Below are 113220 nucleotides of genomic sequence, written 5' to 3'. Positions count from 1 at the left end.
GCCCGGCCCTGCGGTTGTACGACACCGCCCGCGGAGAGGTCGTCGAGGTCACCCCCGGCCGCACCGCGCGGATGTACGTCTGCGGGATCACCCCCTACGACGCCACCCACCTCGGGCACGCCGCCACCTACCTGGCCTTCGACCTGGTGAACCGGATCTGGCGCGACGCCCGGCACGCGGTGCACTACGTGCAGAACGTCACCGACGTCGACGACCCGCTGTTCGAGCGGGCCGACCGGGACGGCGAGGACTGGATCGTCCTCGGCATGCGCGAGACCGCGCTGTTCCGCGAGGACATGACCGCCCTGCGCGTGCTCCCGCCCGACGACTACGTCGGCGCGGTCGAGGCCGTCCCGCAGATCGTGGTCAAGGTCGAGGAGCTCATGGACGCCGGCCTGGCCTACTCCCTCGACGACGGCACCGGCGACGTCTACCACGACGTCTCCCAGGCGCCCGGCTTCGGCGCCGAGTCCGGCTACGACGAGCCCACGATGCTGCGGCTGTCCGCCGAGCGGGGCGGCGACCCCGACCGGCCCGGCAAGCGCAACCGGCTCGACCCGCTGCTGTGGCGCGGTGCCCGCGAGGGCGAGCCGTCCTGGCCCGGCCCGCGCGGGGTCGCCGGGCGCCCCGGCTGGCACATCGAGTGCGCCGCGATCGCGCTGGACACCATCGGCATGGGCTTCGACGTCCAGGGCGGCGGCAGCGACCTGGTCTTCCCGCACCACGAGTACTCCGCCGTCCACGCCGAGGCGCTCACGGCCACCAAGCCGTTCGCCCGCACCTACGTGCACGCGGCGATGATCGGCCTCGACGGGGAGAAGATGAGCAAGAGCCGGGGCAACCTGGTGTTCGTCTCCCGGCTGCGCGGGGAGGGCGTCGACCCGATGGCCGTGCGGCTGGCGCTGCTGTCCGGGCACTACCGCACCGACCGCGCCTGGACCCCCGACCTGCTCGTGCAGGCGCAGGAGCGGCTGGCCACCTGGCAGCGCGCCGTGGCCCTGCCACTGGGCGCCCCGGCCGGTCCGGTGCTCATCGCCGTCCGCGAGCGGCTGGCCGATGACCTGGACACCCCGGGTGCGATCGCCGCCGTCGACGCCTGGGCCGCCGCCAGCCTGGCCGGCGCCGACAGCCCCGACGTCGCCGACGACTGGGACGAGCAGTCGCCCACCGTGGTCGGTGACCTGGTCGACGCCCTGCTCGGGGTCGTGCTCTCGGCATGAGCGGGCAGGGGTCGGAGTTCCGGCTGGCCGACCGGGCTGCCCGGGAGGCCGGTGAGGAGCGGCTGGCCCCCGGCGCGGCCCGGTCGCGGTACACCCGTGGCCGCGCCCGGCTCGAACCGGAGGACGCGCTGCGCACCGCCTACGAGCGGGACCGCGACCGGATCCTGCACGCCAAGGCCTTCCGCCGGCTCAAGCACAAGACGCAGGTCTTCCTCAACCCCGACGGCGACCACTTCGTCACCCGGCTGACCCACACCCTGCAGGTCACCCAGGTGGCCCGGTCGCTGGCCGCGGCGCTGTCGCTCAACGAGACCCTCGCCGAGGCGATCGCGCTGGGCCACGACCTCGGCCACTCGCCGTTCGGGCACATCGGTGAGACGGCGCTGGAGCCCTACGTCCCCGGCGGCTGGCACCATGCCGCCCAGGGGGTGCGCATCGTCGAGGTGCTCGAGGACCTCAACCTCACCTGGGAGGTCCGCGACGGCATCCGGGCGCACAGCTGGAAGATCAGCCCGCCGCCGGCCACCCGCGAGGCCCAGTGCGTGCGGTTCGCCGACCGGATCGGCTACCTGTCCCACGACGCGCTGGACGCCGTCCGCGCCGGGGTGCTGTCCGTCGGTGACCTGCCCGCCAGCACCCGCCGGGTGTTCGGCGCACCGGGCAGCGCCATGGTCGGGGCGATGATCGCCGCCGTCGTCGAGGGCAGCCTGTCGCCCGACAACACGACCGGTGCGGTGGTGATGGCCCCGGAGGCGCTGGCGGCGATGGCCGAGCTGCGGGCGTTCATGTTCGACCGCGTGTACGAGACCGAGGTCGCGGCCGGGCAGAAGCAGCTCGCCGTCGACGTCATCCGCCGCCTCGTCGACCACCACCTCGCCCACCCCGAGCTCATCCCGGCCACCTACCGCGACACCGAGGCCGACCTGCTCACCCAGGTCGTCGACCACGTCACCGGCATGACCGACCGGTTCGCCCTGGCCACCCACGACCGGCTCTTCGACGACACTGCCGGCGTCCGGATGCGCCCGCTGCTCGTCACCCCATAGGGCCCGCGGAGCCGACGTCCTGCGCACCGGGACGTCCGGCCGGGCGAGGCTCGGCGGCTACGGCGCCCGGCGGGGCGGGGGCGGCCAGCGAGGCGAGCAGCTGCAGCTTCTCCGCGCTGTCGCTGCCGGTGTCGGCGTAGTAGAGGACGAGGGTCAGCCCGTCGACGGGGAGCTTGTCCCGGTGCAGCCGCAGGTCGCCGACCACGGGGTGGTACACGGTCGTCGTCCCGCCCGCCAGCCGGTGGACGTCGTGGCGCGCCCACAGCGTGCGGAACCGGGCGCTGGCCAGCGAGAGCTCGCCGACCAGCTCCACGACCCGCGGGTCGTCGGCGGCCTCGTCGATCGACCGGCGGAAGGACCCCACGAACTCGGCGGTGGCGGCCTCCCAGTCGGTGTGGAAGCCGCGCTCGTCGGGGTCCAGCAGCAGGGAGCGCAGCCGGTTCTCACCCGGCCGCAGCCGCGGGTTGAGCGCGGTGGCCAGCGGGTTGGCGGCCAGCACGTCGAACGCACGGCCCTCGACGAACGCCGGGACCCCGACGGCGGCGAGCAGCGAGCCCAGCCGGGCGGGCACCGTCTCGGGCCGCCGGCGGGGACGGGTGCGGCGGCGGGGCTCGGCGAGCTCGACCAGGTAGCGGTGCTCCACCTCGTCGAGCTGCAGGACGCGGGCCAGCGCGGTGAGCACCTGCTCGGAGGGGTTGCGGTCGCGCCCGCGCTCGAGCCGCAGGTAGTAGTCGGGGCTGATCCCGGCCAGCAGCGCCACCTCCTCCCGCCGCAGTCCGGCGACGCGGCGGTGCAGCCCGGCCGGGATGCCGGCCTGCTCGGGGGTGATCAGGGCACGCCGGGCCTGCAGGTAGCTGCCCAGCCGGTTGCCGTCCTCGTCGCCGTCCACCGGTTCGACGGTAGCCGGGGGTGGACGGCGGAGAGGGGGTCCTGTCACTACCCGGACCAGCGCGGTCTCTCCTCCGCGCAGCACCCCGGCACAAGCTGACCGCAGTCGCCCGGAGGAGACCGGGGGACCAGGAGGAGGTCACCATGCAGATCACCCAGCGCACCGTCCTCGTCGTCGGCGGCACGTCCGGCATCGGGCGCGGCCTCGCCCAGCGCTTCGCCGACGCCGGCAGCACCGTCGTCGTCGGCGGCCGGGACCCGCAGCCGCAGGACGGCCTGGACACCGTGCGGATCGACGTCACCGACCCCGCGTCGGTGCTGCGCGCCCGCGACGAGGTGCTCGCCGCCCACCCCGACCTCGACGTCGTCGTCACGATGTCCGGCGTCATGCTGGTCGAGGACCTGCGCGACCCCGCGCACGGCGCCGCGGCCGAGACCACGATCGACACCAACCTGCTCGGCACCATCCGGGTCGTGGACGCCTTCACCCCGCACCTGCTCGCCCGCGGTGCGGGGACGGTCCTGACCGTGAGCTCCGGGATCGCGTTCCTGCCCTTCCCGCTCATGGCCAGCTACGCGGCGTCCAAGGCGGGCGTGCACGCCTACACCGAGGCGCTGCGGGCCCAGCTCGCCGGGACGGGCGTCGAGGTCGCCGAGCTGGTGCCCCCGGCGGTCGCCACCGCGGGGCAGGAGCGGGTCAACCCGGCGGCGCTGCCGCTGGCGGGCTACCTCGACGAGGTGATGGCGCTGCTGGCCGAGGAGCCCACGCCGCACGAGGTCTTGGTCGAGGGCGTGCGGGTGCACCGCTTCGCCGAGCGCGACGGCACCTACGCCGAGCTCGTGGCCCGCCGCTCGCAGTCGCTGAGCACCCTGCCCGGCCGCTGAGCACCCTGCCCGGCCGCTGAGCACCCGGCCCGGCGGCTGGGCACCCGGCCCGGCGGCTGGGCACCCGGCCCGGCGGCTGGGCACCCTGCCCGGCCGCTGAGCACCCTGCCCTGCCGCTAGCACCCGGCCCGGCGGCTGGGCCGCCGTCCGCGGCTGGGCCTCCGGACGTGAGATCTGCGGTCTCGTGGCCTCAGGAGTCGGGAAGCCCCGAGTACGCAGATCCTGCGGCTGCGCCAGGACGGTAGACGTCGGCCGGGGACTCGGCCGGGGACTCGGCCGGGCCACGGGACGAGAACGGGCTGGTGGTGGTCATCCGCAGCGGATGACCACCACCAGCCCGGGGTGGTCGAGAGTGGAGCGGCGCGGACTAGCTGGCGCCGCCGGTGGTGCCGCGGCGCTTGAGGTAGCGCTCGAACTCCCGCGCGATCTGGTCGCCGTTGGCCTGGGACAGGTCGGTGGCGGTGGCGCGCTCCTCCAGGGACCGCACGTACTCCACGACCTCCTCGTCCTCCTGGGCCATCTCGTCGACCGTGGTCACCCACTCGTCGGCCTGCTGCGGCAGGGCACCGAGCGGCACGGTGAGCTCCAGGACCTCCTCGACCCGCTGGAGCAGGGCGATGGTGGCCCGCGGCGAGGGCGGCTGGGACACGTAGTGCGGCACCGCGGCCCAGAAGCTCACCGCCGGCAGCCCGGTCTGCACGCACGCGTCGGCGAAGACCCCGAGGATGCCGGTGGGCCCCTCGTAGCGGGAGGTCTCCACGCCCCACTGGCGGGCGGACTCGGCGTCGTAGGCCGAGCCGCTCACCGGCGTGGGGCGGGTGTGCGGGGTGTCGGCGAGCAGTGCGCCGAGGGCGACCACGGTGGTCACGCCCAGCTCCTGGCAGATGCCGATCAGCTCGTCGCAGAAGCTGCGCCAGCGCATGTTCGGCTCGATGCCGCGGATGAGGACGACGTGCCGGTCGCTGCCCGGGGGCTTGGCCACCGAGATGCGGGTGGTCGGCCACTCCAGGCGGCGGCTGACGCCGTCGACCAGGGACACGGTGGGGCGGTTGACCTGGAAGTCGTAGTAGTCCTCGGGGTCCAGCGCGGCGAGCGGGGTCGCGTCCCAGATGAGCTCCAGGTGCTCGACGGCACCCGTGGCGGCGTCCCCGGCGTCGTTCCACCCCTCGAAAGCCACCACGACCACCGGGTCGTCCAGCTCGGGCAGGTCGTCTGCGTCGGACTTCGGATCGATCACCGGTCGAGCCTACGTCGATCCCGCCACCAGGTCCCCGTGCCCGACGGCACCCGCCGGACGCCGGCGTCCGGCGTCCGGCGAGCGGGTGGACGGGAGTGGGACCATGGGGGGAGTTGTTCGAGGACGACGAGGCGCTGCTGCCCGTCGGCGTTGCCAGGGCCCTGGCGCCGGACGCCCGTGATCCCGTGCCCGATCGACGACCCGAGGACGCACCCGTGCCCCAGTACACCGCGCCCACCCCCGCCGAGCTGCGCCCCGACGCCACCGCGGAGCTCACCGCCGCGCTGCGCGAGCGGGTCATGGTGCTCGACGGCGCGATGGGCACCGCGATCCAGCGCGACCGCCCCGACGAGGCCGGTTACCGCGGGGAGCGGTTCGCCGACTGGCCCAGCGACGTCCAGGGCAACAACGACCTGCTGTCCCTCACCGCGCCGGAGGTCATCTCCGGCATCCACCGTGAGTACCTCGAGGCCGGCGCGGACCTGCTGGAGACCAACACCTTCAACGCCACCCGCATCTCGCTGAGCGACTACGGGATGGAGGAGCTGGCCTACGAGCTCAACCTGGCCTCCGCCCGGCTCGCCCGCGCCGCCTGCGACGCGGTCAGCACCCCGGACAGGCCGCGCTACGTCGTCGGCGCCATCGGCCCCACCAGCCGGACGGCGTCCATCTCACCCGACGTCAACGACCCCGGTGCCCGCAACGTCACCTACGACGAGCTGGTCACCGCCTACCTGGAGCAGGCCAACGGCCTGGTCGACGGCGGCAGCGACGTCCTGCTGATCGAGACGATCTTCGACACCCTCAACGCCAAGGCCGCGGTCTTCGCGCTGGAGACGCTGTTCGAGGAGCGCGGCCGGCGCTGGCCGGTGATGATCTCCGGCACCATCACCGACGCCTCCGGGCGCACGCTGTCCGGGCAGGTCACCGAGGCGTTCTGGCACTCCGTGCGGCACGCGCGCCCGCTGCTGGTGGGCCTGAACTGCGCGCTCGGGGCCAAGGAGATGCGGCCCTACATCGCCGAGATCTCCCGGATCGCCGACACGTTCGTCTCCTGCTACCCCAACGCCGGGCTGCCCAACGCCTTCGGTGAGTACGACGAGTCGCCGGAGGAAACCGCCGCGGTCGTCGGGGAGTTCGCCGAGGCCGGCTTCGTCAACCTCGTCGGCGGCTGCTGCGGCACCACCCCCGCCCACATCGCGGCCATCGCGGCGCGGGTGGCCGGCACGACCCCCCGGACGCCGGCCGAGGTCGCCCCCGCGCTGCGGCTGTCGGGCCTGGAGCCGCTGACCGTCACCGGGGACTCGCTGTTCGTCAACGTCGGTGAGCGCACGAACATCACCGGCTCGGCCCGCTTCCGCAACCTGGTCAAGGCCGGGGACTACCCGGCGGCCCTCGCCGTGGCCCGCCAGCAGGTGGAGGCCGGCGCGCAGGTCATCGACGTCAACATGGACGAGGGGATGATCGACGGCGTCGCGGCGATGGACCGCTTCACCAAGCTCATCGCCACCGAGCCCGACATCTGCCGGGTGCCCACGATGATCGACTCCTCCAAGTGGGAGGTCATCGAGGCCGGCCTCAAGTGCGTGCAGGGCAAGGCGATCGTCAACTCGATCTCGCTGAAGAACGGCGAGGAGGAGTTCGTCGCCCAGGCCCGGCTGTGCCGCAAGTACGGCGCCGCGGTCGTGGTCATGGCCTTCGACGAGGACGGCCAGGCCGACTCCCTCGAGCGCCGCAGGGCGATCTGCCGGCGGGCCTACGACATCCTCACCGGGCAGGTCGGCTTCCCGGCCGAGGACGTCATCTTCGACCCCAACGTCTTCGCCGTGGCCACCGGCATCGAGGAGCACGCGAACTACGGGCTGGACTTCATCGAGGCCACCCGCTGGATCAAGACGAACCTGCCCGGCGCGCTGGTCTCCGGCGGGGTCTCCAACGTCTCCTTCTCCTTCCGCGGCAACAACAAGGTGCGCGAGGCGATCCACGCCGTCTTCCTGTTCCACGCCATCCGAGCCGGGATGGACATGGGCATCGTCAACGCCGGGGCGCTCGAGGTCTACGACGAGGTCCCGGAGCTGCTGCGCGAGCGGATCGAGGACGTCGTCCTCAACCGGCGCCCGGACTCCACCGAGCGGCTGCTGGAGATCGCCGGGGACTTCGCCGGCGACGGCGCCGCCCGCGAGGTCGCCACCGAGGAGTGGCGGTCGCTGCCGGTGGGGGAGCGGATCACCCACGCCCTGGTGAAGGGCATCGACGCCCACGTCGAGACCGACACCGAGGAGCTGCGCCAGGACATCAGCGCCCGCGGTGGCCGGCCCATCGAGGTCATCGAGGGCCCGCTGATGGCCGGCATGAACGTCGTCGGTGACCTCTTCGGGCAGGGGAAGATGTTCCTGCCGCAGGTGGTCAAGAGCGCCCGGGTGATGAAGAAGGCCGTCGCGCACCTGATCCCCTACATCGAGGCGGAGAAGCAGCCCGGCGACGTCGAGCGCAGCAACGGCAAGGTCGTGATGGCCACCGTGAAGGGCGACGTGCACGACATCGGCAAGAACATCGTCGGCGTCGTCCTGCAGTGCAACAACTACGACGTCGTCGACCTGGGCGTCATGGTCCCGGCGCAGAAGATCCTGGACACCGCCAAGGCCGAGGGCGCCGACGTCATCGGGCTCTCGGGCCTGATCACCCCGTCGCTGGACGAGATGGTCAACCTGGCCTCGGAGATGGAGCGGCAGGGCTTCACCATCCCGCTGCTGATCGGTGGCGCCACCACGTCCCGGGCGCACACCGCGGTCAAGGTCGCGCAGAGGTACTCCGGCCCGGTGATCTGGGTCAAGGACGCGTCCCGCTCGGTGCCGGTCGTGGCCGCGCTGCTGTCGGACCAGCAGCGCCCGGCGCTGCTGGCCCAGACCGACGCGGAGTACGCCGCGCTGCGCGAGCGGCACGCGGCCCGCACCGACACCCGCACGCTCCTGCCGCTGGCCGACGCCCGCGCCGCGGCGACGCCGGTCGACTGGACCGACTACCGCCCGCCGCGCCCGCGGATGCTCCTGCAGCAGACCCGCGACGTCTGCGCCGGACCGGTCTGCGACCACCCGGCCGGGCACGCCACCCAGTTCGTGAAGACCTTCAGCGACTACCCGCTGGCCGAGCTGCGCGACTACATCGACTGGCAGCCGTTCTTCAACGCCTGGGAGATGCGCGGCCGGTTCCCCGACATCCTGCACAACCCCACGACCGGGGAGGCCGCGCGCCGGCTGTACGCCGACGCCCAGCAGATGCTCGACCAGCTGATCGGCGAGCGGTGGCTGCGCGCGGCCGGGGTGTTCGGGCTGTTCCCGGCCGCCCAGGTCGGCAGCGACGACATCGAGGTCTACACCGACGAGACGCGGACGCAGGTGCGCACCACGCTGCACCAGCTGCGTCAGCAGACCGAGGGCCGCGACGGCTCACCCCGCAAGTCCTTGGCCGACTTCGTCGCGCCGAAGGAGACCGGGCTGCCCGACCACGTCGGCGCCTTCGCCGTCACCGCGGGGCTGGGCTCGGCCGAGCGGGTCGCCCGGTTCAAGGAGGACAACGACGACTACTCGGCGATCATGCTCGAGTCGCTGGCCGACCGGCTGGCCGAGGCCTTCGCCGAGCGGATGCACGAGCGGGTGCGCACCGAGTTCTGGGGCTACGCCCCCGACGAGGCACTGGACGCCGACGGGCTGATCGCGGAGCGGTACGCCGGCATCCGCCCCGCCCCGGGCTACCCGGCCTGCCCCGAGCACACCGAGAAGCAGACCATCTGGGACCTGCTCGACGTCGAGGCCAACGCCGGCATCGAGCTGACCGAGAGCATGGCCATGTGGCCCGGCGCCGCGGTCAGCGGCCTGTACTTCTCCCACCCGCAGTCGCGGTACTTCGTCCTGGGCCGGGTCGGCCGCGACCAGGTCGAGGACTACGCCGCGCGCAAGGGCTGGAGCGTCGCGGAGGCGGAGCGGTGGCTGTCGCCGAACCTGGGATACCGCACCGAGGACGAGTGACGGACCCCGGTGCCCCCCGCCACGAGCGAGCTCGCGGCGGGGCCCTGCACCGGGGCCGGGCGGATCACGCGCCGGCGGTGTGGTCCGAGCGGAGGAGACCCATCAGGACGACGTCCTCGTACGCGCCCCGCACCCAGGCGTGCTGGCGCAGCCGGCCCTCGACCACGAACCCCGCCTTCTCGTAGGCACGGATCGCGCCGGTGTTCGACGCGATCGCCTGGAGGTGGACGCGGCGGAGGTTGCAGCGGGTGAAGCCGAACTCGACGAGCTGGGTGACGGCCGTGGTCCCGATGCCGCGGCCCCGCGCCTCGGGCAGCAGGCTGACCCCCGCCTCGGCGTGGCGGGCCAGCCGGTCGAACCCGAACAGGACGGCGCTGCCGACGGCGGCGCCGTCCTCGTCGACCACGAAGGTGAGGCCCTTCTCGACGGGATCACCCTCGGCGCTGCGGGACAGCCGAGCGTCGAACTCCTCCCGGGTGAGCGGGGCCGGTGTGCCGGCCGTCCGCTCCTCCCAGGTCTCCAGCTCAGCGGCGATGCGGAACAGGACCTCCCCGTCGTTCGCCGTCCGGGGTCGCAGCCTCACGCTCATGGGCCCGCACGCTAGCGGGCGCCCTCACGCGGGGCGGGGCCGCTACTCGACGACGAGGACGTCGGCGTAGGACGCGGAGTGGCGACTGGTGAAGGGGTGCTCGCCGGGCTGGTCGGGGGCCCGGAAGGTCATCAGGGAGCCGGCGGGGACGGTGACGTCGAAGGAGCCGTCGGCCGCGGTGAGGGTGACCTGCTGGCCGCTGCCGTTGAACACGGAGACCCGCGACCCGGCCGCGACGGGGTGGGCGACGTGGAAGCGGGTGCCGTCGACCAGCACCCCCACGGTGAGCGGGCCGTGGTCGTGACCGGCCATGGGACCACCGGCCTTCGGCGGCGGGGTGGTGCCCGCCGGGGCAGGTGCCGCGGGGTCCGAGGTCGCCGGGCCGGTCGACGCGGGGCCGGCCACGGCGGCCGTGGTCGGTGCGGCGGCGGCCGGGGGAGGGGAGGAGCCCAGCGCGACGGCCAGCGCCACCGTGGCCAGCATGACGAAGACCTCGACGACCGCGAGCCGGCGGAACGCACCGGGTCGCCCGGCCGCCAGCTGCGGCACCGTGCGGCGGCGGTGCTGCCAGCCCAGGACGCCGAGCACGACCAGCCCCAGCGTCTTGCCCAGCAGCAGCCAGCCGTAGCCGGTGCCGACGGCGTCGACGACGGCCGCGGGGCCGCCCAGGACCACCGACGCGGCGACGACCCCGGTGATCCCGGTGGCCAGCAGGCACAGCAGGGCAAGGCGGCTGAACCGTCCCACTGCGGTGGTCAGCCGCTCGTCCCGGCGGCCGAACACCAGGAGGGCACCGAGCCCGCCGATCCACAGGCTCGCCGCGGCGACGTGCACGGCCAGGGTGGTGACCGCGAGCAGGTGGTCGTCGGCGGTCGAGGAGTGCCCGGTGAGCACGGCCGGGACCACCAGTGCGGCCACCGCGGCCAGCAGCAGCACCCAGGCGCCGAGGACACCGGCGCAGCGGCGCGCCGCTGCGGCGACGGCGAGGGTCAGCGCCAGGACGATGAGCACGGCCTGCCCCGCCCCGGTGTCGAGGAGGAAGACGCGCACCGCCGACAGCGGGACCGACGTCGGCGTCCGGCCCACCAGCCGGCACACGGTGAGGAACGCGCCGAGTGCGGTCGCCACCGCCCAGGCCAGGGCCCAGACCGACGCGGCGCGCGCCGCCCGCCGGGCCGAGGGCGCCAGCGTGCCCGCTCCGCCCGGCAGCAGGACGGCGGCGAACAGCAGCGCGCCGATCGTGCCCACGGACGCGATCCGGCCGATCAGCGTCACCACGGAGGCGCCCTGGTCGACCAGCGGGCCCGGGTCGCTCAGCCCGTCGGGCACGGCCTCGGAGGCCCCGCCGACCGCCATCCCGCCGAGCAGCACCAGCACCAGGGCGACCGCGGCCGCGGTCCAGACGACCGCTCGGCGGCCCGTCCGCGGGCCCGGGACGGCCGGCGGCTGCTCCGTGCGGAGCGGCGCGACCGGCGCGGTGGTGCTCATGCCCGCCTGCGCAGGCGCAGCGCCAACAGCGCGCCGAGGGCGGCCAGCACGACCACCCCGGCCACCAGCCAACCGGTGGGCGGACCGGAGTCCGCGGGACCACTGGCCGCCGCCGGCTGCGGGGCCGTCGTCGTCCCGGCTGCCGCTGTCGTCCCGGCTGCCGCCGCTGCCTGGGTCGTCCCGGGCGCCGGGGTGGCCGAGGAGGAGGCACTGGCCGGGGTGCCGGCCGCGACGGTGAAGGTGAGGGTGCCGGTGAGCCCGTGGCCGTCGGAGGAGGTGCTGCGCCACTCGACGGCGTAGGCGCCCGCCGGCAGCGAGGGTGCCAGGGCCTGGACGACCGTGGTGCCGCGGATCTCGGCCGCACCGGAGGAGGCCTCCGCGCCGTCCGGACCGACCACCCGCACTTCGGTGCCCAGCGGCAGCGGCTCCTCGGTGAAGGTGAGCTCCACGGTCGCCGGGGAGGTGGTCAGGGTCTCGGTGTTGAGCGGGACGGTGCCGACGAGCGCGTCGTGCGCCTGGGCCGGCAGGGTCCCGGCGCCGAGGAGGACCGCGGCCAGCGTGCCGACCAGGAGCGTCTGCCACCGGCGTCGGTGGACGACGGTCCGGGAGGAGGGCAGCGCTCGCGGTGCGGTCATGACAGGTGTTCGTCAGCGACCGGTCTTCCGGTTCGGCGCCGCCTGTGCGCCGGCGGAGCAGGAGCAGTGGGGGCGGGCGCACAGCGGGCGCCCAGCCCGTTCTTGCCGGGCACTGAACCGATCCACCACCTCGCTGCGAACACGGTGCAGTCGGCGCGGCAGCGGGGGAGATCCCGCTGGGGGGACCTGCCGGCGGTCCGGTGCTGCCGGACTGTTCCACGGCGGGGGCGCACCGGTGCGCCCACCGACGACGAGGGCGAGCGGCGACCACCCGCCGTCCGCTGTCACCTCCTCCCGAGGGCGTGGCAGCACTCCGAGAACGAGGAGCACACCATGCGCAAGGCATACGCACTCCCGGCCCTGGCGATCGCCGCGGCGTTCCCGCTGCTGACCATGACCGCCGCCTCGGCCCACGAGGGCCCGCACAGCTACCAGGCCACCCTGGGCTCGGTGAACGCCTCCGGCGTGACCGGCACCGGCATGGTCACCCTGGACGGCAACACCGCGACCGTCATGATCGAGGCCAAGGGCCTGCTCGCCGGCTCCCCGCACGCCCAGCACTTCCACATCGGCGCGATGGGCACCTGCCCCAGCAACGACCTCGCCGACGACGCGGACAAGGACGGCTTCGTCAGCGTCACCGAGGCCGCCAAGTACTACGGCGCCATCGGCACCTCGCTGACCACCTCCGGTGACACCAGCCCGACCAGCGGCCTGGCGATCGACCGGTTCCCGACCGCCGACAACGGCACGATCAGCTACGAGCGCACCTTCGAGGTCACCGACGACGTCCACGCGGCGTTCGAGGCCGGCACCGCCGTGCTCGTGCTGCACGGTGTCGACAAGGACGGGTCCGGTGCCTACGACGGTGACGTCAAGAGCGACCTCGACCCCTCGCTGCCCATGGAGGCCACCGCCCCCGCCGCCTGTGGTGGGCTGAAGGTCGCGCAGATGGGTGCCGCTCCGATCGGTGGCGCTGAGACCGGTGCGGGCAGCACCGCCGGCACGGAGAACACCGCGGTCATGGGCGTCGGTGCCCTCGCCGCCGCCGGTGCCGTCGCCGCCGGCGCCGTCGCCTACCGCCGTCGTCAGGCCGACCAGGCCTGATCCGGCTCGGGCCGCGCGGGGAGCACCTCCCCGCGCGGCCCGTCCCCGCGCCACCAGCACCGCCGCACATCCCCTCCCCGCCCGCCCCTGGAAGGACCGCCGTGAGCGAGCACACCGGCCGCCGGCCGAGTTCCCGCACCTGGACGCTGCTGGCCGTGGTGCTGGCCGTCGTGGCCCTCGTCGCCGTCGTCATCTCGGTCACCGGGCAGGAGCGGGCACCCCAGCCGGCCGCCGCCGACCCGGGCGTGACGTCGTCCGCCGCCGCGCCGACCACCGCGATGCCGTCGTCCGCGGCGCCGTCCTCCCTCGCGCCGGCGGCTCCGCCGGCCACCGCGAGCCAGGCCCCGGCGGAACCGGTCGCTGCACCGGTGTCGCTCAGCGTGCCGGCCATCGGGGTGACCAGCGACCTGCTGAAGCTCGGCCTCAACGACGACGGGACCGTCCAGGTGCCGCCGCTGGGCCCCAACGACCAGGCCGGCTGGTACGAGCGCGGCCCGGCCCCCGGCGCCGTCGGGCCGGCCCTGCTGCTCGGACACGTGGACTCGGCCGCTGCCGGGCCCGGTGTCTTCTTCGAGCTCGGGGCCATGAAGCCCGGCGACGAGGTCGAGGTGACCCGCGCCGACGGCACCGTCGCGGTGTTCGCCGTCGACCGGGTGGAGCGCCACCCCAAGGACGACTTCCCGACCATCGAGGTCTACGGCGACACCCCGGACGCCCAGCTGCGGCTGATCACCTGTGGCGGCGCGTTCGACAAGAGCGCCCGCAGCTACGAGGACAACATCATCGTGTTCGCCACGATGACCGGCACCCACCCCGCCTGAGCCGACGGCCGGGGCAGCCGGGACGGCGTCCCTAGACTGTCGCGCGTGTCCGAGACCCCCGTCGACCACCCGTCCGGCTCATTACAGCGACTGCAGGCAGTGCTGTTCGACATGGACGGCACGCTGGTCGAGACCGAGGACCTGTGGGGCGAGGCCATGTACGCCCTGGCCGCGCAGCTGGGCGGCGCCCTGTCGGCCGAGGCACGGGAGCGCACCGCCGGCACCTCGATGCTCGCCGCCATGGAGATCATCTACGCCGACCTGGGGCTCGACCCCGCCATCCAGGACGCCGAGGCCGACGCCCGCTGGGTCGAGGACGAGACCGCCGCCCTGATGACCAGCCGCGGCATGCCGTGGCGCCCTGGCGCCCGGGAGCTGCTGGCCACCGTGCGCGCAGCCGGGCTCCGCACCGCGCTGGTGACCACCACCCCGCGGCGCGTCGCCGAGCTCGTGCTCGACCGGATCACCGCCGAGCTGGGCACCGACCCCTTCGACGTCACCGTCTGCGGTGACGAGGCCGGGGCGCGCAAGCCCGACCCGGCGCCCTACCGCAAGGCGATGACGGACCTGGACGTCGACCCCGCGTCCAGCCTGGTCATCGAGGACTCGCTGGTCGGGACGACGTCCGGGCTGGCCGCCGGGGCGTCCGTGCTGGGTGTGCCGCTGGTACAGCGACTGCAACCACAGCCCGGTCTGACCCTGCGGCTGTCGCTGGAAGGCCTGACCATCGAGGACCTGGACGGCTTCCTGGCCGTGGGGAGCCCTGCGGCCTGACCTGAGGGTCGGGCGGTCGCGGACACGGCTGGGCAGGAGAGGTCGGCAGGTTCCCGGGCCGGACCGGGAAACCCGGTCGACCGTCGGTGCGGCGGGTGGCACGGTGCGCCGATGGACCGCAGCGAGCTCAGCGACATCGCCCATGCCCACCACCCGGTGGCCGCGCCGGTGTCACCGGCGAAGGTTGCGACGTTGGTCGAGCGGCTGGTCCTTCCCGAGGGAGGCCGCGCGGTCGACCTCGGCTGCGGGCACGGCGTCTGGCTGACCGAGCTGCTGGCCGCGCACCCCACGGCGACCGGGGTCGGGCTCGACCTCGACCTGCCCGCGGACGTGGTGACCGCCGCCTGGGAGCGCGGGGTGGGCGACCGGGTGCACTGGGAGCAGGGGGACGCCGCCGGCTGGGCCGGCGGCGTGTTCGACGTGGTGCTGTGCGTCGGCGCCAGCCACGCCTTCGGCGGGCTGGACGGGACGCTGGCCGCGGTGCGCCGCCATCTGCGACCCGGTGGCCAGGTGCTGCTGGGTGACGGCATCTGGGAGGGCCCGCCGTCGGCGGCGGCGCTGGAGGCGGTGGGGGACTGGCCCGGCGGCCTGACCGACCTGATCGGCCTGCTCGACCGCGCCCGGGTGCACGGCTTCGAGCCCGGCTACGGGCACGTCAGCTCACTGGCCGAGTGGGACGACTACGAGTTCTCCTGGACCGGCTCGCTGGTCGCCTGGGCGCTGCAGGACGCCCGGACCGTCGAGGACCGGGAGCAGGCCCTGGCCACCGCCCGTGAGCACCGCGACATGTGGGTCCGGGGGTGGCGGCGCGAACTGGGCTTCGCGACGGTGCTGCTGCACGACCTGGGCACAGCGGAGACCGGGCGTCCCTGAGGACCGCCGTCCCGGTCACGGTGCCGCCGGTGCTCCGGTCAGGGCGAGGTCCGGCCAGACGGGTGTCCGGGTCAGGCCGGTGTCCGGGTCGGACAGGTGGCCCGGTCAGGCCGGTGCTCCGGTCAGACGGGTGTGACCGCCAGGGTGGTGCGCCAGCCGGCGGCCGCGGCGGCCTCGGCCGGGAACGGCGGCGGGGTGCCACCGAAGGCGGGGCACAGCGCCTGGTGGTCGCACCAGCTGCACAGCTTGCTCTTGTTGGCCCGGAAGTCACCGGTGGCCACGGCCCGCTCGATCGCCGACCAGATCGCCTGCAGCGTGCGCTCGAAGCGCAGCAGCTCGGCCTCGTCGGGGGAGTAGGTGAGCGCGTCGCCGTCCTTGAGGTACAGCAGCTTGAGCTGGGCGGCGACCACGCCGCGGGTGCGCCACAGCACCAGTGCGTAGAACTTCATCTGGAACAGTGCCTTGCCCTCGAAGGCCTCGCGCGGCATCCCGCCGGTCTTGTAGTCGACCACCCGCAGCGCGCCGGTGGGCGCCACGTCGAGCCGGTCGACGTAGCCGCGCAGCAGCAGCCCGTCGGGGAGGGTGACCTCGACCAGCTCCTCGCGGCCCGCGGGCTGGATGCGGGTCGGGTCCTCGAGCCGGAAGTAGGTCTCCACGAGCTCGCCGGCCGAGGCCAGCCACGCCTCGAGGCTGTCCTTCTCCTTCGGCGGCTCGGCGCCCTCGGGGAGCTCGAACATCTCGGCCACGCCGGGCTCCTCGCGCAGCTCGGCCCAGGCCGGGTCGACCAGGGTCTGCGCGGCGGCGACGGTGCGCTCGGCCGGCGGGAGGTCGTAGAGCTTCTCCAGCACCGAGTGCACCAGGGTGCCGCGCACGGCGGCCCGGGACTTCTTCTCCGGCAGCCGGTCGATGGTGCGGAACCGGTAGAGCAGCGGGCAGGACTTGAAGTCCGCGGCCCGTGAGGGGGACAGCGAGGGGCGGCGGGGGGCGGTGTCGGCCGCCGTCGTCCGCGCCACCAGGCTCGCCGCGGTGGCCCCCGCCGGGAGGACCTCCGTGGACTGGTCGCTCGCCAGGGTCGCCGTCATGGGTCCGAGGTTAGGACGCGGGTCCGACAGTTCCGCGTGTCCGCCCCGGTGGCCCGGCGTTTCGCCGTCCGTACCCTGCCGGTACGTGAGCGACGGAACCGAGAGCGTGCCCGACCAGCAGACCGAGATCCCGGTGGAGACCCTGACGGAGGCGCTGACGGGAGTCCCGGCGGAGATGCCGGGTGAGGTCCCGACGGAGGTCCCGACGGAGGTCCCGACGGAGGCGCCCGTCCTGCAGGAGGTCGAGGCTGCCGAGCCGGGCGAGCCGGTCGAGGGCGCGTTCGTCGTCGGTGACCGGGTGCAGCTGACCGACCCCAAGGGCCGGCACCACACCGTCGTCCTGGAGGCCGGCAAGGAGTTCCACACCCACCGCGGTGCGATCGCCCACGACGACCTGATCGGTGCGCCCGAGGGCTCGGTCGTGCACTCCACGGCCAACACCGGCTACCTGGCGCTGCGGCCGCTGCTGGCCGACTTCGTGCTGTCGATGCCGCGCGGCGCGCAGGTCATCTACCCCAAGGACGCCGCCCAGATCGTGGGCTTCGGCGACATCGGCCCCAGCATGCGGGTGCTGGAGGCCGGCGCCGGCTCCGGTGCGCTGTCCTGCTCGCTGCTGCGCGCGGTCGGTGAGCACGGCACGCTCACCAGCTACGAGCGCCGCGAGGACTTCGCCGACGTCGCCCGCGGCAACGTGGGCGCCTTCTTCGGCGAGGTGCCGGCCAACTGGTCGCTGCGGCTGGGCGACCTGGACCAGCACCCGGCCACCGAGGTCGTCGACCGCGTGGTGCTGGACATGCTCGAGCCCTGGGCGGTGCTGCCCACGGTGGCCGGGGCGCTGCGGCCCGGCGGCGTCCTGGTCGGCTACGTCGCCACCACCACCCAGCTGTCGGTGTACGTCGAGGCGCTGCGCACGCAGGGGCTGTGGACCGAGCCCTACGCCTGGGAGACCCTGCTGCGCCCCTGGCACGCCGAGGGACTGTCGGTGCGCCCCGAGCACCGGATGGTCGCCCACACCGCGTTCCTCGTCACCGCCCGCCGGCTCGCCGAGGGGGCCGTGGCACCCATGCGGCAGCGCCGCAAGAAGCTCGTCTGACCCGCTCGTGACCGCCCGCACGTGTCGGGTGGATGACGCCGGGGCCCACCCGCGCGCAGCTGTTCCACAACGGCGGCGCGGTCGGTCCCGGCGTGTATAGATTGGCGCCTGAGCTTGCTCCGATGCTCCCCCCGATGTGTGTGGAGGTGCGCGATGGCCCTGGGTCCCGACGAGTTCCGTGCGCGGCGTGAGCGTGACGTCGCCTCTCTGATCAGCCAGATCTCCTACCTCGAGGAGGAGATCGGCCTGCTGCGACGCAAGGTGTCCGACAGCCCGCGCCAGGTGCGCGCGCTGGAGGAGCGCCTGTCCGAGGCCGAGGCCCGCGCGGCCTTCCTCTCCGAGCGCAACGACAAGCTGGCCGGCACGCTGCGCGAGGCGCGCGACCAGCTGGTGACGCTGAAGGAGGAGGTCGAGCGGCTGGCCCAGCCGCCCAACGGCTACGGCGTCTTCCTCGACCGCTGCGAGGACGGCACGGTCGACGTCTTCACCGGCGGCCGCAAGCTGCGGGTCGCGGTCTCCCCGGAGGTCGAGCTCGACGGGCTGCAGCACGGCCAGGAGGTCATGCTCAACGAGGCGATGAACGTGGTCGCCGCCCAGGGCTTCGAGCGGGCCGGTGACGTCGTCACGCTCAAGGAGCTGCTCGAGCCGCTGCCGGGCATGCCGCGCCGCGCCCTGGTCGTCGGGCACACCGACGAGGAGCGCGTGGTCTGGCTGGCCGACTCCCTCGACGGGCAGCCGCTGCGCAGCGGTGACTCGCTGCTGCTGGAGCCCCGGTCGGGCTACGTGTTCGAGCGGATCCCCAAGAGCGAGGTCGAGGAGCTCGTGCTGGAGGAGGTCCCCGACATCGACTACTCCGACATCGGTGGGCTCTCCCGGCAGATCGAGCAGATCCGCGACGCCGTCGAGCTGCCGTTCCTGCACGCCGACCTGTTCCGCGAGTACGAGCTGCGCCCGCCGAAGGGGATCCTGCTCTACGGCCCGCCCGGCTGCGGGAAGACGCTCATCGCCAAGGCGGTGGCCAACTCCCTCGCCAAGAAGGTCGCCGAGCTCAACGGCGACGCCGACCGGAGTCAGGGGAAGTCCTTCTTCCTCAACATCAAGGGCCCCGAGCTGCTCAACAAGTACGTCGGTGAGACCGAGCGGCACATCCGCCTGGTGTTCCAGCGCGCCCGGGAGAAGGCCAGCGAGGGCACGCCGGTCATCGTCTTCTTCGACGAGATGGACTCGATCTTCCGCACCCGCGGGTCCGGCGTCTCGTCCGACGTCGAGTCCACGATCGTGCCGCAGCTGCTGAGCGAGATCGACGGCGTGGAGGGGCTGGAGAACGTCATCGTCATCGGCGCCTCCAACCGCGAGGACATGATCGACCCCGCGATCCTGCGCCCCGGCCGGCTCGACGTGAAGATCAAGATCGAGCGTCCGGACGCCGAGGCCGCGCGCGACATCTTCACCAAGTACCTCACGACCACGCTGCCGATCCACGCCGACGACCTGGCCGAGCACGGCGGCAGCCGCGAGGCGACCATCGCCGGGATGATCCAGAGCACCGTCGAGCGGATGTACACCGAGACCGAGGAGAACCGGTTCCTCGAGGTCACGTACGCCAACGGTGACAAGGAGGTCCTGTACTTCAAGGACTTCAACTCCGGCGCCATGCTGCAGAACATCGTCGACCGCGCGAAGAAGATGGCGATCAAGGACCGTCTGGAGACCGGGGTCGGCGGTCTGCGGGTCGGGCACCTGATGACCGCGTGCGTGGACGAGTTCAAGGAGAACGAGGACCTGCCCAACACGACCAACCCCGACGACTGGGCGCGGATCTCGGGCAAGAAGGGCGAGCGGATCGTCTACATCCGCACGCTCATCAGCGGCAAGGGCGCCGAGAGCGGCCGCGCCATCGACACCGCGACCAACACCGGCCAGTACCTGTAACGCCCACCTCGCCCGACGACCGGCCCCTGCTGCACCTGCGGCAGGGGCCGGTCGTCGTCCGTCCACCGGCCCGTCACCGGGCCCGCCTAACCTGGCGCCCATGAGCGTGCGACGGGTGATGGGCACCGAGCTCGAGTACGGGATCTCCGTGCCGGGCCAGCCGGGGGCGAACCCGACGACGCTGTCGAGCCAGGTGGTGAACGCCTGGGCGGTGGCCGGGGCGCCCACCCGGCGGCGGCCGCGGTGGGACTTCGAGGAGGAGTCGCCGCTGCGCGACGCCCGCGGTTTCGACCTGTCGCCGGCCACCGCGCTGGACCACAACGACCTCGAGGACGACGCCGGGATGGCCAACGTCATCCTCACCAACGGCGCGCGGCTCTACGTCGACCACGCCCACCCGGAGTACGCGACCCCGGAGTGCACCAACCCGCGCGACATCGTGCTGTGGGACAAGGCCGGCGAGCTGGTGATGGCCGAGGCGGCCCGCCGGGCGGCGCAGGTGCCCGGCACCCAGCCCATCCAGCTGTACAAGAACAACACCGACGGCAAGGGCGCCAGCTACGGGTCGCACGAGAACTACCTGATGAGCCGCCGGACGCCGTTCATCGACATCATCCGCGGCCTGATCCCGTTCTTCGTGACCCGTCAGGTGTTCGCCGGGGCCGGCCGGGTGGGGATCGGTGTCGAGGGCCGGGTCGACGGTTTCCAGCTCTCCCAGCGCGCGGACTTCTTCGAGGTCGAGGTGGGCCTGGAGACGACGCTCAAGCGGCCGATCATCAACACCCGCGACGAGCCGCACGCCAACCCCGACGAGCACCGCCGGCTGCACGTGATCATCGGCGACGCCAACCTGTCCGAGCTGTCGACCTACCTCAAGGTCGGGACGACGGCGCTCGTGCTGGCGATGATCGAGGCGCGGGCGCTGACCCAGGACCTCACCATCGAGGAGCCGGTCGCGGCACTGCAGGCGGTCAGCCACGACCCCTCGCTCACCCACCGGGTGCGGCTGCGCGACGGCCGCCGGCTCACCGCGATCGAGGTGCAGCAGGAGTACCTGGCGCAGGCCCGGGCCTTCGTCGCCTCGCGCGGGGACGACGACCCGATGACCGCCGACGTCCTGGCCCGGTGGGGCGAGGTGCTCGAGGAGCTGGCGGTCGACCCCATGCGGCTGGCCGACCGGCTGGACTGGCCGGCCAAGCTGCGGCTGCTGGAGGGCTACCGGCAGCGTGACGGGCTGAGCTGGGGCGATGCGCGGCTGAAGCTGGTGGACCTGCAGTACTCCGACGTCCGGCCGGAGAAGGGGCTCTACCACCGGCTGGTGGCGCGCGGGTCGATGCAGCGGCTGCTCACCGACGAGGAGGTCACCGCGGCGATGACCAGCCCCCCGGAGGACACCCGTGCCTACTTCCGCGGCGAGTGCCTGCGGCGCTACCCGGCGCAGGTGGCCGCGGCGTCGTGGGACTCGGTGGTCTTCGACGTGGGCCGAGAGAACCTGGTGCGCATCCCGACCATGGAGCCGCTGCGGGGCACGCGGGAGCACGTGGGCGCGCTGTTCGACTCGACGTCGACCGCCGCCGAGCTCGTGGACACGATCACCGGGCGCTGACCCGGGGAGTGCCCGGCCGTCGAGGAGCGTGCGCCCGGCCAGCAGCGCGACGAGCTCGGCGCTGTCCGCGCGCACGACGTCGCCGTGGCCGGTGCTCCAGTCGGTGTCGCTCGCCTCCAGCCGGACGCCGGTCAGGTCGAGCCCGAAGACGCGGCCGTCGCCGAGCAGGTCGAGGACGGCGGCCCGGGCCGCGGCCGGCGCGGTCGGCCTTACGCCGAGGGCGACGGTGACGTCGAGGGAGTGGACGACGGCGTGGCTGAGCGCCCCGGCCGCGCCACCGCCCGGCGGCTGCCAGCCGTGCAGCGCGGGGGAGCGGAGGGTGGCGAGGAGCTCGGTCGGCGGCAGCACGGCGTCCCGGGCGGCCACGGTGTCGGAGAGGACGCCGAAGTCCCCGCCGGCCGCCGCCATCTCGGCGCCGAACTGCTCAGGGGTGAGCCGGGCGGGCATCGTCACGTGCGCCAGCACGTGCCGGACCTGCCACCCGGTGCAGAGCGAGGGGGCGTCCCAGTCGCTGCCGGTCACCAGGTCGGCGAGGCCGTCGTAGGTGTCCGCCACCCAGGGGCGGGCGTCGTGCTCGGTCATCTGCTGCCTCCGTCGTCGTGTCGCGCGCCGGGCGTCGAGAGCGAGGACCGTCGCGCCGCCAGCATCTCATCGGATCGCGTTCCGCCGTTATCCCCAACACAACCGCCGATCGGCGGGATCCAGGAAGGCTCAGCGAGGGCGGAGGGGGAACCGGTGCCGCCGCGTCCACCGGCCGCCCGGTCCGTCCTGGGTCAGCAGGTGCACCTCGGTCGCCGTTCCCGAGACCGGCAGGCCGGCGCGGACGGCGAGCTCCGCCTCGGCCAGGGTGGCGCGTGGGTGCCCGTGGCCGACCGTCAGGTGCGGGACCACCTCGGCGAAGGCCCCGCCGAAGGGCGGGTGGTCCGGGAACTCGGCGTGCAGCCGTCCGGTCAGCTCGACGAAGGGCGCCGGGTCCTCGGGCGCCAGCCACACGACGTCGTTGCCGAACCAGTCGGTGCGACCGAAGTAGTGGTCGAACACCGGGACGGCGCCCACCACCCGGGCGACGCGGGACAGGACGTCGTTGGTCAGGTCGGCGGGGGAGACGAACGGGAAGAGGGCCGTCACGTGCGCAGGAACGCCCAGGGCGGCGTTGGCGTCCAACCGGCGGCGGTGGGCGGCCACCACTCGTTCCGCCTCCGGAACAGGGACGACCAGACCGCTGAGTGCTCGCCGCTCGGCCATGCCGGGACGGTAGCGGCAGCAGCCGTCCCCGGAACGACGGCGGACTGTCGCATGCCGCGAGTAGGTTCGCTGCAACAGGACCCACACCACACACCGGAGGGTGAGATGGCCACGAGGGACACCGGCGGGCAGCAGCGGTCGACGCGTTCGCGCGAGGAGACCGAGGAGGTCGAGGCCTCGGTCGACACCGAGACCTCCGAGCGCACCAAGGAGGTCACCGACGACGTCGACTCGCTCCTCGACGAGATCGACGGGGTGCTGGAGGAGAACGCCGAGGAGTTCGTGAAATCGTACGTTCAGAAGGGCGGTCAGTGATCAACTGACTGCTCTGAGTAGTCAGGTGAAGCGCTGTCCGGACTGTGGTGAGCGCCAGTCCGCCCAGGCCTTCGGCAAGAACAGGGTGTTGCCGGACGGGCTGTCGTTCTACTGCCTGGAGTGCAATCGTCAGCGCAACGGCGAGTGGTACCGCCGCTCCCGAGAGTCGATGGGTCGGTCCGTCCGTGACCACTCGTGGATCCCGGACGGTTTCCGCTGGTGTCCCGGCTGCCAGCAGGCCGTGGCGCACGAGGACTACTCGCGGAACAGCAGGCAGTCCGCCGGCTTCGGCAGTCTCTGTCTCCGTTGCAATCGCGCGTCCAGCAGCGAGGCCTACTGGAAGCGGCGCTACGGCCTGACCCGAGCTGAGGTCGATGCCCTGCGCGAAGAGCAAGGCGATGCGTGTGCCATCTGTGGCGCGGCGGGTCCAGGACACCTGGACCACGACCACACGACCGGTCGGATCAGGGCGTTGCTCTGCCAGCGGTGCAACCAGCGTTGCTCTGCCAGCGGTGCAACCAGGGTCTCGGGCTGCCCCGGGATGACCCGACGGTGCTCCGTGCGGCGGCGGACTACGTGGAGGAGCACCGCGCGCTCGCGCTCGACGCTGTGACCGGCGGAGACGCGGCGGTGAAGGGGCGCGGGAGCACCGGGTCCTCCGGTGAACCGGCCCGCAGTCCAGGGATGGCCCGATGGCTGGCGATGTACCCGGACGGGGCGCACTGAGGCCGTGCGCCCACGGGCCTGTCGGCCATCGGACCCGACCGCCGTCCGCGGACATGCGGCTGCCCGGACCGCCGGTAGGGTCGCAGCGAGGTCCGGCGGTGTCCCGCCGGCCGAGTCCGTGCAGTCGAGGCCGTGCTCTCCTGGCGGCGAGAGAGGTGGATGGGTGACCGACGCGTCAACGGGCCGGAGCGGCTTCTCGCCCGCCTATCTGGACCGGGTGGGCTCCTCGTTCACCGACTTCCTGGGCACCAGTGCCCCCGACCTGCTGCCCGGCCGCCGCGCGCTGCCGACGCTGCCGGTGGGGGAGGTCGCCCCGCACGGCACGACCATCGTCGCCGCCACCTACGCCGGCGGCGTCCTGATGGGCGGTGACCGGCGGGCGACCATGGGCAACCTGATCTCCAGCCGCGACATCGAGAAGGTCTACGCCGCCGACTCCTGGTCGGTCATCGGCATCGCCGGTGCCGCGGGCATCGCGATCGAGATGGTCCGGCTGTACCAGGTCGAGCTCGAGCACTACGAGAAGATCGAGGGGATGACCATGTCCCTCGACGGCAAGGCCAACCGCCTCGCCGCGATGATCCGGGGCAACCTGGGGGCGGCCATGCAGGGCCTGGCCGTCGTCCCGCTGTTCGCCGGCTACGACCTCGACGCCGCCGAGGGCACCAGCCCGGGCCGCATCTTCAGCTACGACATCACCGGCGGGAACTACGAGGAGCGCGGCTACGCCTCGGTCGGCTCCGGCTCGCTGTTCGCCAAGAACTCGCTGAAGAAGACGTGGCGTCCGGGCCTGTCCGCCGACGACGCCACCCGCACGGTCGTCGAGTCCCTCTACGACGCCGCCGACGACGACTCCGCCACCGGCGGGCCCGACCCGGTGCGGCGGCTCTACCCGATCGTCTACCGCGTCGACGCCGAGGGCGCCGTCCGGTTGAGCGACGACGAGGTGGCCGCGGTCGCCGGCACGGTCATCGCCGAGCGGTCCGCCGCCCAGAGCCAGGAGGGCTGACCCATGACCATGCCGTACTACGCCTCCGCCGAGCAGGTCATGCGTGACCGCTCCGAGTACGCCCGCAAGGGCATCTCCCGGGGCCGTAGCGTCGCCGTCCTCACCTACGCCGACGGCGTCCTGTTCATCGCCGAGAACCCCAGCTCGACCCTGCACAAGGTCAGCGAGCTCTACGACCGCATCGGCTTCGCCGCCGTCGGCCGGTACTCGGAGTTCGAGAGCCTGCGGGTGGCCGGCATCCGGCTCGCCGACGTGCGCGGCTACTCCTACAACCGGCGCGACGTCACCGGCCGGGTCATCGCCAACGCCTACGCCCAGACCCTCGGCGCGGTCTTCACCGAGCAGATGAAGCCCTACGAGGTCGAGCTCTGCGTGGCCGAGGTCGGCGACACCGCGGCGGCCGACCAGCTGTACCGGCTCACCTTCGACGGCTCCATCGTCGACGAACCCGAGTTCGTGGTCATGGGTGGGCAGGCCGAGGCGGTCACCGGCCACCTGCGCCAGCACTTCACCCCGGGCCTGGGCCTGGCGGAGGCGCTGCGGGTCGGCGTGCAGGCGCTCTCGGCGGTCAGCCCGGCCACCTCGGCCAACGGCGGCACCAACGACCAGCTGCCCGCCGAGCAGCTCGAGGTCGCTGTCCTCGACAGGCGCCGTCCCAAGCGCACCTTCCGCCGGGTCAGCGGCGCGGCCCTCGCGGCCCTGCTGACCGACCAGCCGGCGCCCGACGACGGGACCGGACCCGCGGCCACCCACACGCCGAGCGCACCGGCGCCGGGCACCCCGCCCGGCCTCGGTGACCCCACGGCGGTCGACACTGCCGGCGGCAACCCCGACCAGCAGGGCGCCGACCCCCGCTGAGCGGGAGCGGCGCTCGTCGCCCCGAGCCCAGCGCGCCGTCGACGCCTGGGCTCGGGCAGGTGGCCCCGCCGACACCCCGGCGTCACCTGTCGGGGCCCGGCACGACCGCCTCGCCCAGCGACCGGTCCGGCCGGTACCCCCTGAGCAGCGCGGGGTCAGCGGGGAACGGCGCGGCCGCTGTCCCGGCGCCAGGCGCTGAACGAGCTCACCGACACCGTGCCCGGGCGCACCAGCCACGGCTACGGGTGCACCTCGGCCGGCCGCAGCCGGCCGGCGAGCCGCTGCCAGCCGGGCACCGGTGCCCACGTCGAGGCCAGCGACCGGCCGGCGAGCTCGACGTCCACCGCACCCCGGCGCACCTCGACCGGCCGGGTGGCGGCCAGCTCGCCCACGGTCTCGGCGAGGAACACCAGCCGCTTGCCCGACAGCCGCAGCCGGGCCAGCAGCGGCTCGTCGAACACGAACACCGCCGGGCGGTCGGGGTCGGCGGCCAGCGCCGGGTCGGCGGTGCCCAGCGACTCCGCGGTCAGCCACACCTGCTCCGCACCGCCGCCCTCGACCTCGACCGGCCCGGCGGGCACCGGCGCCCGGCCGAGGTCGGGGCCCGCGACGCGGGGACCGGTGTCCGCCTCGGGCCACTGCTCGATCGGGCAGGCATCGGCCAGCGCGCAGCCCCGGCACAGCTCCGGCGCCCGCTTCTCCACCTGCCAGCGGCTGAACCCGTAGGGCTTGCCGCTGCCGGTGCCCACGGTCCACTGCCAGCCGAGCCGGTTGGCCGCCCGCGAGCCGTCGAGCAGGTGCACGTAGGTCTCGTCCTCCCCGGCCCGCCAGTCGGCGCCCGCGCGCACCGACCACTGGGAGGCCAGCCACATCCGCGTCTGGTTCACCAACCAGCCGTCGGTGTGCAGCTCCCGGTCAACCGTGTCGGTGCAGTTCATCTCCGCCGGCCACGGGTCGTCGGCCCACGGTGCCCCGGCCGGCACCGCGACGTGTGGCTGGGCGTGGCGCAGCTCGGTGCCGAGCTGCCGGCCCACCCGGGCGTAGAGGTGCCGGGCGAACTCCTGCCACAGCAGTTCGTCGCGGTACTTCGTCCGGTCACGCGTCGGTGCGCCGGACACCGCGGCCCACACCAGGGGCAGCGGCAGCAGCCCGTGCCGGATGTAGGGCGACATCCGGCTGGCCCCGCGTCGGGCCACCGGGAGCACGGTGCTCCGGCTGCCGGCGTAGCCGCTGACGTCGAGTGCGGCCAGTGCGGCGTCGGCGGCGCTCTGGCCGCCGCGGACGACGCCCGGCGCGACGCCGTCGGGGCCCTCGCGGGTGAGGTCGCCGAGGTGCGCGGCGACCCACCGGGCGACGTCGGTGGGGGTGGCGCCGGTGGACGGGGACGGGGGAGCGGGGAGCAGCGGCACGCCACCACTGTCCCCTCGCCCACCAACAGTCCGCGGGGCACCGGCGCGGCGCGGGGGACCCGTTCCGGCGGACCGCGAGCGCACGAGCGCGACGCCGGACCGTGCGCCTAGGCTCGCACCGTGGAACGACGGATCTTCGGCATCGAGACCGAGTACGGCGTCACGTGCACCTTCCAGGGCCAGCGCCGGCTCTCCCCGGACGAGGTGGCGCGCTACCTCTTCCGCCGCGTCGTGTCCTGGGGCCGCAGCTCCAACGTCTTCCTGCGCAACGGCTCCCGGCTCTACCTCGACGTCGGCAGCCACCCCGAGTACGCGACCGCCGAGTGCGACGACGTCACCGAGCTCGTGGTCCACGACAAGGCCGGGGAGCGCATCCTCGAGGGCCTGATGATCGACGCCGAGCAGCGCCTCAACGAGGAGGGCGTGGCCGGCGACATCTACCTGTTCAAGAACAACACCGACTCCGCCGGCAACAGCTACGGCTGCCACGAGAACTACCTGGTGGGCCGGCAGGGCGAGTTCAGCCGGCTGGCCGACGTCCTCATCCCGTTCCTGGTGAGCCGGCAGATCGTCGTCGGTGCGGGCAAGGTCCTGCAGACCCCGCGCGGCGCGGTCTACTGCGTCAGCCAGCGCGCCGAGCACATCTGGGAGGGCGTCTCCAGCGCCACCACCCGGTCGCGGCCGATCATCAACACCCGCGACGAGCCGCACGCCGACGCCGAGAAGTACCGCCGGCTGCACGTCATCGTCGGCGACTCGAACATGAGCGAGACGACGACGCTGCTCAAGGTGACCATCACCGACCTGGTGCTGCGGATGATCGAGCAGGGCGTGCCCATCCGGGACATGACGCTGGAGAACCCGATCCGGGCCATCCGCGAGATGAGCCACGACCTCACCGGACGGCGCAAGGTGCGGCTGGCCAACGGCCGGGAGATGTCGGCGCTGGAGATCCAGCAGGAGTACCACGACCGGGCTGCGGAGTTCGTCGACCGCGAGGGCTACGGCCCGGTGCACCGCCAGATGCTCGAGCTGTGGGGCCGCACGCTCAAGGCCGTCGACACCGGCGACATCTCCCTCATCGACCGGGAGGTCGACTGGGCGATCAAGTACTCCCTCATCGAGCGGTACCGGGCCAAGCGCGACCTGCCGCTGAACAGCCCGCGGGTCGCCCAGCTCGACCTCGCCTACCACGACATCCGGCGCGACCGCGGCCTGTACTACCTGCTGCAGAACGCCGGCCAGGTCGAGCGGGTCGCCCACGACCCGGCGATCTTCGAGGCCAAGAACGTGCCGCCGCAGACCACCCGGGCCAAACTGCGCGGTGACTTCATCCGCCGGGCGCAGGAGAAGCGGCGCGACTTCACCGTCGACTGGGTGCACCTCAAGCTCAACGACCAGGCCCAGCGCACCGTGCTGTGCAAGGACCCCTTCAAGTCCGTCGACGAGCGCGTCGAGAAGCTGATCTCCAGCATGTGACCGGCCCCGGTGGCCCGCGGCGTCCCGGCGGCTACCGGCTGGCCGCACCCCGGGCGGTGACGTTCGCCTCGGCCGCCATGGTGCTCCCCGGCCATCGGCCGACCCCTCACGGATTCCGGGAAATGGTTGGCCGGCGTCGGGAGACTGCGGACATGAGCACCGTCCTCGTCACCGGCGTCAGCCGCCGCGCCTCCATCGGGTTCGCGGTCGCCCGGCGGCTCCTCGACCGCGGCGACCGGGTCGTCGTCTCCTCCTGGGCGCCGCACGACGCCGGGCAGCCCTGGGGCGGGGACGACGCGGCCGCGGTCCTCGCCGAGCTGGGCGACCCGCCGCACCTGCCCAGCGACCTCGCCGACCCCGACGCCCCGGCCGCGCTGGTCGCTGCGGCCCGGGACGCCGTGGGACCGCTGACGACGCTGGTCGCCGCGCACGCCCGCAGTGCCACCGGGGGGCTGGCCGACCTCGACCCCGCCGAGGTCGACGCCTGCTTCGCGGTCAACACCCGCGGCAGCCTGCTGCTCACCCGGGCGTTCGCCGCCCAGTACGAGTCGGCGGCCGGACCGGGCTCCGTCGTCCTGTTCACCTCGGGGCAGCACCTGGGCCCGATGGCCGACGAGCTGCCGTACGCGATCAGCAAAGGGGCTGTCCAGCAGATGACGCTGTCGCTGGCCGACGCCCTGATCGACGCCGACATCACCTGCAACTGCGTCAACCCCGGCCCGACCGACACCGGCTGGGCCGGCCCGGCCCAGGCCGACCTGGTCGCCCGCGCCATGCCTCGCGGCCGGTGGAACACCGCGGACGAGGCCGCCGGCGTCGTGGCCTGGCTGACCGGACCGGACGCCCGCTCGGTCACCGGCCGGACCCTCGACGCCGAGGGCGGCTTCCGCCGCTGGGCCTGACCCGCGGTGCACGCACCGTGTGCGCGTTGCCCGGGCTGCAGCGCGTGCGACGCGGACAGAAGGCGTGCAACGACGCCGGGCTCAGGCCGGGGGCGGGCCGAACAGGGTGATCTGGGCGGCGTACCGGCCGGCGGCCGCGGCGGAGAGGAAGTAGGCGCGGTCCTCGGCCAGCCCGCGACCCATGGTGGACAGCTGCGCCGGGGAGGCGGCCAGCGCGTCGTCCAGGCCCTCGCTGTCCACCCACTCCACGGGGTTGCGCTCCGGCTGCCCGGCGAGGTCCTCCTCGACCTGGCTGCCCAGCTCCGACCCCAGCCCGCGGGGCGCCACCAGCGTCACCCCGGCCAGCGCGACCCGGCCGAAGGCGGTCAGCGAGTGGTGGGACACCCCGCGGTGCCGCGGCCGGGGGTCGGCCGCGGAGATCCGCAGTGCCCCGATGGTGCGCCCGCCCAGTACGGCGACGGCGTTGCAGGCATCACCGGCGGCGACCCCGGAGAAGCCCCACGGCGTCCCGGTGCCCAGGTTGCCCGGCCCCTGGGTGACGATCGCGATGTCGGCGTGCAGCACGTGCCTGGCCGCCAGCAGCCCGGTGTGCACGGTGACCGCCTCCAGGTCGCCACCGAAGGCCTGCCCGACGGTGACCACCCCGGCCAGCGAGCCGGCCAGCGCGTCCAGGGTGCGGGAGAAGGCAGCCGGCAGGGCACCGCCGTCGGTCATCACGTAGGCGATCCGGAGTGCGGGGTCGGTGACGTGCGCCCCGGCCACGACCGCGGGCAGCGCGGAGTGCAGGTCGGCCACGACCACCGGCATGCCACCGATGTCCTCGGCCTCGGCGATCGTCGCGTGGTGCTCGGTCTCCTGCTCGTCGACGCCGGAGACCGCCACCTGCAGCGGGCCGTAGCGGCCCTTCACCAGGTGGCCGGGGCCCTCCGGGTCCAGCGGCAGCCGGTCGGGGACGGCGACGACCAGGGCGTACCCGCCGGTGCCCAGGTGCTGCGCCCGCGCCGTGGTGTTCAGCAGCACCGTGTCGCCCACCTGGGGTCGGCCCACCACCGACGGGTGCGCCAGCGCCGGCACCGCGCCGTCCCCGGGGACGGCGACGGTGAGCTCCTGCGCGTCCCGCCAGGTGCGGCCCAGCCCGATCACCTCGCCGCGGCGCCAGCGGATCCGTGAGCCGGGGACGGGGGAGGGGGCGTCGGTCACCGGAGCAGAGTAGGGGGAGCCGGGCACCTCGCCTCGGGCGAGCCCGACACGCGCGGGGCACTAGCCTGTGCGCGTGGCAGCCAAGCGGGCGGAACGACTGGTCAACCTGGTCATCGCCCTGCTCGGCACCCGGCAGTACGTCTCGGCGGCCAAGATCCGCACCATCGTCCCCGGCTACGAGCCCGACGACGGCACCGAGCGCGCCGACGAGGCCTTCAAGCGCATGTTCGAGCGGGACAAGGCCGAGCTGCGCGAGATCGGCGTCCCGCTGGAGACCGGCCGCACCAGCGCCTTCGACACCGAGGACGGCTACCGGATCGCCCGGGTCGACTACGAGCTGCCCGAGATCACCCTCACCGGGGAGGAGGCCGCGGCCGTCGGCCTGGCTCTGCGGCTGTGGCAGTCCGCGCAGCTGGCCGGGGCCGCGCAGAGCGCGCTGGTCAAGCTCCGCGCCGCCGGGGTGGAGGTCGACTCCGGCCGCGGGGTGCCCATCCAGCCGCGCCTGGACGCCGGCGAGCCCGCCTTCGAGCCCTGTTACGCCGCCGCCCGCGACCGGCGGGTGCTCTCCTTCGAGTACCGCCGTCCCGACGAGGCGGCCGCGCACCGCCGCCGGGTCCAGCCGTGGGGCGTCGTGGCCTGGCACGGGCACTGGTACCTCGTCGGTCACGACCTGGACCGCAAGGCCCCCCGGGTCTTCCGGCTCTCCCGGGTCACCGGCAACCCGCGGGCGACCGGCCCGGCCGGTGCCTTCTCACCCCCGCCGGACCTCGACCTGGCCGCCGTGGTGGCCCGGCAGGAGTCCCGCGCCGAGCAGCTCGTCATCGTCCGCGCCCGCCCGGGGACGGCGATCGGCCTGCGCCGCACCGCCGAGCCGCTGGGCGCCGCCGACGACGGCGACGACCGGCTGCAGCTGCGCACCACCGAGCCCGAGCAGCTGGCCGACACCCTGGCCGCCTACGGCGCCGACGTCCTGGTCGAGGCCCCGCAGACCATGCGTGCGGCCGTGGTCGACCGGCTCACCCGGCTGGCCGCCCTCGGGGAGCCGGCATGACCGCGCCGAGCACCGCCGAGCGGATGACCCGGCTGCTCACCCTGGTCCCGTACCTGCAGGCCCGCCCCGACGGCGTCCGGCTGGCCGACGCGGCCGGCGACTTCGGGGTCAGCGAGGCACAGCTGCGCCGGGACCTGGACCTGCTGTGGGTGTGCGGCCTGCCCGGGCACGGGCCCGGGGACCTGATCGACCTGGCCTTCGAGGGCGACCGGGTGCGGGTGACCTTCACCGCCGGGATGGTGCGGCCGCTGCGGCTGAGCACCGACGAGGCGGTGGCGCTGATCGTCGCGCTGCGCACCCTGCTGGAGATGCCCGGGCTCGCCGAGGGCGAGGCGGTCAGCCGTGCGCTGGCCAAGGTCTCGGCCGCCGCCGGGCACCCGGGGGAGGTGCACGCGCCGGTGGCGGTGAGCGTGGGCGCGGCCGAGCAGTCCCTGGCCGCCGTCCGCGACGGGCTCGAGCGCGGCCGGGCGCTGCACCTGCACTACTACGTGCCCAGCCGCGACGAGCGCACCGAGCGCACCGTGGACCCGATGCGGCTGCTGCTGGTCGACGGCCGCTGGTACCTGGAGGCGTGGTGCCGCAACGTCGAGGGCACCCGGCTGTTCCGCCTCGACCGCATCGACGAGGTCGCCGTGCTGGACGAGCCGGGGGCGCCGCCGGACGAGGCGACCGAGCGCGACCTGGACTCCGGGCTCTACCAGCCCGGCGCCGAGGCACCGCTGGTGCGGCTGCGGCTGGCCCGCACCGCGCGCTGGGTGGCCGACTACTACCCGGTCGAGGACGTCGCCGAGGTCACCGACCCCCCGGGTGGGCTGGCCGTGGCGGTCCGGACGTCGGACCTGGGCTGGGCCCGCCGGCTGGTCTCCTCCCTCGGCGGGTCGGCGCTGGTCGACAGCCCCACCGAGCTGGCCGCCCAGGTCGCCGGTGAGGCCCGGGCCGCGCTGGCCCGCTACGCGGACTGAGCGCGGGCCGACTGAGCGCGAACCGACGGCGGAGGCCGCTAGGGTCGGCCCGTGTTGCTGATCGTGTGGATCGCCGTCGCCGTCCTCGTGCTGCTGGTGCTGGGCACCCTGGCCTACAACGTGGTGGGTGCCGCCGGCCGGCTCAGCCGTGAGCTGCGGGCCCTCGAGCGCGAGGCCGCCCCGCTGCTGGCCGAGGCCCAGGCCACGGCGGCCCGGGCGGCCGCCGTCCGCGCCGAGCGCGCCGCGACCTCGGACTGAACCGTCGGCCGCGCCGGCCGCGAACCCCCTGGCGACGGCCCGCTGAACCACAGGTGGACGCCGTGCGTACAGCTCCGGCGAGGCCTGGACCCCCCAGGGTCCGGGCGTAGAGTCGCCACTGCTCGCCCCCCACGACTCGGAGGACCCGATGAACCTCGGCCCCGCGGAGATCGGCCTCATCATCCTGGCCGTCCTGCTGCTCTTCGGCTACAAGAAGCTGCCCGACGCCTCCCGCTCGATGGGGCGCTCGATGCGCATCTTCAAGAGCGAGATGAAGGGCATGAAGGACGACGACGTCCGCGCCAAGGACGAGGCCCGCACAACCCCGGTGACCGGCCAGATCGTCGCCCCGGCCTCCGCCCCCGCGGCGGCTGCCCCGGTGACGCCGGTCGACTACGAGGCCGAGGCGGCTGCTGCCGAGGCCCGTGCCGTCGCTGCGCGCGCCGCGGCCGAGCGGGCCCGCGCCTCGGCGGCCTCCGCCGACAGCGCCCGCTGACCCCCAGCACCCCCAGCCGCCCGTGACCCTGGCAGGGCGCACCCGCGATCGCCGTCCGCGGCGTCCCGAGAGGGACGCCGCGGCGACGATGAGCCTGATCGGCCACCTCCGCGAGCTGCGCAACCGCATCGGCATCGCGCTGTTCTTCGTGCTGGTCGCCACCGCGATCGCCTTCTGGTGGTACGAGCACGGGCTGGGCGACTTCATCCGGGCGCCGTACTGCAACCTGCCCAACGACCTGCGCTACAACGACGCGGACGGCAAGTGCGGCCTCCTGGTCACCGACGTGTTCGGTGGTGCGCTGATCCGGCTGAAGATCGCGTTCATCGCCGGCATCGTGCTCTCCGCCCCGTTCTGGCTGCACCAGCTCTGGGCGTTCCTCACCCCCGGGCTGAAGAAGAACGAGCGCCGCTACGGCGTCGGCTTCGTCACCGCCTCCAGCCTGCTGTTCGCCGCCGGCGCCGCCCTGGCCTACATCTCGCTCTCGGCGGGGCTCAAGCTGCTCCTCGGGCTGGCAGGCAACGGGGTCGTGGTCGCCCTCACCGCCCAGGACTACATCGGCTTCGTCATCTCCCTGCTGCTGGCGTTCGGGGTCAGCTTCGAGCTGCCGCTGATCGCGGTGGTGCTCAACCTCATCGGCGTCCTGTCCTACGCGGTGATGGCCAAGGCCCGGCGGTGGCTGTACTTCCTCACCATCGTGTTCGCGGCGTTCATCACGCCCACCCAGGACCCGTTCACGATGCTGCTGATGGCCGGCCCGATGTGCGTGCTCTTCGAGATCGCCATCCAGATCGCCCGGGTCGTGGACAAGCGGCGCGCCAAGCGCGCCGCCGCCGACGGCCTCGCGGGGCTCGATGACGACGAGGCCTCTCCGGCGATCGAGTCCGCCAGCCCGCTGGACACCAGCCCCAGCCCGCTGGACACCACGCCGAGCAGCATCACCGAGCCCGGGCACACCCAGGCCTGACGCCGTCCCGGGCACCGCTGCGGCGGCGTCCGGAGCCTTCCGGGATGGAACGGGTGGCGGGCGCCGGGAGCGCCTAACGTGGGGGCATGTCCAGCCCGGCTGAGCGGTACGCGGCTGCCCGCCGGCGTAACGCACACCCCACCCTGTCGGACTTCACCGCAGACCTCGGCTTCTCCCTGGACCCGTTCCAGGTCGAGGCGTGCGAGGCGCTGGAGGAGGGGTCCGGCGTGCTCGTCTGCGCCCCCACCGGGGCGGGGAAGACCGTGGTCGGGGAGTTCGCCGTCCACAAGGCCCTCCAGGAGGGCAAGAAGGCGTTCTACACGACGCCGATCAAGGCCCTGTCGAACCAGAAGTACAGCGACCTCTGCGAGCGCTACGGCGCCGACCGCGTCGGTCTGCTGACCGGGGACAACGCCATCAACGGCGACGCCCCCGTGGTGGTGATGACCACCGAGGTGCTCCGCAACATGCTCTACGTCGACTCCCCGGCGCTGACCGACCTCGGCTACGTGGTCATGGACGAGGTCCACTACCTCGCCGACCGGTTCCGTGGCGCGGTCTGGGAGGAGGTGATCATCCACCTGCCCGAGCACGTCCGGCTGGTGTCGCTGTCGGCGACGGTGAGCAACGCCGAGGAGTTCGCCGACTGGCTGGTCACCGTGCGCGGGGACACCCGGGTGGTGGTCAGCGAGGTGCGGCCCATCCCGCTGTGGCAGCACATGCTCGTGGGCGGGCGGGTCTTCGACCTGTTCGCACTGCGCCCGGCGGCCCACGCCGGGGAGTGGGAGCAGACCCCCCGCGGGCTGTCGACCCGTGAGCGCGGCCGGGCCGTGGTCGACCCCGAGCTGGTGCGCTACGTGCACGAGCAGGAGCGGCGCTTCGACTCCTGGCACGGCGGAGGCGGCACCGGGCGCAACGGGTTCGGGTCCAAGCCGCGCTACTCCCCGCCGTCCCGGCCCGACGTCATCGAGCGGCTCGACCGCTCCGGGCTGCTGCCGGCGATCACCTTCGTGTTCAGCCGCAACGGCTGCGACGCCGCGGTGCACCAGTGCCTGGCCTCGGGCCTGCGGCTCACCGACGAGAACGAGCGGGCCGCCATCGCCGAGATCATCGACCGGCGCACCGGTGCGCTGCCCGACGAGGACCTGCACGTCCTCGGCTTCTGGGAGTGGCGCGAGGGCCTGCTCGCCGGGTTCGCCGCCCACCACGCCGGCCTGGTGCCCGCGTTCAAGGAGACCGTCGAGGAGTGCTTCGTCAACGGCCTGGTCAAGGCCGTGTTCGCCACCGAGACCCTCGCCCTGGGCATCAACATGCCCGCGCGCACCGTCGTCCTCGAGCGGCTGGTGAAGTGGAACGGCGAGGCGCACGCCGACGTCACGCCGGGGGAGTACACCCAGCTCACCGGCCGGGCCGGGCGCCGCGGCATCGACGTCGAGGGGCACGCCGTCGTCGTCTGGGGTCCCAACGTCGACCCCGCCGTCGTCGCCGGGCTGGCCAGCACCCGCACCTACCCGCTGCGCTCGTCGTTCCGGCCCAGCTACAACATGGCCGTCAACCTGGTCGGCGCCTTCGGCCGGGAGCGCGCCCGCGAGCTGCTGGCCGCCTCCTTCGCCCAGTTCCAGGCCGACCGCTCCGTCGTCGGGCTGGCCCGCTCCGCGGCCCGGCACGAGGAGGACGCCGCCCGGCTGGAGGCCGAGGTGCGCGGCGGGCTGACCGACCAGGTGTTCGACGTCGCCGGCTACGCGAAGCTGCGCAGCGAGGTGTCCCAGCGGGAGAAGGCGCTGTCGCGTGACTCCCAGGCCAAGCGCCGCGCCGACGCCGCCGAGTCCCTGGCCGCGCTGCGCGCCGGTGACGTCATCCGGGTGCCCAGCGGACGCCGGCAGGGGCTCGCCGTCGTGCTGGACCCGGGCCTGACCGAACTGGCCGACCCGCACCCGCTGGTGCTCACCGAGGACAAGTGGGCCGGCCGGCTCGGGTCGATCGACTTCCCGACCCCGGTGACCGCGCTGACCCGGGTGCGGGTGCCCAAGAACTTCAACCACCGCAGCCCGCACGCCCGCCGGGACCTCGCCTCCACCCTGCGCAACGCCCGCACCGAGAACGACCTCGGCGCCCGCCGCACCCGCGGCCGCTCCGGCGCGGACGACGACCCGGTGCTGTCCGACCTGCGGCACGCCCTGCGCGCCCACCCCGTGCACGCCCTGCCCGACCGGGAGGAGCGGGTGCGTGCCGCCGACCGCTGGCTGCGGGTGCTGCGCGAGGCCGAGCAGCTGCGCCGCCAGATCGCCGAGCGCACCGGGTCGCTGACCGCCCAGTTCGACCGCACCTGCGACGTCCTCACCGAGCTGGGCTACCTCGTCCCCGAGCCGGTGGTCGCCCCGGACGCCGACGAGCGTCCGGAGCTGGTCACCGACGCCGGACGGCGGCTGGGCCGGATCTGGTCCGAGACCGACCTGCTCACCGCGGAGTGCCTGCGCGCCGGGGTCTTCCGCGGGCTCACCCCCGCCGAGCTGGCCGGGGTCGTGTCCGCGCTCGTGTTCGAGGCACGGCGCGACACCGTCGCCCAGCCCTCGGTGCCGGCCGGCAAGGTGACGGGCGCGCTGGCGGAGATGCGCCGGGTGCACGAGCGGCTGGCCGACGTCGAGCGCGACCACGGCGTCCCGGTCACCCGCGACCTGGACCTCGGCTTCGTCTGGGCGGCCTACCGCTGGGCCGACGGCCAGACCCTGGACCGGGTGCTCGCCGGGGCCGAGCAGGCCGGCACGGAGCTGTCGGGTGGGGACTTCGTCCGGTGGGCACGCCAGCTGATCGACCTGCTCGACCAGCTGGCCAAGATCGCCGACGAGCCGCTGGCCGGCATCGCCCGCTCCGCGGTGGGCCGGGTGCGCCGCGGGGTCGTGTCGGCCTCGGTCACCGGGTAGGGCACGATCGCCGCGCGCGGCCCGCAGCGGGCCCGGGCCCAGGACGAGGAGCGACGATGAGCCAGCCGCCGCAGGACCGGGACCGGCCCGACTGGACGCCGTGGGACCGCGAGCCGCAGGACCACCCGCCCGAGGACCGCTCGTCGGAGGAGCCGGCCGACCGTGACGACCGGCCGGCGCCCCCTCGGTGGGGGCCGCCGTCGCCGCAGTACGGCCAGCAGCATTACGGGTACCAGCAGTACGGCCAGCAGCAGTACGGCCAGCCCCCCTACGGGCAACCCCAGTACGGGCAGCAGGGGCATGCGCCGCAGCACGGCCAGCAGCCCCCGTACGGCCAGTACGGACAACAGCACCCCGGCCAGCCCGTGTACGGACAGCCTCACTACGGCCAGCCCGCGTACGGCCAGCCCCAGTACGGACAGCAGCCGGGGTACGGCCCGTACGGGCAGCCCGCCCAGTACCCGCCCGCCCAGTACCCGCCGACCCAGTACCCGCCCGCTCAGTACGGGCAGCCCCACCACGGGCACCCGCAGCCGTACCCGGCCCAGCAGTACGGCCAGCAGCCGTGGGGTCAGTTCCCGGGGCAGGACCCGGCCGGCTGGGGACGGCCGCCGCAGCCCGTCCGCCGGCGGTCGCGCCGGCTGTGGCTGCTGCTCGGCGTCCTCACGTTGGTCGTCCTCGTGGCCGCCGCGATCGGGCAGGGCTCGGGACTCGGCGGCACCCAGCTGGACCCCGACGCCGTGCAGCGTGACGTCGCCCAGCAGTACGAGGAGACCTACGGCGTGGACGTGGACCTCGCCTGCGACCAGGACATGACGGTCGCGCAGGGCCGCAGCTACCAGTGCCAGGGCCGCACCACCGACGGCCAGCCGGTCACCGTCACCCTGCAGCTCACCGACGACGAGGGCGCCTACACCTGGTCCGACCGCTAGGACCCGACCGCTGGGGCCCGGACCGGTCAGTCCTGTGGCCAGCCCAGCGCCGTGCCCAGCCGGCGCACCGAGGACTCCAGCCCGTGCTCGGCCGCCAGCGCGGCGAGGGCGTCGGCGTCGGCCGGGTGCCGCGGCAGGGCGCCGTCCACCGGGGGCAGGTCGATGCCGGTGACGACGGCGACTACCTCGGGAGCGGCGTCCAGGTAGTCCCCGGCCGCCTGCAGCTTCCTCAGCACCGCGGCGGTGAGCGGGGCCCGCGGGACCACGGTCCGGCCCGCCGCGGCCCGGATGCCGGCCAGCGTCCCGAACTCGTTGATCAGTGCTGCCGCCGTCTTCGCACCCACCCCGGCCACGCCGGGCAGCCCGTCGCTGGGGTCACCGCGCAGGACGGCCAAGTCGGCGTAGCTGCGGCCCGGGATGCCGTACCGCGCGGCCACCGCCGCCTCGTCCACGAACTCCAGGTTGTTGATCCCGCGGGCGGTGTAGAGCACGCGGACGCCGCGCGCGTCGTCCACCAGCTGGAACAGGTCCCGGTCCCCGGTGACGACGTCGACCGGGCCGCGGGCGCGGGTGGCCAGCGTGCCGATGACGTCGTCGGCCTCGTAGCCGGGGGCGCCCACCCGGGCCAGGCCCGCCGCGGCGAGCACGTCGACGAGCACCGGCACCTGGGGGCTGAGCTCCTCCGGCGTCTCCTCGCCGCCCTCGGGGGCGACGCGGTGGGCCTTGTAGGTGGGCAGCGCCGCAACCCGGAAGGCCGGCCGCCAGTCGTCGTCCCAGCAGGCGACCAGCCGCTGCGGGCCGTGGGCGGTGACCAGCCGGGCGGTCATGTCCAGGAAGCCGCGGACGGCGTTGACCGGGCGCCCGTGCGGGCCGGTCACGGTCGTGGGCACCCCGTAGAAGGCCCGGTAGTAGAGGCTCGCCGCGTCCAGCAGCATCGTGGTCACGCGGGGACGGTAACGGGACGAACACGCGACGCGGTGCTGTCACATCGGCTGGCTAGTCTGCCGACGTGGTCGCCATCCCTGCTCCCTCGTCCCCTCTGGTGTCGGTCGACCGGGTGCACGCCGCCCGCGCCGTGGTCGCCGAGCTCGGCATCGACGTCCTGGTCGTCACCCCCGGCGCCGACCTGCGGTACCTGTGCGGTTACGACGCGCACGCCATGGAGCGGCTGACCGCGCTGGTCGTGCCGCGCCGCGGTGAGCCGCTGCTGGTGGTGCCGCGGCTGGAGGCACCCATGGTCGGGGCGTCCCCGGCGGGTGCCCTCGGACTCGAGCTGCTCGCCTGGGACGAGACCGACGACGCCTTCACCGTCCTGGCCGCTGCGGTCACCGACCGGCTGGGCGCCGCACCCATCCGGGTCGCCGTCGGATCCCGGACGTGGGCCGAGCACGCCCTGGGCGTGCAGCGTGCGCTGCCCGGCTCGGTCCTGGAGCTGGCGAGCCCGGTCATCGACCGGCTGCGGATGGTCAAGACGCCGGCCGAGGTCGAGGAGCTCGCCGCCGCCGGCGCGGCCATCGACCGGGTGCACGCCCGGATGGAGGAGTGGCTGCGGCCCGGGCGCACCGAGGCCGAGGTGGGCGCCGACGTCGCCGCAGCCATCCTCGCCGAGGGCCACGTGGCCGTCGACTTCACGATCATCGCCTCCGGTCCCAACGGGGCCAGCCCGCACCACGAGCTCTCCGACCGGGTGATCGAGGCCGGTGACCTGGTGGTCGTCGACATCGGTGGGGAGACCGCCACCGGTTACCGCTCGGACTGCACCCGCACCTACATCGTCGGCGGGATGGCCGCCCGGGGGCTCAAGGAGTGGTTCGCCGTCCTGGAGCGGGCGCAGGCGGCCGCGGTCGCCGCCGTCCGGCCGGGGGTGACCTGCGCCCAGGTCGACGCCGTGGCCCGCGAGATCATCACCAAGGCCGGGTACGGCGAGCACTTCGTGCACCGCACCGGGCACGGCATCGGCCTGGACACCCACGAGGCGCCCTACGTCGTCGCCGGCAACGACCTGCCGCTGGAGCCGGGCATGGCCTTCTCGGTCGAGCCGGGCATCTACCTGGAGGGGCGGTACGGCGCCCGCATCGAGGACATCGTGGTCTGCACCGACGACGGCGTCCGCGTCCTCAACAACCGTCCTCGTGGCCTCGTCGAGCTCGGCGGCTGAGCCCGGCGGCCAGCCGGCGGCACCCGACGTCGACCGGGCGCTGCTGGCTGCCCTGTCCCGGGACGGCCGGGCCAGCTACACCGAGCTGGCCGAGCTGGTGGGGCTGTCGGTCTCCGCGGTGCACCAGCGGGTGCGCCGGCTCGAGCAGCGCGGGCTGATCACCGGCTATGCCGCCCAGGTCGACGCCCGGGCGCTGGGGCTGCCGCTGACCGCCTTCGTGTCCATCACCCCGATCGACGTCGGCCACCCCGACGACGCACCGGCGTTGCTGGCGCACCTCACCGCGGTCGAGGCCTGCCACGCCGTCGCCGGGGTGGAGAGCTACATCCTCAAGGTCCGCGTGGCCGGTCCTGACGCACTCGAGGCCCTGCTGCACGAGATCCGCGCGGTGGCCAACGTCAGCACCCGGACGACGGTCGTGCTGTCCACCGCCTACGAGAACCGGCCCCCGGTCTGACGCAGGGGTGTCGACAGCAGGTCGAACATGTGTTCGGATGGGTGCATGCGCTGGGACGCCCAACGGCTCGACCTCGACGAGCCCACGACGCTGCCCGGGCTGCCCGACGTCCGCGGTCTGCTGCGCAGCGTGCAGGTCCCGGAGTTCCCCGGCCTGACGTTCCACGAGGTCCGGGCCAAGAGCGCGCTCAACGCCGTCCCCAAGGACTCGGCGATGCCGTTCGGCCACACGATCAACCCGTACCGGGGCTGCTCTCATTCCTGTGTCTATTGCTACGCGCGGGGCACGCACGAGTGGTTGGAGCTCGACAGCGGGGCCGACTTCGACCAGCAGATCGTGGTGAAGACCAACCTCGTCGACGTGCTGCGCCGTGAACTTGCCCGCCCCTCGTGGAAGCGGGAGCACGTCGCGCTGGGCACCAACACCGACCCGTACCAGCGCGCCGAGGGCAGGTACCGGCTGATGCCCGGGGTCATCGACGCCCTGGCCCGCTCCGGCACGCCCTTCTCGGTCCTCACGAAGGGGACCCTGGCCCGCCGGGACGTCCCCCTGCTGGCCGCCGCCTCCCGCGACGTCCCGATCGGGATGGGGGTGTCCATGGCCATCTGGGACGACGAGCTGCACGCCGCCCTCGAACCCGGCGCCCCCTCGCCCCGCGCGCGGCTGGACCTGGTGCGGGCCATCACCGAGGCGGGGCTGCCGTGCGGGGTGTTCCTCGCCCCCGTCCTGCCCGGCCTGACCGACGGCAGGGAGCACCTGGAGGCCGCGATCGGGGCCATCGCGGCGGCGGGGGCGACCGGGGTGACCGTCGTCCCGCTGCACCTGCGCCCCGGGGCCCGGGAGTGGTTCACCAGCTGGCTCGCCCGCGAGCACCCGGGTCTGGTGGGCCGCTACAAGCAGCTGTACGGCCGGGGCGCCTACGTGCCGGCGGAGTACCGCAGCTGGCTCGCCGGGCGAGTGACACCGATGCTGGCCGCGCACGGTCTGGACCGGTCGAGTGGGGGAGTGGCCCGCGGCATCGACGGCTCGCTGGGCCTGCCGGGGGACTCGGCTGCGTCCTTCCCGGCCGGCAGCCTGCCCGACCGGGTGCCGGCGCCTCCTCCGCCGATCGACGAGGAGCCCGAGCAGCTGTCGCTGTGCTGAGCCCTCACTCCCGTTCGCGCGCCGCCCGGCGCACGGCGCGCTCGGCCCGCACCGCTCCCCGGGGGGCCACCGGCTCGACACCGCTGCTGAGCACCAGCCGCCGGTAGGAGTCGTAGGACAGTCGCGCGTAGTGGGTGGCCAGCGACTCGGCCGTCGCGGCCTGCGAGGGGGCGGCCGAGGCCTGCAGCTGCAGCGCGGTGCGGACGACGTGCTTGGTGAAGGTGACCTGCAGCGCCTGCGTGGACAGCTGCCCGCCCACGTGCGAGGTCGGGCCGGGTCCCTTGCGCAGCGCCGGCAGCACCCACGGGCTGGCCTCCAGCGCCGGGAAGCGGTTGCGCACCTCCTCCCAGGCGTGCCACGCGGTGAGCGCCCCGGGGACCGCCCAGTCGCCGTCGTCGGTGGACACCAGCAGCCGGCGGGTGGTCGCCTGCACCTGGTCGCGGCGCAGCGAGCGGAACTGACCGACGGTGCCGGGCCAGCCCAGGGCGATCGCGCACCAGGCGACCGTGCGCAGGTGCTCCGGTGCCTCACCGCGCACCCGGGTCAGCTCGCGGAGGTCCAGCGTCACCGGATCGGGCTCGGGGGTGCGCGGCTGCGGCATCTGCAGCCCGCCGTAGCGGGCGACCTTCGTGTACAGCGCCACGGTGGCCGGCTTCCAGTCGCGGGCGGCCGCCAGGGGATCGAGGCCGGCGTGGGCCAGGTCGTCGGGGCCCAGGTCGAGCTCGAGTGCGGCCTCCATCAGCCGGCGCCATTGGTCCTGGTAGCCCAGCGGCGCTCGCAGCCGGTTCCAGCCACGGACTGCCGGTGGGGACGGCATGTCCGGCAACGCGGGATGGAAGCCCTCGGTCATCCGTCGATCGTACCGTTATCCCCAACGACCGGCCCACCGCCACCCACCCGCGTGGCGAACCGGGGGAGAAGGACCCGCGACGGCGACACCAAGAACCGGCAGCCAGGCTCGCCGGCGGTCCTCCGACCGTCCGGCGCGGCCCCCGACTCGTGGGCGTCGCAGGTGTGTCGCCGAGGGGTCTCGGGGCCGGGTGCGGCGTGCCGGTGGGCCTCGAGGACGAGAGGCCGGGACGAGCACAGCACCGGAGGTCGCCGGGCCGTGCGGCGGAGCGCACGGCCGACGGGGGAGGAGGGTGCGCCGAGGACGTCGATGCGGCCGGAGCGGGGGAGTGCAGCGATGTGTCGCGCGCAGGCCGGTCTGCCCAGCCGTCCGAGCGGCAGCCGGCCGTCGGGGTCTGCCGCCGGCCGGCGGTCAGCCCGCGGGAGGCGACGTCAGCGACGTCCGGACCACACACACCTACATACACCGTTATCCCCAACAACCGCACCGCCGACCGATCTGCAAGCAACAGACCCTCAACAACGCCAGGACGCACCCCGGCGGCCTCCCTGCAGACAGGACCCAGCGGGCACCGACGGATGAAGACCCTGCCCTCCGTCGGTGGTGGGGGAGCCATGCCGACGCGCCGGCTGACGTCTGCCCGGGGCGTCGGCGACGAGTGAGCGGGTGACTGGGCCGCTGGTCCTGCGTTCACGTGCTCATCCCGATCAGGTGGCCACGGGAACGCAGAACCGGGCGGCAGGGTCTGCATCGCGGGGACGGCGAGAGCGGCGAGCACCTCAGGCCTGCCCGCCAACCGTCCGGTCCCACGGGAGCGTCGAACTGTCGGCCGCCGACCGCGGCGACGGCGGTCACGGGCGGCCGTCGGTGTGCCGATGTCTGTCGTGTCGAGCCCGGATGGCCAACGCGCGACACTGATTCTATGTGCCGTTATCCCCAACAAACCAAGTTATTCACCACCAAGCCGAAAGAACAGAAGACCGCAACAGCCGGCAACCCCAGGCCGTGCTGGTGAGGGCAGGGGACGGACCCGCCGCAGACCCCGTTGGCTAGGGTCCGTCCATGTACTCGGCCAGCTGGCGTGACGTCGTCCGCCGCGACCTGTTCGGCGCCCGTCCGGACCCGCGCGACCGTCCCTACCGCTTCGTCATCCGGATCGCGCTGATCGTCTTCCGGCTCTTCCGTTTCCGGTTCGACGTCCGCGGTCAGGAGCACGTGCCCACCAGCGGTGGCGCCATCATCTGCAGCAACCACGTCAGCTTCCTGGACTTCACCTTCCTCGGGCTGGCTGCGCTGCCGCAGCACCGGCTGGTGCGGTTCATGGCCAAGTCCTCGGTGTTCGGGCACTGGTTCTCCGGCCCCTTCATGCGCGGCATGCAGCACATCCCGGTCGACCGGTCGGCCGGTACCGCGGCGTTCGAGGCGGCGGTGCGCTCCCTCAAGGACGGCCAGGTCATCGGCGTCTTCCCCGAGGCGACGATCAGCAGCTCGTTCACCGTCAAGCAGCTGAAGGCCGGCGCGGCCCGCATGGCCGTCGACGCGGGCGTGCCGATCCTCCCCGCCGCCGTCTGGGGCGGGCAGCGGATCGCCACCAAGGGCCACAAGGTGGTGCTCCAGCGCGACGTCGCGGTCACCGTGGTCATCGGTGAGCCGCTGGTGCCCCAGCCGGGGGAGAAGGTGCAGGCCCTGCTGCGCCGCACCAAGGCGGCCATGGAGGAGCTGCTGGCCGAGGCCCAGCGCTCCTACCCCGACCAGCCCACCGGGGACGACGACCGCTGGTGGCTGCCGGCGCACCTGGGCGGCACGGCCCCCACGCCGGAGCGCGCCGCGGCGCTGGACGACGAGCACGCCGCGGGCCGCAAGGTCGTCGTCCCGAGGACGGGACGGCTGGCGCGGGTGCGCGCGCGACTGCCCCGCCGCTGAGGGCGCGGCGGGCGCTCAGGCCGTCGGCGCCTCGAGCCGGAAGGACTCCAGCTCGGTGCCGTACCAGTGGGAGGTGCGCCCCAGCGGCTGCATGCCCAGCCGCCGGCACACCGCCAGCGACGGTTCGTTGCCCGGCCGCACGACGGCGTAGACCTCCAGCAGCCCCTCGTCGAAGGCCCGGTCGACCACGGCCCGGGCGGCCTCGGTGGCGTAGCCGTGGCCCCAGCTGTCCGGGTGCAGGTGCCAGCCGACCTCGACCTCGCCGACCCCGTTGGGCAGCGGTTTGAGCAGCACCGTGCCCGCCGGCGGGCCGCCGTCGAGCCGGTCGACCGCCCAGCAGCCGTGCACCGGGTTCAGCTCGTGCACCAGCCGCCAGCGCTCGACCAGCTCGGCCGGGCCGATCGTGGGCGGGCCGCCGAGCCAGCGGGTCACCTCGTCGCGGCCGTAGACGTCGGCCAGTCGTGCGAGGTCGGCGGGCCGGGTGGTCCAGGCCCGCAGGCGCAGCCGATCGGTGCACAGCAGCTCCACCGGTACGGGCTACCGCCGTCCGGGGGCGGGGAAACCCACCGCCGGGGGACGATGAGCCCTCCCGGGGACCGGCCCCGGTCCGACGGAGGGACTTCCCGTGCTCGAGAGCGTGCTGCACCGCAGCCTCGGCGTGCACCGGGCGCTCGACCCGGTGGGCGTGCTGCCCGCGGCCGCGCACCGGCTGGACGCCAACCCCCGGCTGGCCCCGGACGAGGTGCGGGTCGCCGTGCAGCGCATCGACCTCGACGCCGCGGGCTGGCAGGCCGGGCAGCAGGGCCGGGACGGCGACGCGGTGCGGGCCGAGCTGCTCGCCGGGATCGACCGCCGCGGGAAGCTCGACGACCCGGCGTTCGGCACCGCCGGCATGCTCGTCGGCGTCGTCGAGGAGGTCGGCCTGGACTCCCCGCTGGGCCTCGCGCCCGGGCAGCGGGTGGCCACGCTGCTGCCGCTGGCCTGCGTCCCGCTGCGGGTCACCGACGGCCTGACGTCCTGGGACGGCACGAGCCGACACGTCCCGACGACGGGGACGGCGGTGCTCTTCGCCCGCTCCATCGCCGCCGTCCTGCCCGAGGACCTGCCGGAGGAGGCCGCGCTGGCGGTGCTGGGTGTCTGCGGCGCCCCGGCCACCACCGAGCGCGTCGTGCACCGGTCGGGCCACCGGCCCGCGGTCGCCGTGCTGGGCGCGGCCGGCCGGTCGGGGTGCCTGAGCCTGGCCGCTGCCCGCGACGCCCGGGCCGGCCGGCTGGTGGGGGTGGTGGGCACCGAGGTCGAGGCCGCGGCACTGCGCGCCGCCCGGCTGGCCGACGCCGTGGTCGTGGCCGACACCACCGACCCGCTGGCCGTCGCCGCGGCCGTGGGCGAGCCGGTCGACGTCACCGTGGTGTGCGTCGACGCACCGGGAGCCGAGCAGGCCGCGGTCCTCGCGACGGCCGACGGGGGCACCGTGGTCTTCTTCTCCCCGGCTCCCGCCAGTCAGGCGGCGGCCGGAGCGGCCGAGGGGATGGCGACGGACGTGACGATGCTGGTGGGCAACGGCTACACGCCGGGGCACGCGGCCCTGGCCCTGGACCTGTACCGGCGGACGCCGGGCGTGCGGGCCCTGGTCGACGCCCTGGTGGCCCGGTGAGCGGGTCGCTGGTCACCGACGTCACCGTGGGCGACCGCCCCGGGCGGGCCGTGCACGTCGTCGACGGGCGGATCGCCTGGGTCGGTGCCGTGGCCGACGCGCCCGCCGCGGACCGGGTGCTCGACGGCGGGGGAGCCCTGCTCACCCCGGCGTTCGTCGACGCGCACGTGCACGCCACCGCCACCGGCCTGGCGCTCTCCGGGCTGGACCTGCACGCCGCACACAGCCTGCGGGACGCCGTCGCCCTGCTCGCCGCGCAGACCGCGGCGGCCCCCACCGGCACGGTGCTGGGCACCGGCTGGGACGAGACCGACTGGCCCGAGGGCCGCGGGCTGACCCGCGCCGACCTCGACGCCGTGGTGGGCGACCGGCCGGCCTACCTGGCGCGGGTCGACGTCCACTCGGCCACCGTCTCCACGGCACTGCTGGACCGGGTCCCCGGCATCACCGCGCTGGCCGGCTACAGCCCCGACGGGCGGCTGCGGCTCGACGCCCACTCTGCGGCCCGCAACGCCGCCTACGGCTCGGTGCCGGCCGACCAGCGCCGCACCGCCCAGCGGGCCACCCTGGCCGCCGCGGCCGCGCTGGGCATCGGCACGGTGCACGAGATGGCCGGCCCCGAGGTCTCCAGCGCGACCGACCTCGCCGAGCTGCTGGAGCTGGTCGCCGGTGCCCCGGGCCCGCGGGTGGTCGGCTACTGGGGGGAGCTGTCCGAGCGCGGCGGGCTCGACGTCGTCCGCGAGCTCGGGCTGGCCGGCGCCGGTGGCGACCTGTTCTGCGACGGCGCCCTCGGCTCGCACACCGCGGCCCTCTCGCAGCCCTACGCCGACCGCCCCGAGACCTCCGGTGCGCTGCGCTTCGAACTGGGCTCACTGGTCGAGCACGTCCGCGCCTGCACGGCGGCCGGGCTGCAGGCCGGCTTCCACTGCATCGGCGACGCCGCCGTCGACCAGGTGCTGGCCGCGGTCACCGCCGTGGCCGAGGAGCTGGGGCGCGACGCCGTCCGGGCCTCCCGGCACCGCCTGGAGCACGTGGAGATGGTCAGCGACGCGGCCATCGACCTCATGCGCCGCTTCGGCATGGTGGCCAGCGTGCAGCCCGCCTTCGACGCCACCTGGGGCGGGCCGTCCCGGATGTACGCCGAGCGGCTGGGTGCGGACCGGGCGGCCGCGACCAACCCGCTGGCCGACCTCGTGGACGCCGACGTGACCGTCGCCCTGGGCAGCGACGCCCCGGTCACGCCGCTGGACCCGTGGGGTGGGGTTCACGCCGCGGTCGACCACACCACCCGCAGCTCGGGCATGCGGCCCTTCGACGCCTTCGACGCGGCCACCCACGGCGGGTGGGTGGCCGCGCGGGCCGAGCACCCGCAGGGCCCGCTGTCGGTGGGTGCCCCGGCGGACCTGGCGCTGTGGGCCACCGGCCTGACGCTGTCCGGCGTCCTGTCCGCCCGCGAGCGGCCGGCCTGCCGTCAGCTGCTCGTCGACGGTGAGCCCCTGTTGCCGCTCAGCTGAGTCCCCGGCCCCGCCGCGGGGCGTCCCGAGCAGGACGTCGGCGGGGAGACGCCGGTGCAGTGGGATGCTGGTCGGTGGCCGGTCCGAGCGGGGACCGGTCCGACGAGCAGGAGGTGGGCGTGGCGTCAGCGGTCTCGGCCGGCACGGTCGACGCGGGCAGCCCCGCCGTCCCCGAGGGGCGCCGCCGGTCCCGGTGGCCGTGGCGCACCGCCCTGGCCGCCGCCGGTGGCCTCGCGCTGTTCCTCGCCTTCCCCGGCCACGACCTGTCGCTTCTGGCGGTCCTCGGCCCCATGGCGCTGGCGCTGGCCGTGCGCGGGCAGCGGGTGCGCAGCGGCGCGTGGCTGGGGCTGGTCCTCGGCCTGACGTTCATGCTGCCGCTGCTGTCCTGGACCGGCATCTACGTCGGCTCGTTCCCCTGGCTGGCGCTGGCGGTGTTCGAGGCGCTGTACCTGGCCCTGCTAGGCGGGGCCGCGGCCGCGGTCTCCCGGCTGCCGGTCTGGCCGCTGTGGGCCGCCGCGCTGTGGGTCGCCGACGAGGCGCTGCGCGGCCGGGCGCCGCTGGGCGGGTTCCCCTGGGGCCGGCTGGGCTTCAGCCAGGCCGAGGGCCCCTACACCGCGCTCGCCGGCTACGGCGGGGTCCCGCTGGTCAGCCTCGCCGTCGCCCTCACCGGCACGCTGCTGGCCGCTGCGGTCCTCGCGGTGGCCCGGCGGCGACCGGGTCGGCGCGCCGCGGTGCTCGCGCTCCTGGGCGCCCTCGCCGTCCCGCTGGTCGGGTCACTCGCCTGGCTGCCGCTGGCCGGTCCGTCGCTGACCGAGGGCGGCCCGACCCGCACGGTCGCCGTCATCCAGGGCAACGTGCCCCGCGCCGGGCTGGACTTCAACGCCCAGCGCCGCGCGGTGCTCGACAACCACGCCGGCCAGACCCTGGCGCTGGCCGACGCCGTCGCCCGCGGGGAGGCGGTCCAGCCCGACCTGGTGGTGTGGCCGGAGAACAGCTCCGACATCGACCCCTACCGCAACGCCGACGCCGCCGCGGTGATCAGCGAGGCGGCCCGTGCCATCGGCGTCCCGATCCTGGTCGGTGCGGTGGTCGAGGGGCCTGGCGACAAGCTGTCCAACACCGGCATCGTCTGGGACCCGGTCACCGGGCCCGGCGACACCTACGTCAAGCGGCACCCGGTGCCGTTGGCCGAGTACGTGCCCTACCGCTCCTTCTTCCGGTTCTTCAGCAAGAAGGTCGACCTGGTGCGTCACGACTTCGCCCAGGGCACCGGCGTGGGCACCCTGGACGTCGGCGGGGCGCGGGTCGGTGACGTCATCTGCTTCGAGGTCGCCTACGACGGCCTGGTCTCCGACGTCGTGGACGCCGGTGCGGGCATGCTCGTCGTGCAGACCAACAACGCCACCTTCGGCCGCACCGACGAGAGCGCCCAGCAGCTGGCCATGAGCCGCCTGCGGGCGGTCGAGTACGGGCGCACCGTGGTCGTGGCGGCCACCAGCGGGATCAGCGCGATCGTGGCCCCCGACGGCAGCCTGGTGCACCAGTCGGGGCTGTTCACCGCCGACACCTTCGTCGAGCCGATCGCCCAGCGGGACTCCCGCACCCTCGCCGAGCGGCTGGGATCGTCCCCGGAGTGGGTGCTCACCGCCCTGGGCCTGGGTGCGGTCGTGGTCGCGGTGCGGCGGCGCCGTCGTTCGCCGGGGGCCTGACCCGGCCGGGAGCACGATCGACCCCTCGTGCGTTGGACCGGGTGACGTCCCCGAGTCGGTGGCAGGACCCCTGTCACCGAGCGGGCGGAGGAGGAACAGCATGGCCACCATCCACCCCACGGCGCAGCGCCGGCCGTCCCGGCTGCGGACGGCGATCGGCCTCGGCGCGCTCGCCGAGGTCGTCGTCTACGTCCTGGTCGCCTCCTGGATCGGCCTGGGCGCGACGCTGCTCCTGACCCTGGTGACCAGCGCCCTGGGCGCCCTGCTGCTGGCCCGGCAGGGCCGCGCGGCACTGGGGGAGCTGCGGCTGCGCGCCGAGGAGCACCGGGCCCCCGGCCGGGCACTGGGCGACGCCGGGCTGGTCGCACTGGGCGGGCTGCTGATGGTGCTGCCCGGTTTCGTCGGCGACCTGCTCGGCCTGCTGTGCCTGCTGCCGTTCACCCGGGCGCTGCCGCGGGCGGTCCTCGCCCGGCTGCTGCTGCGCACCCTGCCCGACCGGCTGCGTGGCCCGGTGCACGTCCGCTCGGTGCGCACCGAGCCCGTCGCCGGCCCGGCCGAGCCGTTCCGCGCCGGTCCGGCCACCCGTGTCATCGAGGGCGAGGTCGCTCCCTGACGGAGGACCCCGCTGCCCCTGAGACGGGGCCGGGACGCACGACGGCCCCGGTGGGAGATCCCACCGGGGCCGTCGTGTCTGTCGCTGGTGTCAGCTGGCGCGGGTACGGCGCCCGCGGAGCACCTCGAGGCGCTCGGCGAGGACCTCCTCGAGGTCGTCGACCGAACGGCGCTCCAGGAGCATGTCCCAGTGCGTGCGCGGGGGCTTGACCTTCTTGGGGGCCGGCTCGGCGCCACCGACGAGCTTGGCGGCCGAACCGTCGTACTTGCACTCCCAGGTGTCGGGGAGCTCGGCGTCATCGGCGAAGGGCACCGTGACGAGGTGCCCCTGAGCGCACCGGTACTCGGCGTACTGCCGCTCGATGGGCGCGGTGTTGCGCTCGGTCTCGTAGCTCACGCTGCCCAGTCGGCTCCCACGCAGGGATCGCTCGCCCATGGCACACCGTCCTCTCGTGCTGAAGTGGTCTTTCCAGGACTGCCCGGGCCACCGCATGCTCACGCATCCGGTGCGGGTGTCGCAGGGATCAACGACAGATGACGGAATTGGATTCCGTGTCGTGAACGACTCATCATCGCATGGGGTGGGGTCTCAGCGTCCGCCCACCCCATCCGGGTGGGGTCAGCGCAGCGAGAGCTGCCCGGGGCCGGTGGGCGTGGGCTCCAGCTGCCCGCGCGTGTAGTGCCCCCGGCAGAGCACCTGGTAGCGCACCGCGGCGCCCTCGGCGTCCCCGGTGAGCGGTGCCGGCGCGGTGTCGGCGACCACCACGGTGGCGCCTTCTCGCACCATGGCCCCGTCGACCACCCGGGCGTTGAGCTGGCCGGGCAGCCCGCACCAGCACAGCACCTCCACCTGCACCCGCTGGACGTCGTCGGCCAGCTCGAACAGCCGCTGCGTGCCGGGGAACAGCCGGGTGCGGAAGTCGGTGGTCAGCCCGAAGGCGTAGACGTCGACATGAGAGGTGTCGACCAGCTCGGCCAGCTGCTCGACCTGCTCCCCGGTCAGGAACTGCGCCTCGTCGACGATCAGGTAGTCCACCCGGTGCCCGGCGGCCCAGCGGTCGCGCACCAGCAGCCGCACGTCGGTGTCGCCGTCCACCTCGATGGCCTCCCGGCGCAACCCGACCCGGGAGCTGATCTGCGGCGTCCCGGACCGGTCGCCCTGGGTCAGCAGCAGCCCGTGGCGGCCCTGCCGGGTGTGGTTGTGGTCGACCTGCAGGGCCAGCGTGGACTTCCCGCAGTCCATCGGGCCGTGGAAGAAGACCAGGTGCGCCGGCGCCGGGTGCCGCCGGCGGTCACCGGAGGCCGGGACGACGGAGGGGCCGACGGGCTCGACGTCGGGCGGTACGGGTGTCACAGACGCTCCGGGGGTGTGTTGCCGGCCTCGACGATGGCGCGGCGCATGTCCAACCGGGCGAGCAGGACGCCACCCACGACGAAGAACACGACGAGACTGATGATCGCGTACCGGTAGGAGTCGGTCAGCTGGTAGGTCAGCGCGAACAGGAAGGTGCCCAGCCAGCTCGTCCCACGGTCGGAGATCGTGTAGAAGCCGAAGTACTCCGCCTCCTTGCCCGGCGGGATCAGCTGGCTGAACAGCGACCGCGACAGCGCCTGCGTGCCGCCCAGCACGAAGCCGATGACCACCGCCAGCAGGTAGAACTGCACCGCCGCACCCGGGGTGAGGAAGACGGCAGCCACCAGGACGCCGACCCACACCAGCAGCGACCACAGCACGGTGCGCTTGGCCCCGGCGGTCTCCGCGATCCGGCCCATCCCGCGGGCACCGACGAAGGCGACCACCTGCACCAGCAGGATCGCCGACACCAGCGTGGTCTGGGACAGCTCCAGCTGCTCGGAGCCGAACTGCGCCGAGACGGTGATGACGGTCTGCACGCCGTCGTTGAACAGCAGGTAGGCGGCCAGGAACCACAGCGTGAGCCGGTACTGCCGCATGTCGCGCAGGGTGGCGCGCAGCTGCCCGACGCTGGACCGGAACGCTGCTCCCGTCGAGGACGGCACGTCCCCGGACGGCGTCCGGTTGCGCAGCAGGGCCACGCTGACCACGGCGAAGGCCGCCCACCACACCCCGGCCGAGGCCAGGCAGATCCGCACCGCCTCGGCCTCGGTGAGCCCGAACGACTCGTACTGTGTGTAGAGCGCCAGGTTGGCGGCCAGGAGCAGCGCGCCACCCAGGTACCCCAGCGCCCAGCCCCGGCTGGACACGGCGTCCCGCTCGTCAGGGGCGGCCAGGTCGGGCAGCCAGGAGTAGTAGACGACCGTCGCCGCCCCGAAGGCGATGTTGGCCACGATGAACAGCCCCGACCCCAGCAGGTAGCCGCCGCCGGCGACGAAGAACAGACCCATCGTGCACAGCGACCCGATGAGGGTGAACGCCGCGAGCAGCTGCCGCTTGCGTCCCGACCGGTCGGCGACCGCACCGGTCAGCGGCAGGACGACGACCTGCAGCACCACCGACAGCGACACCACGTACCCGAAGAGGCTCCCCGGGGGCATGCCGATGCCCAAGGGGTGGATCCGGCCCTGGGCATCGGCCGCGGCCTCCGCCACCGACGTCAGGTAGGGCGCCAGGAAGACGCTGATGACCGTGGTGTTGAAGGCCGACATGGCCCAGTCGTAGGAGTACCAGCCGGCCCGCTCCCTCCGCAGTGCGCGGTCGGGCTCGGCGGGCAGGACCTCGGGGGCGGCGCTCACCGGCGCAGCGTGTCAGGCACCGGCACGCGGGTCCAGCACTCCACGCCCTCCACCGGGGCACACCGGCCGCTCACGGGACCTCCGGTGGGACGACGCCTCCCGGGAACGCCGCGGTGGTGGTGCCCGGCCGGGTCGGGTCGGCGTACGCGACCCGGTCGGTCGGCTCCCCGGCGCGCAGCGGGGCCAGCCCGCGGGTCAGGGCCGCGTCGATCCGGGTGCGGGCCCGGTTGGCGTCACCGAGCCGCCCCAGCCGCAGGTCGGAGAAGTCGACCGGCGGGCCGATGTGCACCCGCAGCGCCGGCTGGCGCCACAGGGCCGTGAGCAGGGTGGACACCTTCCCCCAGCCCATGCCGTACTGCACCACCTCGTGGGCGCCCCACTGACTGACCGGGATGACCGGGACGCCGGCACCCAGCGCCATCCGCGCCATGCCGGTGCGGCCGCGCTCGGGCCACCCGTCGGCGGTCAGCCCGATCCGCCCCTCGGGGTAGGCGACGACGTGCCCGCCGGCGGCCAGCGCCACCTCGGTCACCCGGACGGCGTGCGCGGCGACGTCGGTGCCCCGTTCCACCCGGATGCTGCCGCTGCGCTCCAGCAGCGGCCCGACGACCGGGAACGCCATCACGCCGCTCTTGACCAGGAACCGGGGACGCAGCCCGGCCCGGCGCAGCGCGACCCCGATGAGGAAGGGGTCGAAGTCGCCGATGTGGTTGACCGCCAGCAGCAGCGGGCCGTCCTGCAGCTCCTCCGGGACACCACCGGTGAGCTGCAGCCGGCCGAAGGCCAACGGCACCCAGGCCAGCCGGCGCAGCGCGAACCGCCAGAGCCACCACGGCGGCGCGGCGGCGATCGCGAGCTCGCGGGCGAACCACTCCGGGTCCCCGGGACCCACCCGGTCGGCCAGCTCCACCGGCAGGGGAGGGGCGGCCGGACGCCAGGCGTGCAGCCGGTCGGCCAGCCTCGTCGTCCGTGTGCCTGTCGTCGGTGTGCTCGTCGTCGGTGTGCTCGTCGTCCCTGCGTCCGGGCTGTCGCTCACGCGCCGGTCCACTGGCCGCGGGCGACCAGCAGGTCGCGCAGCATCGCGGGACGGTCGGTCATCACCCCGTCGACGCCGAGATCGAGCATCCCGGCGGCCTCGGCCTCGCTGTCGACGGTCCACACGTGCACCTGCAGGCTGCGGGCGTGCGCGGCGGCCAGGAAGCGCTCGTCGACCAGCGGCCGGCCACCCAGCGACAGCGGCACCTGCGCACAGCCGGCCTCGATCCGCACCAGCCCGGCGGCGCGGGGGGAGTACGACGACAGCCGCAGCGCCGCCACGCCCTTGGGCCCCAGGGAGGTGCAGACGTCGGGACCGAAGACCCGGCGGGCCGCCGCGATCCGGGCGTCGGAGAACGAGCCGAGACAGATCCGGTCCTCGATGCGCAGCCGGCGGACGGTGCGCACCAGCGGGGCGAGCACCCCGGCCGCCTTGATGTCGAGGTTGAACCGCACGTCCGGCCACGCACCGAGCAGGTCCTCCAGCCGCAGGATCGGCTCACGGCCACCGATCAGAGCGCCCTGCAGGTCACGCCACGGCATCGCCTCCACCCGGCCGGGGCGGTCGGTGACCCGGTCCAGCGTCGAGTCGTGGAACGCGACGAGCTCGCCGTCGGAGGTCACCCGGACGTCGGTCTCGAGGTACCGGTAGCCCAGCTCGACGCACTGCTCGAACGCCGGGAACGTGTTCTCCAGGTGCTCGATGGCACCGCCGCGGTGGGCCATCGCCACCGGGGTCGGGCCGTCGAGGAATGCATAACGCGGGCCCGGCACACCACCACGCTAGTGCCGGGCGGTCCTGCCGGTGGAACGGGTGCTCGAGGCCGGGCCCCACTCGGGCTGTGGCGTGTCCGTTCCGTCCTGTCGTACCGGGCGTCTACCGTCCCTGACGTGGCTGTAGAGCACGAGACCGAGGTGCGCCCGGCCTCCCGCAACCGACGCACCAAGGGCGAGGAGCGCCGCTGCGGGTGGTGTCGCAGTGTGCTGCCCGCTCAGGAGTCGGTCGGGCGCCCCCGCCTGTACTGCGGCCAGGCGTGCCGCCAGCGGGCCTACGAGCAACGGTCGGCGACCGCGAAGGCCGGCCTGTCCGACGACGTGGTGCTGGTGACCCGCGCCGAGCTCGACGGCCTGCAGGACCGGCTGTACCAGCTGCGCTGTGCCATCGAGGACGTGCAGACGGTGCTCTCGGAGAAGCCCACGAAGGCCGAGCTGGAGAAGTCGCTCGTCGAGCTGGTCCGGTCGACCGGCCGACTCGACCGGCTGTGGCTCAACGGCAGGTCACCCAGCTGACCGGACCTCTTGCGTCACCGTGACGGAAGTAGGTCGAGGAGCCGGTGAGTGAGGGGGAGGGGCGGACGTGCCGCCCCTCCGCCGTCAGGTCTCAGCCGTCGGAGTCGTTGTCCGAACCGCTGTTGCCGCCGTCGTCGCCGGTCTCGTTGTCGTTCTCGTTGTCGTTGTTACGGGGCAGGCCGCCCTGGGAGACGCCGGCCGGGTCACTGCCACCGGGGTTCGTGGTCTCGTTGTCGCTGCTGTCGCCGTCGCGGCGCTCTGTGCCACCGCCGGCCGCACTGCAGGCGGTCAGCGTGGCCGGTCCACCGACCAGAGCCAGCGCGACGAACAGGGCTGCCACCGGGCGTCGGATGTTCATGTCTCGACCCTACGAAGGGTTGCCGTCCGCCGCTCCCTGAGACGGCGGAATCACAAGCCATTGCGTCAGAGTGACGTAACCAGGTTGGTGCGGGTGGACGCACGAGAGGGTGCTCATGAGCGGCCTGGGCGGCTGGACGGTCGTTGATCACCGGATGACCGGACGCAGGTCCGCCGAGCCGAGCGCCGCCTCGTTGATCAACTCCGGAGCTCGAGAGCATCCGGGGCGATGCACGTCCGTGTGTCCGTGCCGACCGTCAGGAGCCAGCGAGACCGACGGTGAAGCGCACCGGAGATCGTCGACATGACGTCCGGGGAGCGACCGGTGGCGTCCCGTCGACATGTCGCAGTGGTGACATATGACGACCGCTGCGTGGGTCGTCCACCGACTGGTCCGGTCAGCTGGTCCACCGGGTCTGAACGGCACCCCGTTCAGCCCGATCCGGTGCGCCGATAATCGACATTATGTCAAGTAGTGGAGAGGAGACCCGCTCCTGGGACACTCCCCGGCTCACCCGGTGAAGGTGACGTCCTCGGTCGGAACGACTCCCGCCGTGCGTCCGGGTGCCGCCTGGAAGCGCCAGTACAGGTTGGTGTGCGCGATGACCTGGTCGACCGGCGGAGCGCCCCAGACGGTCTTGTCGCCGGCCGTGTGTGCGTCGCCGACCAGTGTCACGTCATAGCCCCGGGTGAAGCCCCCGTGGATGGTCGACCGGATGCAGGCGTCGGACTCGGCGCCGGCGACCACCAGGCGCCCGACGCCCGCGCCAGCCAGGACGTCCTCCAGGTCGGTGCCCTCGAACGAGTCGCCGTAGGACTTGTGCACCAGCGGCTCGGACTCCTGGCGCACGAGCTCGGGCACGTACTGCCAGTCGTCGCTGCCCTGGGGCATCTCGTCGTCGGAGTGGGCCACCCACACGACCGGGACACCTGCGGTCCGGGCCCGGTCGACCAGCGCCTTGATGTTGCCGACGACGGCGTCGCGCTGGTGGGCGCCGGTCACCACACCCTGCTGGACGTCGACGACGAGGAGGGCGGTGTTCGGGCGATCGGTCAGCGTGGTCACGATGACTCCCCTGCTGCTCGGACGGGCCGGTACGACGTCCGTGACGGTAGCGCCGTCCACCGACGATCTCAGCCGTTCGCGCGGTCACCCGACGTCCAGAGCTCGACGAGCTGACCGATCGGGACGGCGACGCGCTCGTCGTCGGGGCAGCGCCACACAGGACCGGTGACGCCATGTCCGGGCTGCATGGGATGCCAGTGGCCGGGACAGGCGGGCCAGGCGCCACCGCCCTCCTCCATGACCAGGTCCTGCACCGTGCCGGCGACGTCCCACACTGCACCGTCGAGGTCGTCGGCTCCGGTGAGGACGTCGTCCGAACCGCTCCCGGTCGAGGTCCGGGTCTCCAGGTACAGCTGCGGGAAGTCCACCGGCCGGGTCGGTGGACCCTCGGGCGAGGGGTCAGGTCCGTCCACCTCACGCGCAACGACTCCGCCGCAGCCTGCGGCGCCGAGCCACTCTGGGGGCAGCCTGTCGTGGACAGCCGACCAGTCGACCTCGGTCTCGTGCACGGCGATCCGCCAGACGAGGTCGAGCTCGGTCGTGGATGCGATGTCGAGGAACACGCGGGCGGCAGCAGCCTCGTACCTCGGTCGTTGAACGGCCAGCCGAGCCCGCCAGTCGGCCATCGCCTGGAGGTCGCGGTCCAGGAGGCGACCGGGTCCACCTGGCCGTTCGAAGGCGACCCAGGTGTCGATCTCCTCGAAGAGCTCGTCAGGACCGCTGATGTCGGCGTGTGCTCCGGCCACCCGGTGGAGGAGATCGCCATAGCAGGCCCAGAGGGCGCCGTCCCTGGCCTCCAACCGCCAGACGTCGACCACTCCCCTGTCTCGCTCGATGCGCCGTGCGACGTCCGCGAGCACCGCCGCCCAGTGGTCACGCTCCGTGACGTCCGGCCAGGCGGGAAGAGGTGGGGTGGGCACTCGGTCATCCTGCTCGGTGACCGCCGCCGGCGCACCGCAGTTCCGGTCAGCCCATCGTCTTCTGGCCGTCGAGGGTCTCGCGGAGGACGTCGGCGTGGCCGGCGTGCTGGGCGGTCTCGGCGATCAGGTGGAGCAGCGTGCGTCGCGCCGACTGGCGCGCGCCGGGGGTGAACCAGGGTGCCTCCGGCAGCAGGTGATCGGCGTCGAGGTCGGGCAGGGTGCGCACCAGTTCGTCGGTGCGGGCGGCGACCGCGGCGTACTCAGCCAAGACGCCGGCAAGTGTCTCCTCGGGCAGCAGGTCGTGCTCGGCGGCCCAGCGCTCGGCCATCTGCGGACTGCTCCAGTCGGCCGTCGGGAAGGCGGCCGCGCCATGAACCATGAAGTCGGCCCAGGCGGCCTCGGTCGCCGCCACGTGCTTCACGATGCCGCCCAGGCACAGCTCGCTGACGGTCGGGCGCAGCCGCGCCTGGTCGTCGGTCAGCCCCTGGACGGTGTAGCGGAGGAAGTACCGGTGGCGGCCCAGGCTCTCGAGCAGGTCGGTGCGCTCCCGGTCCAGCGGAGCGGTGCCCGGTCCTGATACCGGCCGGCTGATCGTGTCGGTGGTCATGGCGGTTGCCCCTCTCGACGTCGGTACGGATGACGGTAGGGGTCATTGCGGTCATTTCCTGTCCTAAGACGGCATGCTGGAGCGGTGGCCAACACCAGCTCGCGGACGCTCCGGTTGCTGTCCCTGCTGCAGAGCCAGCGGTACTGGGCCGGGGCCGACCTGGCCGACCGACTGGGCGTCTCCGGGCGCACGCTGCGGCGCGACGTCGAACGGCTGCGGGAGCTCGGGTACCCGGTGGCGGCCAGCCGAGGGGTCGACGGCGGTTACCAGCTGACCCACGGGGTCTCCCTGCCGCCGCTGGTGCTCGACGACGACGAGGCGGTCGCCCTGGCCGTCGGGCTCCGGTCGGCGACGCACTCGTCGGTGAGCGGCATGGCCGAGGCATCGGTGCGGGCGCTCACCAAGGTCGTCCAGGTCATGCCCCAGCGGCTGCGCCGGCGGGTGGAGGCGTTACAGGCGGTCACCGTCCCGGCCGCGTGGGGCGAGGCCGGGACGGAGCCGGTCGACCCGCTGGCGCTCACGACCGTCGCCCAGTGCTGCCGGGACGCCGAACGGCTCACCTTCGACTACGTGGCGTCTGACGGCGCCAGCAGCGGCCGGCACGTGGAGCCGCACCGGCTCGTCCCCGTCGGGCAGCGGTGGTACCTGGTGGCCTACGACCTCGTCCGCGGGGACTGGCGCACGTTCCGGCTGGACCGGCTCGCCGAGGCGGCCACCACCGGGCAGCACTTCGCACCGCGCCGGCTGCCCGCGACCGACGCCGCCAGCTTCGTGCTGGCCGGCCTGGCGGGCCGACGCGACCCCCACCGGGTGGAGGTGCTGGTGGCCGCCCCGGCCGCCGAGGTGGTCGCGCACGTGGCTCGCTGGGGCACCGTCACCGCCGTCTCCCCCACCAGCTGCCGGCTCAGCATGACCGCCGACGACCTGAGCTGGCCGGCGATGGCCCTGGGATCACTGGGCCATGAGTTCACCGTGCAGTCACCGCCCGAGCTGCTCCAGCTGCTCACCGACTGGTCCGAGCTCTACTCGCGTGCCGTCCGGCGCACGGAGTGACACGTTCCTGGAACCTCATCGGTCGTCCTTGGGGCTGTTGCGGATGGGCTTTCCATTGCTGGTGAGTGGCAATTTGTTGGGGATAACGGACCAGTCCAGGGAAGGGCTCCATGTGTGTCATCGGCAGGTCGGCCGCTGGCGGTGACGCCCCTGGAACTCGTCGGCTGCTCGACGGCGAGACGGCCGACAGGGCGACATGGGCACTCAGCGCGGCACCCCGAGGCCGGGCAGTTCGCCCCCTCCCGTGTGCCGAACGCCGACCCCCGCGAGGGAGACGTGGCAGGGCGACCAGCCTCCCCCGGGGCGCCGGACCACCGTCCCGGCCGCATCGCCACGACTCCCGCTCGAGTCGGCCGGACCGAGGCCCGGGCGGACCGGTGACCCCACTGTGACGGAATGAGGCCCGGCCCCCGGTGACAGCCGAGGCCGGTCGCGGACCGGCCTCGCTCCCCCGCATCGTTGCTGGTTTTCCCTCGTTTTGACGCGAGCGCTTTGTTGGGCATAACGGTGTCCTGGTGAACGACGTGGGGGTGGGTCGGCACCAGCCGCTCCACCCCCACGGGCCGGGACTCCTCAGGAGATCTCAGCTCGCTCGATGCGGAGCCAGCCCAGCGCCATGGGCAGCCCGAGCCACAGCGCGCTCGCGGTGGCCAGCTGCAGCCATCCCTGGGCGTCCGCTCCCCCCTCGGCCACCGGGACTCCCGCCGTCGTCAGGTCCAGCCAGTCGCCCACCCAGTCCAGCGCACCCACCGTGGTGACCAGGACCGTGAACACCGTCGGCAGCACGAGGTAGGTGACGATCGCCAGCGGCGAGCTGAGCAGCAGCATCCCGAACGCCACACCCGACAGCACGTAGACCAGCTGCAGCAGGACCACCCCGCCGAGTTCGGCCGCACCCAGCGACCAGTCCGCCGAGCCGTCGGTCACCAGCGGCGTGAGGACGACGGCCCCCGCGGAGACCACCAGCGTCGCGGCCACCCCGAGCAGGGCGAGGCCGGCTGCGGCCAGCACCTTCGCGGTGAGCACCCGGGAGCGCCGGGGCACCAGCGCGAAGGTGGTCATCGCCGTCCGCTGGGACCACTCGCTGGTGACCAGCAGGATGCCGAGCACCGGGAGCAGCACGCCGGTGGCCAGCTGGGTGAACTGCAGGTGGTCGGACAGGCTCAGCGCGTCGTCGCTCGTGAACAGGCCCAGCGCGACCGTGCCGGCGACCGCCAGGACGATCACGGCCAGCAGCCAGCGCCCGGCCCGGGTGTCGCAGGACTTGCGCAGCTCCACGCGGGTGAGCCGGGGTAGTGACGGCGTCCTGACCGCCCCGGTCGGCCGACGCGGGACGGTCTCGAGGGTCACGGCGCTCATGCCGCCACCGCCGGCTGCCCCGTCGCGGCGTCCTGAGCACCGGTGAGGGCCCGGAACAGCTCCTCCAGGCCCTCGCTGCCGGCCTGCCGCAGCTCGGTGAGCACCGCCCCGGCAGCCGCGGCCGCCTGTCCGACGGCGAGCGGGTCGGCGTCGGCGACGAGGTCGTCACCGTCCCCGGGTGCGACGGCGATGCCCGCCGTCCGCAGGGCGGCGGCCAGCACGGCCCGGTCCGGTCCGCGGACGACGGTCCCGCGGCGGCCCAGCAGCTCCGTCCGGCTCCCCTGGGCCGCGACCCGGCCGCCGGCGATGACGACGAGCTGGTCGGCCACCGCCTCCACCTCGCGCAGCTGGTGGGAGCTGAGCAGCACCGTGCCGCCCCGGTCGGCGAAGCCGCGGAGCAGCCCGCGCATCCACCAGATGCCGGCGGGGTCGAGTCCGTTGGCGGGCTCGTCGAGCACCAGCACCTCGGGGTCGCCGAGCAGGGCGGCCGCCAGGCCCAGCCGCTGGCGCATGCCGAGGGAGTACGCGCCCACGCGGGTGCCGGCCGGGCGCCCGGCCAGGCCGACGTCCGCGAGCACCTCGTCGACCCGCGCGACGCCGACGCCGAGGACGGCCGCGGTGAGGGTGAGCGTCTTCCGGCCGGTGCGGCCGGCGTGCTGCGCCCCGGCGTCCAGCAGGACGCCGACCTGCCGGCCGGCGTTGGGGAGGTCGCGGGCGGCGCGGCCGCCGATGGTGGCCGTGCCGCTGGTCGGGACGGTGAGCCCGACCAGCGCCCGCAGGGTGGTGGACTTGCCGGCGCCGTTGGGGCCCAGGAAGCCGGTCACGGTGCCCGGCGGGCAGGAGAAGGACACGTCGGATACGACGGTCCGGGCGCCGTAGCGCTTGGTGAGGTGCTCGACGGTGATCATGCCGACGAGCCTGGCCGGCGGACCGGTCGGGGCACATCGCCCGGGAGTCGCCGGCCGGGGCCACCTCGGTCGCCGCCCGGTGGGCCACAGGTCGCACCGACCCCCTCCTTCGGTCGGTTCCCGCGGGCCCTCGCCGTCCGTAACCTCGGCGCGGTGACCCTCACCCGCCCGTCGGAGCCGACCTCCCCGGGTCGCGAGCGCGCGTGGCTGATGCCCGCCCCGGTGTCCCCGGACGCCCGGCCCCTCGGCCGGCGGTCGGCGCGTGACTGGCTGGTCGACCTGTGCTGCTTCCTGCTGGCCGGCGCCTGCGGCACGGTGCTGCTGGGGGTGACGCTGAGCGAGCCGCAGCCGCCGGCGGACGCGGTGCTGCTGATCGACGCACTGGCCGGTGGCCTGGCGATCTGGGCGCTGTGGTGGCGCCGGCGGTGGCCGGTGCCGGTGGCCCTCCTCCTGGCGCTGGTCGGCTGCTTCTCGGAGATGGTCGTCCTCGCCGCCGCGATCGGCCTGTTCACCGTCGCGGTGCACTGTCGGCTGGTCCCGGTGCTGGTCGTCGCGGCCGTCAACGTCGTGTCCGGTGGCGTCTTCGCGCTGCTGCGGCCCGACGAGGAGATCTCCTTCGCCTGGCTGGTGGCCTTCACCGTGCTCGTGACCGCCGCCGTCGTCGCGTGGGGCATGTTCGTCCGGGCCCGGCGCCAGCTGGTCCTGTCGTGGCACGAGCGGGCGGTGCGGGCCGAGAGCGAGCAGCTGCTGCGGGTCGAGCAGGCCCGGCACACCGAGCGCACCCGCATCGCGCGGGAGATGCACGACGTGCTTGCCCACCGGCTGTCGCTGCTGAGCATGCACGCCGGGGCGCTGGAGTTCCGGCCCGACGCCCCACCGGCCGAGGTCGCCCAGGCCGCGGGCGTGGTGCGGGCCAGCGCCCGGCAGGCCCTGGAGGACCTGCGGGAGGTGATCGGCGTGCTGCGCGAGTCCCCCGACGAGGACGGCGGCACGCGCCCGCAGCCGGGCCTGGCCGACGTCCCGGCGTTGGTCGAGGAGAGCCGGGAGGCGGGGCTGCGGGTGCGGGCGGAGTACGGGGTGGCCGACCTCGGCGCTGCCCCGTCGGTGATCGGCCGGACCGCCTACCGGGTGGTCCAGGAGGCGCTGACCAACGTGCGCAAGCACGCCCCCGGCACCGTCGCCACCGTCTCGGTGACCGGCGGCCCGGGCACCGGGCTGACGGTCGACGTGCGCAACCCAGCACCCACCGGCGGGGCGCACGGCGACGCCCTGCCCGGGGCGGGGACGGGCCTGGTCGGGCTGCTCGAGCGGGTCACCCTCGCCGGGGGTGGGCTGGCGCACGGCTGGACGCCGGACGGGGAGTTCCGGCTGACCGCGACGCTGCCGTGGCCGGCGTGACCGGGTCGGTGCGGGTGCTGGTCGTCGACGACGACGCCCTGGTGCGCTCGGCGCTGGCCATGGTGCTCGGCGGTGCCCCGGGCCTGGAGCTGGTCGGTGAGGCCGCCGACGGGGCGGAGGTCCCGGCAGCGGTGGCCAGGACCCGCCCGGACGTCGTCCTGATGGACATCCGGATGCCGCGGACCGACGGGCTGACGGCGACCGAGGCGCTCATGGGGGCACCGGACGCCCCGGCGGTGATCGTGCTGACCACCTTCGACGCCGACGACCAGGTGCTGCGTGCGCTGCGGGCCGGTGCCAGCGGCTTCCTGCTCAAGGACACCCCGCCGGCGGCCATCGTCGACGCCGTGCGCCGGGTCGCCGACGGGGAGCCGATGCTCTCGCCGACCGTGACCCGCCAGCTGATCGCGCACGTCTCCGCGGTGGGGCCGGTGCCGCCGGGTGAGGCGCGGCAGCAGCGGGCCCGGGACCGGCTGGCGGTGCTCAGCGAGCGGGAGCGCGACGTGGCCCTGGCCGTGGGCCGCGGGCTGTCCAACGCGCAGGTCGGCACCGAGCTGTACCTGAGCGTGGCCACGGTCAAGGCGCACGTGTCCCGGCTGATGGTGAAGCTCGACCTGACGAACCGGGTGCAGGTGGCGCTGCTCGTGCACGACGCCGACCTGGTCTGACGCGCATCGGACCGCTCCCCCGCTGCTGGGTCTTCTTGGGTTGATCAGCGGCGCGATCGTTGGGGATAACGGTTGATGGACGAACGCAGGACGGCGCGGTGGCGCAGCCCTGCCCGTGGCGGCTAGCGCTCGCGCCAGCGGCGGCCCTGCAGCCACCAGCCCAGCCGCCGGGTCATCCACGGCAGCAGCAGGTAGGTCATCAGCGGCGTGAGGGTGAGCGTGGTGACCGCCACCCGGAGCACCACGTTCACGTCGGCCAGCAGCGCGCCGAGGGTGACCGTGGCGAGCAGGTTGAGCGGGAAGAAGACCAGCCAGATCGTGACGGCCTGCTTCCACCGGGGCGGGGCCACCGGCGGCGGTGCGGCGGGCAGCTCCGTGGCTGCCTCGACGGGGGCGTCGAACCAGCCCTCGATGCCGCTGCGCCGCTCGGTGCGGGTCACCTCCGCCAGTCCCTGGGCCGAGCCGAGCCACCAGCGACGCTCGGAGCTCGCCTCCCAGGCGGCGAGCATGGCCGGCGAGGAGAAGCGGCACAGCATGTGCCACTCGTCCGCGCCGTGCCGGGGACGGACCCAGCCGCCCCCCAGGAAGCCGGGGAAGCCCTCGGCCATCGTCAGCCCCGCCCGGATCCAGGCGGTCATCTCCACCGCGTGCGCCGGGTCGGCGCGCCGGGTGAACGAGACGGTCACCGGCAGTTCCGGGGTCTCCGGTACTGCGGGTGCCGGTGCAGCACTCTCCATGCGACACAGGATCGCCGTCATCTGTGTCGAACGTGCAACGAGGTGCCCCCGCGCGCCGCCCGGCCCGGGCACAGCAGGGCTGGTCATGATCGGGGCATGGCGGCCGTCGAGGAGTTCTGGACCCGGGTCAGCTCCACCTCTCCCCCGCTGCCGGGGTGGGCCCTGGCCGCCTCGGCAGCGCTGGCCGCCGTCCTGGTGCTCTCCCCCGCGCTGTGGCGCTCGGCGCGGCACGCGGTCACCATCGCCCACGAGGGCGCGCACGGGCTGGCCGCGCTGGTCACCGGACGCCGGCTGGCGGGCATCCGGCTGCACTCGGACACCTCGGGGGTCACCGTCTCCGCCGGGCGGGCGAGCGGTCCGGGCATGGTGCTCACCGCGGCCGCGGGCTACACCGGCCCGGGGCTCATCGGGCTGGGCGCGGCCGCGCTGCTGGCCGCCGGGTACGCCGTCGGGCTGCTGTGGGCGCTGCTGCTGCTCCTGGCGCTGCTGCTGGTGCAGATCCGCAACTGGTACGGGCTGTGGTCGGTGCTGGTCACCGCGGCCCTGGTGTTCGCCGCCACCTGGTGGGCGCCCGCGGAGGGCCAGACGGCGTTCGCCCACGTGGTCACCTGGTTCCTGCTGCTGGCCGCCCCGCGCACGGTGCTGGAGCTGCAGCGCTCCCGGCGGCGCGGCACGGCGCGGGACTCCGACGCCGACCAGCTGGCCCGGCTCACCCGGCTGCCGGGCTTGCTGTGGGTGGGGCTGTTCCTGCTCGTGGACGGCGGCGCGCTGGTGCTCGGCAGCCTGTGGCTGCTCGCGCCGTCCACCGGCTGATCCGGACCCGGCCCGGGCGGGGCGATCGCTGCTCCCGTCGCCGTCCGCGCGGGATCTGCGTTCTCGTGGTCACCCGCGCCCGGAGGCCACGAGGACGCAGATCTCACCACCGACCGGTGCGAGCCGGCCGGCCCCCGCCCCCTCGCCGGGCCCAGCGCCGCTTTGAGCGTGGCTTGGGGGGCGAGGGGGCCCTGCGTCAGTCGCTGGTGGGGCGGTTCCGGCGGCGGGGGGCGGCGTTGGGCGGCTGGTGGACCGGCGCGACCTCGAGCGCCGGCGGGACGGCCATCTCCACGCCGTCCTGGGCGACGTCCACCTTCTCCCCGTGGTGGTGGATGGTCAGCGGCTCGTCGCCGTAGACCAGCCGGTAGGTGGCCCGCTCGGGGGTGACGGTCACCGACAGGCAGCGGCCCTGGAAGACCACCCGGAACCGCAGCCGGGTGATCCGCGGGGGCAGCCGCGGCGCGAAGGTGAGCTCGCCCCCGTGGTCGCGCATCCCGCCGAACCCGCCGACGGCGACCATCCACCCACCGGCCAGCGAGGCGATGTGCAGGCCGTGGCCGCTGTTGCCGTGCAGGTTCTGCAGGTCGGTCAGCGCCGCCTCGCCCCAGTAGTCGTGGGCGAGCTGGAGGTGCCCGGTCTCGGCCGCGATGACCGCCTGCACCGCCGCCGACAGCGAGGAGTCGCGCACGGTGCGCGCCTCGTAGTAGGCGAAGTCGGCGATCTTCTCCTCGAGGGTGAAGGCGTCGCCACGCAGGTGCAGGGCCATCACCAGGTCGGCCTGCTTGACGACCTGCTTCCGGTAGATGTCGAAGTAGGGGAAGTTCAGCAGCAGCGGGTACTGGTCGGGCCGGGTGCCGGCGAAGTCCCACTCCTCGTGGTGGGTGAAGCCCTCCGACTGCTCGTGCACGCCGAGCACCTTGTTGAACGGCACCCGCATCGCCTCGGCCGCGCGCGACCACCGGTCGACCTCGTCCTCGCCCACCTGCAGCCGCACGGCCGTGTCGGGGTTGCGGCCCACCGCGGCGACGGCCTCGCGGAGGTTCCGCTGCGCCATCAGGTTCGTGTAGACGTTGTTGTCGACCACGGCCGTGTACTCGTCGGGGCCGGTGACCCCGTCGATCCGGAAGTTCTGCTCCCCGTCGAAGTGGCCCAGCGAGCTCCACAGCCGCGCGGTCTCCACCAGCAGCTCGGTGCCGTAGTCGCGGTCGAAGACCTCGTCGCGGGTGGCGGCGGTGTAGCGGGCGACGGCGTCGGCGATGTCGGCGTTGATGTGGAACGCCGCCGTCCCGGCCGGCCAGTAGCCCGAGGTCTCCTCGCCGCGGATGGTGCGCCACGGGAAGGCCGCGCCGTCGAAGCCGAGCACGCGGGCCCGGTCGCGAGCCTGGTCGAGGATGGAGTGCCGCCACAGCAGCGCGTCGCGCACCGCCTGCGGCGCGGTGTAGGTGAGCACCGGGAGCACGTACGTCTCGGTGTCCCAGAAGGTGTGCCCGTCGTAGCCGTCGCCGGTGAGCCCCTTGGCCGGGATGGGCTGGCGCTCGGCGCGCAGCCCGGCCTGCAGGACGTGGAACATGCCCACCCGCACGGCCTGCTGCAGCTCCGCGTCGCCCTCGATCTCGACGTCGGCCTCGTCCCAGTGGGTGTCCAGCAGCTCGCGCTGCTCGCGCAGCAGCCGGTCCCAACCGGCCAGCTTCGCCGTCGCCAGCGCACCCTCCACCTGGTCCCGCATGGCGGCCGGGGACCGCCGGCTGGACCAGCCGTAGGCCAGGTACTTGACCAGCCGCAGCTTCGAGCCGGCCGGCAGGCGCGCGGCGAGCTGGTAGCGCGCCAGGTCCGCCGACACCTCGAGCTCCTCGGACGCGGAGTCCGGGATCTCCACCTCGTGGTCCATCCCGGCGGCCATCCGCAGCTTGCTGCGCCGGGTCTGGTGCACCAGGACGGCGTGCCGGGCGCGGCCCTCGTGCAGCTCGGAGACCAGGGGCCGGTCCATGGCCGAGCCCGCCCGCGGGTCGTCGGTCTCGGTGGTGGAGACGGCCTCGTTGGCCAGCAGGTCCGACTGCAGGGCGATGTAGAGGTCACCGGAGTCGTCGGTGCACTCGACGGTGTACTCGATGGCCGCGATCGAGCGGCGGGTGAGGGAGACCAGCCGGGTGCTGGTGACCCGCACCTGCCGGCCGCTGGGCGAGCGCCACTCGGTGGTGCGGCGCAGCACGCCGTCGCGCAGGTCCAGGGTGCGGCGGTGGTCGATCAGGTCGCCGTACTGCAGGTCCAGCGGGGAGTCCCCGACCAGCAGCCGGATGATCTTGCCGTCGGTGACGTTGACGACCGTCTGGCCCTGCTCGGGGAAGCCGTAGCCGGCCTCGGCGTAGGGCAGCGGCCGCTCCTCGAAGAAGCCGTTGAGGTAGGTGCCCGGGACGACGACGGGCTCCCCCTCCTCGAAGGTCCCGCGCATGCCGATGTGCCCGTTGGCGAGGGCGAACACCGACTCGTTGACACCCAGGGAGGCCAGGTCCAGCCCGATCGCGGTGACCGACCAGGGCTCGACGACGAAGTGCGCGCGCCCCTCGGTCACTGCTGGGCCTCCAGCAGCTCGTCCAGGTCCTGGACGACGACGTCGGCGCCGTGCTCGCGCAGCGCCTCGGCCTGCCCGACCCGGTCCACGCCGACGACGAAGCCGAAGTCCCCGGCCCGGCCGGCCTCGACCCCGGACAGGGCGTCCTCGAACACCACGCACTGCGCGGGCGTCATGCCCAGCGCCCGCGCCCCGGCCAGGAACGGGTCCGGGGAGGGCTTGCCGCGCAGGCCCTCCGCGGCGGCGACCAGCCCGTCGACCCGGGCGTCGATCAGGTCGGCGAACCCGGCGGTGGCGATGACGTTGCCGCCGTTGGCCGACGCGGTCACCACCGCGGTGGCCAGGCCCGCGGCCTTGGCGGCACGCAGGTAGCGCATCGAGCCCTCGTAGACCTGCACGCCGTGCTCGTCGAGCTCGGCCAGCACCAGCTGGTTCTTGCGGGTCGCCACCCCGGTGACGGTCGCGGCGTCGGCGGGGTCGTCGTCGCTGCCCTCGGGCAGGGTGATGTCCCGGCTGGCCAGGAAGTCGCGGACGCCGTCCTTGCGGGGCTTCCCGTCGACGTAGCGGTTGTAGTCGTCGCCGCTGAACTCGGCCGCCGACGGGTCCCGACCCTGGAGGAACTCGTCGAAGGTGCGCTTCCAGGCAGCCTGGTGCACCTTCGCGGTCTGGGTCAGGACCCCGTCGAGGTCGAACAAGCAGGCCCGGATGTCATCGGGGAGTCCCAGCACGCGCGCAACCGTACGGCGCCCGGATGTCGGTCCCGTGCGCAGTCCTCCCGGACGGCGCGCCCACCCGCTCCTCCGGCCGCCGCTGCTGCAGTTCGTCCCGTCGTCGGGGCGGCTGCGCTGCTCCCCTGGTCGGGGACGGCGGGTCGGCGTCGCGGCGCCCGTGTTGGGGATAACGGTGGACGACGGCGTGTCGGCGTCCGGCGCCGGGCACCTCGCCCGGCCGGCACACCGCCGTCCCAGCCGTGCCGGCGCCGGCACGGCGTGCGTCCCGCCGACGGGACCCGCCGCCGTGCCGCCGGTCCGGACGGGGGGCGACCGAGCGGTGCACGACCGGGCTGCCTAGGGTCGGCCCGGCCGCTCCCCCGCGATCAGCGCCCGGGAGCCCGCGACCCGAGGAGGACCCGGCATGGCCGGTCGACCGATCCCGCCCAACCCCTACGACTTCCTCCCCCAGGTGCCCTCGTTCCAGGTCACCAGCACCGACGTCACCGACGGCCAGGTGCTCCCCGCGCCGCACACCAGCGGTGCGATGGGCGTCCCCGGCGGTGAGGACCGCTCCCCGCAGCTGTCCTGGTCCGGCTTCCCCGAGGGCACGCGTGGCTTCGCGGTCACCGTGTACGACCCCGACGCCCCGACCACCAGCGGCTTCTGGCACTGGGCGGTGACCGGCATCCCGGTCTCGGTCACCGAGCTGCCCAGCGGCGCGTCCGAGGGCGGGCTGCCCGCCGGCGCCGTCCAGCTGCGCAACGACGCCGGGTTCGCGGGCTTCGTGGGCGCCGCCCCGCCGGCCGGGCACGGCCCGCACCGCTACTACGTGGTCGTGCACGCCCTGGACACCGACGACCTCGGTGTGCCGGCCGAGGCGACCCCGGCCTACCTGGGGTTCAACCTGTTCGGGCACACCCTGGCCCGGGCGACGATCGTGGCGACCTTCTCGGTCGACTGACCGTGTGCCGGCGGGGGTGGGTGCTCCCCTCCCCCGCCGGACCGTTCAGCCGGCGGGGCGCTCGGCGACGCAGCTGGTGGCGACCCGGGCGAAGCCGGCGCGCTCGTACACCCGGGCGACGTCGTCGTCTCCGGCGGAGAGGAACACCAGGTCCGCGGTCTGCCGGGCGTGCTCGACCAGCGCCGAGGTGACACCGGCACCCAGGCCACGGCCGCGGAAGCGCGGCAGTGTCGCCACGCCGACGACCTCGCTGATCTCGGTGCCGTCGACGTCGACCGGCTGGTGGGAGCCGATGGCGACCGGCTGGCCGTCCTCGACCGCGACCATCATCACCGTGCGCCCGGTGGCGACCCGCTCGCGCAGCACCTCGGTGGGCGGCAGGTGCTCCGGCCCCGGGTCGTCCAGGGCCACGTCGGGCACCCCGGTGCGCCGCTCGGCACCCGCGGGGACGGCGAGGGGCCCGGGTGAGGCGAAGGCGAGGGCGGCCAGCCGCTGGTAGAGCGCCAGTCTCGGGTCGTCGGCGCCGACGAGGTAGAGGCGCACCCCGGTGGGCAGCAGCACGCTCAGCGGGTCGTCGGCCACCAGCAGCGGCAGCTCGTCGACGGCCAGCCCGGCCGAGCGGGCGACGGTGGACAGGCCGCGGCAGCGGTCGCCCAGCCACTCCAGGGACGCCGGCAGCCCGGCACCCTCCTGCAGGGCGATCGCGGCCTGCACGTCGGCCAGGGTGACCTCGCCCTCGCGGCCGGCGCGGGGCCGGGCGGCGAAGGGCCACTCCACCGGGCCGATCGGCACCTCGAGGCTGCCGACGGTGCGCACGGTCGCCTCCGGCAGCGGGGCGAGCGCGAAGTAGCGCTCGATCCGGTCGAGGAGCCCGGGCGACGACACGTCGTGGACCCTAGCCGCCCCGGGCCGCCGGGCGGCCCGCCAGCCGCCCCGGGACCACCCGGTCGGGGGGCCCGGAGCGGGCAGACGGCACCATGGGCGCCGTGACGGCCGGAACGCGAGCGCAGGTCTCGCCCTTCACCGCCTTCGACCGTGAGTCGTGGCGGGCACTGGCGGCCGGGGGCGAACTGCCGCTGAGCAACGCCGACGTCCGGGCGATGGCCAGCTTCGGTGACCGCATCGACCTCGACGAGGTGGCCACGGTCTACCTCCCGCTGGCCCGGCTGCTGCACCTGCACGTCAGCGCCAGCCGGCGGCTGTGGGCCGAGCAGACCCGGTTCCTGGGCGCCCGCACCGAGAAGGTGCCGTTCGTGATCGGCGTGGCCGGCAGCGTCGCGGTCGGCAAGAGCACGACGTCCCGGGTGCTGCAGGCCCTGCTGGCCGCCGCACCGGACACCCCGCGGGTCGACCTGGTCACCACCGACGGCTTCCTGCTGCCCAACGCCGAGCTGGAGTCCCGCGGGCTGCTGGACCGCAAGGGCTTCCCGGAGAGCTACGACCGCCGCGCCCTGCTGCGCTTCCTGGCCGACGTGAAGTCCGGGCGGCCGGAGGTCAGCGCGCCGCTGTACTCCCACCAGTCCTACGACGTCCTGCCCGGTGAGCGGCAGGTGGTCGACCGCCCCGACGTGCTCGTGCTCGAGGGGCTCAACGTGCTGCAGGCCGGCGGCCGCTCCGACGGTCGGGTGCCGGAGGTGTTCCTCTCGGACTTCTTCGACTTCTCCGTCTACGTCGACGCCACCGAGGCCGACATCTCCCGCTGGTACGTCGAGCGCTTCCTCGCCCTGCGGCGCACCGCCTTCCAGGACACCAGCGCCTACTTCCACCGGTTCGCCGACCTCACCGACGAGGAGGCCACCACGACCGCCCTGGGCATCTGGCGGAGCGTCAACGAGCCCAACCTGCGCCGCAACATCGCCCCGACCCGTTCCCGGGCCAAGCTGGTGCTGCAGAAGTCCGCCGACCACTCCGTGCGGCGGGTCCTGCTCCGCAAGCTCTGAGAGGACCCCCTCGTCCCCCACCGCTCGCGAGCTCGCGGCGGGCCCCTACGAGGGGGCCGAGGCGCGGCGACCGGGACCGACGGGGCGCTGGGTGGGTCGATGCCGCACGACCGGGTAGGCCACCAGGAACGGGCAGAGGGTCCGGCACCTGGAGGAGAACCGATGAGCGCTGTCAGCGACCGTTTCATGGCCGCCCTGCACCACCTCGACGAGCACGCCGACACCGGGCCGATGGTGGAGCTCACCGCACCGGAGGCGGTGCTGCGCAAGCTGGACCGGCACCAGGAGGAGACCGGACCCGAGGGCGCCCGGGTCTTCTGGGACGACTACCGCTCGGTGTTCGCCACCATCAGCACCGAGTTCACCTCCACCCTGGACGGCGAGACCGGCTCGTCGCTGGAGTGGGTCTCGCGCAGCACCCTCGAGGACGGCGCCGAGCTGACCTACAGCGGGGTGACCGTCATCGACGTCGACGGCGAACAGGTCTCCGGCGTGCGCACCTACTACGACTCCGCGGCCTTCGTGCGCCCCACCCCGGCCTGACCGGCGGCGCATCGTCCGGCGGCCGGGTCGACCGGCCGCCGGACGGCGGGACTCAGGCCTGGGCGCCGACCACGTCGGCCGTCGTCCCCAGGTCGTCGGGGGCACCCTGCGCCCGGGTCGGCTCGGCGGCGACCGGCTGGTGCGGCACGTGCGGCTCCTCGAAGGCCTCCGGGGACGGGCACGAGCAGACCAGGTTGCGGTCGCCGTAGGCGCCGTCGATGCGCCGCACCGGCGCCAGGTAGCCCCGCCCGACCAGGCCGCGCACCGGGTAGACCGCGGTCTCCCGCGAGTAGGGCCGCTCCCAGGCACCGCTGAGCATCTTCAGCGTGTGCGGGGCGTTGCGCAGCGGGTTGTCGGTCGCGTCGTACTCGCCGCTGCCGACCTTGTCGATCTCGCCGCGGATGGCGATCATCGCCTCGACGAACCGGTCGAGCTCGGCCTTGTCCTCGCTCTCGGTCGGCTCCACCATCAGCGTGCCGGCGACCGGGAAGCTCATGGTCGGGGCGTGGAAGCCGAAGTCGATGAGCCGCTTGGCGATGTCGTCGTTGGTGACGCCGGTGGCCTTGGTCAGCGGCCGGATGTCCAGGATGCACTCGTGCGCCACCAGGCCCGAGGCGCCGGTGTAGAGCACCGGGTAGTACGGGCGCAGCCGCTCGGCGACGTAGTTGGCCGCCAGGATCGCGTGCTGGGTGGCCGACAGCAGGCCCTCGGGGCCCATCAGCCGCAGGTAGGCCCAGGAGATCGGCAGGATCCCGGCCGAGCCGAAGGGCGCACCGGAGATGACCGCGCCCGCCCCGCCGGTCTCCACCAGCGGGTGGCTGGGCAGGAAGGGCACAAGGTGCTCCCGGACGCCGATCGGGCCCACGCCGGGGCCGCCACCACCGTGCGGGATGCAGAAGGTCTTGTGCAGGTTCAGGTGGCTGACGTCGGAGCCGAACCGGCCGGGCCGGGCGAGCCCGACCAGGGCGTTGAGGTTGGCGCCGTCGACGTAGACCTGACCGCCGGCGTCGTGGACGGCGGCGCAGATCTCCTGCACCTCGACCTCGAAGACGCCGTGGGTCGAGGGGTAGGTGATCATGATCGCGGCCAGGCGCTCGGCGTGGGCGGCGACCTTGGCGCGCAGGTCGGCCAGGTCGACGTTGCCGGCCTCGTCGCAGGCCACGACGACCACCCGCATGCCGGCCATGACGGCGCTGGCGGCGTTGGTGCCGTGCGCCGAGGACGGGATCAGGCAGACGTCGCGGGCCTGGTCGCCCCGGCTGTGGTGGTAGGCCCGGATGGCCATCAGCCCGGCGAACTCGCCCTGGGAGCCGGCGTTGGGCTGCACGCTGACCGCGGCGTAGCCGGTGATCTCCGCGAGCCCCTCGCACAGCTCGGTGATCAGCTGGGAGTAACCGCGGGCCTGCTCGCTCGGGGCGAAGGGGTGCAGCCCGGCGAACTCCGGCCAGGTGATGGCGGCCATCTCGGTGGCGGCGTTGAGCTTCATCGTGCACGAGCCCAGCGGGATCATCGTGCGGTCGAGTGCGAGGTCCTTGTCGCTGAGCATGCGCAGGTAGCGCAGCATCGCCGTCTCCGAGCGGTGCTCGGCGAAGACCGGGTGGGTCAGGAACGGCGTGGCCCGGCGCAGCTGGGCCGGCAGGGCGTCCGCGCCACCCTCCTCCAGGGTGGAGAGGTCCGCGTCCACGCCGAAGGCCTCGGCCACGAGCGCCAGGACGGCGGGGGTCGTCGTCTCGTCGCAGGCGACCGCGACGGTGTCGGCGTCGACCAGCCGCAGGTTCACCCGGCGGGCCGCGGCGGCGGCGACCACCTCGGCGGCCCGGCCGGGCACGGAGACGGCGAGGGTGTCGAAGTACTCCTCGTGCACCAGCGGGACGCCGCCGGCATGCAGCCAGCCGGCCAGCGCCTGGGCGCTGCGGTGCACGCGGGCCGCGATCGCGGTCAGGCCCTCGGGGCCGTGGTAGACGGCGTAGGCGCCGGCGATGACGGCCAGCAGCACCTGCGCGGTGCAGATGTTGCTGGTGGCCTTCTCCCGGCGGATGTGCTGCTCGCGGGTCTGCAGGGCCAGCCGGTAGGCGACGTCGCCGTCGGCGTCGACCGACACCCCGACGAGCCGGCCGGGCAGCTGGCGGGCCAGCCCCTGGCGGACGGCGAGGTAGCCGGCGTGCGGGCCGCCGTAGCCCATCGGGACGCCGAAGCGCTGGGTGGTGCCGCAGGCGACGTCGGCGCCCCACTCCCCCGGCGCCTCGAGCAGGGTCAGCGCCAGCAGGTCCGCGGCGACCACGACGGCGGCACCGGCGGCGTGCGCGGCCTCGGCCAGCGCCCGGTGGTCGCGCACGGCGCCACTGGCACCGGGGAAGGCCAGCAGGACCCCGAAGGCACCGGCGGCGGGCAGGTCGGTGGGCCAGCCGGCGCACAGGTCGGCGACGTGCAGGCCGATGCCCAGCGGCTCGGCCCGGGTGCGCAGGACGGCGAGGGTCTGCGGCAGCGTGTCGGCGTCGACGACGAACACCGCGTCGGTCTTCGCGCGGCCGGCGCGGCGCACCAGCGTCATCGCCTCGGCGGCGGCGGTGGCCTCGTCGAGCATCGAGGCACCGGCCACGTCGAGGCCGGTGAGGTCGGCGACCATGGTCTGGAAGTTGATCAGCGCCTCGAGCCGGCCCTGGCTGATCTCGGGCTGGTAGGGCGTGTAGGCGGTGTACCAGGCCGGGTTCTCCAGGATGGTGCGCTGGATGACCGTCGGCGTCAGGGTGCCGTTGTAGCCCAGCCCGATCATCGAGGTGAAGACCTCGTTGGCCTCGGCCCGCTCGCGCAGCTGTGCCAGCACGGTGGCCTCGTCGGCGGCGGCGGGCAGGTCCAGCGGGCTGCGGTCGCGCACGCCCTCGGGGACGCTGGCGTCGGCGAGGGACTCCAGCGAGGCGTGGCCGACCACCTCGAGCATCGCCGCGGTCTGGGCGGGACGCGGACCGATGTGCCGGGCCGCGAACTCCCCCTGCGGGGACAGCGCCGACAGCGACGGGAGCGCTCCGGTCAGCGGCGGGGTGGTGCGGGGCTGAGTTCCGTCCAGTTCGGACGAACGGGCGACCATTGCTCCGACGCTACCAGCGCGCAACGACCCCGCCGGAGGGCCCGACGGGGTCGTGAGGTGGGGCACAGGGCGGCGATGGGATCGGTCCCATCCCGGGTGTCACCGGCAGCGGTCGACCCCGCGGCAGGGGCCTGCCGCGAGCCTGCGAGTGGTGGGACTCGGTCCCGTCCCGAGGTCCACCCCCAGCGTGCGAGAGGTGAGGAGGACCGGGTCCTCCGTCAGGCGGAGGCGGCCCGGCGGCGACGGCGCGCGGAGAGCTCGTCGTCGGCGTTGACCGGACCGCTGCCGTCGAGGCGCTCGGCCGGCAGCTCGGCGAGCTCACCGGACAGCTCGCGCAGCGCGCCGGAGACGGCGATGCCGAAGACGCCCTGGCCACCGGCCAGCAGGTCGACGACCTCCTCGGCGGAGGTGCACTCGTAGACCGTGGCACCGTCGGACAGGAGCGTGATGTTCGACAGCTCCTTGACCCCGCGGGTGCGCAGGTGGTCGACGGCCTTGCGGATGTTCTGCAGCGAGACCCCGGTGTCCAGGAGCCGCTTGACGACCTTGAGCACGAGGATGTCGCGGAAGGAGTAGAGCCGCTGCGTGCCCGAGCCGGTGGCGGTGCGCACCGAGGGGGCGACCAGGCCGGTGCGGGCCCAGTAGTCGAGCTGGCGGTAGGTGATGCCGGCGGCCGAGCACGCGGTCGGACCGCGGTAGCCGACGACGTCGGTGTCCATGTCGTCGTAGGAGAGAGCACCCACCGCTGCGTCGCTGAACAGCTGACCCTGCGAACCGTTGTCGTGGTCGCTCACGGGCACTCCTCGCTGGCGCTCGTCGGCCGCGTCCGCGACCCTGCTGTGCTCTCGTCCCGGCTCGCACACCGGCCCGGGTGGGCCGGGACGAGGTCCCGCACCGGCGCGGTGGCCGGCGCCGTTCCCCGCTCTCGCCGGGACGCCGCACGCGCGGAGGGCTCGTCGAGTTCCACGCGCGTGATTCGCTGACCGTAGGCCGGGGCCGCGGAGCGGTCAACCGCGGATGGCGGCGTGTCGGCCCACTCACCCCCTCCGGGGGAGGCCGTCGGCGCCCGTCCGGTGGCCCTGGGACGGGACGGACCCCCACCGGGCTCCCTCCGGGCCCTCGTCCCAGGAGTCCCGCCCACCTCGCCGGCCGGACCGCGCGTGGGGGTCCCGACTCCCCCACGGGCGGTCAGCTCCCACCGCAGGAGCCCACTGCCGAGCCTGTGAGGGGCGGGAGCACCGGTCGGACCCGTCGCCGAGCCTCACCCCGAGCGAGGAGCAGGGCACCGGTCCGGCCATCGCAGAGCTCACCCCGAGCGAGCGAGGAGCAGGGCACCGGTCAGGCCCGTCGCCGTGGGGCGACGGGGTCTGCCGTCAGGCTGGGCCGGAGCCGGCCTCGAAGTCCTCCGGGCTGATGTTGTCGAGGAACTCGCGGAACTTCTCGACCTCGTCCTCCTGCTCGTCGGGGATCTCGATCCCCACCTCGTCGAGCAGCGACTCGGCGCCGTAGATCGGGGCGCCGGTGCGGACGGCGAGGGCAACGGCGTCGGAGGGCCGAGCGCTGACGGTCCGCTCGTTGCCGAACAGCAGCTCGGCGATGTAGATGCCGTCGCGCATCTCGGTGATGTGCACGGCCTCCAGGCTGGCGCCCAGGGTGGTGACCACCTCGCGGAGCAGGTCGTGGGTCATCGGCCGGGCCGGCCGGACGCCCTGCTGCTCGTAGGCGATGGCGGCGGCCTCGACCGCGCCGATCCAGATCGGCAGGTACCGCTCGCCCTGGGTCTCCTTGAGCAGGAGGATGGGCTGGTTGCCGGGCAGCTCCACCCGGACGCCGACGACTCTGAGCTCCTGCACGTCTGGCTCCCCTCCGCTGCCTCCCCCCACCCACGACCGCCCTCCCGGGCCGCGCGGGCGGGGACGCCGGGCCACGTGTCCGCGGCTGTCCCTACCGGCGCAACGGTACGCCAGCCCTCAGCTGCCGAGGACCTCGCGCAGGCGCGCGTCCAGCAGTGCCGAGTGCAGCTGCGCCGAGAGCCGGGCCAGTTCCTGCAGCTGCTCGGTGGCGCGGCTGCGCCCCTCCTCCGAACGGGCCCGCAGCGCCGGGGTGACCACCTGCTCGAGCAGGGCGGCCTCCCGCTCCACGGCGGTGCGGTGCACGCGCAGGTGCCGCGGCTCGATGCCGTGCCGGGCCAGGCCGGCCACGGCCCGGGCCACCGGCAGCTCGGCGCCGCGGTGGCGGCCCTGCGCGTCGGTGGTGACGAACCCGAACTCGACGCAGTCGGCCAGCTGGCCGTCGGTCAGCCCGGCGGCGCGGGCGAACTCCTCCGCGGACAGCAGGGACGCGGCGGGGGCGTCGTCCCCGGGCGGGCCGGGGGTGGCGGCACCTCGGTCGAGGTCGTCGAGCTGGGCCTTGATGACCCGCAGGGGCAGGTACTGGTCGCGCTGGGCGGACAGCACGAAGCGCAGCCGGGCCACGTCGGCCAGGGAGAACTTCCGGTAGCCCGACGGCGTCCGCTGCGGGTGGACCAGCTGCTCGGACTCCAGGTAGCGGATCTTGCTGATCGTCACGTCCGGGAAGTCCCCCCGCAGCGCGGTGAGGACCTCCCCGATCGTGTGGCGGGGCGTGGTGTCGGTGTCCCGGTCCGCGCTGGCTCCGGGCTGGGGCACCGCCGTCACGACCGGCGTCCGGTCAGGTCCTGCTCCCCCGCGGGCCGGGCCACGACGGGCCCGGCCACGGCGCCGCAGCGCCCGGTGACGAGCCGCCCGGTCACGAGCCGGCCGGCTCGCCCGTCCGCGGCCCGGTCAGGTAGACCAGGCGGAACTTGCCGATCTGCACCTCGTCGCCACCAGCCAGGGAGGCGACGTCGACGGGCTCGCGGTTGACGTAGGTGCCGTTGAGGCTGCCCACGTCGTGCACGGTGAAGCCGCCGCCCTCGCGGTGGAACTCCACGTGCCGGCGGCTGACGGTGACGTCGTCGAGGAAGATGTCGCTGTCGGGGTGCCGGCCGGCGGTGGTGACCTCCTGGTCGAGGAGGAACCGGCTGCCGGCGTTCGGGCCGCGCTTGACGACCAGCAGGGCAGAGCCCGGCGGCAGCGACTCGACCGCACCGGCGTGCGCGTCGGCCGTCGACTCCGAGACCTCCGACTGCTCGCCGGAGTCCTCACCGCCGACCTTGGGGATGATGCTGGTCGACTCGCCGACCCGCTCCGGGCTCAGAGCCGAGCCGCACTGCGCGCAGAAGCGGCTGCCCTCGGGGTTCTGGTGGCCACATCGAGTGCAGAGCACGTGGGTCTCCTCCGGTGCAGACGGCACCGCCGCGGGCCTGGTGGTACGGCCGCGGTCGGCCGGCGGACGGCGGGCCGGCTGGCCCGTCGCAGGTCGGCCGCCGCAGGTTCACGGTCGGGCCGGGGGTCATGGGAACTCTGGCTGGCCGACCCCTGGAGGTCGACCACAGGTACAGGGTGGGGGTCGGCGGGCTCCGCGACGATCACGGGCCGACCCTCGCCGGAGATGATAGTGATCGTCGGGCGCCGTACCGGGACGGCGGGTGCCCGACTGGCCGTCGAGGGCACCCGGATCCCCGCACCGCCGCCCGCGTGGACGGCGGTGACCGGGGGTCAGCCCGCGTCGACGAGCGACTGGTAGGCGGCGGCGTCCAGCAGGTCCGCGGTCGGGTCACCGGCGGGACCGGTCACCTCGACCTCGACCAGCCAGCCGGCACCGTAGGGGTCGCTGTTGACCGTCTCGGGGGCGTCGGCCAGCGCGTCGTTCACCGCGGTGACGACCCCGGCCACCGGGGAGTAGACGTCGGAGACGGACTTGGTCGACTCGACCTCGCCGATCGGGTTGCCCGGGGCCACGTCGGCGCCGACCTCGGGCAGCTGCACGAAGACGATGTCGCCGAGGGCGTCCTGGGCGTGGTCGGTGATCCCGACCCGGACCACCGTCGCAGCACCCTCGGTGCCCTGGACCAGCGCCCACTCGTGCTGGTCGGTGTAACGGCGATCGTCCGGCGTGGCCATGCGGCATCTCCAAGGTCGGTGGTGGGTCAGGGGCTGGAACGGCCTCGGTGCAGGGTCCCGCCTCGCGCGGAGCGTGAGGTGGGGGGCACCGAGGTCCTTCGTCAGTTGCCGCCCGGGGCGGGCTCAGCGTATTGAGGCTCGTCCAGCGGCCGCAACGCGTCGACGACGACCTCGGCGGACTGGACGACCTCCATCGTGCCCTCGACGCGGCCGACCTTCGTGGCCACCCCGCCCGGGATGGCCAGGGCGGTGGCCATGTCCTGCGGCGAGCCGATGACCCGCACCGTGTACGGGGCCGACAGGGGCTGTCCGTCGATGGCGAGCGCGCCCGGGTCACCGGTGACGGCGCTGCTCACCCCGATCCGGACGTCGTCGATCTGCATCGTCTCCGCGCCAGCACCGCGCAGCTCCTGGACGGCGTTGAGCAGCACGTCGACGTCGATCTGGGCGGCGGGGTCCCGGATGGTGACCTCCAGGCCGGGACCGCGGGCGGGGAGCGTGCCGTTGAGGATGCCGAGGGTCTCCGCGCGCTGCTGGGCCTCCTGCAGGGCGGCCGCCGCGACGGTGTCGGAGTCGCCCAGGGAGTCCAGCGCCACCCGCTGGTCGGCGATCTCCTGGCGCAGCCGGTCCTCCTGGGCGGTGACGTCGTCCAGGATGCGGACGAGGTCCTCCTCGCGGGCGCCGGACAGCTGCTGGTCGGTGTCGGTGCTGCGCACCTGGACGGCGAAGGCGAAGCCGAGCAGCAGGGTGAGGACGCCGATCAGCGAGGCGGCGAGGGGGTCCCTCCGCCGCCGGGGCCGCGGCGGGGCCGCTCCCCCGCTCCCGGACGGCGGAGCGGGCGCCGGGTCCGCGTCCGGTGGCGGACCTGCGGCCGGGTCCGCGTCTGGCGGCGGGCCGGCGGCCGGGACGCCGTTCCCGGTGTGGTCCTCCTGGCCCGTCGGGTCCAGGACGTGCCCTGTCGTCGGCCCGGCCACGGCCGGGTCCTCCACCGGGGCACCGGCGCCGGGCTGCCCGGCGAGGGGCTGCCCGGTATGAGGCTGGTCGGGAGGGAGCTGGTCGGCGGGGTGCTCGTGCACCGGCGGCTCGGCGGGCAGGCCGGCGGCCGGCTGCTCGCCGGGGTGCAGCGGCCCGCTCATGCGCGGAACAGGTGCCGGCGGATGGCCGCGGCGTTGCCGAAGATGCGGATGCCGAGCACCACGACGACGGCGGTCGACAGCTGGGCGCCGACCCCGAGCTGGTCGCCGAGGAAGACGATCAGGGCCGCCACGACCACGTTGGACACGAACGACACCACGAACACCTTGGCGTCGAAGATCCGGTCGAAGCGGGCCCGCACGCCACCGAACACGGCGTCCAGGGCGGCCACGACGGCGATCGGCAGGTACGGCTGGAGCCACAGCGGGACGCTGGGGTCGATCAGCAGGCCGAGCACGACGCCGACCGCGAGTCCGAGGATCGGGATCACAGGTCAGCCTCCGTCGGTGGTCGGTGCGGGCGCGGCCGGTGCGGTCGCGGCCGGGGTGGACGGGGTCAGCGGCTGGGCGAAGCGCAGCTCGGCGCTGGTCCCGGCCGGCAGGTCAAGGTCGCCGACCCGGGCGAAGTCGAACACGAGACCGTAGTCGAGGGTCAGGTGGGCCAGGGTGTCCGCCTCGGGGCCGGCCAGGAACTCCCTCGCCAGGGCCTCGGAGTCGCCCACGGCCTCGATGTCGTAGGGCGGGGCGACCGGCCGGAAGTTGACCAGGATGGCGCCGCCGGCCTGCCGGATGGCGGTGGTGGCGCCGACCCGCTGGCCGTTGATGCTGATCGCCTCCGCGCCGGCGGCCCACAGCCCGTTCACCGCCAGCTGCACGTCGGCGTCCTGGACCAGCCCGGCCTGGTTCTGCTCGGTCGCGCCACCGACGGGGTCGCTGTCGGCCGGCGGCGGGGCGTCGTCGAGGGTGACCCGCAGTCCCGGGCCGGAGACCGCGACCACGGCGGTGCCCTGCTCGACCGCGGCCAGCCGGGTCAGCGCCTGCTGGCCGGTCGCGGAGGCCGCCAGGGCCTGGTCGCGGGTGCGGCCGACCTGGCCGGTGAGGTCCTCGAGCTGGGCGACCAGGTCGTCGGTGACGTCGGACTCCTCACGGATGTCGTCGCGCAGCGCCTCGCGGGTCTGCTCGCGGCCCTGGGCGCCGGCGGCGGCCTCGCGGTAGGTGACCGAGGCGAGCAGCCCGGCCAGCAGCAGGGTGAGGGCGACCAGCAGCTGGCCGCGGTGCCGCAGCACCCACGACGGGCGGGGGCCGGGGGTGGCCGGCCGGGCGGCGGCCGCGCGGGCGGTGGCCTCCCGGTCGGCGGCGGCGCGGGCGTAGGCCGGGTCGAGCGTCTCGGCCAGCACCTGGTCCAGCAGCGAGGCCCCCAGCGAGCGCTGCCGGCCCGGTGCCGGAGCGCTCACGCGGGGGCCCGGCGGCCGTCGGACAGCAGCCCGGCCGCCTGGACGACGTAGAACGCCCCGGCCAGGACGTAGAGGGCCGCTCCCCACACGGTGAGCGCGTAGGCGATGGGCCGGGCGATCTCGGCGGCGGTGCCGGTGCCGTCGGCCAGCAGGAGCAGCGGGAAGGCGTAGAGCAGCAGGAAGGTGGCTGCCTTGCCGAGGTAGTGCACCTGCAGCGGCGGCCAGCCCGCCCGGCGCAGCACCAGCAGGGTCACCCCGAGCACCAGCTCCCGGCCCAGCAGCACGAGCACGACCCACAGCGGGACGACGTCGCGCAGCACGAAGGCGACGAGGGTGGCGACGATGTAGAGCCGGTCGGCCGCCGGGTCCAGGAGCGCACCGAGCCGGCTGGACTGCCCGAGCGCGCGGGCGAGCGCCCCGTCGGCCCAGTCGGTCACCCCGGACAGGGCCAGCACCACGATCGCCCAGCCGTCGGCGTGCGGGCCCAGCAGCAGCCACAGGAACAGCGGCACGCCCAGCAGCCGGACGAACGAGAGCAGGTTGGGCAGCGTCAGCACCCGGTCGCTGAGGTCGTCTCGGCTCACCGCCGCCGCAGGCGCCACCGGGTGCCCGGCCCGTCCCGGGAGGTCGGCAGGCCGACCGTCCGCCCTCGTCATCGGATCCCCACCCTCGCCGTCGTCACCGCCGGTCAGGTTAGTGCCCGGCGGTGACGTGGTGGGCCACCCGGCCCGGCCGCGCGCGGCGGGGCCGTCCGCGCCTCCCCCGCTTGCCAGGTGCACCCGGCGGACCTAGCGTCCAGGTGGTTGAGCGGTTGACCAACCGCCCGGCCACACACCCCTGGTCCACCTCCTCGAGGAGACGCGCGTGCCCACCAAGATCGCAGTCATCTACTACTCGTCCACCGGCAACGTGCACCAGCTGGCCGCCGCCATCGCCGAGGGCGCCGCCTCCGCCGGTGCCGAGGTCCGGCTGCGCCGCGTCCCCGAGACCGCCCCGGCCGGGGCCATCGCCTCCAACCCGCTGTGGCAGGCGCACGTCGACGCCACCGCCGGCCAGGTCGAGGAGGCCACGCCGGCCGACATGGAGTGGGCCGACGGCTACGCCCTGGGCTCCCCCACCCGCTTCGGCACGCCGGCCGCGCAGATGAAGCAGTTCATCGACACCCTCGGCGGCCTGTGGTTCACCGGCAAGCTGGCCAACAAGGGCGCCACCGCCTTCACCAGCGCGCAGAACACCCACGGCGGCAACGAGTCGACGATCCTCACCTTCTTCAACATCTTCACGCACTTCGGCGCCGTCATCGTGCCGCCCGGCTACACCGACCCGCTGCTGTTCGCCGCCGGTGGCAACCCCTACGGCTCCTCCACCTCCTCCGGCGGCCAGTCGGCCACCGCGTCCGCGGAGGAGCTGGAGGCCGCCCGCTACCAGGGCCGCCGGCTCGCGGAGATGACCGCCAAGATCGTCGCCTGACCCCGCGCGGTGGTCCCCGCTACGCCGGGGACCACCGGAGCGAGGCCGCGCGGGGCCGTGGACGCCGGGCGGTCGCACCGCCGCGCCGTGCCGTGACCGGCCCGGCGCCGGCCCGGGCCCACAGCCCCGGCGGCTCAGCCCTGCGGCAGACGCTCCCGGGCCAGGTCGTTCAGCGACCCGCACGACACGCACCGCATCACCGGGGACGGCCCGGCTTTCGGGAGCCGGTCCAGCGCGAGGACGCCGTCGCACGCGCCGCACTGCAGCTGGTGACCGCGGTCCCTGCCCCGGGGCAGGCTGGTCAGGACCTGACGGTCGCCGGCTGAGGGGACCACCACGAGCCAGTGCTCGAACGCGCTGAGGGCAGTCATGGGCCCAGTCTCGTCGCGCGCCTCCCCCACCCGCCGGGCGGCACGGTGGCGCGGCGCGTCCCGACGTCGGCCGCGACCACCCGGGGACGCCGCGCGGCACCCCCGGGGACGCCGCGCAGCACCCCGGGGACGCCGCGCAGCACCCCGGGGACGTCGTCAGTCCTCGGTGGTCGCCCCGTCCCCGGTCGTGCCCCCGGTGGCCTCGGGGGCCCGGTCGCCGCGACCGGGGCCGTGGCCCGGGCCCCGGCTGTCGCTCTGGACCTGCTCGGTCACCCGCTGCGTGAGGTCGGCGAGCCGGGCGTCTGCCTGCTCCTGGGTCAGGTCGCCGTCCTGCACCGCGGCGGCGATGTCGGCCTTCGCGGCGGTCACCAGCGCGTCGACCACCGTGTCCACGGCCACGCCCCGCTGCGCGGCGACGTCGGCGAGGCTGGTGCCCTCGACGTCCAGGGCGGTGCGCAGGTCGTCCTCGCTGATGCCCAGGGCGGTGGCGGCCGCCGAGAGCTCCAGCCGGCCCCCACCGGGGCCGTGACCACCGGGGCCCCCGGGACCGTGCCCGCCGGGGCCGGGACCGCCGATGCCCGCGCCGTCCAGCGTGGTGGCGACCTCGTCGGCCTGCTCCTGCGTCAGCGACCCGTCGGACACCAGGCCGGACAGCGCCGTGGTGATCCGGTCCACCGCCGACCCGGTGGCGCCGGAGTCGGCCAGGGCGGGGACGGCCACGGCCAGTCCCCCCAGGGTCAGCACGCCCGCGGTCGTGGCGATGATGAGCTTGCTGCGCATGTGCACTCCTCGTCCGGAGGCCGGGTCGTCCCGGCCGGTGGGACGACGGTCCGGCGGCGACCTGTGCGCAGGCTGTCCGACGTCCCGCGCGCCGCTGTGGACGGCGGCGGCGCGCCGCCGGGCCGGACGCCGGGACCCGTCCCGGCGGTCACCGCGACCGGACCCCCGTGCCGTGCCGCGCACGCCTCTGGTCGTGGTGCGCCGCGGGGCCGGGTGCTCAGGCCGCGTCGGCGGCCAGTTCCACGGCCCGGGTGACGGGTGTCCGCAGCGGCCGGCCGTGACCGGGCAGGAGCAGGTCGGCGTCCAGGGCGGCCAGCGCGCCCAGCGCCCGCACCGCCCCGGCCCGGTCGTGGTCGAAGAACTCCGGGAGCAGCTGCGGCCCGACCCGGCGCACGGTGGGGTGCCCGGTGACCAGCGTGTCGCCGGTGAGCACGGCACCGGCGCCGGGCAGGAGGTAGGCGGTGTGCCCGACGGTGTGCCCGGGGGTCGCCACCGGCACCGGTGCGCCGGGCAGGTCCAGCGGCCCCGGCGCCGGGAAGGGCAGCGCCGGGACGGCGACCGACCGCAGGCCGCCGTGGGTGACGGCGCCGAGCGCCCAGCCGAGCACGCTCGGGCGCCACAGGTGGGGCAGCAGCATCCCCGGGGTCACCTGCTGCAGGAACTCCCGGCGGGCGTGCGGCACCTCCTCCGGGGAGCACCAGACCGGCACCCCGTGGACGGCGAGGGCGGTCGCGGCACCGATGTGGTCGGCGTGGGCGTGGGTGAGCAGCAGCGCCCGGACGTCGCCGGGCCGGTGGCCGAGGACCGCGATCGAGGCCAGCACCGCACCGGCGTCCCCGGGGTAGCCGGCGTCGACGAGGGTGAGGTCCCGACCGTCGCGCAGCAGGTACCAGTTGACCAGCCCGCCGTCGACGCGGAACACGTCGTCGGCCACCTCCTGGGGCACCACGCTGCCGCTGCTCACCACGCCGCTCCGCCGTCGGTGGTCACGGACGCCGGGTGGAGGTGGTGGTCGGGCGGCATGCCCCGACCCTGCCCGCGGGCCGGCGCCGCGGCATCCGTGCCAGCACGGGGATCAGCCCTCACCCCGCGCTGCCCGGCCGGTCCCGCGGCGGACGGTGCGCACGCGCGGCCGACGGCGTGAGCCCGAACTCGGCGCGGAAGGCGGTGGAGAACATCGAGTGGGTGCTGAACCCACTGGCCGAGGCGATGTCGGCGACGGTCACGTCGGCCCACTGGGCGCTGGTCAGCCGCGCGCGGGCCAGCTCCAGCCGCTGGGTGCGGATCAGGTCGCGGGCGGTGGTGCCCGCGGCCTGGAGCACCCCCTGGACGTGCCGCGCGGACCAGCCCAGGGCCCGCGCGACCTGCTGGACGTCGAGGTCGGGCTCGTGGGCGTGCGCGCGCACGTGGCCGCGGACGGCGTCGAGCACCGAGCTGTGCTGGGCCTCCGGGGCCCGGTCGGCGCCCCCGGCGGCCAGCGCGGCGAGGTCGAGCAGGCCGTCGCAGGAGGCGTCGAAGGCCTGCTGGTCGAGCGCGTCCCGCTCGCCGTGCAGGGACACCGCCAGCTGCCGCACCAGCGCACCGATGCCCCTGCTGGTGTCGATGACCGAGGCGGCGGCCTCCAGCCCCCGGTCGCGGGAGGTGACCTCGAGCTGGGGCACGACCAGAGCGAGGGACTCGAAGTCCGCGCCGTGCGACAGGCGCAGCGGCCGGTCGACGTCGCACAGCACGGCCGTCCCGGCCGACAGCGTCGCTGTGCTGCCGCCGGTGCCCACCACCGCCCTCCCGCGCAGCGGCACGAGCAGCTCGTAGGTGCCGCGGGGGTCGCGGCGGACGTGCCTCGAGCTGCGGGCGATGCGCTGGTCTCCCCCGCCGCACGAGGCGAGCCGGTACCGGTCGCTCTGCTGCGACACCAGCCGGCCGCGCCCGGGGCTCCCGGCCGCGGTGAGCAGGACGTCGTGGTCGCCGTGCAGCGCGGCGAACGCCTCGTCGAAGCCGTCGCGCGGCTGTTCCTCCACCCGGTACACGACGGGACCTACGCCGCAGCCCGGGCGGCGTGCGCCGCACCGACAGGCCACCGCGCCCGGTCGCAAGCCACGGCACCGCCCCGGCGACAGGCTCGGTGTGCCCGGCCGGGAGCCGGGTCCACCACGACGCGAGACAGAGGGACGACATGACGAACGAGATCGACCACCGAGGCCGGACCGCACTGGTGACCGGCGCCTCGTCGGGCATCGGCGCGGCCTTCGCCCGGACGCTGGCCGCACGCGGGAGCACCGTGGTGCTGGTCGCCCGGCGGGAGGCCGAGCTCACCCGGCTGGCCACCGAGCTGCACCGGGCGCACGGCGTGGCCACCCACGTGGTGGTCGCCGACCTCAGCGCACCGGACGCCGCCGAGCAGGTCGCCGCCGCCGTCGCCGACCTGGGCCTGGAGGTGGACGTGCTGGTCAACAACGCCGGCTTCTCCGCCTACGGTCCCTTCGTCGCCGCCGACCCGCGGCGCGACCGGGACATGATCACCGTCGGCACGACCGCCTACGTCGGCCTGACCCACCAGTTCCTGCCGGCGATGGTGGCCCGCGGCGACGGCGTGGTGGTGAACGTGTCCTCCGCGGGGGCGTTCCAGGCGCTGCCCTACCAGCTCGTCTACTCCGCGACGAAGGCGTTCGTGCAGGCCTTCACCGAGGGGCTGTGGGCGGAGAACCGCGGCTCCGGGGTCCGGATCACCGCCGTGTGCCCGGCCGCGGTCGACACCGAGTACTTCCAGGTGCTCGGCGGGCACGAGGAGGCCGCCTTCGGCCGCCCGATCAGCCCCGACCGGGTGGTGGAGGCCGCGCTGGACGCGGTGGACCGCGACCGCATGTACACGGTCGTCGGGCTGCGGTGGAAGGTGACCGTCTGGTCGCTGCGTCTGTTCACCCGCCGGCGCAACGCCCTGACCTACGAGCGGCTGAGCCGGCCCAGGGTGCGCGCCGCGGCGTGACCGTGCCCGCCGGGGCCCCGGCGCCCGCCCGTCCAGTCGCGTGCCGCGCGTCCGGCGGGCGGGGCTCATCGGGCCGTCGGGCACGAGTCGGCGACCCGGTCGACGAGCCGGTGCAGGTCCGCCGCCCCGAGGCGGAGGAAGCCCGAGGCGTACTGCGGTGCGACGACCAGGTCGCCGTCCCAGGCGAACCGGCCCTGCACGCTCTGCACGCGCTGGCGGACCCGGTGGTCGGTGAGGTCCCCGGCCAGGAGCGCGTACCAGGCGGCGTCCCGGCCGGCGGCGGTCCGGAACCGGTCGCGGCGGTCGGGCAGCGACTCGACCCGGTCCCGCACGAGCAGCTCGCCGTGGTCGACCACCTGGACGCCCAGCTGCCGCCGTCCGGTGCCGGTCGCGACGGTGACGAGCACCAGCCCGGGCTCGACGGCGGACCCGCGGACGTCGACGTCGCCCCCGGTCCCGGAGTCGCGGTCGGGGGTCAGGCCGGCCATCAGCGTCCGCACCTGCTCCACCACCGCCAGGCGCAGTCCGCCCGCCGGCCGGTCACCGCCGAAGGCGGTCGTCTCGAGCTCGCTGTCGGCGTGGCAGAACAGGGCTGTCTCCAGCACCCGGCGGGCCAGCTGACCGCGGCCGGCGTGCAGGTCGCCGGCCTCGACGTTCGGCATGGACCCGACGCTAGGTCGCCGGCCCCCCGGTCACGTCCGTGCGACCACGGGACTGTCGGCCCTGCGCGCGCTGTGCGACCGGGCGCCGCCGGCACAGCCCACGTCGATCGCCGGCACAGCGGACGTCGATCGATCGTCCACCGGACGTCCACGGCGGCGCGGTGTGCTCAGGACCGATGCCGGTGCGCCCGGGCCGGCCGTTCGAGGGGGACCACGATGGACACGACCGAGCCGACCGAGGACAGGGTGCCGGCGGTGCAGCCCGTGGCGCCCGAACGCCTGGCGCTGGTGGCCGAGCTGCGGCGGCGGGCGACCGGGGCGGGCACCCGCACCCTGCTGGTCGGCGAGCCGGGGATCGGCAAGAGCACGGTGCTGGCGCTCACCGTGGCCGACGCCCGCGCGGCCGGCGCGGTCGTCCTCTCCGCCCGTGCCGCGGGGACCGGCGGGCAGCCCTTCGCCGGGCTGATCGACCTCCTGCACCCGCTGCGGGAGGCCGAGCTCGACGCCCTGCCGCCGGTCCAGCGGGTGGCCCTGGAGGTGGCCCTCGCCCGCCGGCCGGCCGACCGCCCGCTGCCGCCCACCGCGCTGCGCACCGCCGTGGCGTCCTGGGTCGACGGCCTGCTCGTCAACGCGCCGGTCTGCCTGGCGGTCGACGACTGGCCGGAGCTGGACCCGGAGACGGCCGCGGTGGTGCGGCACGTGCTCACCCGGCCGCCCCGCGACGGGCGTGCCCCGGCCCTGCTGGCCACCCAGGCCCTGTACGGGGCGCTGTCCGGCGCCCAGGACCGGGTCGAGGCCGACCTGTTCCGCCCCTCCGACGTCCTGGGCGTGCCGCCGCTGTCGGTGGGCTCCCTCGCCGAGCTGGTCACCGAGCGGACCGGACGCCGGTGGGACCCCACCGTCCTCGGCGAGCTGCACCGGGTCACCGCGGGCAACCCGCTGTGGGCCGCCGAGCTCAGCCACCCCCAGCTGGGCTCCCTCGCCTCCTCACCCGACGTCGGCACCCCGGCGTCCCTGACCGGCGTGCTCGCCACCCGCATCGGCGGGCTCACCGGCGCTGCCCGGACGGCGCTGGCCGTCGTCGCCGCGCTCGGCCGGGTCGCGCCCGAGCGGCTGACCACCGTGGTGCCCGACGGCCGGCGCGCGCTCCTCGACGCCCTGGACGCCGGCGTCCTGCACCTCACCCCGCAGGGGGTCGAGCCGGTGCACCCGCTGGTGGGCGCGGCGGCGCTGGAGGCGTGCGGCGCCGCCGACCGGCCGGGCCTGCACCGGCTGATCGCCGCGGTGGCGACCACGGCCGGCGAGCGCGCCCACCACCTCGACCTCGCCGTCCCACCCGGCCCCGACGCGGAGGTCGCCGCCGCCCTCGACGAGGGCGCGGCCGAGTCCCGGGCGCACGGCGCCACCGCGGCGGCGCTGGACCAGACCCTGCGCGCCCTGGAGCGCAGCCCGTCGGGCCCGGGCGCCCGGGACTCCCGCGCGGTCGCGGTCGCCGAGCTCGCGTTCGCCGCCGGCGACCTGGACCGGGTGCTGGACCTGGAGGGGCTGGCGCTGGCCGACCTCCCCGGTGACCTGCTCGACCGCGTCCTGCCGCTGCTGGTGGAGGCCGAGGTGGTCCGCTACGGCGAGCAGCGGGCGCACGACCTGCTCGCCCGGCTGGCCGGGCAGCTGCCCGCCGAGCCCGTGGCCCTCGCCGTCCTGGACACCTACCGGGCCGAGGACGGCTCCCGGCCGATGCCCGAGCGGGACCGCCTCGCCGAGTCCGCCGTCGCCGTCCTCACCCGGGAGCAGCGGGCACCGAGCACCCTGCACCGCGCGCTGACCACCCTGGTGCAGCTGCGCCTGGACCAGGGCCTCGGGCTGGACCGCGCGCTGCTGGACCGCGCGGCCGCGCTGGAGCACGGCCTGCCGCTGGTCAGCGTGCTCGACAGCACCCGGGCGGTGCTGGGCCGCTCCGCCTACCAGGTCGACGACCTCGGCACCTCCACCACGGTGCTGGAACAGCTCGTCGAGGAGGCCACCGCCGGCGGCGAGGAGGCCCATGCCTCCTTCTTCGGCCACCACCTGGCACTGGTCGCCGTGCTGGGCGGCGACCGGCCGCGGGCGGAGCAGCTGCTCGCCGCGCTGGAGCACACCCCACCGTGGGCCGAGGCCGCACCGCCGTTCGTCGTCCGGGCCCGGGGCGTGCTGGCGCTGGCGACCGGGGACCCCGACGAGCTGCAGGCCGTGCTGGACGGGCCGGGCCGCTCGGGCAGCAGCGCCGTGCACGCCTGGACCCGGCTGGCCCTGCAGGGCATGGCCGCGGCCCGGGACGGGCGGTGGGCGGAGGCGGTGGAGCCGCTGACCGCGGCCCGCCGGCTGGCCGACGCCGCGGGCGTCCGCGACCCGGGACGCCGGCTGTGGCTGGACGTCGACCTGGCCGAGACGCTGTGCGCGCTGGACCGGCCCGACGAGGCCGAGGAGGTCGCGGCCCGGCTGGCGGAGGTGGCAGCCGGGGGCGACCGCCCCCTGGTGTCCGGGCAGCTGCTGCGCGTCCGCGGGCTGGTGGCCGGGGTGCGCGGCGAGGCGGCCGTGGCCCAGCAGCTGCTCGAGGAGTCGGTCGCACTGCTGGCCCCCACCGGGTACCGGCGCGAGCACGGCCGCAGCCTGCTGGAGCTGGGACGGGTCCTGCGGCGGCGCCGGGCCCGCGCGCGGGCGCAGGCGCTCCTCCAGCAGGCCCGGGCGGTCGCCGGTGACGCCGGGGACGTCCCGCTGCAGCGGCGGGCCGAGCAGCTGCTGGGCACCGGTGGGCCGGCCGGGCCGACCGGTCTCACGGCGTCGGAGCAGCGGATCGCGCAGGCGGTGGCCGCGGGGGCCAGCAACCGTGAGATCGCGGCGGCGCAGTTCGTCAGCGTGCGCACGGTGGAGAGCCACCTGGCCGCGGTCTACCGCAAGCTCGGGGTCACCAGCCGCACCCGGCTGGCCCGGGCGCTGGCCGAGACGCGCGGGCCCCGGCTCGGCGTCTGAGCCCCCGGCCGGGAGCGGGGCGGCGCGGGGCTGCGGTCAGGGCTCGATCCGGCTGCTGTCGTGGCCGTGCCGTCCGGACGGGGGCAGCAGCTGCCCCACCAACTGGTCGCCGGACCAGCGCAGGAAGTCCTCCTCCCACGGGAACGGGGGCAGGTACAGCCGCTGGTACAGCTCCCACTGACGCGCCAGGAGGCGGCGGACGGCACCCCGCGCCCGCCTGCTGCGGGACAGCGCGACCGGCCGGTGCGGCTCGTGGCCGGCTCCGGGTGGAGGTGCGGCCAGCCGCAGTCGGAGCAGCAGCACGGACAGCGGACGGGACATCACGACCTCCTCGGTGACCGGCGGCCCGATCGTGCGATCGACGCTAGGGAGCGCGGGGACCGGCTCCATCCGGGAGACCACCGGGTTGTCGCGGCGTCCTGCCCGGCGCCGGGTCACCGAGCGCGAGATGCCCGTGCCGGCCCGGGTGCGCGCCGCGGCCGGGCCGGTCTTCGCTGGGCGTGCATCGCCGCACGTCCGCGGCGCCCCACCCCCGAGGAGACGCCGTGCACCTGCAGACGACCACCGACCGCGCCGCACACGCGTGGCGGGGGGCGATGGCCCTGGCCGCCCGGTACGCCGTCGCCGGCCGGACCCTGGAGGGCGCGCACGACACCACGCTGTACGTCACCGGCGCACCGGCGGCCGCCCTCAACGCGGTGGTGAGCACCGCCACCGAGCCGGACGTCGCCGAGGTCGAGCGGCTCGTCGCGGCCCAGGACTGGACGGGGACGCCGTGGAGCATCGTCGTGCGCGGGACCCCCGGCGACGAGCTGGCCGCGGTGGCCCGGCGGCACGGGCTGGTCCACGGCCACCGCATGGACTTCCAGCTGATCGACCTGTCCGCCCCCGCGGACGTCCCGCCGGCCCCGCCGGGCCTGGTCGTGCGCACGGTGGACGGCACGGAGGCGACGCAGTACGCCGAGCTGGTCGCTGCCGGCTTCGGCACGACACCGGAGGTCTTCACGCCGGTGGCGACCGCCGCCGCCCTGGACTCCCCGCAGGTCACCGTGCACGTGGCCGAGGAGCGCGGTGGGCCCTGCGGCACGGCGAAGACCGTCGTGGTCGACGGGTGCGCCGTCCTGGTGAACGTCGCGACCCTGCCCACCCACCGCGGCCGTGGTGTCGGCCGGGCCGTGACGGTCGCCGCACTGCAGCACGCGGCGTCCGCCGGGGCGCGCGTGGCGTGCCTGCACCCCTCGCCCGAGGGCGCCGCCCTGTACGCCTCGCTGGGCGCGGTCACCGCGGAGAGCTGGACGTTCCTCCGCTCGCGCTGACCGCCCGCCCGGCTCCAGGGCCCCTCTCTCCCTGGCCGTCCCGGCCCGGCTCACCGGGCCCGGCCGGCCACCTGTTCCCGCGCCGCGGCGCGGCAGGCGTCGAGGAAGTCCAGCACCAGGACGTCGGACTCCTCGTCCCGCCAGAGCACCGACATCTCCCCGACCAGCCCGGGCACCGGGACGAACGCCACGTCCGAGCGGCCCGAGGAGCTGAAGGAGCCCGGGACGGCGGAGATGCCCAGCCCGGCGGCGACCAGGTCGGTCACCGCCGACGGTGCCGTCGGGATCGGGTCCAGCCGCACCCCGGCACCGCCGGCGAGGGTCTCCAGCTGCGCCCAGCAGTGGCTGCGCTCCGCCACCGGGAACAGCAGCGGGCCGTCGGTGAACGCCCCGACCGGGAAGGACGCCGCCCCCGCCAGCGGGTGCCCCGGTGGCAGCAGCGCCACCGTCGGCTCGGTCAGCAGCCGCTCGGCGGTGAGCCCCGGCCGGACCGGGCGCTCCCAGGTCAGCGCGACGTCGACGCGGCCCTCGGCGAGCGCGGTGGCCTGCTCGTCGTCGTCGAGCTCCACCACCGCCAGCGCGAGGTCGCCGTGGTCGGCACGGAAGAGCCGGATCGCCGCCGCCAGCAGCCCGCCCGGCGGTGCGGGCATGGGGGCGGCGACGGTGAGCGCCGGACCCGGCGCCCCCGCGTGGGCCCGCGCCGTGCGCACCAGCCGCTGGTTCTGCGCCAGCGCCCGGGCGGCCTCCGGCCGCACGACGCGACCGACGTCGGTCAGCTCGACCCCGGCCGGACCCCGGGTGAACAGCTCCACGCCCAGCGACCGCTCCAGCTGCTGCACCTGCCGGCTCAGCGCGGGCTGGGCGAGCCGGAGCCGGGCGGCGGCGCGGCCGAAGTGGCCCTCCTCGGCGACGGCCAGGAAGGCGCGCAGCAGGCGGGGGTCGACGTCGGGGTCCTGCCGCGTCGCCGGCGTCACGGGCTCGGCCGGCAGCATGCCCCCACGGTAGCCCGCCGAGGCGCTGAGCTGGACCGATGCCGGCGGAGGATCGGGTGATGCGGGGACGGTCTTGGACACCCTCCCGCCGCGGGGCTGCCATGGGTGCATGACATCGACGCACACCGGCACCCACCCCCTCGGCGTGGTCACCGCACCCCTGCTCACCGACCCCTCGACCCAGACCGCCGTGCAGTTCCTCGGCGGCCTGGTCCACCTGCGGGCCGGCTCCGCCGACACCGAGGGCGCCTGGGCGCTGCTCGAGCACACCGGCGACCGCGGGTACATGTCCCCGCTGCACGTCCACGACGCCGACGAGGAGACCTTCCTGGTGCTCGACGGCGAGCTGCGGGTGGAGGTCGGGGGCGAGCGGCTGGCCGTCGGCGCCGGCGGGCTGGCCCTGCTCCCCCGCGGCCAGGCGCACGGCTTCGTCGTCACCTCGCCGTCGGCCCGCTTCCTCACCCTGCACACCCCCGGTGGGTTCGACCGCTTCGTCGCCGAGGTCGGGCTGCCGCTCGACGCCCCGGCCGGCGGCCCGCCGGACCCGGCCGAGCTGACCCGGATCGCGGCCGGCCACGGGATCCAGATCGTCGGGCCCCCGCTGCTCCCGTGACCTGCCTCGACGCGGCCCGGTCCTACCCGTCCCGTTCGCGTAGGGTCCGGGCCGGTGCGGCTCGGCTCCCCGGAGGCCGGTCCGCACACGTCCTGGACCGGCCCCGGGACGCCGGGACGCTCCCCCTCCGGCGACCGCGCGCCGATGGAGACCGAGGGAGGGCCGTGTCCTCGAGCCACCCGGCGGCGTCCTCGAGCAGCCGGTCGACGTCCTCGGGCAGCCGGCTCAGCGCCGTCCCGGAGGTCCCTCGGCTGCAGCTGTCGGTGCTGGGCCCGATGGAGGCCCGGACCGGCGGGTCCGAGGTCGCGCTGGGCTCGCCCCAGCAGCAGGCCGTGCTGGCCGCCCTGGTGATGCACGAGGTGGCCCACGTCGAGCTCCCGGCGCTGGTCGCGGGCCTCTGGGGCGAGGACGCGCCCGTCAGTGCGGCCGGCACGGTGCGCACCTACCTGTCCCGGCTGCGCCGTGCGCTCGGCCCGGCGAGCGAGCTGCTCCGGGCGACCGGCGGCGGCTACCGGCTGGACCGGGCCGGCTACGACCTCGACCTCACCGCCTTCACCGTCCGGCGGGAGCGTGCGGCGGAGGCGACCCGGCGGGGCGACACCGCGGCGGCAGCGGAGCAGCTGCGGGCCGCGCTCTCGCTCTGGCGGGGCACGCCGCTCTCCGGGCTGCCCGGCCCGTACGCCGAGTCGCAGCGGGAACGCCTCACCCAGCTCCACGACACCGTCGTCGAGGAGCTGCTCGCCGCCGAGGTCGAGCTGGGGCACCTGACCGAGGCCCTCGGCGAGCTCACCGTCCTCATCGCCCAGCAGCCGCTCCGTGAGCGCCTGCGGGAACTGCAGGTCCTCGCCCTGTGGCGGCTCGGCCGGCAGGCCGAGGCGCTGTCGGCCTACGCCCAGGCCCGCACCGTCCTGGCCGAGGAGCTCGGCGTCGACCCCGGCCCGGCCCTGCAGGCGCTGCAGGAGCTCGTGCTCACCGGCACTCCTCCGGTGCCGGCCGGGCCGGTCGCGCCCGCGGTGCGCGCGACCCCGGCGCCGGCCCAGCTGCCCGGCGAGGTCGCCCGGATCACCGGCCGCGAGCAGGACCTCGCCCGGCTGGCCGAGGCCGCGGCCGACACCGGTGCCGCCGCCCGGGTGGTCGCCGTCTCCGGGATGGGCGGGGTGGGCAAGACGACGCTGGCCGTGCACTTCGCCCGGTCACGGGCAGCCGACCACCCCGACGGGCAGCTGCACGCGGACCTCCGCGGGTTCGACCCCGTGCACCGACCGGTCGACCCCGCCGAGGCGCTGCGCGGCTTCCTCGAGGCCCTGGGGGTCCCCCCGCAGGGCGTGCCGACCGACCTCGAGGGCCGCGCCGCCCTGTACCGGACCCTCCTGCACGGACGCCGCATGCTGGTCCTGCTCGACAACGCCCGGGACGCCGAGCAGGTGCGCCCCCTGCTGCCCGGTGACCCGGGCACGCTGGTCGTCGTCACCAGCCGGGACCCGCTCGCCGGCCTCGTCGTGACCGCCGGCGCCCGGCCGGTCGCCCTCGACGTCCTCGACCCCGGCGCCGCCGGTGAGTTCCTCCGCCGGCGGCTGGGCGACCGGCGCGTCGACGCCGAGCCGGCCGCCGTGGACCGGCTGGCCGAACGGACCGGCGGGCTGCCCCTGGCCCTGGCCGTGGTGGCCGCCCGCGCCGCGATCTCCCCGGCGATGTCCCTCGCCGCCCTGGCCGAGGAGCTGGGCGCGGGTCCCCTCGACGCCATGGCGACCTCCGACCCGGTCAGCGACCTGCGTGCCGTGCTCGCCCCGTCCTACCGGGCGCTGGCACCGGACGCGGCACGGGTGTTCCGGGCGCTGGCGGCCCAGCCGGGCGCGGACACCGGCACGGCCGCCGTCGCGAGCGCGAGCGGCCTGGACCGCTCCCCGGTCGGCCGGCTGCTGCGGCAGCTCGCGGACTCGGCCCTGGTCACCCAGCCGCGCCCGGACCGCTGGCGGATGCACGACCTGCTGCTGGCCTACGCCGGCGAGGTGACCGGCGGGCCGGAGCGCGCCGAGTTCGTGGTGCGGACCACCGCGCACCACCTGCACACGACGGCCGCCGCGCGTCGGGTCCACTTCCCCCAGCGCGTGCCGCTGGACCTGCCTCCCCTCCCGACCGGGGTGTCGCCCGAGGTCCTCGGTGACGCGGCCGCCGTCGTCGGCTGGTTCGCGACCGAGGCCGCGAGCCTGGTCTCGGTCGTGCAGCAGGCCGCCGCAGCGGGACTCGACCAGGACGTGCTGCAGCTGACCGCCCTGCTGCTGCCGCTGCAGGACAGGCTGGGCCGCCCGGCCGACGCCGTCGTCTGCCAGCACCTGGCGCTCGCCGCCGCCGAGCGTGCCGACGACCGGTCGTGGCTGGGGCGCGTGCACCACGGCCTCGCCAGCGCGTACGACAGCCTCGGGGACGCGGCGCTCAGCATCGACCACCTGCGGTCGGCGATCACCGCCTACCGGATGGCGGGGGTCCGCCGCGGTGAGGCGGAGGCGCACGCCCAGCTCGCCGAGACCCTCAGCGAGGTCGCCGGCCCGCCCGACCCGCACCGCGACGCGGAGGTGCGTGAGCACCTCGAGGCGGCGCTCGCCCTGATCCAGGAGCTGGGCGACCGGCAGCTGGAGGCGATGTTCCGGGTCGACGCGGGCTCACGGCTGCTGTCGGCGGGCGACGCCGCAGGCGCCGAGCAGGAGTGGTCCCGGAGCAGGGACCTGTTCCGTGCCGTCGGGGACGACCGGTGGATGCTCGAGGTCGAGGTGAAGCTCGCGCACGCCGCCCTCGCCCAGGGCCGGGTCACCGAGGCGCTCGCCCGCTACCGCGAGGTGGCCCGGTCGGCCCCCGACCAGGACGCGCGCGTCCTGGTCGAGGCGACCGCCGGGGTCGGGCACGCGCTCGTGGCCTCCGGGGACGTGCCCGGTGCGAGGTCGGCGTGGGCCGAGGCCGTCCGTGCGATCGACCGTCTGGACCCGGCGGGCGAGCTCGGATGGGCCCGTGCGGTCCGTGCGGAGCTGGCGGACCTGCTGGCCGGGGCCCCGACGCCGCCCGGCAGCTGACCGGGCAGGAGCGGGGACCCCGGCAGCCGACCGGATGGGCGGGCAGCTCAGACCTGGGAGACCAGGATCTGCGGGTCGCCGGCGAACCAGAGGTTGTCGATGCTCAGGTGCCGGATGCGCCACGTGCCGTCCTGGCGGACCAGCCGGGTGGTGTAGCGGTTCATCATCTCGGCCATCTCGGTCCGGCGATGGTCGGGCCCGGTGCCGGGCAGGTAGTGCGTCGCGCGCGCGTAGGCGGTCAGGGTCGCCTCGTCGCCGTCCACCGTGGTGCGGGCGTTGGTCACCGAGTGGCTGGTGTCCAGCGGCCCGACGGCGCCGACGAGGGCACCGACGACGGTGTCCCGCGGCGCGAGGACCGGGAAGTCCAGGCCGATCTTCGTCGTCGCCGGGGTCAGGTCGACCACGGCGTCCTCGGTGAGCGCAGAGGTCATCAGCTCGGCGTCGGCGAGGTCCAGGCCGCCGGTGTAGCGGAGCAGGGTGTCGACGATGTCGTGGTGGTCGAGCAGCGCTGCGAGGTCGGTGGTGTGCGTGGTCGTGGTGGTCATCGTGCGTCTGCCTCTTCGGGGGTGATGTTGTGGTTGAGCCGGAAGGTGTTGCCCGGGTCCACGGCGCGCTTGATGCGCCGCAGCCGGGCGAGGACGTCGGGGTCGTGGGCGGCGACCACCTCGGCCGGGCTCGCGTCCTCGGCGGCCAGGAAGTTGAGGTTCGCGCCGGGCACCCGCACCGGCGCCAGCTGCTCCACCAGGACCGCGGCCCAGGTCATCGCCTCGCGGGTGGCCTCGGCCGGGCCGATGGCGAGCGCGTCGAGGGTGAACTCGGCGTGCCGGCGGGCCGCCGCGTTGGTCGAGGCCTCCCCGCGGGCGAGCGCACCGCCCAGGTGCCGCAGCTGCAGCATCTGGACCGGGACCTCGGCGTCGGGGCCGGCGAGCTCGACGAGGGTGTCGACGGCGCCGGGGGTCAGCGGGCCCAGCAGCGCCGCCCGCTCGCGCCACGGGGCGGGCGAGGAGGGGTCGGCGTGGATGCTGGCGAAGTCCGCGTAGGGCATGTCGGCCACCGTGTCCAGGATCGCCGGCGCCGCCACGCGCAGCGGCCGCAGCAGCTCCTCGGCGGCCTCGGCGGAGCCGAGGAAGGACACCCGGACGTGCACGACGAAGGTGCCCTGCAGGAACTCCGGTACGAACGGCAGCGGCGGGAAGCGCAGCAGCGCGATCGAGGTGGTCAGCTCGTCGGGTGCGGACGCGGTCAGCGCGGCGTAGGCGGTGAGCACCGGCGCCAGCTCGGTGCCGGCGAAGAAGACCCCGCCGCCGATGAGCCGGCTCACCGGGAACAACCGGAACGTCATCGAGGTGACGACGCCCAGGTTGCTCTTGGCCCCGGGCAGGCCCCAGAACAGGTCGGCGTCCAGGGGGTCCGCCGCGTCGGCGGAGAGCTCGTGCACCTCGCCGTCGGCGGTGACCACGGTCATCGCCAGCAGCGCGTCGGCCGCCCAGCCGAAGGCCCGGCCCAGCATGGGGCTCAGGCCACCGCCGAGGGTGTAGCCGACCACCCCGACCAGCGGGGAGGAGCCGTTGAGCGGCGCCAGGCCGTACGGCGTCGTGGCGTCCACGACCTGCTGCCACTGCACGCCGGCCCCCACGGTGGCGGTGGCGGCGAGGGGGTCGACGGAGACGTCGGACATCCGGCGGGTGGTGATCAGCACGGCGGCGTCCACCGGCACCGAGGCCTGGTGGCCGGTGGACATCACCGCCACCGGCAGGCCGTGCTCGGCGGCGAAGCGGACGGCGGCCTGCACGTCGGCGGCGCCGGTCGCCCCGACCACCACGGCCGGGTGCGACTCGAGGGCGAGGTTGAAGGGCGCGGACTCCTCGGCGTAGCCGGGCTGGCCCGGGGTGAGCACCACCCCGCTGACGGACCCGGCCAGGTCGGCGAGGGCGACCGGGGAGAGCGCTGGGGTGCGGTCGATCGTGGTCATGCCCCCAGTGCACCGGGCGGGTGTCGACGTCGTGTCGACGAGACCGGGGGCCGGCGTCCACACGTCGTCGATCAGGCGCTCGTGCGCTCCCGGTCGGCAGGGTGCCCGCCCCCCAGCTGCGCCAGGACGGCGGCCGGCGCGGGGTCCGGCAGCTGACGGCCCCCGCTGCCGATGGTGGGCACCTGCTCGCGGCAGGTGAGGTGGTCGGCCAGCCGGCGCAGTGCCGCCCGGACGACGCCGGCGCCCTGCCGGGCCCACGCCTGCCGCCGCAGGACCGCGCGCACCAGGCCCAGCATCCGGTAGCGCCCACCGGGCTCGGCGACGAGCAGGTGGACGTCGACCAGCGCCTCGAGCACCGCCTGCGCCCGGTCGACCGGCAGCTCCAGCAGTGCGCCGGCCGCGGCTGCGTCCAGGTGGTCGACGTCGGGCACGGCGAGCAGGCACGCGGCGTCGTCCAGCGCCCGCGGCAGCAGGGCCTGCACCCGGGCGAACGGGGCGTCGACGACGGCGCAGTCGGCGGCCATCACCACCGGCTCGCGCAGGTCGGCGTCGAGCTGGGCGGAGATCTGGGCGACCGACCAGTGCGGGCGGTCGGACAGCCGTGCGGCGGCGACGACGACCGCCAGCGGCTGGTGGGAGCAGGCCGCCACGAGCGCTGCGGAGACCTCCCGCTCGGCGTGCACGCGGTCGTGCCCGGCCCGGTCGGCCAGCAGCTGCAGGGACGCCTCGGGCGTGAGCGGGCCCACGGTCCACCAGCGCAGGCCCGACGGGGTGAGCACCCGCCGGGGCGCGGTGACCACGAGCGCGCTGCCCGGGCCGGCCGGGGCCAGCGCCTGCAGCTGCGCGGGCCCGGGGACGTGGTCGAGGACCACGAGCAGGCGGCGGCTGCTGCTCGCCGTGCGCCAGGCGGCGAGTCGTTCACCGGCCCCGGCGGGCACGTCGGCCGCCGGGGTGCCCAGCGACCGCAGCAGGCCGCCGAGCAGCACGCCCACGTCGTCGCCGGCGGCCCGCAGGTCGAGGTACAGCTGGCCGTCCGGGTACGTCGGGGCCGCGCGGCGGGCGACCTCCAGGACCAGCGCGCTGCTGCCCATGCCGCCCAGCCCGGTGAGCCCCAGCCGCGGGGCGCCGTCCCCGGCGGTGAGCTCGGCGACCAGCTCCGCGACGAGTGCGTCCCGGCCCACCAGCGCACCCGCCGGCGGCGGCAGCTGGGCCGGGCGGACGGGGGCCGGTCGCCCGGCGGCCGTGCGCGGCCGCAGCGTCGGGTCGTCGTGCAGCACCCGCCGGTGCAGCGTCTTGAGCGCCGGCCCGGGCTCGATGCCGAGCTCCTCGGCGAGCACGTCGTGGGCCGCGCGGTAGGTGGCCAGGGCCGCCGCCCGCCGGCCGGTGCGGTACTGCGCCAGCATCAGCAGCTCGTGCCGGCGCTCGCGCAGCGGCTCCTCCCGGACCCCGTCGGTGAGCTCGGCGACCACTCCCCCGGCGGGGTCGAGGTCGACGTCGAGCTCCCACAGCTCCTCCAGCAGCTCGGCCTGCCGACCGGCGAGGACCTGCTCGCGCGTCTCCACCCAGGGCCCCACGGCGCCGGTGAGCGGGCTGCCGGTCCACAGCCCCGCCACCTCCCGCAGGACCGACCGGGCGGCGGGCCGGTCGCCACCGTCGGCCAGCGCCCGGGCCCGGGCCGCCTCCAGCTCGGCCAGCCGCACGTCGACCACCTCGTCGGGCACCCGGACCCGGTAGCCGCCGTTGCCGGTGACCAGCTGGGCGACCTCCCCGGCCGGGTCGGCTGCGGTCAGCGCGGCCCGCAGCCGGGAGACGTAGGTGCGCACGGTGGCCCGTGCCCCCCGTGGCGGGGTCTCCCCCCACAGCACGTCGACGAGGTCGGCGCCGGTGAGCACCCGGTCGCCCAGCACCAGCGCGGCCCAGACCGCCTGCTGCTGGGGGCTGCCCAGCGCGACCTCGCGACCGTGCAGCCGGGCACGCACCGGCCCCAGGAAGGCGAACGCGTGCGGGCTCTCGGGGCTGACGTGGACCATCTGCTCTCCTGCGTGGGTCGTCGGGCCGGGGCGGACCCGGTGCTGCGGTGGCGCGGTCAGACGCCGAGCGGGGCCAGGACGGGGATCTCCCGGCGCAGCACCGGGGCCACCTCGGTGCCCAGCAGCTCGATGGCCCGCAGGACCTCGCGCTGGGGCACGCCGCCCGCGCCCAGGTGCAGCAGCAGCCGGTCGTGGCCGTACAGCTCGTGCTGGTGCACGGCCTTGTCCACGACCTGCTGGGGGCTGCCGACCATCAGGGCGCCGGCGGCGGAGGCCTGGTGGTCGAACCAGCTGCGCCCGACGTCGCTGCCGGGGGCGCCGGAGCCACCCCGGACGGGTCCGTTCTCGCGCATGCCGTGGGCGAGGTGGGCGTACGTCGTGGCGCGCGCCTGCTGGCTCGTGGCGGCGACGAACCCGTGCGCGGCGACGGTCCGCCGCAGCCGTGCCGGGTCGTGGCCGGCCTCGGTGGCGGCCTGGACGTAGGCCTCGTGGACGCCGAGCGCGCTGTCGATGCGGCCGAACAGGACGCCGTGGGCCAGCGGCAGCCCCATCCGCCCGGCGCGGGCGGCCGAGGAGGGCGTGCCGTCGACGCCGACGTACACCGGCAGCCGCTCCTGCACCGGGCGTGGGGCGACGTCGGCCTCGTGCAGCGGCGTGCGGAACCGGCCGAACCAGGTGATCGGGTCCTCCTCGCGCAACGACACCAGCAGGTCGAGCTTCTCGGCGAAGAGGGCGGCGTGGTCCTCCAGGTGCAGGCCGAACAGCGGGAAGGAGTCCGTGGCGGGACCGCGGCCGGCGATGATCTCGGCCCGGCCGCCGGAGACCAGGTCCAGCGTGGCGAAGTCCTGGAACACCCGCACCGGGTCCAGCGAGCTCAGCACGGTCACCGCGCTGGTGAGCCGGATGGACGACGTCCGGGCCGCGATCGCGGACAGCACGACCGCCGGGGAGGAGGCGATGAAGTCGCCGCGGTGGTGCTCCCCCACCCCGAACACGTCCAGGCCCACCTGCTCGGCCAGCACGGCCTGCTCGACGGTGTCACGCATCCGCTGCAGCGCCGACGGCAGCCGGCCGGTGGCCGGGTCGCTGGTGATCTCACCGAGGGTGAGGACGCCCACCCCGAAGGTCATGCCCGGCCCCGCCACCGCGTCGACGTGCCGTCGGTGCTGGCGACCCGCCGGCGAGCGGGCAGCTGCTGCCCGGACGCCGCCCCGGACGCGGGAGGCCGGGCGGTCACCGTGCCCGCCAGAGCCAGTTCGGCCGCTCGTAGAGGTCGGCCAGCCCGGCGCGCCGGAGGTTGTGCAGGGAGGGGTTGCGCGACCCGGGGGTCTCGACGCCGGTCTCGGCGCTGACCCAGCGCACCCCCGCCTCGGCCGCGGCGCGCAGCCGGGCGGCGAGCAGACCGGACTGGGCGCCCCGGCCGCGGTGCTCGGGGAGCGTGGCGGCGCCGAACATGCCGGCGGCGTCGCCGTCGACCACGAGGCTCGCGGCGGCCACGATCCGGTCGCCGTCCCAGGCGGCGAACCGGCGGAAGACCGCGGGGTCGACGCTGAGGGCCATGACGTCGTAGTCGGCCGGCATCCCGAAGCCGGAGAAGAGGACCCGCGCCCACTCGGCCAGCTGGTCCTCGGCCACCGGTGCGATGCGCAGGTCGGTGCGCACCTCCGGCAGCTCACCGGGCACGGCGAGGTCGCGCTGCAGCTTGACCCAGCTCGCCCGCTGCTCCAGCCCGAGGTCGGCGGCGATCTCCACCCAGTCCTCGGGCAGCGCGGCGGGTGCCAGCTGGACCGTCGCGAGCCGGGCCCCGCTGAGCTCGTAGAAGCGCACGACCTCCGTCATCAGCTCCCGGGTGACCGGCTCGGTGACCCCGAAGCCGAGTGCCTTGCTCCAGTAGTCGGTCGGGTCGTCGGCCAGCGCGAGCACCGTGGCACCACCGATCCGGGTGGCGGTGATGCCGAACCGGCTGCGCGCCGGTCCCGGGACGCTGCCGACGAAGGTGCCCATCGCCAGGGCCTCGGCACGCTCGGCCCGGGCCGAGCGCTCGTCGAGCAGCCCGGGGGTGCCGGCGCCGCGGGGGCCCGGCTGGGCCGGGGCGTCGGGTGCGGCGTCCGCGGTCATGGTCGTCCTCCTGTCATCGGTCGTGCGGGGTGCAGCGGGGTCCGCCACGCAGGTGCCCGTGGGCCGTGCAGCGGCCGTCGGCGGGACGTCCTCGACGCTAGGCACGCACCGGGGGGCCGGCATCCGTGCTGACCCGGACCTCTCGCGGGGCGGGACGGGTCAGGTCCCGGGGCCGGTCGGCGGCCGGGCTGTCGACCTGGACCACGGTGCGGTGCCGCTCGGGCACCGGCAGCAGGTGGCGCGGCTCCACGGACCGGCCCGCCGGACGCGGCTCAGCCGAGGACGGCCAGGGCGGCGTCGACCTCGGCGACCCTGCGGTCGCGCTGGGCGGAGACGTAGTGGGCGCGCGCGTGCAGCAGCGTCACGCGCGACTCGGCGGAGCGCCCCTGGGCGCGCAGCACCTCACCGAGCAGGTGCCAGGACCGCGCCCGCAGGGCCGGCGCCCCGAAGTGCTCGGCCCGGGCGACGGCCGCCCGCAGGCTGGCCTCGGCGGCGGAGAGGTCCCCGGCGTCGGCGAGCAGCCCGCCCCTCAGGCCCAGGATGACGATGTGCTGCCAGCCGAGGATGTGCTGCGGGACGTCGGTGGCCGGGTCCTCCAGCGCGGCGAGGACCTGGTCGAGCAGGGCCAGCCCCTCCGCGTGCCTGCCCAGGCGGCCCAGCTCCCGGCCGGCACCGGCCTGCGAGGTCAGCAGCCCCATCACGTCACCGACCCGGGCGAACAGCTCACCGGCCCGCAGGTGGTGCTCCAGGGCCACCGGGTCGCCCTCCCCACCGGGCCGGTCCCCGCCCCGGGCGTCCGCGGCGTACCGGTGGGCCCATGCCTCCTCGCGGACGTCGCCGGCCGCGCGGGCCAGCGCACCGGCCCGCTTCGCCGTCCGGGCCGCCTCGTCGTGGCGCTGCTGCACCGTCAGCGCCCAGGACAGGTAGTTGCGGTGCACCGCCTCCAGCCGGCCGTCGCCCAGCCGCTGCGCAGCGGTGCTCGACCAGCCGAACACCTCGACCCAGCACCGCCACCCGGACCGGCGGTCGGAGAACCAGTGCATGGACTCGGCGACCTCGACCACCGTGCGGTCCGCGCCGGCGGCCGCCGCCTCGCCGAGCGCCGCCGTCCAGTTGTCCACCTCGGTGACCAGCCAGCGCTCCGCCGTGTCGAGGTCGGCGAAGGACAGACCGCCGGGCGGGGGCGGGTCGCCGGGCTCCGGCTCGAACAGCCCGCCGGCGGCCTGCGCGGTGGCCAGCAGCCAGGAGCGCAGCGTCCCGGCGGCCGCCGTCCGCGCCACGACCCCCTCCTCCGCCGTGAGCCGGTCCGCGGCGTAGACGGCCACCAGGTCGTGGAAGGCGACCCGGCCCCCGGCCACCGGCTCCAGCAGGCTCAGCTCGACCAGCTCGTCGAGCCGGTGCTCGGCCTCCCGCACCGGGAGGCCGGCCAGCACCCCGGCCATCGCCGGGCCGGCGCTGGCCCCGGGGACCAGGGACAACCGGCGGAAGACCCGGCGGGCGTCGTCCTCGAGCTGGTCGTAGGACAGCGCCAGCGCCGCCGACACCTGCAGGTCGCCGGCCACCAGCTGGTCCAGCCGGCGCTCGCTGTCGCCCAGGCGGACCGCCAGGTCGGCCGGGGTCCAGGACGGGCGGCTGTGCAGGCGGTTGCCGGCGATGCGCAGCGCGAGCGGGAAGTTGCCGCACAGCCGGGCCACCGACGCGAGTGCCGCCGGCTCGTCGGCGACCGCGCCCGCGCGCGCCAGCAGGGTCACCGCCTCCGCCTCGCGCAGCGGGACCAGCGGCAGCCGGCGGGCGTGGGCCAGCCCGGTGAGCAGCCGCCGCGAGGTGACGAGCACGGTGCTGCTGCCCTCGCCCACCAGCAGGGGCCGCACCTGTGCCTCGGACGCGGCGTCGTCGAGCACCACGAGCACGTCCCGCTGGGCCAGCAGCCGGCGGTAGACCGCCACGCGGTGGTCGAGGGCGGCCGGCAGGTCGCGCACCCCGAGGGCCTGCAGCAGCCGCTCGAGGACGTCGACCGGCTCCAGCGGTGACCGGTCGAGCCCGCGCAGGTCGACGTGCAGGACCCCGCCCGGGTAGCCGTCGGCGACGCGGGCGGCGGCGTGCACGGCCAGCGCGGACTTGCCCAGGCCGCCCGCGCCGGAGACCACCACGAGCGGGGACCGGGTCGAGCGGTCGCGGAGCCGGTCGAGCTCGATCAGCTCCGCCTCCCGGCCGACGAAGTCGGGGACGTCGCGCGGCAGGTCGCACAGCCCGGGTGCGTCCGGCTGCCGGCGCAGCCGCGCGTCGCGGGCCGCGCCCAGCAGCTCCTCGCGCACCGCGCCGGTCAGCCGCAGCCCGTCGGCGAGCGCCACCATCGTGCGCGCCTGCGGCCCGCGGGCCCGGCCGCGCTCCATGTCGCCGATCGCCCGGACGCTCACACCCGAGGCCTCGGCGAGCGCCTCCAGCGACATCCCGGCCGCCCGGCGGTGCCGGCGCACCAGGATGCCGACGTCAGCCCCGGCCAGGGTGTCCTCCGGTCCGTCGTCCTGCCTGCTGTTCTGCCTGGTGGTCCGGTGCCGTCACTGGTGGGCTGGTGCACAGCCGCCGTCCCCGCGTCCCGCTCCTGCCCGGCGGGCCGGGGTGCTCACGACCCGCAGGGAGGACACCCGTGCACAGCGTCCCCGGCCCGCGCCCGCTCGACCGCCGCGGCTCCGGGCCCACGACCCCGGGGCTGCCGACCGCCCGCACCGCGCACGACGACCGGCGCCCGCGCGTCCGCCGGCGTCCCGCACCCGGGCCCACCGTCGTCCACACAGGGAGCAGCATAGTGGGTGACATGTCAACGACGTCGGGCCTGCAGACGGCCCCGGGCCGGCCGCTCGTGGGCCGGCGGGAGGAGCGCACCCGCCTGCGGCAGCTGCTCGACGGCGTCGACGCCGGCGGGGCCGCCGTCCTCGTGACCGGCGAGCCGGGGATCGGCAAGACGACCCTCGTCGAGGAGGCGGCCGACCACGCGGTGGCGGCCGGGTACACGGTGCTGCGGTGCGTGGGGGTCGAGCACGAGCGCACCGTCGGCTTCGGCGGGCTGCACCAGCTGCTGCACCCGCTGACCGGGCACCTGCCCCAGCTCCCCCGCCGCCAGCAGGCCACCCTCGCCACGGTGTTCGGGACCGACGACGCCGAGGGACAGGTGCGGGCGCCGGACCGGCTGCTGGTGCACGCCGCCACCCTGGGGCTGCTGGAGGAGGCGAGCGCCGACCGGCCGCTGCTGCTGCTGGTCGAGGACGTCCAGTGGCTGGACCGCTCCAGCGCCGACCTCCTGGGCGTCCTCACCCGCCGCGCCACCCAGACCCGGGTCGTCCTGCTGGCCACCCTGCGCACCGGTGACACCGCCCCCGCCGACCGCCCGGGCTGGCAGGTCGAGCAGCTGCAGCTGGCACCGCTGAGCGCCGAGGAGTCCGGGCAGCTGCTCGACGAGCTGGGCACCCCGCCCACGGGCCGGCTGCGCGCCCGGGTGCTGGAGGAGGCCTACGGCAACCCGCTGGCGCTGCGCGAGCTCGCCGTCCTGGTGCAGGACCCGGGCGCCCCCGCCGACGCCGACCGGCTCCCCCGGCTGCCGCTGCCGCAGCGGCTGGAGGACGCGTTCATGCAGCAGGTGCTGCGGCTGCCCGACCCCACCCAGCGGTTCCTGCTCGTGGCCGCCGCCGGTGAGGACGCACCCCTCGGCGAGGTCGTCGCCGCGGCCCGCGACCTCGGGCTGCACCCGCTGGACCTGGCGCCGGCCGAGGCCGCCGGCCTGGTGCGGGTGCTGGCGCACGAGCTGCGCTTCCGGCACCCCCTGGTGCGCTCGGCGGTCTACGGCGCCGCGCCGTTCGCGGCCCGGCTGGCCGTGCACGAGGCGCTGGCCGGCAGCACCTCCGCGGGGCGCTCCACCTGGCACCGCGCGGCCGCCACCCCCGACCCGGACGAGCAGGTCGCCCGGGCGCTCACCGACGTGGCCGAGGACGCCGCGCAGCGAGGCGCCCAGGCCGAGGCCTCGGCGGCCTACGAGCGCGCCGCGGCCCTGTCGGTCGACCCGGCCGCCCGGCTGCGCCGGCTGGTCGAGGCCGCGGAGACGGCGCGGCTGGCCGGGCTGGCGTCGGCGGCGTCCCTGTCGGCGACGGTGCGCCCGCTGCTCGCCGACCCCTCGGCCGAACCGGCGCTGGCGGTGCGGGCCGCGGTCACCCGGTGGCGGCTGAGCGCCAGCCACGGGGAGTGGGCCGGCCGGATCGAGGAGCTGGTCCGGCTGGCCGAGGACCTGGCCGGGCCCACCGGCACCGCCCACCCCCACGCCCGGATGCGCGCGTTGTCGGCCGCCGCCATCGGGGTCAACGTGCTGCACCCCGGCGGCACACTGCCCGGGCGGGTGCGGGACGCGCTGGCCGCCGTCCGCCCGCTGGGCGTGCCCGACGCCGAGCTGCAGGTCGCCCTGCTGCTGGTGGACCCGCTGCAGCACGCCGCCCGGTGGCGTGGCCGGCTGGGTCAGATCGGCGGTGCGGTGCCGGCCCCCAACCGGCTGGCGACCGCGGCGGAGGCGATCCAGGACCTGCCCACGGCAGCGGCGCTGTGGTCGACCGCGACCGAGCTGACCCGGCAGGCGCGGGAGGTGAGCGAGGAGTGCCTCACCCTGCACGGCCAGGCGCTCGTGCGGGTGGTGACCGGTGACCTCACCGGCGCGCTGGCCAGCGCCGAGCTCACCCGGCGGATGTCCGGCGACGCCGGCCTGTTCATCGTGCAGGCGGCCGCCCTCGGCGTCCTCGCGCAGGCCTCGACCTGGACGGGTGACCTGGAGCGGGCCGCGGCGGCGCTGCAGCAGGCTCAGACGACGGCCGGCAGCGCGCCGGTGGGCCGCACGGCGGCCGAGCTGCACTGGGCCGCGGGTCTCCTGGCCCTGGCCGAGCACCGGCACCGCGACGCGTGGGTGCGGCTGCGCCAGGTCGAGGAGCACCCCGTGGTCGCCGCCTGGGCGATCGGGGACCTGACCGAGGCCGCCGTCCGCAGTGGCAAGGCCGCCGAGGTGACCGGCGTGGTGGAGCAGCTGGAGCGGGACAACGCGGTGTTCGGCTCACCGCACCTGGCGATGCTGCTCCACCGCAGCCGCGCGCTGCTGTGCGACGGGCCGGACGCCGAGGACGCCTACCGGGCGGCGACCGCGGCCGGCGAGGTCGGCGGCGCCCCGCTGGAGCTGGCCCGCACCCGGCTCGCGCACGGGGTGTGGTTGCGCCGCCAGCGGCAGATCGGGTCGGCGGTGGAGCCGCTCACGGAGGCGCTGAACGCCTTTGACGCCGCCGGTGCCCGGCTGTGGGCCGAGCGGGCCGCCGCGGAGCTGCGGGCGGCCGGCGCGGCACCGGTGGACCGGCACCCGCGCGGCGCCCGCGACGCCGCCGCCCTGCTCACCGCCCAGGAGCTGCAGATCGCGCACCTGGCTGCCGACGGTCACACCAACAAGGAGATCGCCGACCAGGTCTACCTCTCCCACCGCACGGTGGGCAGCCACCTGTACCGGATCTTCCCGAAGCTGGGGCTCACCTCCCGGGCACAGCTGCGCGACGCGCTCGGCCGCTGAACCGCGCCCGCCGCCGCCCCGGTGACGGCCGGGGCGGCAGCGGGCGCGGGCAGCGGGTCAGGCGTCGATCAGGGTCCAGAGCCGGGCGATGCGGCCGTCGACGACGGTCACGACGTCCAGCCCGCCGAGCACCGGCTCGCCGCCGGGCGGGCCCAGCCGCCAGGACTGCATGCCCAGGTCGCCCACGCCGCGGAAGGGACCCGCGTGGACGAAGACGAGGCCGGGTCCCTGCGCGAGCAGCCCGCTCACCGTCGCGGCCAGCTCGTCGCGGCCGCGCACGGTCCGCTCCGGGTCGGTGAACTCGACGTCGGAGGTGAACAGCTCGGCGATCACCGCAGCCCGCCGGTCGGCGTCGGGCTGGTTGAAGACGTCGGCGACCATCCGCTCCAACAGCTCCGCGGGACCGGGCACCAGGGCGTCGGGCATCAGTCGGTGCCGAGCACGCCGCGCAGGAACGCGATGCCCTGGTTGATGGCGGCCTCGGCGGCGTAGGTGTGCCGCAGCGGGTTCAGGCCCACGAAGTCGTGGGTGATCCCGGCGTAGCGGACCGCGGTGACCGGGACGCCGGCGGCGCGCAGCTTGGCCGCGTAGGCCTCGCCCTCGTCGCGCAGGACGTCGGCCTCACCGACGATGACCAGCGCCTGGGGCAGGCCGGCGAGGTCCTCCAGCGTCGCCCGCAGCGGGGAGGCGGTGATCTTCGCGCGCTGGGCGGGGTCGGTCGTGTACTGGTCCCAGAACCACTGCATGCCGGCCCGCTCGAGGAAGTAGCCGGAGGAGAACTGGTGGTAGGAGCCGGTCTCGAAGTCCGCGTTCGTCACCGGGTAGAACAGCAGCTGGCCGGTGAAGGACACCCCGCCGCGCTGCTTGGCCAGGATGGTGGTGACGGCGGCCATGTTGCCGCCGACCGAGTCACCGGCGATCGCGATCCGGCTCGCGTCCAGGCTCTGCTCGGGGGCGTTCATCGCCAGCCAGTCCGCGACCGCGTAGACCTGCTCGATCTGGGTCGGGTACTGCTTCTCCGGCGCCAGGTCGTAGTCGGGAAACACCACGGCGGCCTGCGCGCCGACGGCCAGCTCGCGAACCAGCCGGTCGTGGGTCTGCGGCCCGCCGAACACCCAGCCCAGGCCGTGCACGTAGAGGATCACCGGCAGGACGCCGGTGGCGCCGGCCGGGCGCACGATGCGGACCCGCACGGAGCCGGTCGGGCCGCCCTCGATGGTCAGGTCGGAGACGTCGGCGTCCAGGACCACCGGCGGCGGGTCGGACTGCACGCCGTCCACGATCTTCCGGCCCTCGGCCGGGGAGAGCTGGTAGAGGAACGGCGGGTTGGCGTTGGCATCGGCGAACGCCTGGGCGGTGGGCTCCAGGACGGGCTTCACGGGCTCGGTCATCAGGTGGTACCTCTTCGGCTCGGGGTGGACGAGATCGATGAGGAGCCTCACCGGAGCGGCCACGGCCGCGCATCGGTCACGTGACTGTCCCGCTGCCGCAGCGGTGGTCCCGGTCGGGCTCGCGTCCTCTACAGACGGGTGCGCCGGACGACGCGGACGGCGATCGGCGTCCGGCCCAGTCACATGACCGATGTCGGACCCCGGCTCCTCGGACAGGGTGGACGGGCCCCGCCGCGCGGGGTTCGTCCACCAGGCTCCCGAGCGAGAGGAACCACCGTGTCCCACCACCTCGACACACCGCTGGCCGCCCAGACCGGCCAGCTCTTCCTGGACGACCTGTGCGTCTTCCCGGGGCAGGACAGCACCGTCTTCGTCATGGACGTCAACTCCACGATCAACGGCCTGCACTCCGAGCCGAGCTTCCACCCCGAGGCGCGGTACGAGTTCAAGGTCCACCTCGACGGGGCCGAGTCCGAGGAGCTCACCTACCGGGTCGCCTTCGCCGAGGCGGGCGCCGACGGCCGGCAGACGCTGCAGCTGCACGCGCTCACCGGCAGCGACGCGGTCGGGGACGACGCGACCGGCGAGCTGCTGGTGGAGGGCACGACCGGGACGGCGGCCACGGGCGCCGGCGTGCAGCTGTGGGCCGGTCGCATCCGGGACTGGTTCTACATCGACCTCGGGCTGCTCTCGAAGGTCAACGCCGCCGTCGCCGACGGGACGGCGGTCGACCTGTCCGACTGGCGGCCCGAGCAGGCCACGAACAGCTTCACCGGCACCACCGTGGACACGATCGTGCTGGAGGTCTCCCACGACCACCCGCTGCTGCGCCCCGGCGCCCGGATCGGGGTCTGGGCGGCCACCAAGCTGGCCACCGACGCCGGCGGCTGGCGGCAGGTCAACCGCGCCGGGCACCCGATGACGTGGCCGATCTTCTGGCCGACCGACGTCCAGTTCACCCACCCGGCCAACACTCAGCACGTCTCCCAGGACGTCGACAACGACCGGGCGCACATCGCCGAGCACATCGCCGCCACCGTCGCCGCGAGCGGGGCCGTCGCCGACCCGGCGGGGCACGCCGCTGCCGTGGTCGCCGAGCTCTTCCCCGACGTGCTGTCCTACGTCGTCGGCACGCCGGCCACCTACGGGTTCGCTGTCCGCAACGGCCGCACGCTGGCCGACAACGCCCCCGAGGTCATGCTGTCGCTGGTCACCGGCAGCGCCGTCCCGTCGGGCCTGACGCCGGCGACGAACCGGGACCTGCGGCGCACGGAGTTCCCGTACGTCGTCCCCGCCTGACGCCGCGGGCCCGGCCGGGCGAGGGGGCAGCTCACCGGCCGAGCCCAGCGAGCCCAGCCGAGTGCACAGCGGCCGAGGACCACCTCCTGCTCGCCGGGGTGGAGGCCGAGTCGGCTGCCCTCGACGCACCCGGTCCGACCGGCTGACCGGCGCGGTCACCGCTGTGGCCGCGCACGACCCCACGTCCTGCCCTCGCCGCGCACCCGGGGGTCGCGGCCGCCGACGGGGACGGCACGACCACCCGTGCGGCCCACCGGCCCCGTCCCGCCGAGTCACGTGACTGATGACGACGACGCGACCTCCCCGGCACGCTGTCGCCGACGGCCGCCCGGCGAGGGCCCGGCCCGGACCGGACCGGACCACTGATGGAGACACGAGACCATGCCCCCTCCCCTGCTCGAGGCGCACGACCTGACCGCGACCTTCGCCGGCCCGGACGGCGGCCCACCGGTGTCGGTGCTGCGCGGCGTCTCGATGCGCGTCGAGCCCGGGGAGATGGTGTCGATCGTGGGCCCCAGCGGGTCGGGCAAGTCCACGCTGCTCTACTGCCTCTCCGGGCTGCACGCCGCCACCTCCGGCACCGTGCGGCTGCTGGGCGAGGACCTGTCCACGCTGCGCCGCGGCCAGCTCGCCGCGCTGCGCCGCGGCCGAGTCGGCTTCGTCTTCCAGTCCTACAACCTCATCCCCTCCCTCAGCGCCCGGGAGAACGTGGCACTGCCGGCCCGGCTGGCCCGGCACCGGATCAGCGTCGAGGACGTCGACCGCGCGCTGGCCGAGGTGGGGCTGGCCGACCGCGGCGGGCACAAGCCGTCGGCGCTGTCGGGTGGCCAGCAGCAGCGGGTGGCCATCGCCCGCGTGCTGGCCGCGCGGCCGCAGGTCGTGTTCGCCGACGAGCCGACCGGCGCGCTGGACACCGCGTCGGGCACCCAGGTGCTGGACCTGCTGCGGCAGACGGCGGCCGGCGACCGCTCGGTCGTGCTGGTCACCCACGACGTGGTGTCCGCCGCGCGCGCCGACCGCGTCGTGGTGCTGCGCGACGGCGTGGTCTCCCGCGAGCTGACCCGGCCCACCGCCGACCAGGTCTTCGCCGAGATCTCCGCCGGCCAGGTGGTCTGACGTGCTCCGGCTGCTGGTCAGCGACCTGGTCGCCAACGCCCGGATGTGGCTGGCGGTCCTGTTCGTGTGCCTGGCCGCCGGCGGAGTCGTCTCGGTCAGCGCGGCGCTCGTCGAGACCGCGTACCGAACCCCGGGCACCGCGGGGCTCGCGCTGTACGGGGTGGGCGGCTCGCTGACCGGGTTCGTGGTGATCTCCATCGTCGTGGTGCTGAGCTCGGTGGCCCGGTTGACCGTCACCCTGCAGCGCCGCTCGCACGCGCTGTGGCAACTGGTCGGCGTCCGCCCGGGCGCCATCCGGCTCATCGTGCTGGCGCAGCTGCTGGTCGTCGGTGCGCTGGGGGCCCTGCTCGGCTGCCTCGTCGCGGCCCCGTTCCTGCAGCCCTTCGCCGACTACGTCCTCGCCGACGCCCAGGGGCTGGGGGACGTCCAGCTCAGGATCGGCCCCGTGGGCGTGGCCGGCACCGTCGCCCTGGTCGCGCTGCTGGTGCTCGCCGGCGGCTCCGGCGCCGCCCGCCAGGCCAGCCGGGTGACCGGGCTGGAGCTGCTGAGCGAGGCCGCCGTCCCCCGGTTGACCATGACCCGCACGCGCTGGGTGGTCGGCGGCGTCCTGGTCGCCGCCGTCGTCTCCCTCGTCCTGGGCCTGCCCGGACGCGATCTCGACCAGCTGAGCAACCCCCTGATGCTCATCGCGCCACTGCTGGCCGGCGCACTCGTGGCGGCGGCCCCGCTGCTCACCCCGGCCCTTGCCCGGACCTGGACCCGGGTCGTGCCGGCGGACGCGTCGTCCTCCTGGTACCTGGCGCGCAACGTCGCCCTGGCCGACCTCGACCGCAGCACCGCGGCGATCAACCCCCTGGTGGTGATGATCGCGTTGACCGGCGGCCTGTGGTCGACCCACGGGACCATCGCCGCAGCGCAGGTGGGTCGGTCCGGTACGCCCCCGGCAGACCTGCCGGTCTCCTCGCTGGTGTTGTTGCTGGGCGGCCCGCTCCTGCTGGCCGCCGTGGGCGCCGCGACCACCGTGGCCGTCTCCGGCCGGGCCCGCGCCCGGGACGCCGCCCTGCTGGAGTCCGCCGGCGCCACCCCGGGGCTGGTCGTGGCCACCGCGGCCTGGGAGGCGGTCGTGCAGGTGGGCACCGCGACCCTGCTGGCCCTGGTCGCGGTCGCCACCACCGCGATCGCCGGCGCGTGGGCGGTCGGGTCCTGGTCGCTGGACC

101 protein-coding genes and 2 pseudogenes (2 of these 103 running past the window's edge) are annotated in these 113220 nt (G+C 75.1%); 51 read left to right on the top strand and 52 right to left on the bottom strand.

The window, feature by feature from the left end:
* Both mshC and KUM42_RS00775 read left to right on the top strand, forming a co-directional pair.
* Positions 1–1220, top strand: partial view of a cysteine--1-D-myo-inosityl 2-amino-2-deoxy-alpha-D-glucopyranoside ligase gene (gene mshC, locus KUM42_RS00780; protein WP_237494417.1) — the 3' portion only. It extends 46 nt beyond the left edge of the window; only the last 1220 of its 1266 coding nucleotides appear in the window; the start codon falls outside the window, past its left edge; it ends in the stop codon at positions 1218–1220.
* Complete coding sequence (locus tag KUM42_RS00775) at positions 1217–2266, top strand: HD domain-containing protein (RefSeq protein WP_237494416.1); 1050 nt, start codon at positions 1217–1219, stop codon at positions 2264–2266. The genes mshC and KUM42_RS00775 overlap by 4 nt, the downstream gene beginning before the upstream one ends.
* Here KUM42_RS00775 and KUM42_RS00770 read toward each other — a convergent pair.
* Positions 2256–3155, bottom strand: coding sequence for a helix-turn-helix domain-containing protein (locus tag KUM42_RS00770; protein WP_237494415.1), 900 nt, complete (start codon positions 3153–3155; stop codon positions 2256–2258). The two genes, KUM42_RS00775 and KUM42_RS00770, sit on opposite strands and share 11 nt — an antisense overlap.
* 143 nt (positions 3156–3298) lie before the next feature.
* On the opposite strand from KUM42_RS00770, the gene KUM42_RS00765 reads away from it, so the two are divergent.
* Positions 3299–4039: an SDR family oxidoreductase gene (locus KUM42_RS00765; RefSeq protein ID WP_237494414.1), complete on the top strand. Its 741-nt coding sequence runs from the start codon at positions 3299–3301 to the stop codon at positions 4037–4039.
* A gap of 367 nt (positions 4040–4406) precedes the next feature.
* Here the strand turns inward: KUM42_RS00765 and KUM42_RS00760 are convergent, their stop codons facing one another.
* Entirely contained in the window at positions 4407–5276 is an 870-nt protein-coding gene (locus tag KUM42_RS00760; RefSeq protein WP_237494413.1) for a PAC2 family protein, read from the bottom strand.
* 248 nt (positions 5277–5524) lie between these two features.
* On the opposite strand from KUM42_RS00760, the gene metH reads away from it, so the two are divergent.
* A complete protein-coding gene (metH, locus tag KUM42_RS00755; protein ID WP_370629350.1) occupies positions 5525–9301 on the top strand; it encodes a methionine synthase in 3777 nt (1258 codons plus the stop codon).
* A 64-nt stretch (positions 9302–9365) separates the two neighbouring features.
* Here the strand turns inward: metH and KUM42_RS00750 are convergent, their stop codons facing one another.
* The 3 genes from KUM42_RS00750 to KUM42_RS00740 are packed head-to-tail and all read right to left on the bottom strand — an operon-like array spanning position 9366 to position 12013.
* Positions 9366–9890, bottom strand: coding sequence for a GNAT family N-acetyltransferase (locus tag KUM42_RS00750; protein WP_237494411.1), 525 nt, complete (start codon positions 9888–9890; stop codon positions 9366–9368).
* A gap of 42 nt (positions 9891–9932) precedes the next feature.
* Positions 9933–11378, bottom strand: a complete 1446-nt coding sequence (locus KUM42_RS00745) for a copper resistance D family protein (RefSeq protein ID WP_237494410.1) — start codon at positions 11376–11378, stop codon at positions 9933–9935.
* Positions 11375–12013: a copper resistance CopC family protein gene (locus KUM42_RS00740; RefSeq protein ID WP_237494409.1), complete on the bottom strand. Its 639-nt coding sequence runs from the start codon at positions 12011–12013 to the stop codon at positions 11375–11377. Before KUM42_RS00740 ends, KUM42_RS00745 begins: the two co-directional genes overlap by 4 nt.
* 333 nt (positions 12014–12346) lie before the next feature.
* On the opposite strand from KUM42_RS00740, the gene KUM42_RS00735 reads away from it, so the two are divergent.
* From KUM42_RS00735 to KUM42_RS00720, 4 genes are all read left to right on the top strand, one after another.
* On the top strand, positions 12347–13120 hold the full coding sequence (locus KUM42_RS00735) for a hypothetical protein (protein ID WP_237494408.1): 774 nt from the start codon (positions 12347–12349) through the stop codon (positions 13118–13120).
* 101 nt (positions 13121–13221) lie between these two features.
* Positions 13222–13941, top strand: a complete 720-nt coding sequence (locus KUM42_RS00730) for a class F sortase (protein ID WP_237494407.1) — start codon at positions 13222–13224, stop codon at positions 13939–13941.
* Positions 13942–13986: 45 nt separating this feature from the next.
* On the top strand, positions 13987–14715 hold the full coding sequence (locus KUM42_RS00725; protein WP_237494406.1) for an HAD family phosphatase: 729 nt from the start codon (positions 13987–13989) through the stop codon (positions 14713–14715).
* Positions 14716–14826: 111 nt separating this feature from the next.
* Positions 14827–15588 (top strand): cyclopropane-fatty-acyl-phospholipid synthase family protein, encoded by a 762-nt coding sequence (locus KUM42_RS00720; RefSeq protein ID WP_237494405.1) that lies wholly within the window; start codon positions 14827–14829, stop codon positions 15586–15588.
* A 122-nt stretch (positions 15589–15710) separates the two neighbouring features.
* Here the strand turns inward: KUM42_RS00720 and KUM42_RS00715 are convergent, their stop codons facing one another.
* Entirely contained in the window at positions 15711–16670 is a 960-nt protein-coding gene (locus KUM42_RS00715; protein ID WP_237494404.1) for a RecB family exonuclease, read from the bottom strand.
* An 85-nt stretch (positions 16671–16755) separates the two neighbouring features.
* On the opposite strand from KUM42_RS00715, the gene KUM42_RS00710 reads away from it, so the two are divergent.
* The 3 genes from KUM42_RS00710 to dop all read left to right on the top strand — a co-directional run bounded on the left by KUM42_RS00710 (position 16756) and on the right by dop (position 21301).
* Positions 16756–17763 (top strand): tRNA (adenine-N1)-methyltransferase, encoded by a 1008-nt coding sequence (locus KUM42_RS00710; protein ID WP_237494403.1) that lies wholly within the window; start codon positions 16756–16758, stop codon positions 17761–17763.
* Between the two features lie 153 nt (positions 17764–17916).
* Positions 17917–19695 carry a proteasome ATPase gene (gene arc / locus KUM42_RS00705; protein ID WP_237494402.1) on the top strand — a complete coding sequence of 593 codons (1779 nt, stop codon included), beginning with the start codon at positions 17917–17919 and terminating at the stop codon, positions 19693–19695.
* Between the two features lie 100 nt (positions 19696–19795).
* On the top strand, positions 19796–21301 hold the full coding sequence (gene dop / locus KUM42_RS00700; RefSeq protein ID WP_304610729.1) for a depupylase/deamidase Dop: 1506 nt from the start codon (positions 19796–19798) through the stop codon (positions 21299–21301).
* Between the two features lie 42 nt (positions 21302–21343).
* On the opposite strand, the pseudogene KUM42_RS00695 reads toward dop, so the two are convergent.
* A pseudogene (locus KUM42_RS00695) lies at positions 21344–21883 on the bottom strand (maleylpyruvate isomerase family mycothiol-dependent enzyme); the annotation flags it as partial.
* A 129-nt stretch (positions 21884–22012) separates the two neighbouring features.
* Complete coding sequence (locus KUM42_RS00690) at positions 22013–22546, bottom strand: 2'-5' RNA ligase family protein (protein ID WP_237494401.1); 534 nt, start codon at positions 22544–22546, stop codon at positions 22013–22015.
* A gap of 105 nt (positions 22547–22651) precedes the next feature.
* Here KUM42_RS00690 and KUM42_RS00685 point away from each other — a divergent pair, with 105 nt between their 5' ends.
* The 5 genes and pseudogenes from KUM42_RS00685 to prcA all read left to right on the top strand — a co-directional run bounded on the left by KUM42_RS00685 (position 22652) and on the right by prcA (position 25454).
* A complete protein-coding gene (locus KUM42_RS00685) occupies positions 22652–22861 on the top strand; it encodes a ubiquitin-like protein Pup (RefSeq protein ID WP_237494400.1) in 210 nt (69 codons plus the stop codon).
* A gap of 169 nt (positions 22862–23030) precedes the next feature.
* Positions 23031–23348, top strand: a pseudogene (locus tag KUM42_RS20365) (endonuclease domain-containing protein); the annotation flags it as partial.
* A complete protein-coding gene (locus KUM42_RS20360; protein WP_370629349.1) occupies positions 23264–23587 on the top strand; it encodes an endonuclease domain-containing protein in 324 nt (107 codons plus the stop codon). The pseudogene KUM42_RS20365 and the gene KUM42_RS20360, both read left to right, overlap by 85 nt.
* Positions 23588–23750: 163 nt before the next feature.
* A complete protein-coding gene (gene prcB, locus KUM42_RS00680; protein ID WP_237494399.1) occupies positions 23751–24596 on the top strand; it encodes a proteasome subunit beta in 846 nt (281 codons plus the stop codon).
* Between the two features lie 3 nt (positions 24597–24599).
* Positions 24600–25454, top strand: coding sequence for a proteasome subunit alpha (gene prcA / locus KUM42_RS00675; RefSeq protein WP_237494398.1), 855 nt, complete (start codon positions 24600–24602; stop codon positions 25452–25454).
* Positions 25455–25693: 239 nt separating this feature from the next.
* Here the strand turns inward: prcA and KUM42_RS00670 are convergent, their stop codons facing one another.
* The gene (locus KUM42_RS00670; RefSeq protein WP_237494397.1) at positions 25694–26863 is read right to left on the bottom strand and encodes an FAD-binding domain-containing protein; all 1170 of its coding nucleotides are present in this window, start codon (positions 26861–26863) and stop codon (positions 25694–25696) included.
* A 120-nt stretch (positions 26864–26983) separates the two neighbouring features.
* Between KUM42_RS00670 and pafA the strand changes: the two genes are divergently transcribed.
* Together pafA and KUM42_RS00660 are read left to right on the top strand one after the other, a co-directional pair.
* Positions 26984–28342: a Pup--protein ligase gene (gene pafA, locus KUM42_RS00665; protein ID WP_237494396.1), complete on the top strand. Its 1359-nt coding sequence runs from the start codon at positions 26984–26986 to the stop codon at positions 28340–28342.
* Between the two features lie 152 nt (positions 28343–28494).
* Positions 28495–29244, top strand: coding sequence for an SDR family oxidoreductase (locus tag KUM42_RS00660; RefSeq protein ID WP_237494395.1), 750 nt, complete (start codon positions 28495–28497; stop codon positions 29242–29244).
* 81 nt (positions 29245–29325) lie between these two features.
* Here the strand turns inward: KUM42_RS00660 and KUM42_RS00655 are convergent, their stop codons facing one another.
* Positions 29326–30444 (bottom strand): DUF3866 family protein, encoded by a 1119-nt coding sequence (locus KUM42_RS00655; protein WP_237494394.1) that lies wholly within the window; start codon positions 30442–30444, stop codon positions 29326–29328.
* 73 nt (positions 30445–30517) lie between these two features.
* Here KUM42_RS00655 and KUM42_RS00650 point away from each other — a divergent pair, with 73 nt between their 5' ends.
* The 7 genes from KUM42_RS00650 (at position 30518) to KUM42_RS00620 (ending at position 38031) form a co-directional block, all read left to right on the top strand.
* Entirely contained in the window at positions 30518–31495 is a 978-nt protein-coding gene (locus KUM42_RS00650) for a YafY family protein (protein ID WP_237494393.1), read from the top strand.
* Entirely contained in the window at positions 31492–32457 is a 966-nt protein-coding gene (locus KUM42_RS00645; RefSeq protein ID WP_237494392.1) for a YafY family protein, read from the top strand. Before KUM42_RS00650 ends, KUM42_RS00645 begins: the two co-directional genes overlap by 4 nt.
* A gap of 51 nt (positions 32458–32508) precedes the next feature.
* Positions 32509–32715 carry a hypothetical protein gene (locus KUM42_RS00640; protein WP_237494391.1) on the top strand — a complete coding sequence of 69 codons (207 nt, stop codon included), beginning with the start codon at positions 32509–32511 and terminating at the stop codon, positions 32713–32715.
* Between the two features lie 148 nt (positions 32716–32863).
* On the top strand, positions 32864–33211 hold the full coding sequence (gene tatA, locus KUM42_RS00635) for a Sec-independent protein translocase subunit TatA (RefSeq protein ID WP_237494390.1): 348 nt from the start codon (positions 32864–32866) through the stop codon (positions 33209–33211).
* Between the two features lie 88 nt (positions 33212–33299).
* Complete coding sequence (tatC, locus tag KUM42_RS00630) at positions 33300–34178, top strand: twin-arginine translocase subunit TatC (protein ID WP_237494389.1); 879 nt, start codon at positions 33300–33302, stop codon at positions 34176–34178.
* Positions 34179–34264: 86 nt separating this feature from the next.
* On the top strand, positions 34265–37099 hold the full coding sequence (locus KUM42_RS00625) for an RNA helicase (protein ID WP_237494388.1): 2835 nt from the start codon (positions 34265–34267) through the stop codon (positions 37097–37099).
* A 56-nt stretch (positions 37100–37155) separates the two neighbouring features.
* Positions 37156–38031: a DUF4333 domain-containing protein gene (locus tag KUM42_RS00620; protein ID WP_237494387.1), complete on the top strand. Its 876-nt coding sequence runs from the start codon at positions 37156–37158 to the stop codon at positions 38029–38031.
* Between the two features lie 26 nt (positions 38032–38057).
* Here the strand turns inward: KUM42_RS00620 and KUM42_RS00615 are convergent, their stop codons facing one another.
* Entirely contained in the window at positions 38058–38966 is a 909-nt protein-coding gene (locus KUM42_RS00615; RefSeq protein WP_237496620.1) for a 5'-3' exonuclease H3TH domain-containing protein, read from the bottom strand.
* Positions 38967–39040: 74 nt separating this feature from the next.
* Here KUM42_RS00615 and KUM42_RS00610 point away from each other — a divergent pair, with 74 nt between their 5' ends.
* The 3 genes from KUM42_RS00610 to KUM42_RS00600 are packed head-to-tail and all read left to right on the top strand — an operon-like array spanning position 39041 to position 41789.
* The gene (locus KUM42_RS00610) at positions 39041–40189 is read left to right on the top strand and encodes a Xaa-Pro peptidase family protein (protein ID WP_237494386.1); all 1149 of its coding nucleotides are present in this window, start codon (positions 39041–39043) and stop codon (positions 40187–40189) included.
* Entirely contained in the window at positions 40164–40646 is a 483-nt protein-coding gene (locus KUM42_RS00605; RefSeq protein ID WP_237494385.1) for an Lrp/AsnC family transcriptional regulator, read from the top strand. The genes KUM42_RS00610 and KUM42_RS00605 overlap by 26 nt, the downstream gene beginning before the upstream one ends.
* A 45-nt stretch (positions 40647–40691) precedes the next feature.
* A complete protein-coding gene (locus KUM42_RS00600) occupies positions 40692–41789 on the top strand; it encodes an Rv2578c family radical SAM protein (protein ID WP_237494384.1) in 1098 nt (365 codons plus the stop codon).
* A 4-nt stretch (positions 41790–41793) separates the two neighbouring features.
* Here KUM42_RS00600 and KUM42_RS00595 read toward each other — a convergent pair whose 3' ends face one another.
* Positions 41794–42639 (bottom strand): hypothetical protein, encoded by an 846-nt coding sequence (locus KUM42_RS00595; protein ID WP_237494383.1) that lies wholly within the window; start codon positions 42637–42639, stop codon positions 41794–41796.
* Between the two features lie 1062 nt (positions 42640–43701).
* Between KUM42_RS00595 and KUM42_RS00590 the strand changes: the two genes are divergently transcribed.
* Positions 43702–44562 carry a 1-acyl-sn-glycerol-3-phosphate acyltransferase gene (locus tag KUM42_RS00590; RefSeq protein ID WP_237494382.1) on the top strand — a complete coding sequence of 287 codons (861 nt, stop codon included), beginning with the start codon at positions 43702–43704 and terminating at the stop codon, positions 44560–44562.
* Between the two features lie 15 nt (positions 44563–44577).
* On the opposite strand, the gene KUM42_RS00585 is transcribed toward KUM42_RS00590, so the two are convergent.
* Positions 44578–45090, bottom strand: a complete 513-nt coding sequence (locus KUM42_RS00585) for a GNAT family N-acetyltransferase (RefSeq protein ID WP_237494381.1) — start codon at positions 45088–45090, stop codon at positions 44578–44580.
* 97 nt (positions 45091–45187) lie between these two features.
* On the opposite strand from KUM42_RS00585, the gene KUM42_RS00580 reads away from it, so the two are divergent.
* The 4 genes from KUM42_RS00580 to KUM42_RS00565 all read left to right on the top strand — a co-directional run bounded on the left by KUM42_RS00580 (position 45188) and on the right by KUM42_RS00565 (position 50052).
* The gene (locus KUM42_RS00580; protein WP_237494380.1) at positions 45188–46216 is read left to right on the top strand and encodes an L-erythro-3,5-diaminohexanoate dehydrogenase; all 1029 of its coding nucleotides are present in this window, start codon (positions 45188–45190) and stop codon (positions 46214–46216) included.
* On the top strand, positions 46213–47730 hold the full coding sequence (locus tag KUM42_RS00575; protein ID WP_237494379.1) for an amidohydrolase: 1518 nt from the start codon (positions 46213–46215) through the stop codon (positions 47728–47730). The genes KUM42_RS00580 and KUM42_RS00575 overlap by 4 nt, the downstream gene beginning before the upstream one ends.
* A gap of 119 nt (positions 47731–47849) precedes the next feature.
* Positions 47850–49439, top strand: a complete 1590-nt coding sequence (gene lnt, locus KUM42_RS00570; protein ID WP_237494378.1) for an apolipoprotein N-acyltransferase — start codon at positions 47850–47852, stop codon at positions 49437–49439.
* Between the two features lie 100 nt (positions 49440–49539).
* Positions 49540–50052 carry an FxsA family protein gene (locus KUM42_RS00565; RefSeq protein ID WP_237494377.1) on the top strand — a complete coding sequence of 171 codons (513 nt, stop codon included), beginning with the start codon at positions 49540–49542 and terminating at the stop codon, positions 50050–50052.
* A gap of 90 nt (positions 50053–50142) precedes the next feature.
* Here KUM42_RS00565 and KUM42_RS00560 read toward each other — a convergent pair whose 3' ends face one another.
* From KUM42_RS00560 to KUM42_RS00540, 5 genes are all read right to left on the bottom strand, one after another.
* Positions 50143–50487, bottom strand: a complete 345-nt coding sequence (locus KUM42_RS00560; protein ID WP_036332628.1) for an RNA polymerase-binding protein RbpA — start codon at positions 50485–50487, stop codon at positions 50143–50145.
* 183 nt (positions 50488–50670) lie between these two features.
* Positions 50671–51405: a thymidine kinase gene (locus KUM42_RS00555; RefSeq protein WP_237494376.1), complete on the bottom strand. Its 735-nt coding sequence runs from the start codon at positions 51403–51405 to the stop codon at positions 50671–50673.
* On the bottom strand, positions 51402–52763 hold the full coding sequence (locus tag KUM42_RS00550) for an MFS transporter (protein WP_237494375.1): 1362 nt from the start codon (positions 52761–52763) through the stop codon (positions 51402–51404). Before KUM42_RS00550 ends, KUM42_RS00555 begins: the two co-directional genes overlap by 4 nt.
* A 70-nt stretch (positions 52764–52833) precedes the next feature.
* A complete protein-coding gene (locus KUM42_RS00545; RefSeq protein ID WP_237494374.1) occupies positions 52834–53799 on the bottom strand; it encodes a 1-acyl-sn-glycerol-3-phosphate acyltransferase in 966 nt (321 codons plus the stop codon).
* Entirely contained in the window at positions 53796–54572 is a 777-nt protein-coding gene (locus KUM42_RS00540) for a glycerophosphodiester phosphodiesterase (RefSeq protein WP_237494373.1), read from the bottom strand. The genes KUM42_RS00545 and KUM42_RS00540 overlap by 4 nt, the downstream gene beginning before the upstream one ends.
* A gap of 117 nt (positions 54573–54689) precedes the next feature.
* On the opposite strand from KUM42_RS00540, the gene KUM42_RS00535 reads away from it, so the two are divergent.
* Entirely contained in the window at positions 54690–55088 is a 399-nt protein-coding gene (locus KUM42_RS00535; RefSeq protein WP_237494372.1) for a hypothetical protein, read from the top strand.
* Between the two features lie 91 nt (positions 55089–55179).
* Here the strand turns inward: KUM42_RS00535 and KUM42_RS00530 are convergent, their stop codons facing one another.
* The 4 genes from KUM42_RS00530 to KUM42_RS00515 all read right to left on the bottom strand — a co-directional run bounded on the left by KUM42_RS00530 (position 55180) and on the right by KUM42_RS00515 (position 58038).
* The gene (locus tag KUM42_RS00530) at positions 55180–55446 is read right to left on the bottom strand and encodes a hypothetical protein (RefSeq protein WP_237494371.1); all 267 of its coding nucleotides are present in this window, start codon (positions 55444–55446) and stop codon (positions 55180–55182) included.
* 510 nt (positions 55447–55956) lie between these two features.
* Entirely contained in the window at positions 55957–56511 is a 555-nt protein-coding gene (locus tag KUM42_RS00525; protein ID WP_237494370.1) for an isochorismatase family protein, read from the bottom strand.
* A 68-nt stretch (positions 56512–56579) separates the two neighbouring features.
* On the bottom strand, positions 56580–57371 hold the full coding sequence (locus KUM42_RS00520; protein WP_237494369.1) for a hypothetical protein: 792 nt from the start codon (positions 57369–57371) through the stop codon (positions 56580–56582).
* Between the two features lie 106 nt (positions 57372–57477).
* Complete coding sequence (locus KUM42_RS00515) at positions 57478–58038, bottom strand: DinB family protein (RefSeq protein ID WP_237494368.1); 561 nt, start codon at positions 58036–58038, stop codon at positions 57478–57480.
* 84 nt (positions 58039–58122) lie between these two features.
* Here KUM42_RS00515 and KUM42_RS00510 point away from each other — a divergent pair, with 84 nt between their 5' ends.
* Positions 58123–59091 (top strand): YafY family protein, encoded by a 969-nt coding sequence (locus KUM42_RS00510; RefSeq protein WP_237494367.1) that lies wholly within the window; start codon positions 58123–58125, stop codon positions 59089–59091.
* Between the two features lie 573 nt (positions 59092–59664).
* Here KUM42_RS00510 and KUM42_RS00505 read toward each other — a convergent pair.
* Entirely contained in the window at positions 59665–60450 is a 786-nt protein-coding gene (locus KUM42_RS00505) for a hypothetical protein (RefSeq protein WP_237494366.1), read from the bottom strand.
* The gene (locus KUM42_RS00500; protein WP_237494365.1) at positions 60447–61358 is read right to left on the bottom strand and encodes an ATP-binding cassette domain-containing protein; all 912 of its coding nucleotides are present in this window, start codon (positions 61356–61358) and stop codon (positions 60447–60449) included. Before KUM42_RS00500 ends, KUM42_RS00505 begins: the two co-directional genes overlap by 4 nt.
* Positions 61359–61511: 153 nt before the next feature.
* On the opposite strand from KUM42_RS00500, the gene KUM42_RS00495 reads away from it, so the two are divergent.
* A complete protein-coding gene (locus tag KUM42_RS00495) occupies positions 61512–62756 on the top strand; it encodes a sensor histidine kinase (RefSeq protein ID WP_237494364.1) in 1245 nt (414 codons plus the stop codon).
* Positions 62753–63424, top strand: a complete 672-nt coding sequence (locus KUM42_RS00490; RefSeq protein ID WP_237494363.1) for a response regulator transcription factor — start codon at positions 62753–62755, stop codon at positions 63422–63424. Before KUM42_RS00495 ends, KUM42_RS00490 begins: the two co-directional genes overlap by 4 nt.
* A 122-nt stretch (positions 63425–63546) precedes the next feature.
* On the opposite strand, the gene KUM42_RS00485 is transcribed toward KUM42_RS00490, so the two are convergent.
* Entirely contained in the window at positions 63547–64161 is a 615-nt protein-coding gene (locus KUM42_RS00485; RefSeq protein ID WP_237494362.1) for an antibiotic biosynthesis monooxygenase, read from the bottom strand.
* A 96-nt stretch (positions 64162–64257) separates the two neighbouring features.
* Between KUM42_RS00485 and KUM42_RS00480 the strand changes: the two genes are divergently transcribed.
* Positions 64258–64974, top strand: a complete 717-nt coding sequence (locus KUM42_RS00480; RefSeq protein ID WP_237494361.1) for a M50 family metallopeptidase — start codon at positions 64258–64260, stop codon at positions 64972–64974.
* 196 nt (positions 64975–65170) lie between these two features.
* On the opposite strand, the gene KUM42_RS00475 is transcribed toward KUM42_RS00480, so the two are convergent.
* Together KUM42_RS00475 and KUM42_RS00470 are read right to left on the bottom strand one after the other, a co-directional pair.
* Positions 65171–67543: a glycoside hydrolase family 65 protein gene (locus KUM42_RS00475; protein WP_237494360.1), complete on the bottom strand. Its 2373-nt coding sequence runs from the start codon at positions 67541–67543 to the stop codon at positions 65171–65173.
* The gene (locus KUM42_RS00470; protein WP_237494359.1) at positions 67540–68271 is read right to left on the bottom strand and encodes an HAD family phosphatase; all 732 of its coding nucleotides are present in this window, start codon (positions 68269–68271) and stop codon (positions 67540–67542) included. The genes KUM42_RS00475 and KUM42_RS00470 overlap by 4 nt, the downstream gene beginning before the upstream one ends.
* 406 nt (positions 68272–68677) lie before the next feature.
* Here KUM42_RS00470 and KUM42_RS00465 point away from each other — a divergent pair, with 406 nt between their 5' ends.
* On the top strand, positions 68678–69217 hold the full coding sequence (locus tag KUM42_RS00465; RefSeq protein ID WP_237494358.1) for a YbhB/YbcL family Raf kinase inhibitor-like protein: 540 nt from the start codon (positions 68678–68680) through the stop codon (positions 69215–69217).
* A gap of 45 nt (positions 69218–69262) precedes the next feature.
* On the opposite strand, the gene KUM42_RS00460 is transcribed toward KUM42_RS00465, so the two are convergent.
* On the bottom strand, positions 69263–70102 hold the full coding sequence (locus KUM42_RS00460; RefSeq protein ID WP_237494357.1) for a GNAT family N-acetyltransferase: 840 nt from the start codon (positions 70100–70102) through the stop codon (positions 69263–69265).
* A 92-nt stretch (positions 70103–70194) separates the two neighbouring features.
* On the opposite strand from KUM42_RS00460, the gene coaA reads away from it, so the two are divergent.
* Together coaA and KUM42_RS00450 are read left to right on the top strand one after the other, a co-directional pair.
* Positions 70195–71157, top strand: a complete 963-nt coding sequence (gene coaA, locus KUM42_RS00455; protein WP_237494356.1) for a type I pantothenate kinase — start codon at positions 70195–70197, stop codon at positions 71155–71157.
* A 162-nt stretch (positions 71158–71319) separates the two neighbouring features.
* A complete protein-coding gene (locus KUM42_RS00450; protein WP_237494355.1) occupies positions 71320–71700 on the top strand; it encodes a nuclear transport factor 2 family protein in 381 nt (126 codons plus the stop codon).
* A 52-nt stretch (positions 71701–71752) separates the two neighbouring features.
* Here the strand turns inward: KUM42_RS00450 and gcvP are convergent, their stop codons facing one another.
* The 10 genes from gcvP to KUM42_RS00400 form a co-directional block, all read right to left on the bottom strand.
* Positions 71753–74785, bottom strand: coding sequence for an aminomethyl-transferring glycine dehydrogenase (gene gcvP, locus KUM42_RS00445; protein WP_237494354.1), 3033 nt, complete (start codon positions 74783–74785; stop codon positions 71753–71755).
* A gap of 218 nt (positions 74786–75003) precedes the next feature.
* Positions 75004–75504: a MerR family transcriptional regulator gene (locus tag KUM42_RS00440; protein WP_237496619.1), complete on the bottom strand. Its 501-nt coding sequence runs from the start codon at positions 75502–75504 to the stop codon at positions 75004–75006.
* A 654-nt stretch (positions 75505–76158) separates the two neighbouring features.
* Positions 76159–76638 (bottom strand): bifunctional nuclease family protein, encoded by a 480-nt coding sequence (locus tag KUM42_RS00435; RefSeq protein ID WP_237494353.1) that lies wholly within the window; start codon positions 76636–76638, stop codon positions 76159–76161.
* Positions 76639–76755: 117 nt separating this feature from the next.
* On the bottom strand, positions 76756–77451 hold the full coding sequence (locus KUM42_RS00430; protein WP_237494352.1) for a MerR family transcriptional regulator: 696 nt from the start codon (positions 77449–77451) through the stop codon (positions 76756–76758).
* Between the two features lie 100 nt (positions 77452–77551).
* The gene (locus KUM42_RS00425; protein ID WP_237496618.1) at positions 77552–78070 is read right to left on the bottom strand and encodes an FHA domain-containing protein; all 519 of its coding nucleotides are present in this window, start codon (positions 78068–78070) and stop codon (positions 77552–77554) included.
* A gap of 332 nt (positions 78071–78402) precedes the next feature.
* Positions 78403–78807, bottom strand: coding sequence for a glycine cleavage system protein GcvH (gene gcvH / locus KUM42_RS00420; protein WP_237494351.1), 405 nt, complete (start codon positions 78805–78807; stop codon positions 78403–78405).
* A 101-nt stretch (positions 78808–78908) separates the two neighbouring features.
* Entirely contained in the window at positions 78909–79943 is a 1035-nt protein-coding gene (locus KUM42_RS00415) for a DUF881 domain-containing protein (RefSeq protein WP_237494350.1), read from the bottom strand.
* Positions 79940–80272, bottom strand: a complete 333-nt coding sequence (locus tag KUM42_RS00410; protein WP_237494349.1) for a small basic family protein — start codon at positions 80270–80272, stop codon at positions 79940–79942. The genes KUM42_RS00415 and KUM42_RS00410 overlap by 4 nt, the downstream gene beginning before the upstream one ends.
* A 3-nt stretch (positions 80273–80275) precedes the next feature.
* Positions 80276–81235, bottom strand: a complete 960-nt coding sequence (locus KUM42_RS00405; protein ID WP_237494348.1) for a DUF881 domain-containing protein — start codon at positions 81233–81235, stop codon at positions 80276–80278.
* Positions 81232–81819: a CDP-alcohol phosphatidyltransferase family protein gene (locus KUM42_RS00400; protein ID WP_237494347.1), complete on the bottom strand. Its 588-nt coding sequence runs from the start codon at positions 81817–81819 to the stop codon at positions 81232–81234. The genes KUM42_RS00405 and KUM42_RS00400 overlap by 4 nt, the downstream gene beginning before the upstream one ends.
* Before the next feature lie 280 nt (positions 81820–82099).
* Here KUM42_RS00400 and wrbA point away from each other — a divergent pair, with 280 nt between their 5' ends.
* On the top strand, positions 82100–82705 hold the full coding sequence (gene wrbA, locus KUM42_RS00395; RefSeq protein ID WP_237494346.1) for an NAD(P)H:quinone oxidoreductase: 606 nt from the start codon (positions 82100–82102) through the stop codon (positions 82703–82705).
* Positions 82706–83232: 527 nt separating this feature from the next.
* On the opposite strand, the gene KUM42_RS00390 is transcribed toward wrbA, so the two are convergent.
* From KUM42_RS00390 to KUM42_RS00380, 3 genes are all read right to left on the bottom strand, one after another.
* Positions 83233–83856 carry a hypothetical protein gene (locus KUM42_RS00390; RefSeq protein WP_237494345.1) on the bottom strand — a complete coding sequence of 208 codons (624 nt, stop codon included), beginning with the start codon at positions 83854–83856 and terminating at the stop codon, positions 83233–83235.
* Between the two features lie 217 nt (positions 83857–84073).
* On the bottom strand, positions 84074–84820 hold the full coding sequence (locus KUM42_RS00385; RefSeq protein ID WP_237494344.1) for an MBL fold metallo-hydrolase: 747 nt from the start codon (positions 84818–84820) through the stop codon (positions 84074–84076).
* A gap of 118 nt (positions 84821–84938) precedes the next feature.
* A complete protein-coding gene (locus KUM42_RS00380) occupies positions 84939–85883 on the bottom strand; it encodes an AraC family transcriptional regulator (protein ID WP_237494343.1) in 945 nt (314 codons plus the stop codon).
* A 146-nt stretch (positions 85884–86029) separates the two neighbouring features.
* Between KUM42_RS00380 and KUM42_RS00375 the strand changes: the two genes are divergently transcribed.
* A complete protein-coding gene (locus KUM42_RS00375; RefSeq protein WP_237494342.1) occupies positions 86030–86839 on the top strand; it encodes an SDR family oxidoreductase in 810 nt (269 codons plus the stop codon).
* A 65-nt stretch (positions 86840–86904) separates the two neighbouring features.
* On the opposite strand, the gene KUM42_RS00370 is transcribed toward KUM42_RS00375, so the two are convergent.
* Positions 86905–87501 (bottom strand): hypothetical protein, encoded by a 597-nt coding sequence (locus KUM42_RS00370; protein WP_237494341.1) that lies wholly within the window; start codon positions 87499–87501, stop codon positions 86905–86907.
* Between the two features lie 264 nt (positions 87502–87765).
* On the opposite strand from KUM42_RS00370, the gene KUM42_RS00365 reads away from it, so the two are divergent.
* Complete coding sequence (locus tag KUM42_RS00365) at positions 87766–90507, top strand: LuxR family transcriptional regulator (protein ID WP_237494340.1); 2742 nt, start codon at positions 87766–87768, stop codon at positions 90505–90507.
* 36 nt (positions 90508–90543) lie between these two features.
* Here KUM42_RS00365 and KUM42_RS00360 read toward each other — a convergent pair whose 3' ends face one another.
* Positions 90544–90828, bottom strand: coding sequence for a hypothetical protein (locus KUM42_RS00360; protein ID WP_237494339.1), 285 nt, complete (start codon positions 90826–90828; stop codon positions 90544–90546).
* A 224-nt stretch (positions 90829–91052) separates the two neighbouring features.
* Between KUM42_RS00360 and KUM42_RS00355 the strand changes: the two genes are divergently transcribed.
* Entirely contained in the window at positions 91053–91823 is a 771-nt protein-coding gene (locus KUM42_RS00355) for a GNAT family N-acetyltransferase (protein ID WP_237494338.1), read from the top strand.
* A gap of 50 nt (positions 91824–91873) precedes the next feature.
* Here KUM42_RS00355 and KUM42_RS00350 read toward each other — a convergent pair whose 3' ends face one another.
* Positions 91874–92815, bottom strand: coding sequence for a LysR family transcriptional regulator (locus tag KUM42_RS00350; RefSeq protein ID WP_237494337.1), 942 nt, complete (start codon positions 92813–92815; stop codon positions 91874–91876).
* Between the two features lie 109 nt (positions 92816–92924).
* Between KUM42_RS00350 and KUM42_RS00345 the strand changes: the two genes are divergently transcribed.
* Positions 92925–93428: a cupin domain-containing protein gene (locus KUM42_RS00345; RefSeq protein WP_237494336.1), complete on the top strand. Its 504-nt coding sequence runs from the start codon at positions 92925–92927 to the stop codon at positions 93426–93428.
* Positions 93429–93592: 164 nt separating this feature from the next.
* Positions 93593–96493 carry a BTAD domain-containing putative transcriptional regulator gene (locus KUM42_RS00340; RefSeq protein ID WP_237494335.1) on the top strand — a complete coding sequence of 967 codons (2901 nt, stop codon included), beginning with the start codon at positions 93593–93595 and terminating at the stop codon, positions 96491–96493.
* Positions 96494–96540: 47 nt separating this feature from the next.
* Here the strand turns inward: KUM42_RS00340 and KUM42_RS00335 are convergent, their stop codons facing one another.
* The 6 genes from KUM42_RS00335 to KUM42_RS00310 form a co-directional block, all read right to left on the bottom strand.
* Positions 96541–97038: a nuclear transport factor 2 family protein gene (locus KUM42_RS00335; protein WP_237494334.1), complete on the bottom strand. Its 498-nt coding sequence runs from the start codon at positions 97036–97038 to the stop codon at positions 96541–96543.
* A complete protein-coding gene (locus tag KUM42_RS00330) occupies positions 97035–98465 on the bottom strand; it encodes an FAD-binding oxidoreductase (protein WP_237494333.1) in 1431 nt (476 codons plus the stop codon). The genes KUM42_RS00335 and KUM42_RS00330 overlap by 4 nt, the downstream gene beginning before the upstream one ends.
* A gap of 71 nt (positions 98466–98536) precedes the next feature.
* Positions 98537–100495 carry a BTAD domain-containing putative transcriptional regulator gene (locus tag KUM42_RS00325; RefSeq protein WP_237494332.1) on the bottom strand — a complete coding sequence of 653 codons (1959 nt, stop codon included), beginning with the start codon at positions 100493–100495 and terminating at the stop codon, positions 98537–98539.
* Positions 100496–100551: 56 nt separating this feature from the next.
* On the bottom strand, positions 100552–101625 hold the full coding sequence (locus tag KUM42_RS00320) for an LLM class flavin-dependent oxidoreductase (protein ID WP_237494331.1): 1074 nt from the start codon (positions 101623–101625) through the stop codon (positions 100552–100554).
* A gap of 103 nt (positions 101626–101728) precedes the next feature.
* The gene (locus KUM42_RS00315) at positions 101729–102613 is read right to left on the bottom strand and encodes a GNAT family N-acetyltransferase (RefSeq protein ID WP_237494330.1); all 885 of its coding nucleotides are present in this window, start codon (positions 102611–102613) and stop codon (positions 101729–101731) included.
* Between the two features lie 272 nt (positions 102614–102885).
* Complete coding sequence (locus KUM42_RS00310) at positions 102886–105090, bottom strand: helix-turn-helix domain-containing protein (RefSeq protein WP_237494329.1); 2205 nt, start codon at positions 105088–105090, stop codon at positions 102886–102888.
* Between the two features lie 338 nt (positions 105091–105428).
* On the opposite strand from KUM42_RS00310, the gene KUM42_RS20215 reads away from it, so the two are divergent.
* On the top strand, positions 105429–108197 hold the full coding sequence (locus tag KUM42_RS20215; protein WP_304610727.1) for a LuxR family transcriptional regulator: 2769 nt from the start codon (positions 105429–105431) through the stop codon (positions 108195–108197).
* Between the two features lie 57 nt (positions 108198–108254).
* Here KUM42_RS20215 and KUM42_RS00295 read toward each other — a convergent pair whose 3' ends face one another.
* Positions 108255–108623, bottom strand: a complete 369-nt coding sequence (locus KUM42_RS00295) for a nuclear transport factor 2 family protein (RefSeq protein ID WP_237494328.1) — start codon at positions 108621–108623, stop codon at positions 108255–108257.
* Positions 108623–109588, bottom strand: a complete 966-nt coding sequence (locus KUM42_RS00290; protein WP_237494327.1) for an alpha/beta hydrolase — start codon at positions 109586–109588, stop codon at positions 108623–108625. The genes KUM42_RS00295 and KUM42_RS00290 overlap by 1 nt, the downstream gene beginning before the upstream one ends.
* 276 nt (positions 109589–109864) lie before the next feature.
* Between KUM42_RS00290 and KUM42_RS00285 the strand changes: the two genes are divergently transcribed.
* The 3 genes from KUM42_RS00285 to KUM42_RS00275 form a co-directional block, all read left to right on the top strand.
* Entirely contained in the window at positions 109865–110887 is a 1023-nt protein-coding gene (locus KUM42_RS00285) for a DUF4331 family protein (protein ID WP_237494326.1), read from the top strand.
* 381 nt (positions 110888–111268) lie between these two features.
* A complete protein-coding gene (locus KUM42_RS00280) occupies positions 111269–112003 on the top strand; it encodes an ABC transporter ATP-binding protein (RefSeq protein ID WP_237494325.1) in 735 nt (244 codons plus the stop codon).
* Position 112004: 1 nt separating this feature from the next.
* Positions 112005–113220, top strand: the 5' portion of a protein-coding gene (locus KUM42_RS00275) for an FtsX-like permease family protein (RefSeq protein ID WP_237494324.1). Its footprint extends 131 nt past the window's final position; only the first 1216 of its 1347 coding nucleotides appear in the window; its start codon is at positions 112005–112007; its stop codon lies beyond the right edge, outside the window.

The sequence above is a fragment of the Modestobacter sp. L9-4 genome, assembly GCF_019112525.1.
In the GTDB taxonomy this organism is placed as follows: domain Bacteria; phylum Actinomycetota; class Actinomycetes; order Mycobacteriales; family Geodermatophilaceae; genus Modestobacter.
Note: the sequence above shows the minus strand (reverse complement) of the source record. Positions and strands in the feature narration are given on the sequence as shown.

What these genes read in the sequence shown, in the direction of transcription:
- KUM42_RS00505 (WP_237494366.1), bottom strand. Translation starts at nt 60,450, where the DNA reads ATGAGCGCCGTGACCCTCGAGACCGTCCCGCGTCGGCCGACCGGGGCG.
- KUM42_RS00515 (WP_237494368.1), bottom strand. Translation starts at nt 58,038, where the DNA reads ATGACCACCGACACGATCAGCCGGCCGGTATCAGGACCGGGCACCGCT.
- KUM42_RS00720 (WP_237494405.1), top strand. Translation starts at nt 14,827, where the DNA reads ATGGACCGCAGCGAGCTCAGCGACATCGCCCATGCCCACCACCCGGTG.
- KUM42_RS00325 (WP_237494332.1), bottom strand. Translation starts at nt 100,495, where the DNA reads ATGGTCCACGTCAGCCCCGAGAGCCCGCACGCGTTCGCCTTCCTGGGG.
- KUM42_RS00390 (WP_237494345.1), bottom strand. Translation starts at nt 83,856, where the DNA reads ATGCGCAGCAAGCTCATCATCGCCACGACCGCGGGCGTGCTGACCCTG.
- KUM42_RS00685 (WP_237494400.1), top strand. Translation starts at nt 22,652, where the DNA reads ATGGCCACGAGGGACACCGGCGGGCAGCAGCGGTCGACGCGTTCGCGC.
- KUM42_RS00715 (WP_237494404.1), bottom strand. Translation starts at nt 16,670, where the DNA reads ATGACGGCGACCCTGGCGAGCGACCAGTCCACGGAGGTCCTCCCGGCG.
- KUM42_RS00360 (WP_237494339.1), bottom strand. Translation starts at nt 90,828, where the DNA reads ATGTCCCGTCCGCTGTCCGTGCTGCTGCTCCGACTGCGGCTGGCCGCA.
- dop (WP_304610729.1), top strand. Translation starts at nt 19,796, where the DNA reads ATGAGCGTGCGACGGGTGATGGGCACCGAGCTCGAGTACGGGATCTCC.
- KUM42_RS00280 (WP_237494325.1), top strand. Translation starts at nt 111,269, where the DNA reads ATGCCCCCTCCCCTGCTCGAGGCGCACGACCTGACCGCGACCTTCGCC.
- gcvP (WP_237494354.1), bottom strand. Translation starts at nt 74,785, where the DNA reads ATGGTCGCCCGTTCGTCCGAACTGGACGGAACTCAGCCCCGCACCACC.
- KUM42_RS00440 (WP_237496619.1), bottom strand. Translation starts at nt 75,504, where the DNA reads ATGGACACCGACGTCGTCGGCTACCGCGGTCCGACCGCGTGCTCGGCC.
- KUM42_RS00560 (WP_036332628.1), bottom strand. Translation starts at nt 50,487, where the DNA reads ATGGGCGAGCGATCCCTGCGTGGGAGCCGACTGGGCAGCGTGAGCTAC.
- KUM42_RS00595 (WP_237494383.1), bottom strand. Translation starts at nt 42,639, where the DNA reads ATGACCGAGGGCTTCCATCCCGCGTTGCCGGACATGCCGTCCCCACCG.
- coaA (WP_237494356.1), top strand. Translation starts at nt 70,195, where the DNA reads ATGGGCGCCGTGACGGCCGGAACGCGAGCGCAGGTCTCGCCCTTCACC.
- KUM42_RS00660 (WP_237494395.1), top strand. Translation starts at nt 28,495, where the DNA reads ATGAGCACCGTCCTCGTCACCGGCGTCAGCCGCCGCGCCTCCATCGGG.
- KUM42_RS00290 (WP_237494327.1), bottom strand. Translation starts at nt 109,588, where the DNA reads ATGACCGAGCCCGTGAAGCCCGTCCTGGAGCCCACCGCCCAGGCGTTC.
- KUM42_RS00740 (WP_237494409.1), bottom strand. Translation starts at nt 12,013, where the DNA reads ATGACCGCACCGCGAGCGCTGCCCTCCTCCCGGACCGTCGTCCACCGA.
- KUM42_RS00645 (WP_237494392.1), top strand. Translation starts at nt 31,492, where the DNA reads ATGACCGCGCCGAGCACCGCCGAGCGGATGACCCGGCTGCTCACCCTG.
- KUM42_RS00370 (WP_237494341.1), bottom strand. Translation starts at nt 87,501, where the DNA reads ATGCCGAACGTCGAGGCCGGCGACCTGCACGCCGGCCGCGGTCAGCTG.
- KUM42_RS00775 (WP_237494416.1), top strand. Translation starts at nt 1,217, where the DNA reads ATGAGCGGGCAGGGGTCGGAGTTCCGGCTGGCCGACCGGGCTGCCCGG.
- KUM42_RS00500 (WP_237494365.1), bottom strand. Translation starts at nt 61,358, where the DNA reads ATGATCACCGTCGAGCACCTCACCAAGCGCTACGGCGCCCGGACCGTC.
- KUM42_RS00320 (WP_237494331.1), bottom strand. Translation starts at nt 101,625, where the DNA reads ATGACCTTCGGGGTGGGCGTCCTCACCCTCGGTGAGATCACCAGCGAC.
- arc (WP_237494402.1), top strand. Translation starts at nt 17,917, where the DNA reads ATGGCCCTGGGTCCCGACGAGTTCCGTGCGCGGCGTGAGCGTGACGTC.
- KUM42_RS00765 (WP_237494414.1), top strand. Translation starts at nt 3,299, where the DNA reads ATGCAGATCACCCAGCGCACCGTCCTCGTCGTCGGCGGCACGTCCGGC.
- KUM42_RS00485 (WP_237494362.1), bottom strand. Translation starts at nt 64,161, where the DNA reads ATGGAGAGTGCTGCACCGGCACCCGCAGTACCGGAGACCCCGGAACTG.
- gcvH (WP_237494351.1), bottom strand. Translation starts at nt 78,807, where the DNA reads ATGGCCACGCCGGACGATCGCCGTTACACCGACCAGCACGAGTGGGCG.
- KUM42_RS00565 (WP_237494377.1), top strand. Translation starts at nt 49,540, where the DNA reads ATGGCCACCATCCACCCCACGGCGCAGCGCCGGCCGTCCCGGCTGCGG.
- KUM42_RS20215 (WP_304610727.1), top strand. Translation starts at nt 105,429, where the DNA reads ATGTCAACGACGTCGGGCCTGCAGACGGCCCCGGGCCGGCCGCTCGTG.
- KUM42_RS00480 (WP_237494361.1), top strand. Translation starts at nt 64,258, where the DNA reads ATGGCGGCCGTCGAGGAGTTCTGGACCCGGGTCAGCTCCACCTCTCCC.
- KUM42_RS00735 (WP_237494408.1), top strand. Translation starts at nt 12,347, where the DNA reads ATGCGCAAGGCATACGCACTCCCGGCCCTGGCGATCGCCGCGGCGTTC.
- KUM42_RS00295 (WP_237494328.1), bottom strand. Translation starts at nt 108,623, where the DNA reads ATGCCCGACGCCCTGGTGCCCGGTCCCGCGGAGCTGTTGGAGCGGATG.
- KUM42_RS00750 (WP_237494411.1), bottom strand. Translation starts at nt 9,890, where the DNA reads ATGAGCGTGAGGCTGCGACCCCGGACGGCGAACGACGGGGAGGTCCTG.
- KUM42_RS00465 (WP_237494358.1), top strand. Translation starts at nt 68,678, where the DNA reads ATGGCCGGTCGACCGATCCCGCCCAACCCCTACGACTTCCTCCCCCAG.
- KUM42_RS00375 (WP_237494342.1), top strand. Translation starts at nt 86,030, where the DNA reads ATGACGAACGAGATCGACCACCGAGGCCGGACCGCACTGGTGACCGGC.
- KUM42_RS00530 (WP_237494371.1), bottom strand. Translation starts at nt 55,446, where the DNA reads ATGAACATCCGACGCCCGGTGGCAGCCCTGTTCGTCGCGCTGGCTCTG.
- KUM42_RS00600 (WP_237494384.1), top strand. Translation starts at nt 40,692, where the DNA reads ATGCGCTGGGACGCCCAACGGCTCGACCTCGACGAGCCCACGACGCTG.
- KUM42_RS00315 (WP_237494330.1), bottom strand. Translation starts at nt 102,613, where the DNA reads ATGACCGCGGACGCCGCACCCGACGCCCCGGCCCAGCCGGGCCCCCGC.
- KUM42_RS00590 (WP_237494382.1), top strand. Translation starts at nt 43,702, where the DNA reads ATGTACTCGGCCAGCTGGCGTGACGTCGTCCGCCGCGACCTGTTCGGC.
- KUM42_RS00350 (WP_237494337.1), bottom strand. Translation starts at nt 92,815, where the DNA reads ATGCTGCCGGCCGAGCCCGTGACGCCGGCGACGCGGCAGGACCCCGAC.
- KUM42_RS00345 (WP_237494336.1), top strand. Translation starts at nt 92,925, where the DNA reads ATGACATCGACGCACACCGGCACCCACCCCCTCGGCGTGGTCACCGCA.
- KUM42_RS00335 (WP_237494334.1), bottom strand. Translation starts at nt 97,038, where the DNA reads ATGACCACCACGACCACGCACACCACCGACCTCGCAGCGCTGCTCGAC.
- KUM42_RS00450 (WP_237494355.1), top strand. Translation starts at nt 71,320, where the DNA reads ATGAGCGCTGTCAGCGACCGTTTCATGGCCGCCCTGCACCACCTCGAC.
- KUM42_RS00690 (WP_237494401.1), bottom strand. Translation starts at nt 22,546, where the DNA reads ATGGCCGAGCGGCGAGCACTCAGCGGTCTGGTCGTCCCTGTTCCGGAG.
- tatC (WP_237494389.1), top strand. Translation starts at nt 33,300, where the DNA reads ATGAGCCTGATCGGCCACCTCCGCGAGCTGCGCAACCGCATCGGCATC.
- KUM42_RS00615 (WP_237496620.1), bottom strand. Translation starts at nt 38,966, where the DNA reads ATGCTGCTGGACGCGGCGAGCCTCTACTACCGGGCCTTCTACGGGGTG.
- KUM42_RS00620 (WP_237494387.1), top strand. Translation starts at nt 37,156, where the DNA reads ATGAGCCAGCCGCCGCAGGACCGGGACCGGCCCGACTGGACGCCGTGG.
- tatA (WP_237494390.1), top strand. Translation starts at nt 32,864, where the DNA reads ATGAACCTCGGCCCCGCGGAGATCGGCCTCATCATCCTGGCCGTCCTG.
- KUM42_RS00625 (WP_237494388.1), top strand. Translation starts at nt 34,265, where the DNA reads ATGTCCAGCCCGGCTGAGCGGTACGCGGCTGCCCGCCGGCGTAACGCA.
- KUM42_RS00745 (WP_237494410.1), bottom strand. Translation starts at nt 11,378, where the DNA reads ATGAGCACCACCGCGCCGGTCGCGCCGCTCCGCACGGAGCAGCCGCCG.
- prcA (WP_237494398.1), top strand. Translation starts at nt 24,600, where the DNA reads ATGACCATGCCGTACTACGCCTCCGCCGAGCAGGTCATGCGTGACCGC.
- KUM42_RS00330 (WP_237494333.1), bottom strand. Translation starts at nt 98,465, where the DNA reads ATGACCACGATCGACCGCACCCCAGCGCTCTCCCCGGTCGCCCTCGCC.
- KUM42_RS00415 (WP_237494350.1), bottom strand. Translation starts at nt 79,943, where the DNA reads ATGAGCGGGCCGCTGCACCCCGGCGAGCAGCCGGCCGCCGGCCTGCCC.